Here is a 113343-nt window from a genome sequence, read left to right on the forward strand (position 1 = left end):
CGGTGTGGGCGGCACCCGACGGCGACCGGCTGCTGGTGTGGACGGCGGCGGATGCCTACAAGGTGCGCCGGCTGCGGCGCGATCCGCGGCTGACCTTGGCGGTGTGCGACGCGCGCGGCAACGCGAAGTCCGCGGCGGTCGCCGGCACCGGCGTGATCCTCGACGCCGAGCAGACCGCCCATGCGCGTTCGGTGATCGCCCGGAAGTACGGCCTGCTCGGCCGGCTCACCGTAGGGGCCAGTGTGCTGCGCCGCGGCCGCACCGGGACGGTGGGGCTGGCGTGTTCCCTCGATCCCGACACCGGAACCACCGACACGCAGTGACGGCTCCTGGGTCGGCTCGGGCACGGTGATCCTGCCGGGCGTGACCCTCGGTCTCGGGGTGGTGGTGGGCGCCGATTCTCTCGTCACGCGCGACTGCGCCTCGCCGATCCGCTGTATGCGGGCAGTCCGGCGCGGTTTCGTCGCACGCTGCCGTGACCGGGTTTCGGCAACGACTGGATCCTGCCGTGACATCGGACACAGCGGCGAGATGATCAGGGTGTCGTAGTTTTGCTGTGACACCGATCTTGTTCGACACCGATCGTTCTTCCGTCCGCCCTGCATTCCGACTCGCAGCATCAGATCCGCCAGGAGACCGCATGACCGTGCACGACTTCACCGTTCGTACCGCCGCAGGAGACGCCGTCTCGCTCGGTGAGTACGCCGGTTCGTATCTGCTCATCGTCAATGTCGCCAGCAAGTGCGGTCTGACGCCGCAGTACGAAGGCCTCGAAGCGCTGCACCGCGCGACCGCCGGCAAGGGACTGCAGATCATCGGGTTCCCCTGCAACCAGTTCGGGGAGCAGGAACCGGGCACCGACGCGGAGATCCAGGAATTCTGCAGTCTGACCTACGACGTGACGTTCCCGGTCTACGGCAAGGTCGAGGTCAACGGCGACGACGCGGACCCGCTGTACCGGTACCTGCGCAGCGCCGCACCCGGCGACTTCGGGCCCGATCACGGTTTCCTGTTCGAGCACGTCCGCACGACCCGACCCGAGGCCATCGGCACCGACGAGGTCAAGTGGAACTTCACCAAATTCCTCGTCGACCCCGCCGGTGCGGTCGTCACCCGGTTCGAACCGACCGTCGCCCCCGAGGCCATCGGCGCCCAGCTCGCCGAGCTGCTCTAGCTGTACCCGCCCCAGCGGTCCGGCACCGCCCCGGCGGGGCTCCGTACGCCCCGCCGGGTACCCGTGGTCAGCGCGCCGCGCTGACCGACGACATGTGGAAATCCGGGATCCGCATCGGCGGCATCGCGGTGCGGGTGAACCAGTCCTTCCATTCGCGAGGCAGCGTGCGCTCGGTGTGTCCGACCTCGGTAGCCCGGCCCAGCAGCGCCACCGGGGACTCGTTGAACCGGAAGTTGTCCACCGCGGCCCGCACCTGCCCGTCCTCGATCAGGTACACCCCGTCGCGGGTCAGTCCGGTCATCAGCAGGCTCGCCGGGTCGACCTCGCGCAGATACCAGAGCGTGGTGAGCAGCAACCCGCGTTCCGTCCCGGCGATCATCTCGTCGAGGGACGCGCCGGTACCGCCGGTGAGCAGCAGGTTGTGACCCGGTGCGGTGGGCTGGGCGGAAAACTCCGCGGCTGCGGCACGCGGATAGGCCAGCGCGTGTACCGTCCCGTCCCGGATCCAGTCGACGCGGCCGGCGGGCAACCCGTTGTCGAACACCGACACCGCATCTGTCGAGGTGGTCGCCGTGACGAACGGCGCGTATTGCAGGCCCGGCGCCGCCGGATCGGAGGTCAAGGTCAGCGGCAGGCCGGTGAGTGTGTCGCCCAGGCGGGTGCCGTGCGGACCCGACCACACCGTGCGACCCTCGTGCGCGCCGAGGCCCTCCATCGACCACATCAGGGAAATCATCAGGTCGGCCACCGCGGAGGGCGGCAACACCGTCTCGTAACGCCCCGCCGGCACCGACACCGACGTCGCGGCCCAGTCCAGTCGTCGGGACAGGTCCTCGAGCAACCGGTCCATCCGAACATCGGTGAAATCGGTGGTCCCCGCCCCGACCCACGCGCTGGCACCGTCGAGTCCGCCACGTTTGCCGGTGATCTCGAGGGACCCGTCGGGTTGCGTCCAGCGCCGCCGCAGCCCCGTCGAGGTCCCCAGCCAGCTGGTGCGCACCCGATGCTCCGCGAACCCGTACAGCGCGTCGGATCCGTCGAAACCGTGTGCCAGAGCACCTATGACGGGATCGAACACGTCGATGCCGGTGCGTCCGGCCGGTGCGTCCCAGTCTGCGGGTGTCCCGCCGCCGGCGACGAGCGGCACGGCGTCTCCGGCCGGTGGGGCGGCGCGGGCCGCGGCGTCGGCGGCCTCGGTCACCGCGGTGACCTCACCGCGGTGCACCAGCGGCGCGGTGACGATGCCGCACCGGGTACCGGATGTCGTGTGCCGCAGCGCGATCACCGTCGCCGTCCGCGCACGCGTCGACCCGTTGGTGGTCATCGAGTTGCCCGCCCACCGCAGCGCTGCTTCCTCGGTGTCGTCGACCAGAACGATCGTCTCGTCGGCCGTGGACGCGGCGAGCGCCACCTCCACGAGATCCGCTGCGGGGATCATCGGCTGCCTTCCTGCACGGTGTTGAGCACGTTGACGCCGCGCACCAGCACCGACGGGCACCCGTGGCTGACCGAGGCGACCTGGCCCGGTTGCGCCTTCCCGCAGTTCATGGCGCCGCCGAGTCGCCAGGTGGACGGCCCGCCGACCGCCTCGAGAGCACCCCAGAACTCGGTGGTGGTCGCCTGATACGCCACGTCGCGGACCTGCCCGACGAGCCGGCCCCCGCGAATCCGGTGGAACTGCTGACCGGTGAACTGGAAGTTGTAGCGCTGCATGTCGATCGACCAGCTCCGGTCCCCGACGACGTACAGGCCGTCCTCGACACCGGCGATCAGGTCGGCGGTGCTGCGATCGACGACGGGGTCCGGTTGCAGCGAGACGTTCGCCATCCGCTGGATCGGCACATGGTGGGCGGAGTCGGCGTAGGCGCAGCCGTTCGATCGCGCCGCCCCGAGTTTCGGCGCGAACGCCCGGTCGAGCTGATAGCCGACGAGCACCCCGTCGCGCACCAGATCCCACGACTGGGCGGCGACCCCGTCGTCGTCGAACCCGGTGGTGGCGAGGCCGTGCGCGGTGGTGCGGTCGGCGGTCACATGCATCGCGTCGCTGCCGTACCGCAACGTGCCCAGCCGGTCCGGGGTCGCGAACGACGTGCCGGCGTACGCGGCCTCGTAGCCGATCGCCCGGTCGTACTCGGTGGCGTGCCCGACCGATTCGTGGATGGTCAGCCACAGGTTGGTGGGGTCGATCACCAGGTCCGTCGGACCGGCCGTCACCGACGGTGCCTGCGCTTTCTCGGCCAGCAGGCCGGGGAGCCGGTCCAGTTCGTCCGTCCAGTCCCAGTGGGTGTCGGAACTCAGGTACTCCCAGCCGCGCCCGACCGGCGGCGCCAGGGTGCGCATCGACTCGAAGGTGCCCGCCCGGCGGTCCACGGTGACGGCCTCGAGTTGGGGGTGCACCCGCACCCGCTGCTGGGTGATCGACGATCCGGCCAGATCGGCGTAGAACGTCTGCTCCTTGACCTCCTCCACGCCGGCGGTGACGTGGTCGACGCCGGCCGCGTCGAGGAGGCGGCGGGAGAAATCGCCGAGCAGCGCCACCTTGTCGGTCGTGGGCACGGCGAACGGGTCGATCTCGTACGAGGAGGTCCACACCGCGTCCCGGTACACCGGCTCGTCCGCCCATTGCACCGGGTCCCGGTTCAGCGGCCGCACCGCCCGGGCGACCGCCACCGCCCGCGCCGCCGCGTCCGCCGCCCCCGCCGGTCCCGGCACCGGGTGCGACGCGAACCCCCAGGTGCCGTCGAGGAGGACCCGCACCGCGAGCCCGCAGTCGGTGCCGTCCACCGCGGCCTGCACCGCTCCGTCGCGCAGCGTCAGCGAGTGGGTGCGTACCCGCTGCACCCGCACGTCGGCATGCGTGGCCCCGGCGGCGCGAGCCACCGACAGTGCCGCATCGGCGGCGGCCCGCAGCGGCAGGGCCAGAAAATCGTCGTCCACACCGGTCACCGGCCTACCGTAGCGACTGTCTCACCCGAACTGCTGGAAGCCGAGCCGCACCGCCATCGCGACGACCACGACCAGCAGCACCACCCGCACGAACCCGGCACCGCGCTGCAACGCCATCCGGGAGCCGAGCATCGACCCGGCGACGTTGCACACCGCCATGGTCAGCCCGAGGGTCCACCACACGTGCCCGCCGATCGCGAAGACCGCCAGTGCGCCCACGTTCGAACCGAGGTTGATCACCTTCGCCATCGCGGCGGACTTGACGAACTCGCTGCCGAGCATCGCCGCGAAGATGAGGATCAGGAAGGTGCCGGTGCCCGGGCCGAGGATGCCGTCGTAGAACCCGATCACCGCGGCCGCGCCGACGATCACCGTCACGATGCGTGTCGCGCTCGGGCGGTGCTGCTCCGTTCCGGAGCCGAGCTTGGGTCGGGCCGCGACGAACACCGCCACCCCGACGAGCACCACGATCACGATGGGGATGAACACCTCGCGGTCGATCAGCGACACCGCGGCCGCGCCCGCCCCGGCGAAGACCGCCGCGACCAGCGCGGCCGGCGCCAGCACCGACCACCGCAACGGAATCCGGCGCGCGAAGGTCCACACCGCCGCGCCGGTCCCGAAGATCGCGGTGAGCTTGTTGGTGCCCAGCGCCGCCTGCGGCGCCAACTGAGGCGCGACCAGCAGCAACGCCGGCAACAAGATCAGCCCGCCGCCGCCGACCACCGCATCGACCCATCCGGCGGCCGTCGCCGCGGCCAGCAGCACGGCCCAGTCGCCCACATCCATGCGCGCCATTCGATCATGGGGCGAGCACACCGACCGGATCGCCTCCGCGTCTGTGCGCCGCGCCGGGAGCAAACTCGGCTTCTCGTACGTTGAACAAACGAGTCCCTCACCCGAGAGACGTTCGCGCCGGACCCGGCGTACGGAAGGACCCCGCGTGTACCTGTTGCTGTTCGTCGTCTACGTCGCCGCGGAGATCGCTGTGCTGGCCTGGCTCGGCTCCACCGTCGGCGCCCTCGCCACCGTGCTGATCTTCCTGGCTGTCAACGTCGCCGGGTATCTGGTGCTCGGCGCCCAGGGCCGCCGCGCGCTGCGCGGCCTCGGCCGGCTCCGCAGTGGCCCCCTCCCGCCCACCGGCTCACCCGACAAGATGCTCACCGACGGTGCGCTCATCGGCGCCGGAGCCGGCCTCGTGCTGCTTCCCGGCTTGATCACCACCGTCCTGGGCATCGTGCTGCTGCTGCCGAGCCGCGCACTGCTCCGCCCGGTGGTGCGCGCCGTGGCCGCCCGCACCGCCCGCACCCACGCCGCCACCTGGCGCGGACAACGCCTGGTGGTGGTCGACGGTCAGGTCGTCGAGAACACCGTCGTCGGGGCGGCGCCCCATCTGCCCGGTGGCCCCGGCCGCGGCCCCGTCGGCACGACCCGGCCGGACGTGGTGGACGGCGAAATCCTCGAAGGGGAGATCGTCGAGACCCCGCGGCAGCCCCGCCGCCCGTGACGGGGCAGACTGGGCAGTTGTGAGTCCAGCACCGCACACCCAGCTCTTCGTCGGCGGCCGCATCTACAGTGCGAGCGCACCCGACGCCACCGCGATGGCCGTCACGGACGGAACGATCGTGTGGGTCGGGCAGGACCGCACCGGACGCGTCCTGCACCCCGACGCCGAGATCGTCGACCTCGACGGCGCGTTCGTCGCACCGGGATTCGTCGACACCCACGTGCATGTCACCGCCCACGGGCTCGCCCTGACCGGACTGGACCTCACCGGCGCCGCGAACCGCGACGACGTGCTCCGCCGGGTAGGGGAGTACGCCGCCGGCCGCGACGACGCCGTGATCTGGGGGCACGGCTGGGACGAAACCCGCTGGCCCGATCCCACCCCGCCCACCACCGACGAACTCGACGCCGCCGCACCCGGCCGCCTGGTGTACCTGGGACGGATCGACGCACATTCGGCGGCGGCCTCCACGGCGCTGCGCGTGGCCGCCGGCGCGCTCGACATGCTCGGCGGCTACCACCCGCAGCGCCCGGTCACCGCCGCAGCCCACCACGCGGTGCGCGCCGCGGCCCGCACCGGGCTCACCGCAGCGCAACGGGCCGAGGCCCGCCACGCCGCGCTCGACGACTTCGCCGCGCACGGCATCGTCGCCGTCCACGAATGCGGCGGCCCCGACATCTCCGGCCGCGACGATTTCACCGAACTGCTCGCCACCGACCACCCCGTGGAGGTGCGCGGCTACTGGGGACAGGCGGTCCGCACCGCCGACGACGCCACCGCCCTGCTCGCCGCGACCGGTGCGCACGCACTCGGCGGTGACCTGTTCGTGGACGGCGCGTTCGGATCGCACACCGCGTGGCTCGCCGCACCGTACGCAGACCGGCCGGACTGCCACGGCACCGCGTACCTGAGCACCGAGGAACTCGCCGACCACGTGCGGGCCTGCACCACCGCCGGCATCCAGGCCGGATTCCACGTCATCGGGGACGCCGCCGTCGCCGCCACCGTGGCGGCATTCGACGCGGTCGCCGCAGAACTGGGCGGACCGGCGGTCGGTGCACGCGGCCACCGCCTCGAGCATGTCGAGTCCATCACCGGCCCACAAGCCGAACAGCTCGCCCGGTACGGCGTGATCGCCAGCATGCAACCGATGTTCGACGCATTGTGGGGCGGACCCGACGCGATGTACGCCCAGCGCCTGGGCACGGCGCGCGCCGCGACCCTCAACGCGTTCGCCGGTATCGCCTCGACCGGGATGTCCCTCGCGTTCGGTTCCGACGCGCCGGTGACTCCGCCCCGGCCCTGGCAGATGCTGCGCGCCGCAGTGCATCACCGCACCCCCGGAAGCGGCATCTCACCGCGAGCCGCATTCGCCGCCTCGACCCGCGGTGCGTGGCGCGCCGGTGGCGTGCGCGACGGGATGGCCGGAACTCTCGATCCGGGTGCCCCGGCGTCGTACGCGCTGTGGGAGGCGGGGGACCTGGTGATACGCGCCCCCAAGGACAGCGTGCAGCGCTGGTCGACCGACCCGCGCTCGCGGGTCGCGCCGCTGCCCGACCTCGCCGACGGCACCGACGATCCGGTACTGGTGCGCAGCGTGCACCGGGGCCACGTCGTGTACGCACGGTGACCGCACCGGCCGGCCCGACACGGAGGCGGACCGCCACCGTGGTGGGCCTGCGGATGGCCGCGGCGCTGCTCGCCGGAGTGCTGCTGTTCGCAAGCTTCCCGCCGCGACCGCTGTGGTTCCTCGCACCGGTCGGCATCGCCCTGCTCACCGCGGTACTCACGGTGCAACCGATGCGGCGACGCGCCGGTTTCGGATACGGCTACCTCGCCGGACTCGGGTTCCTGGTACCGCTGCTGCCCTGGGTAGGGGTCTATGTGGGGCCGCTGCCGTGGCTGGCGCTCGCCGCCGCGGAGGCGGTGTTCGTCGGCCTGTTCGGGGCACTGGCGGTGCATCTGCGCACCCTGCCCGCTGCGCCGTTGTGGATCGCGGCAGCGTGGAGCGCCACCGAATTCGCGCGCGCGTCGGTACCGTTCGGCGGATTCCCGTGGGGGCGGCTCGCGTTCGGGCAGCCCGACGGGGTGCTCGTGTCCCTCGCCGCGCTCGGCGGCGCCCCGCTCGTGTCGTTTGCCGTGGCGCTGACCGGCACCGGTCTCGCCGCGTTGGTCTCGGTCGTCGTGCGCAGCAACGGTGCCCGCCTCGACCGGCGGGGCGCCGTGCGGGCCGCGGCGTGGGCAGCGCTCGCGCCACTGGCCGCGCTGGCGGTATGGCCGCTGCTGCGCGCCGCCCCCGCCGACTCGCCGGTGGTGACGGTCGCGGCGATCCAGGGCAGCGTGCCGCGACTGGGCCTCGACTTCAATGCACAACGCAAAGCGGTGCTCGACAATCACGTGGCGCGGACCCTGGAACTGGCCGCGGACGTGCGCGCCGGCGCGGTGCCGCAACCCGATGTGGTGATCTGGCCGGAGAACGCATCCGACATCGACCCGCTGCGCAACGCCGACGCCGCCCGCGACATCACGGCCGCGGCGGCAGCGGTACAGGCGCCGATCCTGGTCGGCGCGGTGCTCCGCAACGACGACGGCACCACCAGCAACTCGGTGATCGTGTGGGACCCGGAAGCCGGACCCGGAGAGCAGCACGACAAACGGATCATCCAGCCGTTCGGGGAGTATCTGCCCTACCGCTCGTTCTTCCGTCTGTTCTCCGAGTACGCCGACCGGGCGGGCAATTTCGTACCCGGCGACGGGGACGGGGCGGTCACCGCGGACGGCATCACCATCGGGGTCGCGACCTGCTACGAAGTCGCCTTCGACCGGGCGTTCTCCGATTCGGTGGACGCGGGTGCGCAACTGCTCGCGGTGCCCACCAACAACGCGACCTTCGGCGACACCGAGATGACGTATCAGCAGCTGGCGATGTCACGGGTGCGGGCGGTCGAACACGGCCGCACCGTTGTGGTCGCCGCCACCAGCGGGGTCAGCGCCATCGTCGATCCGGACGGGTCGGTGCAGCAACGCACCCCGCTGTTCGAGCCCGCAGCCCTGGTGGCGCAGGTGCCGTTGCGGGCAGACGTTACGCTGGCAAGTCGGCTCGGACCGATCCCGGAGCTCGTGCTCTGTGTCGGTGCCGTGGTCGCCGCCGGTCTCGCCCTCGTGCGTAGCCGACGTCAGAACGCCGGTCCGGGAGCAGACCCCGCGCCCGGCACCGCAGGAGCACCGGCCCCCGGCCGGTTCGACAGGGAGGACCTTTGATGGCATCGGCGACGCCGGCCGGGAACGACAGCGCACCCAGCGCCCGCACCCTGGTGATCATTCCGACGTACAACGAGCGCGACAACATCGGTCGGATCGTCGAGCGGCTGCACGCCGCCCTGCCCGGCACCGACGTGCTGATCGTCGACGACGGCAGCCCCGACGGCACCGGTGCGATCGCCGACGGCCTCGCCGCCGCGGACGACCGCATCCACGTGATGCACCGCACCGAGAAGAACGGGCTCGGCGCCGCCTACATCGCCGGGTTCCGGTGGGGACTGGACCGCGACTACACCGTGCTGGTGGAGATGGACGCCGACGGCAGCCACGCCCCCGAACAGCTGCATCTGCTGCTCGAGCGCGTCGACGCGGGCGCCGATCTGGTGCTCGGCTCCCGGTACGTGCCGGGTGGCACCGTGGTGAACTGGCCGTGGCACCGCGAGGTGCTCTCGCGCGGCGGCAACATCTATTCGCGTCTCGCGCTCGGGGTGAACGTCAGCGACATCACCGGGGGATACCGCGCCTACCGGCGCGAGGTGCTCGAAACCCTCGATCTCGACGCGATCGCCTCCCACGGCTACTGCTTCCAGGTGGATCTGGCGTGGCGGACGCTGCAGGCGGGGTTCACCGTCGCCGAGGTGCCGATCACGTTCACCGAACGGGAGATCGGGGAGTCGAAGATGAGCGGGAACATCGTGCAGGAGGCATTGCTGCGGGTGACGCTGTGGGGGCTGCGCAGCCGCTACGAGCGGGTGCGGGCGCTGCTGCAGCGCAACTGACCGCCCGCCCAGCCGCGCACGTCAGGACCGGCCTCGCCGGGCACGGTGCGCGTCGAACGTGTCGCCGGCGCCGACGGACGCACACAGGCGGCGGATCGCGCTGCAGTCCTGTACCACCGGTTGGTGCGCGGTCGCCGCGGCGGTGTCCGCGATCAGTTCCCGGCCGCCGGGGACCTGTTCGTGCGCGACGATCGCCGCCCAGGTGGTCATGTCGCCGCCGGTGAAGGCATCGACCCCGGCGGCGAGCGCGTCGAACAACAACTCACGGTCTGCGGCGTCCAGTTCGGTGAACACCGTGGTGAACAATTCCCCGGTGAGGGTGGCGTGGCACAGTTCGTCGCGCCGGTGGACCGCGACGGTGGCCCGGTTGACCGGTTGCACGGTCTCGTCGCCGGTGAACAGCGCGAGATACGCGCTGATCGACGTCTCGGCGACCGTGGTGAACGCCAGTTGCACCAGCGCCGCGTGCCGCGGATCGACGGCGCGCTGCAACTCCGCGCGGTGTGCGCGCAGGGTGCGGCACGCGGGGAGCACCGCGTCGGGCAATGCCCAGCCACGCCCGCGGCGGGTGAGCGCATTGGCGTTCTGGTGCATGAGGGTGTGGTACTGCTCGTCGACCATCGCCTGCATCACCCCGACGACCACGGTGTCCGGCGGAGCGAGACCGAACACGTCGGAGGTGATCAGCCCGAAACCGGGATTGACCACGTACTGCTCGATGTCGATGACGTTCTTGTTGTAGGCGATCCACCCCCACGCCCGCAGCCGCGCGCGGGCGGGCTCGTCGAGTGCGAGGTACCGGGGATGGGTGTGGAACGGCAGCAGGGTGTCGGGGAAATCGTCGCGCGCGGGTTCGAACAGCGCATCCAGGTCGGGTTCGGATTTCTTCACCGCGGCGCGCCGCGGCCACGACCGGGTCAGGCCGCGAATCACCGCGGCGGCGACCGGGTCGCCGGTGTCGTTGCCGGGAAGCTCCGGGGGCCGCAGCCGGGCCCGCAGCTTCGCTGCCTCGCGATCGGTCACGGCGACACCCCGTTTCGCACGGCGTCCGGTTCGTGCAGGTCCGACGGGAGCAGGCCGAACAGTTCTCCGCACAGTGCCCGGTACTGCTCGCGGTCGTCGCCGAGGGCGCGGTAGCCGCGTGCGGTCAGCGCCGCGAACCGGTCGGGGTCCTCGGCCGCGTCGAGGTCGTCCAGGGCGGCGCGCAGGGCGCGGCGGGCGTCCGCGGCGTACGGATTGGCCACCTGGATCTCGTGATACACCGCCGGTGTGCCGGACGCGATCCGGGCGAGCAGTGCCCGCAGCAGCACGTGCGGCGGGGGAGCGGCGGTCGCGGTCGTCGGTGGTCCCAGCCGGTCGAGGGCGCCGCCGAAGGCGAGAACCACCGCGTGGGTCAGCGCCTGAGTGGTCGCCGTCGCGCGGTCGTGCTCGGCGGCGCCGACCTCCACGACCCGCGCACCCCAGCGGTCGACCGCGTCGACGAACACCCCGACTGCGGGACCGTCCCGGTGCCGCACCGCGAGCACGGGGCGCCCGGCCCAGCCGAGCGCCGGAGCGAACATCGGATTGATACCGAGCGCCTCCCGGTCCGGGAGGCAGGTCGCAAGCGCCGCAGCGAACGGGGTTTTCACCGACAACGTCTCCACCAGCAGCGCCTCGGGGTGCAGCAACCCGGCCAGGGCGGGCAGCGCGGCCACGGCGACGGCGTCGGGGACGGCGAGGATCACCGTCGGCGCCGCGCGCACCGCCGCCGCGACGTCCGGGGTGGGCGCGGCGATGTCACCGGGCAGCACCGCGGCGCCGGCTGTGCTGGTCGTCGGGGCCGGAGCGCCGGGGTCGATCGCCAGCACGCGGTGGCCGTCGCCGGACAGGGCCGCGGTGAGCATCGCGCCGACCGCACCGCAGCCCCCCGCCACGACGACGCGGCCTGGTCCGCCGGCGGTCACGGCGCGGTGCCGTCGGGTCGGGCGCGGAGTGCGGCGTTGCCGTCGGCGGGATCGGCGTCGGTCTCGGCCAGGCAGCGCCGCATCACCAGCGATTTGACGAGCGTTTCCTCGAGTTCGTCGTCCGGGTCCGACAGCGCGACGATCGCGCCGCCGATACCGAAGGTGACCTGATGGTCGGTGGCGACCATCGTGCGGATCACGATCGACAGGTCGGCGGTGCCGGTGGGGGACAGGTAGCCGATCGCCCCGGAATACACCCCGCGCGGACCGTCCTCGAATTTGTCGATGATCTCCATGGTGCGCAGTTTCGGTGCGCCGGTCATGGACCCGCCGGGGAATGCGGCGCGCACACAGTCCACGGCGGTGACGTCGGGGCGCAGGGTCCCGCGCACGGTGGAGACGAGTTGGTGTACGGCGGAATAGGTTTCGATGTCGAAGAGTTTCGGCACATGCACCGAACCCGGTCGGCACACGCGGGAGAGGTCGTTGCGCACCAGGTCGACGATCATCAGGTTCTCGGAGCGGTCCTTTTCGCTGACGAGCAGGCCGTCGCGCAGTGCGGCGTCCTCGGCGGCGGTGCGGCCCCGGGGCCGGGTGCCCTTGATCGGTTTCGACTCCACGGTGCCGTCCGCGCCGATCCGCAGGAACCGTTCCGGGGAGGCGCTGAGCACCGCCACCTCCGGGAAGTGCAGCAGCGCACTGTACGGGGTGGGGCTGATCTCCCGCAGTGTGCGGTAGGTGCGCAGCGGGTCGATGGTCCGGTCGACGGTCGCGGTGTTGGTCAGGCACACCTCGTACGTCTCGCCGCTGCGGATCTCGCTCTGGCACTGCTCGATCATCTCCAGGTAGTGCGCCGGTGTGTGCCGCAACCGGATCTGCAGATCGTCTTCGTCACGCAGCAACGGCACCGCCGTCGGGGCGAGAACATCGGTGTCGGCGAGCGCGGCGAGCGCCGCGGCGGTGGCGTCGAACCATGCGACGGACGCGGGATCGTCGGGTTCGTCCGACAACGCCAGGAGATAACAGCGGCCCGCCTCGTGGTCGAGGACGACCGCACGGTCCGCGAACACCATCGAGGCGTCCGCGATCGGGGAGGTGTGCACCAGTTGCCCGCCGGCGTCGGCCTTGAGTTCGTAACCGAGATAGCCGACGTATCCGAGTGCGAACGCGAACGGCAGATCGTCGCGGGGGGTGATGCGCCGTTCGGCGAGCCGCGCATCGAGGTGGTCGAAGAAGGTGCGGTGGTACTCGGCGACGGGCGCACCCGCACGGTATTCGCGCACCAGGGTTTCGGCGACGCTGTAGGTGACGAACTCGGCGCGGGGGCCGGACCCGTCGCCCATCACCGTGAACCGGGAACCGGGTTCGGTGGTCACGGAGCCGTCGAGCCAGAAGCTGTGCGGGTCGTCGGCGAAGAGTGTTTCGTAGACGGCGTGCGGCGCCGGGTGGAAGTCGAGGACCCGGGTGTCGAGCACATAGCGGGGTGGGGCCGGTTCCGGTGACCGAGGGGCGCTGACGGTGATCGGTGTCCGGGCCGGGGTGGCGGCCCGGAAGTTGCCGAGCAGTTCGGTGCCGTAGCAGGTGCAGATCGATTCGGGATGGAATTGCACTCCCCACAGCGGTCGGTTCCGGTGCTCGACCGCCATCAGCAGCCCGTCGTCGGTGTAGGCGGTGGCGACGAGCTGGTCGGGGACGTGCTCGGCGATCAGCGAGTGGTAGCGGACCGCGTCGAACGGGGACGGGATCCCGGCGAACAGACCGGTGCCGTCGTGCACGATCCGGCTGATCCGGCCGTGTACCGGCTCGGGGGCGGGCACCACCGCACTGCCGAACAGCTGGCACAACCCCTGGTGGCCGAGGCACACGCCCAGGACCGGCAGCCCGGAGTCGGCGAGGATGCGGTCGCTGATCCCGAAGTCGCGGGGCCGGTCGGGGCGTCCCGGGCCGGGGGAGACGACGATGTTGTCGAACCGGTGCAGCCCCAGTTCGTCCCACACGGTGTCGTTGGTGACCACGACCGGGGGAACTCCGTTGACGCGGGAGAGCAGGCTGTAGAGGTTGTAGGTGAACGAGTCGTAGTTGTCGACCAGCAGGGTTCGGGTCGGTGGCGGCGCAGACATGGCGGCCTCAGATCTGGGGGTCCCCGGAGCGCGCCGGGCGCGGACCGGTGTCGGCGCCCGCGGCGGCGACGATGTCGTCTTCGAGCCGGCAGGCTTCTCCGATGAGCAGGGTGTAGAGCGCTTCGACGAAGTCGCCGGACAGTCCGTTACGGTGCGCGTAGTCCTGGGCTCGGCGATGCACAGCCTGCATCCGGCCGGGTTGGAGCACCGCGATGTTGTGGCGCCGTTTGATTTCCGCGACGCGGGCGCAGAGCGCCAGCCGGTCGCGGACGTCGTCGAGCAGTGCGCGGTCGACTCGGTCGAGTTCGGTGCGCAGAGCGTCGAGTTCGGTTTCCGGTGTCGGTGCGGTCGTCGTATCCGCCGCGGTATGCCTGTCGTTCACGTGCGCTCACCCCTGTACAGCCCCCGGGGGTGGGGGTCGGATCGTGAAGTGTTCGACGGTGCCCGACTCGTCGGTTGGTATTCGCTCATGATTGCACGCAGCCGAACGGGGTGCCGACAATTGATGGATTTGTGCCACTCCGGCAATGCAATTGCGTCCGGGACGGAAAAGCGTGCCGGCCGATACCGCAGACAAAAGGCGAATGCCGTTGCGGGAACAATTCCCGCAACGGCATTCGGAGGTGGTGCTGGCCGGGCCTGTCAGGCGCCGCGGCGCTTCGCCTTGATCAGATCGAGGCGTTCCTGCAGCAGGACCTCGAGTTCTTCGACGGAGCGGCGTTCGAGCAGCATGTCCCAGTGCGTGCGCGGCGGCTTGACCTTCTTCGGCTCGGGTGCCGCGCCCTCGACGAGGGTGCCTTCCAGCCCGTTCTTGCACATCCAGGTGCCGGGGATCTCGGCTTCGTCGGCGAACGGAACATCGAACTCTTCGCCGTTGTCGCAGCGATAGCGCGCGATCCGCCGCGGCGCCAGATCGTGGTCACGGTCGGTTTCGTAGCTCACCGCGCCGAGCCGGCTGCCTCGCAGTACACGATCTGCCATGGTGGTGTCCTCTCTTGTGTGCTCCACCCGCTGGTGGGTCCGCCTTGCAGGCGGGCGCCCACGCGGGATCAACGTTCACCTCATGTCAACGTCGACGGGGCCGATTCCGTTCCCGCGGCCCGCCTCGAGGCCGGATACACCACATTACCGGCCGCCTCCACAGCGTCGGTAAAGTGTCCGGACATGACCGACCGCACCCGTCCGCCGGGCAGCTGCCTGTGGTGCGGACGCCCGGTCCCGGAGATCGGGACGGGCCGGCGCCGCCGGTACTGCCGGCAGTCGTGCCGGCAACGCGCGTACGAGCAGCGCCACACCACCCGCGAGGCGGGATTGCCCGAGGACGCGGTGGTACTCACCGCCGCCGAGGTGGAATCGCTGGCGGACCGCGCCTATCTGGTGCGCTGCGCCGCCGAAGATGTGGCCACCGCGGTCGCCGAGGGCGCCGACGCGGCGGAACTGGGCCGGTTGTGTACCGACCTGGTGTCCCTCGCCCGGGACGCCGAGCGGATCCGCTGACCGGACCCGCCCGGCCGGGCGTCAGGCGAAGAACCCGCCGATCGTGAACACCACCTGGCAGAAGGCACCGTTGGTGTAGTTGATCGAACCGAAGAGGCTGGCCAGCACCGGGCCGGTGCCGGTGTTGACCGTCTTCGACAGTTGCGGCACCCCGCCGGCCTTGTCGTCGAGGGTCTCGATGCCGCCGCGGAAGGTCTCCATGTTGAGCCAGACGAATTTGAGGTCGGCGGCCGCAGGGGTGACGGGGATGGTCGGTGCCACGAAGATCTTGAGCTGCCCGATCTGTACGTCCGGGTTCACGTTGGGGCCCGGTTGCACCCAGCCGGTGGTCATGGCGTACGGCACGAGGCCGCCGCCGCAGCCGGGTCCGAGAGTGGGGGCGGGCTGCATGAACGGCTGCGGAGTGTTGCGCGGCGGCGGCGCGAACAGCGCCGACCCCGTTCCGGCGCCCAGCATGTCGTCCACGGCGCGGAGGGCGTCCGGGTCGGGTGCGGCAGCGGCCCGCAGCTGGTCGAGGGGCAGGCCCGGCGGAGCGGGCTCGGCGGCGGCCTGCGCGGGCAGGGCGACGGCCAGTGCGGTGGCGAACAGGGCGCCGAGAATACGGACGGTCCGGCGACGCGGCATCTGAATGCTCCTTCGGGTCGGCTGCGAGAAGTCGTGCGGGAAGGCGGCGAGCAGCGTGATCCACGGGCGACGACGCCCTGGGCACACGGTGAGGCGGGTGCGTGACGCGGACGTGCGCGGCAGCGGGAACTCCTGACGCGTACGGGGGTACCAAAATCCGAGGATAAGGATTCACCCCGCCGCACCGGGGGATTTCGCCGATATCTCCGAGCATTCGGGACATTTACCCCACGCCGAACGTCAGGTACGCCGCCGGCGCGATTCGGGAGAATTCCGGTAATTGTTTCGACAGGGCCTCGGAAATATTCGGTAAAGAATTCCCGGGCACATCCAAGATCGAATTTCGATATCTGGTGTATTTCCGGATACCTCTCGCCGAATGCGGGCGATCCGAAGTCATTCTGGTCTAACTTGGGGGAGTGCTTCCGGTCATGCCGGGAGCACGACACGGGGCCCGGTCTCGGCGAGAGAGGTTCGACGAGCATCGGCCCCGACGCGATGTCGGGGGCGCGCCGTTTACGCCAACATCGCTCTCGGAGGGGACATGTCGTTGCGACAGCGTCGTCTGCAGCTACCACCCGATGCTTTTCCGCTTTCGTCCGCACAACGTTCGATCTGGTTTGCGCAGCAACTCGCACCCGAGGTGCCGATCTGCATCGCCCAGTACGTCGATCTGCCCGGCGAACTCGACATCGACCGGGTACGGCAGGCCGGGTACGTCGGGGGCGGCGAGTTCCAGTCCGCCTACCTCCGGGTCGTGGAGGTCGACGGCGAGCCGTACCAGTACGTCGACCCGGCCTTGGCGGCGAAACCGATCGAAGTGGTCGATTTCCGCGCCGACCCGGACCCGCTCGACGCGGCGCACCGGTGGATGACGGCGGATTACTCCCGTCCGGTCGACCTCGCGCACGAACCGCTGATGAACATGACACTGCTGCGGGTCGGCGATGCCCGCTATCTCTGGTACGGCCGGATCCATCACGTCGCACTCGACGGCTACGCCGCGATGACCATGGTCAACCGCATCGCCGCGCTGTACACCGCGGCCGTCGAGGGACGCGATCCCGATCCGTCGCGCGCCGCCGACCTGCGCACCCTCTACGACTGGGACCGCGACTACCGGGCTTCCTCCCGGTACGCCTCCGACCGGGACTACTGGATGGAGCGCGTCGCCGGCCTCGAGGACGGCTCGTCGCTGGCCACCCGCACCGGCCCGCTCGCTCCGGTCTCGTTGTTGTCGAGCATCCCGTTGCCCGACGACCTGGTGACTGCCCTGACCGCCGTCGACGAGGACGCCGGATCGTCGTCCACCGCCGCGGTGGTCGCCGCGTTCGGGTGCTACCTGGCGCGGATGACCGGCACCGACGATGTGGTGGTGAACCTGCCGGTCTCCGCCCGCACCACCGCCTCGGCCCGCCGCTCGGGCGGCATGCTCGTCAACACCGCACCACTGCACCTGCACATCGACCCGGACGACACCCGCACCGCCCTGGTGCGGCGCGTGCAGCTGGAACTGACCGGGGCGCTGCGCCACCAGCGGTGCAGCATCGAGGACATCCGCCGGGAATCCGGCACCACCGCCCCGCACGCCTACGCCGGTCCCACCATCAACGTGATGCTCTTCCGGCAGGAGATCGTGCTCGGCGACCTGCGCGGCGAATTCCACATCATGACGTCCGGACCGATCGAGGACCTGCTCGTCAATATCTACCAAAGTGGCACTCCGGCTACCACTTTCATCGATTTTCGGGGTAACCCGCACCGGTACGACGACCAGGAGTTACGTGCGCACCATCGCCGGTTCGTGGGACTGCTCACCGCGTTCCTGCAGGCCGACGGCGACGCTCCCGTCGCCGGGATCGATCCGGAGACGGCCGCGATCGGTGTCCAGCGTGCGCGCGCCGCCGAGGCCGCCACCTATTGGCAGGGCGTCCTCGCCGACGCTCCCGACCACCTCGCCTTGCCGCGGCCGGCCGCGAGCCCGGACTCCGCAGCCGCCGATACGGGGGTGGCCGAGTTCGACACCGATCTGCCCGTCGCCCCCGGCACCGCACAGATGCTCCGCGACCACGCCGCCGACCCGGAGTCCGTGCTGGTGGCCGCGACGTCGGTGGTCACCTCGGTACTGACCGGCAGCCGGGACACCCTCGTGGGCGCCCCGTCCGGCACCGCCGTGTTGCCCTTGCGCAGCGACGTCGACCCCGCCGTGCCGTTCGAGCAGTACCTGAACCGGATGCGCGGGCTCGCCCGCGACGCCACCACCCACGCCGACGTCGACCCCGCGGTGCTCACCGGCGCGTCCGTCCCCGTGGCCGTGGGCCTCACCGACTCGTCTGCAACACTCCCGCAGCCCGACAGCACCGCGCTGACGTTGCGCCTCGCCGCCGGCGGCGACGGGGTGCACGTCCACGTCCGGTACCGGCCCGAGGCAGTGGACGAGGACATCGCCCGAGGGTTCGTCACCCGCCTGGCCCGCGTCCTCGATACCGCCGCCACCGCCCCCGCGACCCCGCTCGGCGCTCTTCCCGTCGTCAGCGGCGGCGAACTCGACGGTTTCCTGCCCGCACGTGGCCGGCCGGCGACCTCCCCGCAGACGCTGCCCGAGATCCTGACCGGCGTCGCGGCGATCGTGCCCGACTCGGTCGCCCTGACCTGCGGAGACGACGCACTGACCTACCGGGAACTCGACGAGTGGTCCAACCGGGTCGCGAGAATGCTCGTCGCGGCCGGCGCCGGCGCCGAACGATACGTCGCGCTGGGAATCGGCCGATCCCTCGAATCCGTCGCCGCGATCTGGGCGGTCGCGAAGTCCGGTGCCGCGTTCGTACCGATCGACCCTGCCTACCCCCGCGACCGGATCGAGTACATGCTCGGCGATTCCGGCTCCGTCCTCGGACTGACGACACGGGCGCACCGCGACGCGCTGCCCGACGACGTGGACTGGCTCGTCCTCGACGACCCGGCGGTGCGCACCCGCATCGCGGGCACCGACGCGACCGCACTGACCGACATCGACCGCCGGGCGCCTCTGCGCACCGGCCATCCCGCCTACCTGATCTACACCTCCGGCTCCACCGGCCGCCCCAAAGGAGTCGTGGTCCCGCACCACGGCCTGGCAAATCTGTCGGTGACACTGCACTCGCGGCTCGCCCCCGAGCCCACGGCCCGCGTCTCGCACTTCTCGTCACCGAGCTTCGACGCCTCGATCTTCGAATACATGACCGCGTTCGCCATCGGCGCGACCCTGGTGGTGATCCCCGCCCACGTGTACGGCGGCGACGAACTGGCCCGGTTGCTGCGCGACGAGCGGATCACCCATGCCTTCTCCACGCCGGCCGCACTCGCCTCCGTCGACCCGGCCGGGATCGGCTGCCAGGCGATCACCGTCGCGGGCGAGGCCTGCCCTCCGGAACTGGCGGCCCGGTGGGCTCCCGGACGGCGCATGTTCAACGCCTACGGCCCCACCGAAACCACCATCGTCGTCAACATCACCGACCCGCTCGTCCCCGGCGAACCGATCACCATCGGCACGCCCGTGTGCGGCGTCGACGAGGTGATCCTCGACGCGCGGCTACGCCCGGTCCCCACCGGGGTGACCGGCGAACTCTACGTCGGCGGACCCGGCGTGACCCGCGGCTACCACCGCAACCCGGGACTGACCGCAACCCGGTTCGTCGCCGACCCGCACGGACCCGCAGGCAGTCGCATGTACCGCACCGGCGACGTGGTGCGATGGCGGCCCACCCCCGACGGCGCCCCCACCGCCGAATACCTGGGGCGCTCCGATTTCCAGGTCAAGATCCGCGGGTTCCGCATCGAACTCGGCGAAATCGACACCGCCCTCACCGACCATCCCGACATCGCGTTCGCCGCCACCCTCGGCCGCACCGGTCCGTCCGGCGATACCGTCCTGGTGTCCTACGCGCTGCCCGAACCCGGCCGCACCGTGGACCACGACACGCTCCTCGAGCACCTGGCGCGCCGCCTGCCCGCCCACATGGTGCCGGCCGCGCTCGTCGAACTCGACGAGATCCCACTCACCGCGGTCGGCAAACTCGACCGCCGCGCCCTGCCGGAACCGGTGTTCGGGACCGCCGGCCCGGCCGGCACGGCACCGGCGACGGCCACCGAGGAGACCATCACGCAGGTGTTCGCCGACCAACTCGGCGTATCCGGCATCGGCGTCCACGACAGCTTCTTCGACCTCGGCGGCAACTCGCTGATCGCCACCCGGGTGATCTCACGGCTCAACGACGCACTCGGCGCCGACCTGGGAGTGCGGACACTGTTCGAGGCGCCCACCGCGCACACCCTGGCCGCACAGATCGGCGAGGCCCCCACCGACCGCATCCCGCTGATCGCCGGGCCGCGCCCGGACCGGGTCCCGGTCTCGGCCGCGCAGCAGCGGCTGTGGTTCGTCAACCAACTCGACCCCGGCTCCGCGGCCTACAACATCCCGGTGGCATTGCACCTGGCAGGCCCGCTCGACACCGCGGCGCTCACCGCCGCCGTCACCGACCTGCTCGACCGGCACGAAACGCTGCGCACGGTCTTTCCCGCCACCCCGGACGGGCCGATCCAGCGGGTCGTGCCCACCGGCGACCTCGGGCCGGACCTGACCGCCGTCCCGATCGACGCCGCCGACCTCGACGCCGCCGTCGCCGAATTCACCACCGCCGGTTTCGATGTCACCACCGACCTGCCGGTGCGGGTCCGCCTGTTCACCACCGCCGACGACGAGCACGTACTGGCGGTGGTCGTGCACCACATCGCCGCGGACGGCGCGTCGATGGCGCCGCTGGCCCGTGATCTGGTCTCCGCCTACGCCGCCCGCATCCACGGCGCCGCACCGGCGTGGACACCGCTGCCCGTCCAGTACGCCGACTACACCCTGTGGTTCGACCGGCTGCTCGGCGACCCCGCCGATCCGCAGTCACGGGCCGCGACGCAACTCGACTACTGGCGCGACCGGCTCGCCGGTGCCCCGGACCTGACGGCCCTGCCCACCGACCGGCCCCGCCCACCGCGGCAATCCTTCCGCGGCGACACCGTCCGCTTCGACCTCGACCCGCAGCTGTACCGCGCGGTCGACACGCTGGCCCGCACCGCCGGAGCGACCCCGTTCATGGTCGTGCACGCCGCCCTCGCGGTGCTGGTGGCGCGCCTCTCGGGCAGCGACGACATCACCATCGGCACCCCGGTCTCCGGTCGCGGGGACCCCGCGCTCGACGACCTGGTGGGCATGTTCGTCAACACCGTCGCCCTGCGCAGCACCATCCGCGGCGATCGCGCATTCGGCGACCTGCTCACCGCCGTCCGCGACGACGACCTCGACGCGTTCGCGCACGCCGACCTGCCGTTCGACCGGCTCGCCGACACCCTCGCCGGCGCCCGCTCGGAGGCGTACTCACCTCTGGTGCAGGTGATGCTGGCCTTCCAGAACAACGAGACCGCGCACCTCGCGTTGCAGGACCTGACCATCGACATCGCCGAAATCGACACGGCCACCACAAAATACGATCTGCATCTGCTCCTGAGCGATGTTCCCGGCGACGACGGCACTCCCGTCACCCTCGCCGGAGCCCTGTCGTACGCGACCGATCTGTTCGACCATGACACCGCCGTCGCCTTCGGCGACAGCTTCGTGCGGTTGCTCGCCGCGCTCGTCGCCGCACCTGCCACCCCCGTCGGCGACGTCGATCTGCTCACCCCCGCCGAGCGCACTCGCATCCTGCACGACTGGAACGCCACCACCGCGCCGCGCAGCGACGCGACACTCGGCGACCTGTTCGCCGCACAGGCCGCCGCGACCCCGCACGCCCCGGCCGTCACGGCGGACGGCCACACCCTCGACTACGCCGACTTCGACGCGGCCGCCAACCGCCTCGCCCATGTGCTCCTCGACGCCGGCGCCGGACCCGAACAGGTGGTCGCGCTCGCCGTACCCCGCTCGCTGGACCTGCTCGTCGGCATGTACGCCATCGTCAAGACCGGTGCCGCCTACCTGCCGCTCGACCCCGAGCACCCGCCCGAGCGGCTGCGCTACGTCCTCGACACCGCGCACCCGGTGACGGTACTGACCCGCGAACGCGACCGCCTCACCCTGCCGCCCGGCACCCCCGTCCTGGACTTGGACACCCTCGACACCACGAGCGCACCCGCGACCGCACCCACGGTCGAGCACCGGCCCGGCCCGACCGGCGACACCCTCGCCTACGTGCTGTTCACCTCCGGTTCGACCGGCCGGCCCAAAGGTGTCGCGGTCGCGCACGACGCCATCGTCAACCGGCTGCGCTGGATGCAGCACACGTACCCGTTGACCGCCGCCGACACCGTCGTCCAGAAAACCCCCGCCACGTTCGACGTGTCGGTGTGGGAGTTCTTCTGGCCGCTGCAGGTCGGGGCGCATCTCGTCCTCGCCGAACCCGGCGGCCACCGCGACCCCGCCTACCTGCTGCAACTGATCGACGAACAACAGGTCACCGTCGCGCATTTCGTCCCGTCGATGCTCGAAGTGTTCGTCGACGCCGTCACCGCCGGACGCGGCCGGTCGCTGCGGCTGCTGTTCGCCTCCGGGGAAGCGCTGCCCGCGTCCACCGCCGCTGCGACCCGCGCGGCGCTGCCCGGCGCCGCGCTGCACAACCTGTACGGGCCGACCGAAGCCGCCGTGGACGTCACCGCGTGGCCCACCGGCCCCGCCGACACCGGTGCGGTACCCATCGGCACCCCGGTGTGGAACACCCGCACCTACGTGCTCGACGCGCGCCTGCATCCCGTCCCCCCGGGAGCGGCCGGGGAACTGTATCTCGCCGGCATCCAGCTCGCCCGCGGTTACCTCGACCGTCCCGCACCCACCGCGGAACGGTTCGTCCCCGACCCGTACGGACCCGCCGGCAGCCGCATGTACCGCACCGGCGACCTCGCCACCTGGCGCCGCGACGGTGCCCTGATGTACCTGGGCCGCACCGACTTCCAGGTCAAGGTACGCGGCCTGCGCATCGAACTCGGCGAAGTCGAACAGGTGCTGCGCAGCCACCCCGATGTCGCGCAGGCCGTCGTGGTCGTCTACCGGCGCGAGGACGACCAACTCGCCGGATATGTCGTGCCGCGACCCGACCGCGCCGTCGACACCGCGGCCCTGACCGCGTTCGCCGCCGCCCGCCTGCCGGGCTACATGGTGCCCGCCGCGCTGACGGTGCTCGACCGGCTCCCCGTCGGCCCCAACGGCAAACTCGACCGCCGCGCGCTGCCCGAACCGGCACGCACCGGAGCCACCGCCCTGTACCGGCCGCCGCGCACCCCGCACGAAGAACTCGTCGCCGCGGCGTTCGCGGACCTGCTCGGCAGCCCGACCGTCGGCGCGGACGACAACTTCCTCGACCTGGGCGGCACCTCGCTGCTCGCGATGCGCCTGGCCGCCCGGCTCGCCGCGACCCTCGATACCGACGTCGGGATCCGGGACCTGTTCGACCATCCCACCGTCGCCGACCTCGCCGCGCACCTGAGCGCCCCCGACCGCGCCGCCGCCACCCGGCCCGCGCCGGTCGCCGGCCCCCGGCCCGACCCGATCCCGCTGTCCCCGGCGCAGCAGCGCATCTGGTTCATCAACCAGTTCGACACCAGCTCACCGGCCTACAACATCGCTGTCGCCCTCCGGTTGTCCGGGGACCTCGACCTCACCGCGCTGCGGCACGCCGTGAGTGACGTCGTCGCCCGGCACGAATCCCTGCGCACCCGTTACCCGTTCACCGACGCCGGTCCCGTGCAGGTGGTGGTGCCCGCCGCCGCGGCCCCACCCGAATTCGCGGTGGTGCCCCTCGACGGCACCCCCGACGCCGCGGACCCCGACGCGCAGATCGCCCGCATCGTGGGCGCCGGATTCGACGTGGCCACCGAAATCCCCACCCGCATCCGGGTACTGGCCGTCTCCGGAACCGAACACATCCTGGTGCTGGTCGTGCACCACGTCACCGCCGACGGGTTCTCGATGGGCCCCCTGGCCCGCGACATCATGACCGCGTACACCGCCCGCCGCGCCGGGCAGCCACCGCAGTGGGCCCCGCTGCCCGTGCACTACGCCGACTACACCCTGTGGCAGCACCGCATCCTCGGCGACGAGAACGACCCCACCTCGGTCGCCGCCCGGCAACTCCAGTTCTGGCGCACCACCCTCGACGACACCCCGGAACTGCTCGAACTGCCCCTGGACCGGCCACGCCCCGTGCAGCAGAGCCTGCGCGGCGCCCAGGTGCCGTTCACCGTCGACGCGGCCACCCACCGGCAGCTGGTGGCGGTGGCCCGCCGCCACGACGCCTCGGTGTTCATGGTCGTGCACGCCGCGCTCACGGTGCTGCTCGCGCGGCTCGCCGCCACCACCGACGTCGTCGTCGGCACCCCCGTCGCCGGACGTGGCCACCGCAACCTCGACGACCTCGTCGGGATGTTCGTCAACACCGTCGTGCTGCGCAGCCACGTCGACGAAACCGACACGTTCGCCGACCTGCTCGGCCATCTCCGGGACGCCGACCTCGCCGCCTTCGGGCACGCGGACGTCCCGTTCGAGCGCCTCGTCGAAGTCCTCGACCCGCCCCGGTCCACGGCGTATTCACCGCTGTTCCAGGTGCTGCTCGAGTTCCAGGACACCGAGCGGCCCGACGTCCGGTTGCCGGGGCTGACCGCCTCGGTGCTGGACCTGCAACCGGGACTGTCGCACTTCGACCTGCAGTTGTCGATCGCCGAAACCGCCGACGAGAACGGACCCGCCGGGATCCGCGCCGCGTTCACCTACGCCACCGACCTGTTCGACGAGACCACCGTGGCGTCGTTCGCCGACCGGTTCGTGCGGATCGTCGAGACCATCGGCACCACTCCCACCGTGCCGGTCGGCGACATCGACATCGTCACCGGACGTGAACTCGCCGCGCTGGCCCCCGCCCGCGGCCTGCCGCCGGTCTCCCCCCAGTCGTGGCCGGAACTGCTGTCGTCGATCGCGGCCATCGTGCCGGACGCGGTCGCCCTGTCGTTCCGGGGCCGCGAGGTGACCTACGGCGAACTCGACGAGTGGTCCACGCGCGTCGCGCGGCTGCTCATCGACTCCGGCATCGGACCGGAATCGGTGGTGGCCCTCGGGTTGTCGCGTTCGGTCGAGTCGGCGGCCGTGGTGTGGGCGGTGACCAAGACCGGTGCGGCGTTCGTCCCCGTCGACCCCGCGTACCCACCCGACCGCATCGCCTACATGCTCGCGGACTGTTCCGCTGCCATCGGCATCACCACCACCGACCATGCCGCCGCGCTGCCCGACACGGTGCCGTGGCTGATCCTCGACGATCCGGGCGTGCGCCGCCGCATCGAGGAGACCTCCGATGCGCCCGTGACCGACCTCGACCGCACCGCGCCGCTGCATCTCGACCACCCGGCCTATCTGATCTACACCTCCGGATCGACCGGCCGGCCCAAGGGCGTGGTGGTCACCCACAGGGGCATGGCCAACCTGCACGCCGAGGTGCGCAGCCACTTCACGCTCACCCACACCGCCCGTGTCTCGCACCTGGCGTCCCCGAGCTTCGACGCCTCGATCTTCGAGTTCACCAAGGCGTTCTGCGCCGGCGCCACCTTGGTGATCGTGCCGCCGGACGTGTACGGCGGCGACGAACTGGCCCGGTTGCTGCGCGAGGAACGGGTCACCCACGCCTTCGTCACACCCACCGCCCTCGCCTCGCTCGACCCGGCGGGCCTGGACACCTTGCAGGTGCTCGTCGTCGCGGGGGAGGCGTGCCCCCCGGACCTCGTGACCCGGTGGGCGCCGGGCCGGCAGATGTTCAACGGGTACGGTCCGTCCGAAGCGACCATCGAAACCAGCGTCAGCGCGCCCCTGCAACCCGGGTACACCGTCACCGTCGGCGGCCCCGCCATCGGCTTCCACCAGGTGGTGCTCGACGACCGGCTGCGGCCCGTCCCGACCGGGGTGGCCGGCGAACTGTACATCGCGGGTGCCGGTGTGGCGCGCGGCTACCATCACCGCCCCGACCTGACCGCCGCCCGGTTCGTCGCCGACCCGTACGGCGCGCCGGGGGAGCGGATGTACCGCACCGGCGACATCGTGCGGTGGCGCTCCGACGGCACCGTCGAATATCTCGGCCGCTCCGACTTCCAGGTCAAGGTGCGCGGGTTCCGCATCGAACTCGGCGAGATCGACGCGGCACTGACCGCCCACCCCGAGGTGGTGTTCGCCCACACCCTCGGGCACACCGCACCGAGCGGCGACACCGTACTGGTGTCCTATGTGCTGCCCGAACCGGCCGCCGACCCGGACCCGCACACCCTGCGCACCCATCTCGCCGCGTCCCTCCCGGCGCACATGGTGCCCGCCACCGTCGTGGTGCTCGACGAGATTCCGCTGACCCCGGTCGGGAAGCTCGATCGGCGCGCCCTGCCCGTCCCCGACCTCGCCGCCACCGGCGGCGACTACCGGGCGCCCACCTCCGACGTCGAACGGGTCCTCGCCGGGATCGTCGCCGAGGTCCTCGGCCACCCGCGCGTCTCCGTCGACGACAACTTCTTCGATCTCGGCGGCAACTCGTTGATCGCGACGCGTGTCGTGGCCCGCATCAACACCGCGCTCGGTACCGACGCCGGGGTGCGCGCGCTGTTCGAGGCACCCACGGTGCGGGCGCTGGCGGTGCGTGTCCTCGACGACCACGGGGGCCACGGGCGGGTGCCGCTCACCGCCGGGCCGCGTCCGGAGCGCCTTCCGCTGTCCCCGGCGCAGCAACGGATGTGGTTCGTCAACCAGTTCGACACCGACTCCGCCGCGTACAACATTCCGCTCGCGATCCGGTTGACCGGCCGCCTGGATCTGCCCGCCCTGATCGCCGCCGTGGGCGACGTCCTGGACCGGCACGAGATCCTGCGCACCTGGTATCCGGAAGACGAGCACGGCCCCCATCAGGTGGTTACCGACACCGGCCGGGTTCTCGCCGACCCCACCCCGGTGCCGATCACCGCCGCCGATCTGCCCGGCGCGCTGCTCGAGTTCGTCTCCGCCGGCTTCGATGTCGCCTCGGCCGTGCCGGTGCGGGTGCGACTGCTGCGCGTGCTCCCCGACGAGCCGGACACCGATTCCGGCACCGAACACCCCGGCACCGACCACTCCGACGTGCACGTCCTCGCCGTGGTGGTGCACCACATCGCCGCGGACGGGGCATCGATGGCGCCGCTGGCCCGTGACCTGATGGGGGCCTACCTGGACCGGACCCGCGGCTCCGCGCCGTCCGCCGCGCCGCTGACCGTGCAATACGCCGACTATGCGCTCTGGCAGCAGGCACTGCTCGGCGACCCCACCGACCCCGAGTCCCTGGCCACCACCCAACTCCGCTACTGGCGCGAGACCCTCGCCGACCTCCCCGAACTGCTGCCCCTGCCCACCGACCGGCCCCGACCGGCGCACCGCACCTTCCACGGCGACATCGTGCGGTTCACCCTCGACGCGGACCTGCACCGCCGGATCTCCGCGCTCGCCGCCGCCCACAGCGCCACCGTGTTCATGACCGTGCACGCCGCGCTCGCAGTGCTGCTGGCCCGGTTGTCGGGCACCGACGACATCGCCGTCGGCACCCCCGTCGCCGGCCGCGGACACCGCGCCCTCGACGACCTCGTCGGCATGTTCGTCGACACCGTGGTGCTGCGCACCCCCGTCTCCGGGGGACTGTCGTTCTCCGACCACCTCGACCGCACCCGGGAAATCGACCTGTCCGCGTTCGGGCACACCGAACTGCCCTTCGAAAAACTCGTCGACGCGCTCGCCCCCACCCGAGCCACCGGCCATTCCCCCCTGTTCCAGGTGGTCCTCGAATTCCAGAACAACGAGCGCGCCCACCTCGACCTGCCCGAACTGACCGTCGACGCACTCGACACCGACCTGCCCGTCGCGAAATTCGACCTGCAACTGTCCCTGCAGGAAGAGCCGGACGCGTCGGGAATGTCCGGCGGATTCACCTACGCCACCGACCTGTTCGACGCCGACACCGTCGCCGACTTCGCGGACCGGTTCGTGCGGCTGCTCGACGCGGTCACCACCGACCCGCAACGACCCGTCGGCGACGTGGACCTGCTCGCCCCCGGCGAACATCCCCGCCGCGCCGACGCACTACGCGTCCCCGGCACCGACACCCTGCTCGACCTGTTCCGCCGCGGCGCCGACCGCGATCCCGACGCCGTCGCCGTCACCGCCGCGGACGGCGACCTCACCTACCGGGACCTCGACGCGCGGGTGCACCGGCTGGCGCGGCTGCTGCTCGGCCACGGCGCCGGGCCGGGCACCCTCGTCGCCGTCGCGCTGCCCCGCACCTCCGACCTCGTCGTCGCGCTCCTCGCGGTGCTGGAGACCGGGGCCGGCTACCTGCCCGTCGACGTCAGCTTCCCGGCCGAGCGGCTTGCCCACATCTACCGCGACGCGCAACCGGTGTGCACCGTCACCACGGACGATCACGCCGGGTCGCTGCCGGACACGCCCGCACCGGCGATCCACCTCGACAGCCCGGAGGTGCACGCGGAACTCGCCGCGCTGCCCGGTACCGCCCTGACCGACGCCGACCGGCACGGCCCGCTGCATCCCGAATTGACCGCGTACGTCATCTACACCTCCGGCTCGACCGGCCGGCCCAAAGGCGTTGTCGTGCCGCACCGCACCGTCGTCACGCTGCTCGACGACACGCGGGAGATGTTCGGATTCGATCACCGCGACGTGTGGACGATGTTCCACTCCTACGCCTTCGACTTCTCGGTCTGGGAACTGTGGGGCGCCCTGGCCCACGGCGGCCGGCTCGTCGTGGTCGACTACCACACCGCCCGCGCCCCCCAGGACTTCCTGGAATTGCTGCGCCGCGAGCAGGTCACCGTCCTCAACCAGACCCCCACGGCGTTCTATCAGCTCATCGAAGCCGACCGCGCCGCCGGCGGTGCGCCCCTGCCACTGCGCCGGGTGATCTTCGGTGGTGAGGCCCTCGACCTGGCGCAACTCGAACGGTGGTACCGCCGGTACGGCGACACCGCCCCGACGCTGGTGAACATGTACGGCATCACCGAAACCACCGTGCACGTCACCGCCCTGGCTCTGGACCGGCACCGCGCCGCCACCGCCACCGCCAGCCTCATCGGTGATCCGCTGCCCGCACTGCGGTTGCATCTGCTCGACGCCCGGCTGCACCCGGTGGCGCCCGGCGTGGCGGGAGAACTGTACGTGTCGGGGGAGCAGTTGAGCCACGGCTACCTCGGGCGTCCCGACCTGACAGCGTCCCGGTTCGTCGCCGACCCGTACGGTCCGCCCGGGGCGCGGCTGTACCGCACCGGCGACCGCGCCCGCCGTACCCGCGACGGTGACCTCGAGTACTTGGGGCGCAGCGACTTCCAGGTGCAACTGCGCGGGTTCCGCATCGAACTCGGCGAAATCGAAACGGTGCTGCTGCGCTGCCCCGGCGTCGCCCGCGCCATCGCGGTCGTGCACACCGACGACCGGTCCGGCACCGACCGGATCGTCGGCTACGTCGTCCCCGAAACAGGCACCGACCTCGACGTAACCGCCACCCTCGACCGCGCCGCGGCGGATCTGGCCGCCTACATGCTGCCCGCCACCCTCGTCGTCCTCGACTCGCTGCCGGTCACCGCCACCGGAAAACTCGACCGGCGGGCGCTGCCCGCGCCCGACTTCGCGGACCGCACCAGTTCCGGCCGCGCACCCACCGACGGCGTCGAACGGACCCTCGTCGATCTGTTCGCGCAGGTCCTCGGACTCGACACCGTCGGGGTGGACGATTCGTTCTTCGCCCTCGGCGGCGACTCGATCATGTCCATCCAACTGGTCTCCCGCGCCAAAGCTCTCGGCCTCGACCTCACGCCGCGCGCCGTGTTCGAGCACAAGAGCCCCGCCGGTCTCGCCGCGGTCGCCGGCACCACCGACGCCCCCGCGGTGCTCCCCGAACTGCCCGGCGGGGGAGTCGGCGCGCTGCCGCTACCCCCGATCGTGCACTGGATGCTCGACCGCGGCGGCCACTTCGACCGGTACTCCCAGGCGGTGCTGTTGCGCCTGCCCACCGGACTCGACGACGCCACCCTCACCGCGGTCGTCGACGCCGTGCTCGACCGGCACGACATGCTGCGGGCCCGCCTGGTCCCCGACCCGGCCTCACCCGCCGGATACGGCCTGCACGTCGACCCCCCCGGCACCGTCACCGCCGGCACCGTCGTCCACCGGGTCCCGGTGACCAGCGCCGCCGACACCGACGACTTCTTCGCCCTCGCCGCCACCGAACTCGACGCCGCCGCCGACCGTCTCGACCCGACCGCCGGGCACGTGCTGCAGATCGTGTGGTTCGACGCCACCAGCGGCGCCGGACGGGTGCTCATCGTCGTCCACCACCTCGCCGTCGACGGCGTGTCGTGGCGCATCCTCGTACCCGACCTCGCCGCCGCCTGGGGTGTCGCCGCCCACGACGACCCCGCCGGGCCGCTGCTGCCACCCCCGGCCGGGACTTCGGTGCGGCGCTGGGCGCACGCCCTCGTCGACGCCGCCCACGATCCGTCGCGCCGCGCCGAAGCCGACTACTGGCGCGACATGCTCACCGGCGACGACCCGCCGCTCGGCCACCGGCCGTTCGACCCGGCCCGCGACACCAACGACACCGTCACCAGCGTCGTCGCGGATCTGCCCACCGCCGTCACCGACGCGATGCTCACCACCGTGCCCGCCGCCTTTCACGGCAGCGTCGACCACGGTCTGCTCACCGCCGTCGCCCTCGCCGTGACCGGATGGCGACGCGAGCGCGGTGAGGACACCACCAGCGTGCTGCTCAACCTGGAAGGGCACGGCCGCGATACCGCCGCCGCCCCGGGCGCCGACCTGTCGGGCACCGTCGGCTGGTTCACCACCATCCACCCGCTGCGTCTGGACCTGTCCGGCATCGACCTCGACGACGCGCTGGCCGCCGGTCCCGCCGCCGGCCGCGCCGTCAAAACCGTCAAGGAAAACCTCGCGGCCGTCCCCGACCACGGCATCGGCTACGGGCTGCTGCGCTACCTCGACGCCGACACCGGCCACCAGCTCGCCGCCCACCCTGCACCCCAGATCAGCTTCAACTACCTCGGACGTCCCACCGCCGGCACCGGCGGCGGCACCGACATCCCGTGGCTGCCCGTCGCCGGGTTCCCGCACGGCGGCACCCAGGACCCCGACATGCCGGCCGCCGCCGTCGTCGACATCAACGCCGTCACCGTCGACACCCCCGACGGACCGGTCCTGCGCGCGCACTGGTCCGCCCCCGCCGGTCTGCTCGACACCGCCGACCTCACCGAACTGAGCGACCGGTTCACCGCCGCGGCCACCGCGCTGACCCGGCACACCCGCAACCCGGACACCGGGGGACTGACCCCGTCCGACCTGCCGCTGGTGCGGCTGCCGCAGGACACCATCGAAGACCTCGAACAGCGCTACGGGCCTCTCGACACGGTGTGGCCCACCGCGCCGCTGCACACCGGGCTGCTGTTCCACGCGTTGCTCGCCGGGGACGACCCCGACGCCTACATCGTGCAACTCGTCCTCGACCTGCGCGGCCCCCTCGACCCCGCCCGGTGGCGGCGCGCCCTCGAGATGCTGCTCGACCGGCACCCCAACCTGCGGGCCGCGTTCACCACCGGCCCCGACGGCCACCTGCAGGTCGTCCCCACCCACGTCGATGTCCCGTTCACGGTCGTCGACACCACCGACGACCCCGATCCCGACGCCGCCGCGACGGAACTGCTCGACACCGACCGGCACACCCGCTTCGACACCACGCACCCGCCGCTGCTGCGCGCCACCGTCATCCGCACCCACCCCGACCGGCACCTGGTCGCCCTGACCAACCATCACCTGCTGCTCGACGGCTGGTCCACCCCCGTCCTGATCCGCGAACTGCTGGTGCTCTACGCCACCGACGGCGACCCCGCAGTCCTGGACCGTCCGCACAGCTACGGCACGTACCTGCAGTGGCTTGCCGACCGTGACCCGGCCGCATCGATCGACGCCTACCGACATGCCCTCGACGGTCTCGACGAACCGACCCTGCTCGCCCCGCAGCACCGGTCCGCGCACGGCGCCGGCATCTCCGAAGACCTCGACATCGACCTCGACCCGACGCTGTCCGCGCGCCTCGACGAGATCGCCGTGGCACGCGGCGTCACCGTCAACACTCTCGTCCAGACCGCGTGGGGGCTCGTCCTCGGAGCGCTCACCGGCCGCACCGACGTGGTGTTCGGCGCCACCGTCTCCGGTCGTCCACCGCAGGTCGCCGGCATCGAATCGATGGTGGGCCTGTTCATCAACACCGTGCCGGTCCGGGTCGCGGTCCGCCCCGGCGACACCGTCGGCGGACTCGTCGACCGGGTCCGGTCGGAACAGACCGCGCTGCTCGACCACCACCACATCGACCTGAGCACCCTCGACCGGCACGTCGGTGCCGCCGCCCGCTTCGACACCCTCACCGTCTTCGAGTCGTATCCGGTCGAACGCGCCGGCCTCGACCGCGACACCGACATCGGCGGCATCCGGGTGGCCGACATCACCGGCCGCGACGCCGCGCACTACCCGCTCAGCGTCGTGGTGCACACCGACGACGCGGTACACCTGCGGATGAAGTACCTCCCGGAGGTGTTCGACCGCACCGAGGTCACCACCATCGCCGACCGCATCGCCCGCACCCTCGACGCGCTCGCCGGCGACCCGACCGCACCCGCCGCCGGCATCGACGTACTCACCACCACCGAACGGCGCACCCTCACCCCGATCCACGGACCGGTCGGCGGTAGCGTCGCCACCCTGCCCGACCTGCTCACCGCCACCGCCGCCGCGCATCCCGACACCGTCGCGGTGCTCGACCTCACCCCCGGCGGCACCGACCGCACCGTCACCTACCGCGACCTCGACGAGCGCTCCACCCGGCTGGCCCGGGTCCTGCTCGACGAGGGCATCGGGCCGGAAACCTTCGTCGCGCTCGGCATCGCCCGCTCCGTCGAATCCCTCGTCGCACTGTGGGCGATCACCAAGACCGGTGCGGCGTTCGTCCCGGCCGATCCCCGCTACCCGGCCGAGCGGATCGCGTTCATGCTCGACGACTGCGGTGCCACCGTGGGCCTGACCACCATCGCACACGTCGCCGACCTGCCCGGCACGGTCCGCTGGCTCGTCCTCGACGACCCGGCCCTGACCGGGCCGCTCGCCGCCACCGATCCGGCACCGATCACCGACCGGGACCGCATCGTGCCGCTGCGCCTCGACCACGCCGCCTACGTGATCTACACCTCCGGTTCGACCGGCCGCCCCAAAGGGGTGCTCACCACCCACCGCAGTCTCGACAACTTCGCGCGCGAGCAGCAGGACCGGTTCCGCGCCGGACCCGGCGCCCGCGTCCTGCACTTCTCGTCCCCGAGTTTCGACGCGTCGATCTTCGAATACCTGCTCGCGTTCGGGTCCGGTGCCACCCTCGTCGTGATTCCTCCGCACGTGTACGGCGGCGCCGAACTCGGTCGCCTGCTGCGCGAGACCGGCGTGACCCACGGGTTCCTCACCCCGGCCGCGCTCGCGTCCCTCGACCCGGCCGACCTGACCGCGTTCGTCGACCTCGCCGTCGGCGGCGAAGCGTGGCCCCCCGAACTGCGCGACACCTGGGCGCCGCACCGCCGCCTCGTCAACGGGTACGGCCCCACCGAGACAACGGTCATGGCCGCGATCAGCGACCCGCTCGGTCCCCACGACCCACTCACCCTCGGCGGTCCGCTGCGCGGAGTGCACGCCGTGGTGCTCGATCCCGCGCTGCGCCCGGTCCCGCACGGCGTCGCGGGGGAGTTGTACCTGGCCGGATTCGGGCTCGCCCGCGGCTACCATGCCCGGCCGGCGCTGACCGCCTCCCGGTTCGTCGCCGACCCGTACGGCACGCCGGGGGAGCGCATGTACCGCACCGGAGACATTGTGCGGTGGACCGGCGATCCGGACGACGGTCCCGGTCTCGAATACCTCGGCCGCGCCGACTTCCAGGTCAAGATCCGCGGGTTCCGCGTCGAACTCGGCGAGATCGACGCCGCCCTGACCGCCCATCCTGCGGTGTCGTTCGCGGTGACCGTCGCACACACCGCACCGAGCGGCGACACCGTGCTCGTCGGGCACGTCCACCCCGCAGCCGGCAGCACCATCGACCCCGACGACATCAAAGACCATCTGGCACAGCTCCTTCCGGAGCACATGGTGCCGACCGCCGTCACCGTCCTCGACACGATCCCACTCACCCCGGTCGGCAAACTCGACCGCCGTGCCCTGCCCGTCCCGGACCTGACCGCCACCGGCGCCTACGAGCCACCCGACGGCGACCTGGAAACCGCCGTCGCCGACGAGCTCGCCGACGTTCTCGGACTCGAGCGCATCTCCGTGACCGACAACTTCTTCGACATCGGTGGCAACTCCCTGATCGCGACCCGCGCCGTGGCCCGCCTCGGCGACCGGCTCGGCCGCGACATCGCCGTCCGCACCCTGTTCGAAGCCCCCTCCGTGCGGATGCTCGCCACCCGACTCGATACCGACACCGCCCCCGGCCGCGACACCGCCGGCCCGGCTCCGCGGCCCCGCCCCGACCACATCCCGCTGTCCCCGGCGCAGCAACGCCTCTGGTTCCTCAACCAGTTCGACCCCGGCAGCGCCTCCTACAACATCCCCCTCGCCATCCGGCTCAGCGGCCACCTGTCCCCGGCCGCGCTCGGGGCAGCGCTGCACGACGTCATCGCACGGCACGAGAGCCTGCGCACCGTCTACCCGGCCTCCGCCGCCGGGCCGCGGCAACGCATCCTCGACGCCGACGACGTCCCGCTGACCGTCGACGTGGTGCCGGCCGACGCCGACGGCGTGTACAGCGCCGTCGCCGACTTCCTCGCCACCGGATTCGACGTCACCGTCGACATCCCGTTCCGGGCCCGGGTGTTCGCCCTCGACCGCGACGAGCACCTCGCCGTGCTCGTGGTGCACCACATCGCCGCCGACGGTGCTTCCACCGTCCCGCTCGCCCGCGACCTGCTCGGCGCCTACCAGGCCCGCAGCCGCAACGAAGCCCCCACCTGGACACCGCTGCCCGTCCAATACCCCGACTACACGCTGTGGCAACTCGACCGGCTCGGCGACCCCACCGACCCGCAGTCCCTCGCCGCCGCGCAGGCCGAGTACTGGCGCACCACCCTCGACGGCCTGCCCGACGTGCTGACCCTGCCTACCGACCGGCCGCGGCCGGCCCAGCAGTCGTTCCGCGGCGACATCGTGCGGTTCCCGATCGATCCCGCGCTGCACAGCCGGCTCACCCGGCTGGCCTCCGCGCACGGCACCACCTTGTTCATGACCGTGCACACCGCTCTCGCCGTGCTGCTGGCCCGCCTGTCCGGCAGCGACGACATCGCCATCGGGTCCCCGATCGCCGGGCGCGGGCACCGCGCACTCGACGACCTGATCGGCATGTTCGTCAACACCGTCGTGCTGCGCACCCGGATCCCCGGCGCCGCACCGTTCACCACCCTGCTCGACAGCGTCACCCACGACGACCTCGACGCGTTCGCCCACACCGACCTGCCGTTCGAACGGGTCGTCGAGGCGGTCGAACCGGCCCGCTCGACCGCGCATTCCCCGCTCTTCCAGGTTTCGCTCGAATTCCACAACACCGAACGGCCCGCGCTCGAACTGCCGCACCTGACCGTCGAGGGAGTCCAGCTCGACCCGCAGTCGTGCAACTTCGACCTCGAACTGCTCCTCGGCGAATCCGCCGACCCGGCCGGCGGCATGGACGCCGCGTTCGTCTACGCCACCGACCTGTTCGATCAGGACACCGTCGCCCGATTCGCGGACCGCTTCGTCCGGCTCCTCGACGCCGTCACCACCGATCCCGGCGTCCCCGTCGGCGATCTGGACCTGCTCACCGACTCCGAACGGGCGGCGCTGGTGCCCGCCACCGGTCCGGCGGGCGAACCGACACGGTTGTGGCCGGACCTGCTCGACGACGCCGTCGCGGCGAACCCCACCGGGACCGCGCTCGTCGACGGCGACACCGTGTTGAGCTACCGGGATGTCGAGGCGCGCTCCGCTGCGCTGGCCCGGTTGCTGCTCGACCGGGGAGCTGCCCCGGACACGGTGGTCGCGCTCGCGTTGCCGCGTTCGGCAGAGGAGATCACCGCGGTGTGGGCCACCACCCGCACCGGCGCCGCGTTCGTCCCGGTCGACCCGACGTACCCGGCGGACCGCATCGCCTACATGCTCGACGACAGCGCCGCGACACTCGGTGTCACCGTCGCCGCCCACCTCGAACACCTGCCCCGCACGGTGCAGTGGCTCGTCCTCGACGACGACGAGATCCGCGACGACCTGGCACACCGCAGTACCGGCCCGGTCACCGACGCGGACCGCGCCGCACCGCTGCGCCCCGACCATCCCGCTTACCTCATCTACACCTCCGGGTCGACGGGCCGGCCCAAGGGAGTGACCGTCACCCACCGCGGTCTCGGCAACCTCGCCGCGGACGAACGGCACCATTTGCGGGTCGCGCAGGACAGCCGCGTCTCGCACCTGGCCTCACCGAGCTTCGACGCGTCGATCTTCGAACAGATGATGGCGCTGTGCGCGGGCGCCACCCTGGTGCTCGTGCCCTCCGAGGTGTACGGCGGGGAAGACCTCGCCGCTGTGCTGCGGCACCACCGCGTCTCGCACGCGTTCGTCACGCCCACCACGCTGGCGTCGCTCGACCCCACCCAGGTCCCGGACCTGCAGGTGCTGCTCGTCGCGGGGGAGGCGTGCCCACCGGAACTGGTGACGCACTGGGCCGACGGGCATCGCATGATCGACGCGTACGGCCCCACCGAGGCGACGATCATGACCTCGCTCGGGGAGCCGCTGAATGCCGGCGACCACGTCACCATCGGCCGTCCCACCCGCGGCGCCACCGCCGCCGTCCTCGACGCCCGGCTCGGGCCCGTGCCGGTGGGGGTGGCCGGGGAACTCTACGTCGCCGGCGCAGGACTGGCCCGCGGCTACCACCACCGGCCCGGCCTGACCGCCACCCGGTTCGTCGCCGATCCGTACAGCGACCGTCCCGGCGCCCGCATGTACCGCACCGGCGACGTCGTGCGCTGGACCGGCGACCACCGGCTCGATTACGTGGGCCGTTCCGACTTCCAGATCAAGGTGCGCGGGTTCCGCATCGAACCGGGGGAGATCGACACCGTCCTGACCGCCCACGACGACCTCGACTTCGCCCACACCCTCGGCTACACCGCACCGTCCGGCGAAACCGTGCTGGTCAGCTACGTGCGGGCCACCACCGTCCCCGCACCCGACCCGTCCGCGCTCCGGGACTTCGCCGCCGCCCGCCTCCCGGCGCACATGGTGCCCACCGCCGTGGTCGCGCTCGACGAGATCCCCCTCACGCCCGCCGGCAAACTCGATCGGGGTGCGCTCCCGGTCCCCGAGTTCGCCGGCATCTCCGGGGCACACCGCGCCCCGGCCGACGAACTGGAACGCACCGTCGCGGACGTCTTCGCCGACCACCTCGGGCTCGACACGGTGTCGGTCGACGACAGCTTCTTCGCCCTCGGCGGCAGTTCACTGCTCGCGACCCGGCTGGTACCGGACCTGTCCCGCCGCCTGGACCGGCGGATCCCGCTACAGGTGCTGTTCGCCCATCCCACCGTCGCCGACCTCGCCGCCCATCTGCGCGCACCGGGGGAGCAGGACACCATCGACGACGCGCTGCGGATCCTGGTCCCGCTCCGCACCGGCACCGGACCGGCGCTGTTCTGCGTCCACCCGGCCGCAGGCCTGGCCTGGGCGTACACCGGGCTGACCGAACGGCTCGGCGGGCGCGGCGTCTACGGCCTGCAACTACCGGCGCTGAGCACGGGAGAGATCGTCGAATCGATCCCGGCGCTGGCCCGCCGCTACGCCGACGAGATCCGCCGCGCGCAGCCGGACGGTCCCTACCACCTGCTGGGCTGGTCCCTCGGCGGGGTCGTCGCACACGCCGTCGCCGTCGAACTGCAACGCGGTGGAGCCCCCGTCGACACCCTCGCGCTGATCGACAGCCATCTCGGTGTTCCCGGCGGTTCGGCGCCGGTCGAGGTCAAGGACATGCTCCGCGATCTCGGGGTCGCCACCAACGGCGGGCCGGACCCCAGCTACGACGATGCACTGGACCTGCTCGAGGACACGCTCGGCGGTCCCACCGGACTGACACCGCGCCATCTCGAACGGTTGCACCTCGGGTCGGCCGCGGCCACCCGCGCGGTGCGGCGTCATTCGCCGGACACCTTCCTCGGCGACGCGCTGTTCTTCACCGCCCTGCGGTCGTCGACCTCGGTGCCGGCGGTCACCGCGTGGCACGACCTCGTCGACGGGATGCTGCACCAGTACCGTCTCGACGTCGAACACCACGAGATGGTGGCGGCGCCGGCGGTGGACACCATCGCCGCGGTGCTCCGCGCCCGGCTCGAGGAGAGCGATTCGCACCTGCGGCGAGGGCGGCGGTACCCGCCCATCGGTACCGGATCGCGGCGGTGAACCGCGCCCGGCACGTCGGGCCGGTTCGCCGTCAGGTCTGCGCGGTCGGTGCCGTCGGCGCTCCCGTCAGCGCGGTCGGCGCCCACGACGGCCACGCCACCTCGCCGACCGGGTCGCCGTCGACGAAACGCGCGGCGATGCGGGTGACGTCCGCGGCGGTGTTGTCGTAGACGGTCGAGTGGTCGGCCCGGTCGATCGCGTCCGCCACCAGTGGCCACACCCGCTCGAAACGGGAGCGGATCTTCTCTTCGGGGACCCGATGGCCCCCTTCGACGACGCGCTCGGCGACACGCGCGACGGACAGTTCGACAGGCACCAGCACCACGTGCAGCACCACCACATAGCCGGCCCGGTGCGCCCGGTCGATCAGGTCGAGTTTGGACGGGTGCGAGAACACCGTCTCGGCGATGAACGATTCACCCTGGTCGATGAGGGCGTCGCGGATGGTCGCGGCGATCTGCGCGGCCTCATAGGAGTGTTCCTCCGGGCTGTCGGGCCACCGCTGCTTGGCGATCACATCAGCATTGACGAACACGCTGCCGGGCAGCAGGGGAGCGAGACGCTGCTCGACGAACGTCGATTTTCCGGATCCGTTGGGTCCGACGACGAGATCGAGTCGCCTCACAGAACGATCTGGGTGCCGTCAGGCAGATGCTTGACGACGCGGCCCTGCTCGTCGAGCACCACCGAGGCGAGGCCCCGGGCGGCACGGTCGGTGACGTGATGGCCGGTGGCGAGGGATTCCTCGAGTGCTGCGGCGATCTCGGCGTTGAACACGACGCCTTCTTCGTCGGAGAGTTCGCGCAGCGGCAGGCGTCCGGCGAGCGCGGCCTCGACGCGGCGCCGCGCGACCTGCCGCTGGTTGGACACCTCGCGGCCCACTCGCGCCCAGTGTTCGAGTTGCTGGCGGGCCGAGCGGTTCTCCCGTTCGCCTTCGGACGCGGCGGCGTCGACGAGCTCCGACGAGAACCTGGTCACCTTGTCGACGACGTTCGTCATGACGTACTCCTTCGCGCGACGGTCACACCGTTCCCTCCAGTGTAGCAATCTGCTACAGCAATGGCGCGGGATCGTCGGAGGCGGCTCTGAAGAGCGCGGCGAGCGCGTCCAGGATGCGCTCGCGCCCGAACTCCCACGCCGCGTCGGGACTGTACGAGGTGTTCAGCGCCTCGCCGGCCGCAGCGCCGACCCGCCGGGCGAGGGGGAAGTCGTCGCCGACATAGGACGCCAGTCGCTCACTCCACGCGGACCACACCTCCCCCATGTTCGCGGCGTGGGGGTCCGGCCGGCGGGCGCGCGCCGCGCTGCGGGTAAAGTCCGAGACGAACGTCAGCGCCGCGTCGCGCTCGAGGTCGCTCGCGCCGGTGTGGTCGAACGCGTGCAGATCGTGATCGTACTTCGCAATCGTCCCCGGCCCCAACGACATTCGCTGGTCCGCGATATCGAGGAGCCAGTCGTGTTCGCCGTAGAGGGCCAGGTCGGCGTCGGTGACCTGACGCACCCGCGTCCGCCAGTCCTCGGTGGGATACGGCGCGCGCGGTTGCCTGCCGTGCACGCAGTCGGCCATGAGGACCAGCAGGTCGTCGCGGGAGCCGACGTGCGTGTACAGCGCCATACCGGAGATGCCGAGTTCGGCGGCGAGGCGACGCACGGTGAGGTGCTCGAGTCCTTCGGTGTCGGCCAGAACGATCGCGGCGTCGACGGCCTGCGAGGTGGTCACCTTCGCCCGGGGTCCCCGCGCGCCGCCTCGAGGGGCGGCGGGGTGGTCCCGCCACAGCAGATCGAGCAGTTCGCGCGCCATTGCAAATCTCTCCTCCGCGGGTCGGATACGAGCTACTCTATACACTGCACAAGGTTTTGGGGCTCCCTCGCACCCGAACACACCCTCGTCTCCGTCACCTGGAGGTACCCGTGAAGATCACCGACACCGCCCTGTCCCTGAACGTGGCCGACCCCGCGGCCTCCGCGGAATTCGCCACCACCCATTTCGGCTTCACCGAAGCGATGTCCGCCGACGGTTTCGTGTCCCTGACCCACCCCGACGCCGGCTTCAACGTCGTATTCCTGCGCACCGGACTCGGCACCTTCAAGCCCGCCTCGATCGCCGGTCCGGCCGGCCAGGGCATGCTGATCGCCTTCGTCGTCGATGCTCTCGACGACGAATACGCCCGCATCGCCGCCGCCGGCGCGACAGTGGTCACCGCACCGGAGACCGAGCCGTGGGGGGAGCGGTTCTGCCAGTTCGCCGACCCCAACGGTCTCGTATGGCAACTCGTGCAGTGGGTCTGAGCGGGGCCTTCCACCTTCCGGTCGGCCGCCCGGTGACCCACAAGATCTACCGGGATGCCGCGCACCACTCCCGACTCGTGCTGCCGTTCACGGCACGCACGGCAGGGGAGTAGGAGCGGGGAGGAACCGCTGCGGCCGGGTGCTGCGAGGAAGACCCCTCGAAGCACCCGGCCGCATCCCCCCGACGGGTCAACCCACGATCAGCGATTCAACGGGCTGTAGAAGACCAATCCGTTGCCTTTGTTGTCGTACACCACTGCACGCCGCTCGTGCGCGTCGTCGTACGGACCTTGCACGATGCCGCCGCCGGCTTCTTCGGTGGCTTTCGCAGCGGCATCCACATCGTCGGTCTTGATGCCCACGACGACCTGTCCGTGGATCGGATGATCGACCGATGTCGCGAGTGCGACCGTGACCGCGCCACCGTCGAGCGCGGCAAAATGCGTGCCGTCCCGGAACTTGAGTCTCATTCCCAGGCCCTCGCTGTAGAACTTGATCGACTCGTCGAGGTTGTCGGTCGACAGGACGATCATCTTCACTTCGTGGCTCACGGCTTCTCCTCGGGTGAAAGTTGCCCAACCTTACGGCCGTCGACCTCGGCCCGACGAGGGCCGATTGTCACTCCTCGCACCGATAACTTCCCCATTCCACAGCTCGTCACGTGACGTGTGGGCGCGAGTGGCGACGGACCCTGGCACCTGACCGAAGATCGTCCTGGTGCATTTTCCGGAGCGGGCGCCGGAGTCGATGAATACGGCAAGCCGGAGGGTGGACATCAAAACGTCACTGTGACGTTTTGATGTCCGTGGGCAGGGTGGGAGCGGGGAGGGTCGCCGGGGCTCGAGTGCCGGTGTATTCGAATCGGACAGCCGAGGCGGGAGCCGGAGATCGGATCGCCGGCCACCAGGCGTCGAGGACGATTCGGCCCGACGATCGGCGCCGGTGGGCGGAAGACCGGAAGCGACCAGCGCGCGCGCCGAGGCGCGATGCGAAAAGCTGCGACGACGTCGCATCAGCTGCGTAGCGATACGCAACGTCTCCGGCGGACTCAGGGATTACACACTGCCGTTTCCGCAGGTCACCGTTTCGCCGATAATCTACATTATGTCAAGTAACGCGGATCAGGCCCGCCCCCGGAGGGAGTGGAACGCCCGCCGAGCAACCCATGCCGTTTCCGGCACACCCGACTCCGGCGCGTCACGTGATGCGCCGACGAGTGGCGCGGTTAACCCTTCGGCCCGCTCGGCACATGAATCCCGAGACGCTCGAGCGGCCGGCCCGTGGATCTCGCGGGATTCGTGGACCATCGGCATCGGCGGTCGATATCCCGGATGACGCTGCGCACGCGAACGCCGCGTGCGAGAACACTGCGATCTCCGCACAAGCCCTTCCGGCACCAACCGTGGAGACGGCGGACGACCGCAGCGCGCCGACCCCGCGCGCCTCGGCCGCACCATGTGGGCCCGCGAACGTACCCCGTCCCCCGGGGTCGGGAAACCGAGGATGCGCCTCATCTGCCCTATCCAATTTTGATGGATAATCACCGTTATCCATGAATACTACTGCTGCACAACAGTTTCGGTGTTCGGAATGTGCGACCCGCAATCCCGCGATCCTGACGGCACCGCCTGCACCGGACACGCGACCGTCGACCTCGGCACCTCCTCCTCGGTGGATCCGGTCGACGCTCCCCGGCCGGCCAGGGCACGATCGGCACGCTGCACTCCCCTGACCCGGCCGGCACAGCGCCCTGTCCCCCATCCTCCGAGCAGCATCCGATGAGTTTGCCCGCCGCGCCCGGTCTACCTCTGCGTATCCATCCGAGACGACACGGGAGAACAGTGTGTCCCAGCTTTTGCGCGTACAGAACTTCACCGTTTCGAGCGACGGAATCGCCGCAGGAGAAGATCAGACCCTCGAGAACCCCTTCGGTCTCGACCACAGCGAAATGTTCGAGTGGGCCGGGGCCACCGCGAGCTGGCCCAACCGCGCCGATCCCGGCGGCACCCGCGGCATCGACGACTACTTCACCCGCGACTTCTCCCACAACATCGGTGCGGAGATCATGGGCCGCAACAAATTCGCTCCCAAGCTCGGACAGTGGCCCGACCCCGAATGGCGGGGCTGGTGGGGCGACGAACCACCGTTCCACACCCCGGTGTTCGTCCTGACGCACCACACCCGCCCCTCCCTCGCACTTTCCGACACCACCTTCCACTTCGTCGGGGGCGAACCATCCGACGTCCTCGCCCGAGCGCGCGAGGCCGCGGGCGGCAAGGATGTCCGACTCGGCGGCGGGGTCACCACGATCCGGCAATTCCTCGACGCCGACCTGGTCGACACCCTGCACATCGCAGTGGCGCCGCTCGAATTCGGGTCCGGCCTGCACCTCTGGGAGTCACCGGACGAATTGCACGGCAGATTCCATCACGACGTCGTTCCCAGCCCGAGCGGCGTCACCCATCACCTGTTCTGGCGTAAGTAACCCGGCACAATCGCATCCCCTGCTCACCCGGACGCCGACGCGGGTGAGCCGTTGCCGTGTCTGCCGAGCGCTGCCGTCCCACCTCGGATGTGGGTACTGTGCACCCAGATCGACGCGTGCAATCCCGATCGTCGGAAGGCTCACGATGTCTGCTGCCGTGTGGTTGACCCCCGGCGAGTTGGCTGCTCGGTCGGGTGTGGCGGTCTCGGCGCTGCACTACTACGAGTCGCGGGGGCTCATCGACAGTCGCCGGACGACCGGAAATCAGCGCCGGTACCGGCGCGACACCCTGCGGCGGGTGGCGTTCATCCGGATCGCGCAGGGCGTCGGGGTGTCGCTCGACGACATCAAAGCCGCCTTGGATTCGTTGCCGGACAGCCGGGTGCCGACCGCCGAGGATTGGGCACGGATGTCCGCGTTGTGGCACGACGAGTTGACCCGCCGTATCGACGCGTTGACCGAACTCCGGGACGATTTCGCAGGGTGTATCGGGTGTGGATGCCTGAGCCTGAAGATCTGTCCGCTGGCCAACCCGGGCGATGTGCTTGCCAAGGAAGGTCCGGGCCCGCGACGGTTGCCCGTCCGCGGCGACTGACACATCGCCCGCACGTCGGAGACGGAACGACCGGGACCCCTGCCTCGCGTCGGTGTCGGCGAACCGCACACTCCGGCCTCACGCCGTGTCGGTGCAGCACCCGTCGGTCTCCTCCCCCTAGGTTCGACGCATGGGGAGTCGAGACAGGAGTCGAACACACGAAACAAGATCGACGGTGCCGAGGTGGTGGCCCGTTGCGGCGGTGATTCTTGCCGGCGCCGCGTTTCTCGCCCACGACCGGCTGCTGGGGTTCACCGACTACTACGGCTTGTTCGGCAACGGCGTCGACGCGCTGGTGTACCGGCACGGCGGCCTGACCGCGCGCAGCCCCGAACCGCTGTACTCCTTCTTCTTGTTCGACTCGTTGCCGTTCACGTACCCGCCGTTTGCTGCGCTGATGTTCGTGCCGCTGTCGCTGCTCTCCGTGGCGGGCACCACCATCGCGGTGAACCTGGTCAATCTGGTGCTGTTGTACCTGGTGGTCCGGCTGAGCTGGCGCGCTCTCGGTTACGAGGATTCGGTGCGGATGCGGGTCGTGAGCGTGGGAGCGGCGGTGGCGCTCACCTGGATCGAGCCGGTGCGGATGACCCTGTGGCTAGGTCAGATCAACCTGGTGTTGCTCGTCTTGGTGCTCTGGGATCTGTCCCGCCCGGAGCAGAGCCGCCTGCGTGGGATCGGCGTCGGCCTGGCCGCAGGCCTGAAACTGACGCCGGCGTTCTTCATCGCCTATCTCGTGGTGGTGCGACAGTGGCGTGCCGCCATGGTCGCGACCGTGACCTTTGCCGTGACGATCGTGGCGGGTTTCGTGGTGATCTTCACCGACGCGTGGCAATTCTGGACTTCGGCGATCATCCGCTCCGACCGCATCGGGCTGATTTCCTCACCGGCGAACCAATCGGTGCGGGGCATCCTCGCGCGGGCGCTCCACACGCAGGAACCTCCGATGTGGCTGTGGTTGATGTGCGCCGCCGTAGTGGCCGGCGTCGGGCTGTGGGCCGCGCAGCTCGCCCACCGGCACGGCCGCCATCTCCTGAGCCTGACGGTGTGTGGGTTGACCGCGCCGATGGTCTCACCGTTCTCGTGGGGTCATCACTGGGTGTGGGTGGTGCCGCTGCTGGTGGTGTGCCTGGACCAGGCGGTGCGGTGGGGCCGATGGTGGGGTTATCTGCTTCCCGTTGCTGCGGCGGTGCCGTTGTCCGCGTGGTACCGCTCCTACCCGGACGGTGTCGTCGCGATCGGCGTCTTCATGACCCCCGGTGAGCCACTGGTGCGCACCCTTCTCCAATCCGCGTACCCCATCGTGTTCGCGGTGCTGATCGTCGTCGTCCTGATCACCTACGGTCGCGCGCCGACACGCGCTGCCGTGCCCGAAGAAGAACAGGTGCCGACCGCAGATCGGAGCCCGACGATGGTGATGGCACCGGTGGTCATCACCTCACCCGTCGTCGAAGAAGGAAAGACCGCGTCCGGGAGTTTCGGTGAGGGAAGCAAGGATTCACCCGCTCCGAGAGTGTGAGGCACTCGTATTCGCTTCGATCACGCCCTAGCGGAGCCGACACGCTGAGCGCAGTTCACCGTGCGGACGGAGGTGCGCGGCTAGCATTGCCGAACGACGCGGTATCGGGCGGTCCGACACAAGGGATGCAGCGATGATTCGTAATGCTCTGGCACGAACCGTTCTCGTCCTTGCGACCGTGTCTGCGACCGGTCTCGCGGCGCCGGCACTCGTCGACGCGACGCCCGCTGAACCCGTTCCGGCAGTGGCAATTGCCCGGGGGATCGGTTATTCCGTTCAGGTCGACGGGCTGTCGATCACCTACACGGCCACCGATGTGCCGCGTGTGCCGCTCGTCGGGTCGCTCACGTTGCCGGGCTCGTGCACCACCGCGGTGGTCGACGCGGTTCGGGCCGCGCCGGTCGTCGGACCGGTACTGCTCGATTACCTCGTCGGTAACCCCGACATCGATGTTCTCGCCTTGCTCCGGGAACTCGGCGATGCCGACGCGATCACCGCGATACAGCCCCTGCAAGGCGCCAACCGCGACAACGTGGTGTCCGGAACGTTCCAGGACATCCCGCGAGGTGTTTATGCGGTCGTCAGCATCTGCAACCTGAACTCCGACCTGCTCGGCGCGGCCGGCGCGCTGGTCCTCGGCCCGGCATGGAACTCGGGCTCCAGCGATGGGGGCGGATCGTCGATCGGTTCCAGCACCGGATCCTGAGGGGTGGGCTCATCGCCCGGTCCGTCACCTCACTCCCTCCTGTCACACTGGAATCGCACATGCGTACGACAGGGTGACCGAAGGAGGACGTGGGAATGACGAGCCGGGACGATCCTGGTCTGCTCGAGTGGGTCTCGTCGTATCTGGAAACGCTGCAGACCGCGAAGCGGTCTCCGCACACCCTGAAGGCGTACCGCCTGGACCTGCATGCGGTGTGCACACACCTCGGTGAGCTGCGGGAACGGCCGCCCGCGGACCTGACAGTCGGCGACATCTCGATCCGCGCGATGCGCTCGGCGTTCGCATCGTTCGCCGCCGAGCGGCAGCCGGCCTCGGTGCGGCGCGCGTGGTCGGTGTGGAACAACTTCTGCAATTTCCTGGTCTCCGAGGGGGTGTCGGAGGGCAACCCGATGGCCTCGATCACCCAGCCGAAGAAACCTCAGCACACACCGAAGTCCTTCTCCCCCAGTGCGATTCACCAACTCGTCGAGACCGTCACCGTCGAGGCGCAGCGCCCGGCGGAATCGTCGCGGGAGTGGCCGCAACGCGACCTCGCGCTGATCGCGACGTTGCTGCTCACCGGCATCCGCTCGGACGAGTTGATCCGCCTCGACATGGGCAGCATTCTCGGCGGAGCGGGTACGCCGGTGCTGCGGGTGCTGGGTAAGGGCGCGATCGAACGGGAGATTCCGCTCGAGGACAGCTGGACGGCCATCGTCTCGAGTTATCTCGAGGAACGGTACGCGCGGTTCCCGGCGCCGCGACGGCAGGTGCGCGGCGAGCGCGACGATCCGGCCGTGTGGGAGCGCTACCCGGGAACCGATCCGTTGTTCGTGGGCAGCGACGGACAGCGCATCACCCGCGGCACCCTGCAGTACCGGGTGCGTCGTCTCTACCGGCGCGCCGGCATCGAGTCCGAACGTAAACGCGGAGCGCTCGCGCACGCGCTGCGGCACACGTTCGCGACGAGCCTGGCCGACAGCGGGGCCACCATGGTCGAGTTGCAGCAGTTGCTCGGACATCGGTCCTTGCAGACCGTGCAGATCTACACGTCGGCGACCGGCGACGCGGTGCGGCACGCCGCGCAGCACAACCCGGTGTACGGACTGCTCGGCGACTCGGCACCCGGCCCGCACTGACCGCCCGGCGCACCTGCATCCGGCGCGATCCCCCTGTGCTGCGGCGTGTCAACTGCGAGACTGGATGCAGTCCCACCCGCGTCGGCGGGCTGCCGTGGGGGTACCCAGGGGTGGTCGTGCCGACAACAGTGAAGGAGCATGCATGAGTGTCCAGTCGGGTGAGTCTCGTCATCGTGTCGTCGTCATCGGGTCCGGGTTCGGTGGATTGTTCGGTACCCAAGCCCTGAAGAATGCTGACGTCGACGTCACGTTGATCGGGCGTACCACCCATCATCTGTTCCAGCCGCTGCTCTATCAGGTGGCCACGGGCATTCTGTCGGTGGGCGACATCGCACCGGCGACGCGGATGATCCTGCGCAAGCAGAAGAACGCGCGGGTTCTGCTCGGTGACGTCGAAACGATCGACCTCGAGAACAAGACGGTGACCTCGCAACTCCTCGAGCGGCGCACCGTCACCCCGTTCGACAGCCTCATCGTGGCGGCAGGTGCCGGCCAGTCGTACTTCGGTAACGATCATTTCGCCGAGTTCGCGCCCGGGATGAAGACGATCGACGATGCGCTGGAATTGCGGGGCCGCATTCTCGGCGCATTCGAGCAGGCCGAACTGTCCGACGACCCCGACGAGCGGGCACGGCTGCTCACGTTCGTGGTGGTGGGTGCGGGACCGACCGGAGTCGAACTCGCCGGGCAGATCGCAGAACTGTCGCGGCGCACGCTCCGGGAGGCCTTTCGCCACATCGACTCCACGGAAGCGCGGGTCGTCCTGCTCGACGGGGCACCGGACGTCCTTCCGGTCTATGGTGGCAAACTCAGCCGCAAGACCCGCCAGACTCTCGAGGGCCTGGGCGTGCAGATCCAGCTCAACGCGATGGTGACCGGCGTGGATGCCGACGGGTTGACCGTCAAGGAGAAGGACGGCACCGAACGGCGCATCGAGTCGCAGTGCAAGGTGTGGTCGGCAGGTGTCGCGGCCAGTCCACTGGGCAAGCAACTCGCCGAGCAGTCCGGAGCGGGCATCGATCGGGCGGGCCGGGTGGAGGTGCTGCCGGATCTCTCGTTGCCGCGATACCCGAACGTGTTCGTCATCGGCGACATGATGTCGCTCGACAAGCTGCCCGGTCTCGCTCAGGTCGCGATGCAGGGCGGCAAGTATGCGGCGAAACAGATCACCGCCTCGGTCGAGGAGGGACAGGATCCCGCGCAGCGTGCGCCCTTCCGGTACTTCGACAAGGGCAGCATGGCGACGATCTCACGGTTCAGCGCGGTCGCGAAGGTCGGCAAACTCGAGATCACCGGGTTCCTCGGATGGATTGCGTGGCTGTTCGTGCACCTGCTGTACCTGGTGGGATTCTCGTCGAAGGTGTCGACCTTGCTGTCGTGGGCACAGGCGTTCTTCTCGACCGGGCGCAACCAGATGGCGGCAACCGAGCAGCAGGTGTTCGGGCGGCTCGCGATCCAGCGGTTGCGGACCGAGGAGGACGCGGCCGAGGCACGCGAGGCTGTCGCGCGACGCGAAGCGGGATAACCCTCCGGGCGTGACACGCGTCGTTGCTTACGGGGTGACGAGTCCGCTCCGGTAGGCGATGACCACCAGTTGTGCGCGGTCACGGGCGCCGAGTTTCGCCATGGCATGGCTGACGTGGGTGCGGGCGGTGGCCGGGCTGAGAAACAGGGCGGCACCGATCTCCTGGTTGCTCATGCCCTCCCCGACCAGCGCGAGAACCTCGCGCTCGCGTTCGGTGAGGACGGAGAGCCGATCTTCCCCGGCCCTGTCCGCCGCCTGCCGGGTGGCGAAGCGGCCGATGAGGCGGCGGGTGATGCGCGGCGCCAGCAGTGCATCACCCGCCGCGATCACGCGGATGGCATGCAGGAGTTCGGCCGGACCGGCGTCCTTGAGCAGGAAACCGCTGGCACCGGCCTGTAAACCCTCGAACACGTAGGCGTCGGTGTCGTAGGTCGTCAGGATGAGGATGCGTACATTTCCCAGCCCGGCAGTGGTGATCTCCCGGGTGGCTTCGATGCCGTCCAGGTTCGGCATGCGGATGTCCATGAGGACGACGTCCGGCCGCAACGCGTAGGCCTTCGCTACCGCGTCCGTGCCGGTGGTAGCTTCCCCGACCACCGTGATGTCGTCCTCGGTGTCGAGGAGGAGCCGGAACCCGGACCGCACCAAGTGCTCGTCGTCGGCGAGCAGCACCTTGATTGTGCCGCCGGGCGTCTCTTCCTCTCCGGTCATGTGGCCGCCGTTTCGGTCGACGTCAGCGGAAGCCACGCGGTGACGGCGAAACCGCCGTCCGGCCGGGGACCCGCGTCGAGGTGCCCTCCCAGAAGGCGGCAGCGTTCCCGCATCCCGGCGAGGCCGTACCCGCGTCTGCTCTCCTGCTGCTCCGGACGGTCACTCCCCCGGTTCGGCGCCGACAACGGCGAGACCGCGGGTGTCGCCGAGAGTGCTCGGCCTTCGTCGACGACGCGCACTTCCACGGCGTCTGCGCCGTAGGTGACGGTGATCGTCACGCGGGTCGCTCCGACATGACGGATCACGTTCGTGATCGATTCCTGCACGATCCGGTACACGGCGGTGCCGACCGCAGCGGGTACCGGCTGTTGAGGCGGCGGCGCATCCACGGTCAGATCGAGGCCCGCGTCGCGCGCCAGGTCGGCAAGGTCCTGGATCTGCGCCGGGCCCGGGTTCGGGGCCCGCCCGTCGGTGTCTCCCCCGACGCCGGCAGTTCTGTCGTCTCCGACGTTGTCGTCCCGGAGTACGTCGAGGATTGCGCGCATCTCCGCCAGTGCCCGCGCGCTGGTCTGCTCGATGACCTCGAGGGTTTCGCGGGCGCGCTCGGGTCGTTTGTCGAATACATGTGCGGTGACACCGGATTGGACGTTGATGACGGCGATGGCGTGCGCCACGGTGTCGTGTACCTCGCGTGCGATCCGGAGCCGTTCCGCGTCGACCCGGGCACGGGCTTCCTCGTCACGGGTGCGTTCGGCCACCGCGGCGCGTTCGAGTGCCTGCGCCGCGATCTGATTCCTCGCCCGCACGCTCTCACCGAGAGCCGCGCTCATGACCGACGCGCCGATGCGGAAGTAGACCCAGCCGATGGCGGCGGGTGGCTCGATGTCCGACGCGGCGATGAGCCATGCCGCGGACAGGACCACGATGCCCACGGCGGCCAGCCGGAGCGTGCGGTGCCCGTCGCCGTGCGCGGTGAGCGTGTAGAGGGCGACGAACAGGGCGAGCCACCCGGGCCCGTCCGGGAAGTCGAGGCCGTAATACACGACGCTGGTAAGCGCGGTGACGGCAAACACGGCGACCGGTCGGTCGCGGCGTACGACGAGGGCCGCGCCGGGGACGATCAACAGGAGGTAGCCGAGGTTCCCGAGGTCGGACAGGGGACGCAGCACGACTTCGGGCTGCCCGCTGTTGCGCACCACAGTGCCCTGAACCTGCATGACGGTGACGAACAGCGCCAACAACAGGTCCTGAACACGGGCAGGCAGGCGGAACGACGCAGCGCGATCCTGCATGCAGTGATCATAGGTTTCCCGCGCCCGCAGCACCCGAGGTCTGCGGCTCGATCACCTACGTCCGCGGTTGCGGATCGATGCGCGCGGCGTACACCCGATGCCGTAGTCGCCGACGCCCGTCGGCCGATGACCTGCCGTCCCCGTGGCACGACGATCGAAGGTGCCCCATCTCGACGGATACCCGTCCGACCGAAAGGATCGTCATGTCTGTATTCGAGGTTTCTGTTGCCCCGCTTCCGGATCCCGCCTCCATCGTTGCCGCCGGTTACGAACTCGGTGTCGGCCGGGCGGTACCCACGACTGCGGCCGTGCTCGCGCTGATCGGCGTGGTCGCCGGCGCAGTGGCCCTGAGGCGTTCCCGCCGCTCCGGCACGCACCTCGCCCTGCCGTGGATCGTCGTCGCGTTGGCGACGGGAGCGATCGGTGTGATTGTCGGTGGGATGCACGGCGCGAATGCCGCCGGTGGTCCCAATACCGGCAACGGGGTCGTCGGCGCATTGTTCGCCGTGGTGCTGGGAGTGATCGCCGTCGTGCTGTGCGGTCTGAGTCTGGCCCGCTACCGCCGCACCGAGCGTGCCGCCCCGGTGCTGTCCGGCTCGTGACCTCGCTTCACGCCGACCTGAGCGCTCTCGAAGGACCCGCCCGCGAATTCTCACGACGTGGTGAGATCGCGGCGGCGGAACAGCATCACACCACCCGCGCAGAGAGCCAGGGCAATCAACGAGAGCGCGACCAGCGGACCGGCCGTGACCGACGCAGCCGGGACCGCCGGCACATGCGTGAACGGCGACACGTCCCGGACGGCGTCGGGCACCCCGAGGAGCGGACCGAACAATCCGACGACGAGGCAGAGGGCGAGCAGTGCCCAGGACAGCCCGGCCGACCAGGCGGGCAGTCCCCCGATGAACAGCACCACCGCGGCGCCGACCACCAGGACCGCGGGTACGAAGACCAGTGCCGCCCCGGTCAGCGCCGCGACCTGTCCGGGCACATCCCCGACGATCACGCCGTGGGCCAGACCCATCGCCGCTCCGGTGAGTGCTTGCAGCGTCGCGATTCCTGCGGCGACGAGACCCACGTGTGCGAGCATCCACCGGGGCCGGGAGAGCGCGGTGGCGAGGACCGGTTCGAGCCGGCCGGCCGTTTCCTCGCTGCGCATCCGCAGCAGCGCCTGGACGGCGTAGCCCGCGACCGCGATTGCCATCAGCGCGAAGATCGCCGCGAAGTAGGCGTCGATCAGATCGGTGACACCGCCGCCCAGGTCGGTGAGCACATCACCACCCTGCTCGCCGTCGCCGAGGAAGTCGTCGATCTGATCGGCGATCGCGCCGTACACCAGCGACAGGACGACGATCCCGAAGGCCCACCAGAACCAGATCGTGCGCTGCATCCGCCACGCCGATCCGAGCGCTGTGGGTAGTGCCCGTGACGCGCGGGGCGGTCCGGGCCGGGTCGGTACCAGCCCGGACCCGAGGTCGCGGCGTCCGGTGAGCGCGACGGCGACGACACAGAGCACCAGCGAGAACACCATCGGCAGCGCCAACACCCACCAGTCGTCGGTGTCGTACGGCCGCATCTGCTCGGCCCAGCCGATCGGCGACAACCACGTGGGCCATCCGCTTTCCACGCGGGTGCCGTCACCGGTAACCGTTCCGGTCATGTCGCCCACCGCGCGCAGCAGGAACGCCACACCCAGGGCGGCACCGGCCAGCCCGTTGGCGGTGCGGGCGCTGTCGGTGACCTGCGCGGTGACTGCGGCGACCGCGGCGAAGGCGATACCGGCGGCCGCGACGCTCGCGCCGAGCGCTGCCGACCCGCCCGCCGGTAGGCCCTGCAGTGTCAGCACGGCCGCACTGAGAACACCGAGCGTGAGGTTGGCGCCCACGGCGACGAGCAGGGCGGCGGCGAGCAGCGCCCGGCGTCCGACGACCGCTGCTCCGATGAGCTCGGCCGCGCCGGTCTCCTCGTTCTGACGGGTGTGCCGCACCACCAGCAGCGTGGTCATCAGCGCGGCGGCCAGCGCCAGCGGCATGACGGTCTGGCTGGCGACTACAGCGCCCGTGCTGTAGCCGGACACCAGTCCGTTGGTGGCGAGCGCGACCGGGGACGCCGCGGACGCGGCTGCGAAACCCCGCAATTCGGCGACGGTGGGATACAGCCCCGCCACGCTGGCTGCGGAGAACGCGAGGATCGCGGTGAGGGCGAGCAGCCACACCGGCAACCGGATGCGGTCGCGGCGCAACGCGAGTCGGACGAGCCGCCCGGTACCGGCGAATCGTTCGGCCCCGGTCGTGGACGTCGGGGCCGCGGCGGCTGCCGTCGTCATCGCGGAGACGTTCCTGGTTCGGCTCGCCGGTGCCGCTCGCTCTCGCGGACCCGTTCGTCGCCGTAGTGCCGCAGGAACAGTTCCTCGAGAGTGGGTGGAGTGGACGTCAGCGAGGTGATCCCGAAGGTCAGCAGGTGGCGCAGCACCGCGTCGAGTGCGGTGGTGTCGACCTCGCAGCGGGTGTGCACACCGTCGATGCGGACATCGTGTACTCCGTCCAGTTCGGTCAGCCCGGTGACGGGACGGCCGGTTTCGGCGGTGATCGACGTGCGGGTGAGGTGCCGTAACTGGGTGAGAGTGCCGGTCTCGACGGTGCGGCCCTCCCGGATGATGCTGACCCGATCGCAGACCGCTTCGACCTCTGCGAGCAGGTGGCTCGACAGCAGCACCGTCTTCCCGGCCGCGGACATCTCACCGAGGCAGTCCTGGAACACCGATTCCATCAGTGGGTCCAGTCCGGAGGTGGGTTCGTCGAGGATGTAGAACTCGACGTCCGACGCGAACGCGGCGACGAGCGCGACTTTCTGCCGGTTGCCTTTGGAGTAGGTGCGGGCTTTCTTCGTCGGGTCGAGTTCGAAGCGGTCGAGAAGGTCCGCGCGGCGGGCCTCGTCCAGTCCGCCGCGCAACCCGGCGAGTAGATCGATCGCCTCGCCGCCGGTGAGGGTGGGCCACAGGTTCACATCGCCGGGCACATAGGCGAGGCGCCGGTGCAACGACACCGAGTCACGCCACGGATCGCCGCCGAGCAACCGGACCTGTCCCGAATCGGCGCGCAACAGCCCGAGCAGCACGCGGATGGCCGTTGACTTACCGGAGCCGTTGGGGCCGAGAAATCCGTGGATTTCGCCCGCTTCGACGGTCAGGTCGAGGCCGTCGAGGGCCCGCGTCGGACCGAACGTCTTGACCAAGTGCTCGACCGCGACCACCGTCATGGGGGCATGGTACGCCCGACCTCCGGGGGTCTGCCCGAGAAGAACAATCGGGACCGCGTGCAGATCCCTGAGCCGACCTGGCAGGTCAGTGGTGCGCCGAGTTCGAAAAGGGCCTGATCTCAACGGTATTGCGAAACCGAGGGGTCGGCGCGCCCGCAGGAGAGGACACAGCACGGTTTCGGAAGTGCGTCGGGTCGGTCTCGACTTCCGGACGTGTTAACGGAGGTCGGCGTCCCTGCGACATCTCCAACGTCGGGCAGTTTCCCCGCGGTCACACCGTCGTCGACGGCTACTGCGATGGCGGAGCCGGTCCCGTCTCCCTTCCAGCAGAACGCAGTTCCCGGAACGACGACCAAGATCGGACCGGTGACCGGGCCGAATACGTCGTCGACGCAGTACGGTGTCGGCGGTACGGACCTGGGCATTGCCCGCAGCCTTCCCAACGGCAGCCAGGCCGTCGTCCTGGGTGACACCTTCGACCAGGCCGGCGTCGGTGGCCCCGGGTGGCGGTCTCCGGTGATGCTCTTCACGAACGAGAAGTCCCCGGCGGACTACGCCGATGGACTGACGTTCCATGGGGCCGTCGGCGGCTCGTACGCCCGCCAGTTGTGGCCGTACAACCACGACAGGGCCCCGTGGACCAATGGCGGGTTCGCCACGGTCCTGCCCTCGGACCTCCTCGTCGTCGGCTCCCGCATCTACCTGTTCGTGACGATCTGCCGGTCCCTCTCCGAGGTCCTCTGGACGGAGATCCAGTATTCCGACGACAACGGCCAGACCTGGCATCACGCGGGCCCCGCCGGACAACGCGACTGGCATCACGAGGGCGCTTTCCAGATGGGCATCACCTGGGAGATGGGGACCGACGGCTGGGTCTACATCATGGGCAACAAGTGGCTGGTGGACGGCGGATCGAACGTTCATCTGTACCGCTGCCGGCCCAACGAGGTGGCGGACCGCTCGAAGTGGTCCGGCTGGGGATGGAACGGGACGGACTGGGGATGGAACCGGGCGTGCTCGGACATCTTCCCGGCGGGGACCAAGGTCCGGGAGATGAATCTCCGCCTGGTCCAAGGCCAGTGGCTGCTCACCTACACCCAGACCGCACCGGACATCCGCGTCAACGTGAAGGGCCTTCGCAACGGGCCCACGTCCCATATCGGGGAGGCTCCGACCACGACCGTGGTCCGTCACGTGGACCACGACCAGGAGCCCCAGGACCGGAACAACACTCTCGCCCAGTGCTACGGCGGGTACGTCCTCACCGGTTCCACGCTCGACGAGCTCTATGTTCTGGTCTCCCAGTGGGATACCCGCGACAACTGGCCGTACCAGGTCAATCTCTACCGGCACACGGTCCACGCCGATATCCCGCGCCCCGCACCGGTACCGACGCTGGATCAGGTCGTGGACGAGAACTACCTGCTGTCGCGGGCCGTCCTGGCCAAGGTGGGCGGGAACGTTGCGGACCTCCCCACCACTCCGGCGGTGGAGACACTCGACGCGGCGAGACAGACCAACACGGCGTTGCGGCGTGTCGCCGGCGTCGTGGGCGCCGGCACGGCAGGAATCTGACCTGACCCCCATCTCCCGCCGCGGGAACGCCATGAACCGTGGTCATCTCCGCGGCCGGCGGCGGGAGGTGGGGTCTCCCTTGTGCTGAGGGGTGAGTCGTTCCGATGGAAGCATCACGCCTGGACCGCTACAGCAGTCGGTGTGTCGGAGTTCGGCGAACGGTGCTCAGCCCGAGGCCGCGAGACCGATTGCCACGCTGGGCAGGACGAGCCACCAGGACCCGGCGGTTGTGGGCTGCTCCTGCCCCGCCGTTTCGTCTCCGGGGATGTTCCGCGCCCGTCTCCCGTCGCGTGGTGTCAGCGGATTCCGTTCGGTGCGCCGGACGACGGGAACGGGGTTGTCGCGATCCACGCGGACTCCTTCGGTGACGTCGAAACCGGACCCGGCTTCTGCGGCGAGTGGGATGTTCTCGAAATGCCAGGAAGCGATCAACCGGCGGAAGGAGCTGCGATGGAACACGATCGGTTCCACCTCTGCGTCGGTAAGCATTTCGTTGATGCGCAGCACGACGATGTCGTGATCACCGGCCGGAATCTCCTGTTCGACGGTCACGTCCATGCGCACGCTCGTGCCTGCCACGAACAGGGCACCGCCATCACGGATCTCGGTCTCGATTCCGGCGAACCGGTCACCGTTCTTCGCGGCGAGCACCTTCGCCGCACCGTCGTGCTCCTCACTCAGCACGCTGATACCCAGGTGCGGCAGAGCCGACAGTCGCGGCCACGTACCCGAGGTACGTTGCACGCAGAACGCAACGAGCGGAGGGTCGAGCGACACCGGCACGAACGTGCTCGCAGCCATCCCCACCCGCTCGCCGTGCACCTCGGCGCAGATCGCGACCACCCCGGAAGGGATGTGCGCGAAGGCGTGCCGCAGGGCGGTGCTGTCGAACGTGCTCATGACGCCCCGGTTCGGATGGCCACGGGCAGGGCCGGCGCCCAACGCTCCGCGTGCCGGCCGTCGGTGATGTAGCCGGCGTCGACAAGGTACCGGCCCGGCGACGGGGTCCCGGCGTCGCGAGTGCGGGAGTACGGCTCGGGGTTACCCGTGACGACGGCGATCGTCATACGGCCACCTTTCGGATCTGCGTTGTCGGCTCCCGCGGTCGGCACGGGCACCCGCCATCCTTCCCTCCCCCGAACCGCGCGGAAACCCTTTCGCTCTGCTCGAGCAAAAGAGGGGCGCATGCCCGGCGGAGTGGCCTCGTCGCCGATCGGAAACCTCGGGCGGATTCGGGCTCTCGGCGCCCACCGACGATCGGCGTGACGTCCGGCCGCTGCAGATCCGCCGCCCCACCGGTGCCCGAACCACCGTGCATGGTCCCGCCGGCCGTCTCTGTCCGCGAATGCTGTTGGGGGCACTCCGATCCGGCTATCTTCGACACTATTGCTTCCGGCACCTAGTGGTGACCGAAGTGTCGAAGGGACGGCAGCACATGAGGGTTCTGGTTCTCGGGGGTACGACATTCATCGGCCGGCGCATCGTGGAAAGACTCCACGAGCGCGGCGATCGGGTGCTGGTTGTCCACCGCGGACACCACGAGCCGTCCCCCTGGGTGGCGGTCGATCACCTACGGGTCGATCGGCTCGCACTGGGCGATCACGCCGACGATGTTCGCCGGTTCGATCCGGACGCCGTAGTCGACACCTATGCGCTGACCGCCGACCACGTCGATGCCGTCCTGCCGGCGATACCGGAGGTGCCGACGGTCGTGCTGTCCAGCGTGGACGTGTACCAGGCGTTCACGGGTCTCACCTCGGGGCGTTGCGAATCCGCGGTGCCTCTGACCGAGGACTCCGAAGTGCGCCGGGAGCGCTATCCCTACCGCGGGGCCCGGAGGCCGGGGATCCCGGACGCCTACGACAAGCTCGATGTCGAGGAGCGGTGGCTCCCGCGAGGCGCCGTGGTGTTGCGTCTTCCCATGGTCTACGGACCGCACGATCCGCAGCGCCGGGAGGACCCGGTGCTGCGCCGGATCCGCGCCGGACGGCAGCACATCCCGGTCGGTGCCGGAAATCTGCTGTGGACCCGCGTCCATGTCGATGATGTCGCCACCGGCGTACTGGCCGCTCTGGACACGCGGGCCGCCGACGGCATGGCGGTGAATCTGGGCGAGCCTGCCACGGTGCCGGTGATCGCATGGGTGGAACAGATCATCGCGGCAGCCGGCTCCGCGCTGGAGCCGGTACGGGTACCGGAGTCGGTACTGCCCGGCGAACTGGCGCTGATGGGAGGACCGGCGCAGCATGTGCTCGTCTCCGTCAGCCGGGCGGAGAACCTTCTCGGCTGGTCTCCCGGCGACCCGCAGCAACGGGAGGCCGAATCGGTGCGGTGGCACCTCGACAATCCACCGGCGAGCACGTGGTCCGCCGAGGACTCACGGGTGGACGAGGATGCGCTCGGCTCCGTCTGACCCGACGACGGCACTCACGACGGCCGCAGGTGCTCGATCGTGAAGCCGTGCTGCTCGACGAGCCGTCGCGCGACCAAGGAACGATGACAGGCTTCGGGATCACCTTCGACGCAGAACAATGCGGCTGGTCCCGTGCTCGGCAGCACCGACACGACCGCCTCGAGATCGGCCGGATCGAGGATCTCGGCGGTGTAGCGGCTGACGTACCCGGTGGCGAGTTCGCGGCGCGTGCGTTTGCCGACACCCTGGCGGGCGTCCTCGGCGTACTGAAGCTCGCGCAACTCGGTGGTCGGTGCCAGTTCGAGGTGATGGCGGTATGCGATCCCGCTCGCGGCGAGTGAGGTCTGTAGTCGCTGCGAGTTCGCCCAGGCGTAGTCGGGCCCGCGAACCCCTCGACGCTGACGCACGTCGAGCAGCATCCTCACCTCTGCTCGACGCAGTCGTTCCAGGAACGTCGTCACGTCGAAGCCGTAGACGCCGATCGTCCACAGATCGGGCACCGGCACTCACCCCTCTCGGTTGCTGCCCGCGCCGCCGTGCCCGGCGCGGGCAGCGGAACGGCGTCACGTCAGGCGACAGCGGTACCTTCGAGCTCGATCATCTGGCCGGGTATCGCCAGTCGCACCACGCCGAGCATCGTGGTGGTCGGTGCTGCCCGAGCGGCCGCAAGCCGTGAGGCGAGCGCGCCGTAGTGCTGGAAAAGCAGGTCGACGTCGGTGGTGTACACGTTCAGCCGGACGAGGTCGGCGAGCGACATGCCCGCTTCGGCAAGCACACCCTCGAGATTGTTCAGACTCAACGCGACCTGTGCCGCCATGTCTCCCTCGTACTGAGGAGCGCCGTCGGCATTCATTGCCGTCTGTCCGGAGCAGTACAGCGTCCTGGTGTGCCCGCTGACCACCTCACCCTGCTTGAACCCCATCTCCACCGACCACGTCACCGGGTTGAGGACCGTTCGTTCGATCGTCACTTCGACTCCATTCGGATCCTGCGGGGCGCGTCCCCCGATTCCGCGACACCGCCGATGCGGCGTCGCGTCATGGAGCCTTCCGCTGAATCACGACACCTTGTGTCAGGTATTCGGTAACGTCCCGATGCGTGCGGGCCGACCGAGTGGTGTCTCTGGTGCTGTTGCTGCGTCAGCGCGGCCGGCTGACGGCGGACGTCCTCGCCGAGGAACTCGAGGTTTCGGTCCGTACGGTCCTGCGCGACATCGAGGCGCTCTCCACGGCGGGTGTCCCCGTGTACTCCGAACGGGGCCGGCACGGCGGGTTCTCGTTGCTCCCCGGGTTCAGGACCCAGCTGACCGGGCTGAACCACGACGAAGCTCTGTCTCTGCTCGCTGCCGGTTCCGGTCCGGGCGGGCAGATTTTCGGACTCGGCACGGCTCGTGCGTCGGCGGTGCGGAAAATCGTCGATGCACTCCCCGAAAGCCACCGGATCGCCGCGAGCAATGCCGCCCGACGATTGCTCGTCGACCCCGAGACCGACCTGCTCTCCCGCCGCACGGCCCGCGACGAGGTTGCGGGCCCGATCCTGGTCGCGGTCCGGAATGCGGTCCTCGGCGGACGGAAGCTGCGCCTTCACTACTCCTCCGCGGGCCGGGCACCGCAGTGGCGCACGGTGGACCCGATCGGTCTGGTCACGGTGCGGGACAAGGCCTACCTGCTGGCCACCGAGTTCGGCTCCGACAGGACGCTGCGGATATCGCGGATCCTCGCCGCGCACGAGATGGCCGAAGCGGCGGAGCGTCCGGATCGGGTCGACCTGGCACGCATCTGGGCGCAACGCTGCGCCCGGTTCCTGTCCGAGGACCACATCGCCGTCGATGTGCGAGTCGACCCGGTGCGACGAGACGACCTGCTGGACATGGCGGAAGCCGTCCGCACCGAGGAACCCGACGCCGACGGCCGGTTGCGCCTGGACGTCACGTTTCAAGATCTCCGGCACGCGGAGTGGGCGCTGTGGCAACTCGGCACCCAGGCCGAGGCGCTCGCACCGCCGGAGCTCCGCGCCTCCCTGCGCAGCCGGGCGCAGACGGTCGCGGATCGTTACCGAGAGCCCGTGTGACTCGATCCCGGTGTCGCGTGGGGTCGGCGGCGGTCAGCCGCCGAGATGCGCGGCGTCGGTGATGTTCGCGAGTCGCACCTGACCCTGGGCGACGAGGCGATCCTGCTCGTCGGTGATGATCACCTTCCACAGTTGCTGGGTGCGACCACGATGCACGGGCGTGCCGACCGCGGTGAGAACACCCTCGCGGGTGGCACGGAGGAAGTCGGTGTTGTTGTTGACTCCGACGACGGTGCCGCGGTCGGCGAACCACGCGGAGCCACCCACGCTCGCGAGTGTCTCGATCACCGCGCAGTACACGCCACCGTGCACGATTCCGAACGGCTGGTGCTGGTTCGGGGTCACCGTCCAGCGCGCCCCCACCCGGTCGGGGCCGATCTCGAGGAATTCGAGGCCGAGGGCGGTGCCGAACCCGTTGGCGTTGAGCGCTGTGGCGGCGGCCGGGTCGTGCAGCGAGGTGGGATCGAGCCGGGGCTGATCGGTCATGCGGTCTCTCCGTTGCGTGCGGGGCCGCGTCCGGTGGATCCGGGCGCCGGTGGCCACCGAACGATGGTAGGGCATCGCGGTTTTCGGTCACGTCGCGTGTTTCGGTTGCGCGGCGCGTTCGCCGTACCCATCCCTGGACCGGGGCCACGGGATACGCACGACGGCGGGCCCCACGAGTGCTCGTGGGACCCGCCGTCGGTATGGACCCGGGAATCACTGCAGCCCTCAGGACTCCGGCGCGGTCCGTTGTTGCGCGAACATCCCCACTATAGGGAAGGCTGCCCTTATTTCACAAGACCTCGAACCGGAAACCCTGCTGCGACGAACGCGTCGAGGAGAATCTGCCCCCGGCGCGCGGCGACCCGCCGGGATCCGCCGCCGAGAATCGGCAGTTGCGCCGTACCGGTCACCACGGACCGGCCCACCATGGCCCAGAATCGCGGACCGTCGAGGGGCGCGGACCGGCAGACGGCGCCGTGCACCGCCGTCAGGGCAGTGACGGCGCGATGCGCCGTCCACACGGCCATCGCCTCCTCGCACGGCAGCACCACCACGTCGCCGGAGTCGGCGGCAGGATCGTCCGGCAGAACCCGCAGCGTGTCGTCGGCGACACCCGCCCAGTCGATGCAGCCGTCGCTGTCCTGATGCAGCCAGAGATTGTCCAGTCCCGGATCCCACACGCGGCCGTCCAAGACATACGGGGCGAGCACGCGTCCGGTTACCGCATGGATGAGCGCGGCGGCGACCTGTTCCGCGGCGATGCGGGGATCCTCGACGTCTTCGCGCGCCCGGGCGTAGAGCAACTCGATGCGGTGCGTGCGCTCCATTCCCCCGAGGTACCACCAGCGTCGCCGCGGTTCCTCGTCCACGCACGCGACCGCGTACACGCGCGGCGCTCCCGCGGTGAGTGATTCCAGTCGCCGGCGCGTGTCGTCGAACGCGCGGACGGGGGTGGGAGCGGCCGCGGGTGACGGCAGCAGCAGAGTCGTCATCCGACCTCCTGATCGACGGGTCCCGTTAATTAGGTAAGCCTAACCATTGCAGTCCGGGCGGGCGCGCGCAACCCTCCCGTTCCCGTTCCCCCGGGCACCCCCTCCCGCCGCCACATAGGATTCCGTAACCTAACTCCTAGATCCGCAGTCCCACTCGCGATCCCTCCCGAGGAGCACCCCGCGCACGTGACCACCACCCCCCACCGCGACGCCGCCCCACCGGCGTCCACCCCGATCACCCCGCCCACCACGGGGCGTCGCGTCGCCGCCGAACTCCTCGACCTCGCACTCGTCGCCCTCCCCCTCGCCATCGGCGCCCTGGTGGTCGACACCCTCGGCGACGCACACGGCGGCGGGCAGGCCGACCGCATCGTGTTCGGCACCGCAGCCGTCCTCATCGCCGCAGCGGTGCTGTGGTGGAATCGCGGACTCCGCGAAGGCCGCACCGGACAGAGCCTCGGCAAACAGTGGCTGGGCCTGGTCACCCGCGACACCGTCACCAGCGCACCGGTCGGCGCCCGGGCCGCACTCCTGCGGCGCGGCACCGACACCGTCACCGTCAAGGCCGCCGTCCACGACGGCTTCACGCCCCGACCGGCCGACACCAGCCTCCCCGCGATGCGCCGCCGCCGACTCCTCGGCCTCGCCGTCCTGGCAGTTCTCCTCGTGCTCGTCCTGCTCGCCAGCATCGCCGTCGGTGCCCGGCCCATGTCCTTCGCCGAGGTCTACCACGCGCTGGCCGTCAACGACGGCGCCGAAACCGACCTGATCGTGCACTCGCTCCGCATCCCCCGCACCCTGCTCGCCCTGATCGTCGGCATCGCGCTCGGCGTCGCCGGAGCGCTCATCCAAGGGCACACCCGCAACCCCCTCGCCGACGCCGGCCTGCTCGGCATCAACGCCGGTGCCGCGTTCATGGTGGTGCTCGCGATCTACCTGTTCGGCGTCACCACCCCCGCCCAATACCTGTGGTTCGCGTTCGCCGGCGCCATGCTCTCGAGCATCGTCGTGTTCGGCTTCGCCTCCGTCGGCAACGGCCGCTCGAGCCCACTGAGCCTGGCCCTGGCCGGCGCGGCCGTCGCCTTCTTCCTGCAGGCGATGATCCAGACCCTCGTCCTGCTCGACCAGACCAGCCTCGACGGCTACCGATTCTGGGTGGTCGGCTCCGTCGCCGGCCGCGGCATGGACGTGCTCTGGCAGGTCCTCCCGTTCCTCGTCGCCGGACTCGTCGTCGCCATCGCGGGCACACCGTCGCTCAACGTGCTCAGCCTCGGTGACGACGTCGCCCGCTCCCTCGGCACCAACGTCGTGCTCACCCGCGTGGTCGGCATCGCCGCCATCACCGTCCTGACCGGCGCAGCCACCGCAGCCTGCGGACCGATCGCCTTCGTCGGCCTGATCGTCCCGCACATCGCCCGCGCGATCACCGGGCCCGACTACCGATGGCTGCTGCCCTACGCCGGGCTGCTCGGAGGCGTCCTGCTCGTACTCGCCGACGTGATCGGCCGCATCGTGGTGCGCCCCGGCGAACTGCAGGTCGGGATCGTGCTCGCACTCATCGGCGCCCCGTTCTTCATCGCCCTGGTGCGACGCCGGAAGCTGGTGGCACTGTGACCACCACCCCCGGCACCGAGACCCCCACTCCCCTCACGGCCCCCGTCGACGGCGCGCGGCGCCGCTCGCCGATCCAGATCTCCACCGCCGTGCCCGGCCGGCACGCGTTCCGCATCGGACCGTTCTCGGTGGTCTGGCGCGGCCGCATGGTGCTGGTGTGCGCTCTGATCGCTGTCGCCACCTTCCTGCTCACCTGTGTGTCGCTCGGACGTGGCGACTACCCGATGTCGGTTCCCCAGGTCATCGAGGTGCTCTTCGGCGGCGGCTCCCGCCTCGAGCGATTCGTCGTCTTCGACCTGCGACTGCCCCGGGCGGTCGGCGCGATCGTCGTCGGCGCCGCCCTCGCCGTGGCCGGCGCGATCACGCAGTCGCTGTCCCGCAACGCCCTCGCCAGCCCCGACATCCTCGGCATCACCGCCGGTGCGAGCGCCGCCGCGGTCGCCCTGATCGTCCTCACCGGCGGCGGATCCGTCGTCGGCATCCTCGCCACCCTCGGGTTGCCGCTGGCGGCCCTCGCCGGTGCCCTGCTCACCGCCGCGGTCATCTACCTGCTCGCCTGGCGCAACGGCGTCGAAGGGTTCCGGCTCGTCCTCATCGGCATCGGCATCAACGCGATGCTGCTCGCCCTCACCAACTGGATGCTGGTCTCCGCCGACATCAACGACGTCTCCCGCGCCCAGGTCTGGCTCACCGGATCACTCAACGGCGTCTCCTGGAACCAGGTGGCCCCGGCCGCCCTGGTTCTGCTCGTCCTCGGCGCGTGGGCCACCGTCTCGTCGTTCACCGTCGGCGCGCTGCGCCTCGGCGACGACACGGCGCGCTCCCTCGGGGTGCCGCTGCAAACGCAGCAGGCCCTGCTGCTGATCACCGCCTGCACCCTCGCCGCGGTCGCCACCGCCGCGGCCGGACCCGTCGGGTTCGTCGCGCTCGCCGCCCCCCAGATCGCAGTCCGTCTGGTCAAGTCCGCGGGGCCGCCGATCATCGCGTCCGCACTGACCGGGGCGCTGCTCGTCGTCGGCGCCGACCTCATCGCCCGTACGATCCTGCCCGTGCCACTGCCCGTCGGTCTCGTCACCTCCGCGCTCGGCGGCCCGTTCCTGCTGTACTTGCTCGTGCGCTCCAACCGGAAGGTCTCCGCGTGACCGACACCCACACCCCCGCCGCCTCGGACACCGAACACCCCGAGGCTGCCCCGGCGACCCGTCTGGTCGCCGAACACATCGGGCTCGGCTACGGGGATCGGCTGATCATCGACGACCTCGACCTGGAGATCCCCACCGGCGTCATCACCACCATCATCGGACCCAACGGCTGCGGCAAATCGACCCTGCTGCGGTCGCTGAGCCGACTGCTCAAACCCCGCACCGGGCAGATCCTGCTCGACGGCCGCAACATCACCACGATGCGCACCCGCGACGTCGCCCGCGTCCTCGGGATGCTGCCGCAAGCGCCCCTCGCCCCCGAAGGACTGACCGTCGCCGACCTCGTCGCCCGCGGCCGGCACCCTCACCAGTCGTGGCTGCGCCAATGGTCGTCCGACGACGAGGGCGAAGTCGCCGCCGCGCTCGACCGCACCGGCATCGCCGACCTCGCGGACCGGCCGGTCGACGAATTGTCCGGCGGCCAGCGCCAACGCGCCTGGATCTCCATGGCACTCGCGCAAGGCACCGACATCCTGCTGCTCGACGAACCCACCACCTACCTCGACCTCGCGCACTCGGTGGAAGTGCTCGACCTCGTCGACCGGTTGCACAGCGAACTCGGCCGCACCGTCGTGATGGTCCTGCACGACCTCAACCTCGCCGTCCGCTACAGCGACCACCTCGTGGTGATGAAGGACGGCCGCATCGTGCGCTCCGGTCCGCCCTCGGAGGTGATCTCCGCCGAACTGCTCGCCGAGGTGTTCGATCTCGACGCGTCGGTGATCGAGGATCCGGTGTCCGGCCGGCCGCTGATCATCCCGATCGGCACCCGGCACGTCTACGGCGCAGTCGGGGGTCCCGTGGCCCCGGCGCACACGCCCGGAATTGCCGAAACTCCCTGATCACGACCCCGCCAAGGCTACGACCCGGGGTAGTACGCACAAACGTCGGAGAAATCCGTAGAATCGGACCATGGCAGCACTAGGCGAACTCGAGCGAGCAGTGATGGACCACCTGTGGTCCTCCACCGAACCCCAGACGGTCCGGCAGGTCCACGAAGCCCTGTCCACCCGCCGCAACCTGGCGTACACCACCGTCATGACGGTGCTGCAACGGCTCGCGAAGAAAAACCTGGTGGTCCAGCAGCGCGACGACCGCGCCCACCGCTACATGCCCGTCCACGGCCGCGACGAACTCGTCGCCAACCTCATGGTGGACGCCCTCGATCAAGCCGACGAAACCGCCGGCCGCGCGGCCGCCCTCGTCCACTTCGTCGGCCGCGTCGGCGCCGACGAAGCCGAAGCACTGCGCGCCGCACTCGCCGAACTCGAAGCCCAGCAGTCGGGCACCACCGCCACGCTGGGCGAACACGGCTCCGGGCGCGCGAGCTGACACACTCGATGCCATGAACGCCCCCACAGCGCTGTTCTTCGGGATACTCGCGCTGCTTCTCGCGGGTCCGGTGCCCGGGCTCCTCGCCCGTGCCACCTGGCCGCACCGCAACCCGCGTGCGGCGCTCGTGCTCTGGCAGGCGATCGCGCTGGCCGCGGTCCTGTCCGCGTTCAGCAGCGGGCTCGCCATCGCCAGCCGGCTCCTCGTCCCCGGGGCCGACGGCCGGCCCACCACCGAGCCGCTCCGCGAAATCGAAGCGCTCGGTCTGCCGCTCTGGCTCACCTACATCGTGGTGCTCGCCCTGACCCTGCTCATCGGAGCGCGCCTGATCTACTCCATGCTGCGCGTCGCGGTCCGTACCCGCCGTCGCCGGTCCCGGCACCGGATGCTCGTCGACCTTCTCGACAATCGCGACACCCGCGAGGTCGTCCGCCGCCACCCGCACGTCCGGATTCTCGACTCCGCCGATCCCATCGCATACTGCCTACCCGGCCTGCGCCACCGCGTGGTGCTCAGCGCCGGCACGCTCGACAACCTCAGCGACGCCGAACTCCGCGCGATCCTCTGCCACGAGCATTCGCATCTGCGGGCCCGTCACGACCTCGTCCTCGAGGCGTTCACCGCCGTGTACGAAGCGTTCCCCCGCTGGGTGCGGTCCCGTTCCGCCCTCGGCTCGGTGCAGACGCTCGTGGAGATGCTCGCCGACGACTCCGCGGTCCGCGTGACCGGGCCGACCCCCCTCGCCCGGGCGCTGGTCGCGTGCGCCGGCACCTCCACCCCGAAGGGCGCCCTGGCCGCCGGGGGACCGAGCACCGTGCTCCGGGTGCGGCGACTCGCCGATCCCGGACCCGACCTGCATATCTCCGCCGGCGCCTACATCGCCGCCGCCGCGATCCTCGTGGTGCCCACCGTCGCCGTCGCCGTACCGTGGCTCACCGAGCTGAGCCGCCTGCTCGCGCACTGACCCCGCGCCGATTTCGATCCCACCCCGTTTCGGGGGAAGCTGTACCCATGACCGTCGAACACACCGCGACACCCCAAGCCCAGATCGGCGTGACCGGCCTGGCCGTCATGGGGTCGAACATCGCCCGTAACTTCGCCCGCCACGGATACACCGTCGCCCTGCACAACCGCAGCATCGGCAAGACCGACGCGCTGCTCGCCGAGCACGGCTCCGACGGCACGTTCGTGCGCACCGAAACCATCGAAGAATTCGTCGCCGCACTCGAGAAACCCCGCCGCGTCCTCATCATGGTCAAGGCCGGCGACGCCACCGACGCGGTGATCGAGGAACTGGCCGGGGCGATGGAACCGGGCGACATCATCATCGACGGCGGTAACGCCCTCTACACCGACACCATCCGCCGCGAAGCAGCGCTGCGCGAGCGTGGCCTGCACTTCATCGGCGCCGGTATCTCCGGCGGCGAGGAAGGCGCACTCAACGGCCCCTCGATCATGCCCGGCGGGCCCGCCGAGTCCTACAGCGCCGTCGGCCCGCTCCTCGAGACCGTCGCCGCCCACGTCGACGGCATCCCGTGCTGCACCCACATCGGCCCCGACGGCGCCGGCCACTTCGTGAAGATGGTGCACAACGGCATCGAATACGCCGACATGCAGCTCATCGGCGAGGCCTACCAGCTGTTGCGCGACGCGCTCGGCCACGACGCCGCAGCGATCGCCGACGTGTTCTCCGAGTGGAACACCGGCACCCTCGAGTCGTACCTCATCGAGATCACCGCGGAGGTGCTCCGCCAGACCGACGCCGCGACCGGCAAGCCCCTCGTCGACGTGATCGTCGACGCCGCCGAACAGAAGGGCACCGGCCGCTGGACCGTCAAATCCGCCCTCGACCTCGGTGTGCCCGTCACCGGCATCGCCGAAGCGGTCTTCGCGCGCGCCCTGTCCGGCTCCCGCGACCAGCGCGCCGCCGCCCGCGGACTCACCGGCGGCACGCTCGGCGCCGCCCCCACCGACGCCGCCCAGTTCACCGAGGACATCCGCGCCGCCCTGTACGCGTCGAAGATCGTCGCCTACGCCCAGGGATTCGACCAGATCGCGGCGGGCAGCGCCGAGTACGGCTGGAACGTCGACCGCGCCGCCCTCGCCACCATCTGGCGCGGCGGCTGCATCATCCGCGCCCAGTTCCTCAACCGCATCAAAGAGGCGTACGACGCGGACCCCGACCTGCCCAGCCTGATCCTCGCCCCGTACTTCCGTGACGCCATCGAAGCGGGCATCGACAGCTGGCGCCGGGTGGTGGTCACCGCCACCACGCTGGGCATCCCGATTCCCGCGTTCGCGTCGTCGCTGTCGTACTACGACGGGCTGCGCGCCGAACGGCTCCCCGCCGCCCTGACCCAGGGTCAGCGCGACTACTTCGGAGCGCACACCTACGAGCGGATCGACAAGCCGGGCAAGTTCCATACCCTGTGGAGCGGCGACCACAGCGAAGTCAGCGCCTGACCTCGCCGTGAACGGCCTCGCGGCAGCATCCGTGGCGTGCGCACTCGCCGCCGCGGTGCTGACCGCGATCGCCGGGGTCGCGCAGCAACGATCCGCCGCCGCCGTCCCCGAAACCGGCAACCTGGTCAGCTCGCTGCTGCGCAACCCTCGCTGGTGGGCCGGCGCGGTCGGCGACACCGCCGGCTACGGATTCCAGATCGCGGCGCTCGCCCTCGGCTCGGTGCTCGTCGTGCAGCCGCTGATGGTGAGCTCGCTGCTGTTCGCGCTGCCCCTCGCCGCCTATTTCGGCGGCTACCGCCTCACCCGCAGCACCTGGCTGCTCGCCGCAGCGCTCTGCGCGGCGCTGGCGATCTTCCTGATCGTCGGCAACCCCGCCGCCGGGACCACCGACGCGGCCGCCACCCGCTGGGCGCTGCCCCTCGGCGCAGTCCTCGCCGTCACGGCGGCCGCCGCGGCGCTCGGCGCCGCCCCGGCCCAGACCACGCGACTGACCCCCGGCGTCCGCGCGACCCTGCTCGGTACCGCCGGCGGTCTGCTGTACGGGGTCGTGGCCGCCCTCACCAAACACGTCACCGACCTGTTCGAGGACGGGCCTGTCGCGGTACTGACCTCCTGGCAGGTCTGGATGCTCGTCGTCGCCGGTGTCGGCGGCTACTACCTGCAACAACGAGCATTTCAGGTGGGGCCGCTGTCCGCGTCTCTCCCCGCCCTCACCGTCGGCGAACCGCTCGGTGCGATGTTCCTCGGTGTCGTCGTGCTCGGTGAACACCTGCAGGTCGGCGGCGCCGGCGTGGTCCTCGTCGCCGCGGCGGTGCTCGTCATGTTCGTCACCACCATCGCGCTGTCCCGGGCGGAGGCTCCCACCCCCGAGGTCGCTACGCCCGCGACAACACCGCCACCAGAAAATCCGAATCCTCGGTGAAGGGACGCAGATCCCACGTCGACAGCCGCAGGTCGACCGTCAGTCCGGCCCGTTCCGCATCGGCGAAGAATTCCGCGAACTCGTAGTCCCGACCGGCACCGAATCCCACCACGACACGCCCGCGGTCGGCGAGGTGCCGGACGAATCCCGCCAGGACCGCATCCCGCGTCTGCGGCGCCACGAACGTCATCACGTTGCCCGCACAGACGATCACGTCGAACGCGCCCGTCACCCCCCGCGCCGGCAGATCCAGTTCCGCGAGATCCCCGACCAGCCAGCGCGGACCGGGATGGTCCTCCTCCGCCGCGGCGATGAGCACCGGATCGACGTCCACGCCGACGACCTGGTGTCCGGCGCGATGCAGATATCCGCCCAGCCGGCCCGGCCCGCAGCCCGCGTCGAGTACCCGCGCCCCGCGCTCGACCATGGCGTCGACCAGCCTGGCCTCACCGACGGTGTCCTGGCCCTGTGCCGCCAACTCCCGGAACCGCTCCACGTACCAGGTCGAATGCGACGGATCTGCCGCCGTGATCTCCTCCCACCGGCTCGGGATACGTCCGCCAGGGGTTCCTGCAGTCATGGTCGATACTCCTTCGTCCGAGGGCGCGAGCACGGATCCGTTCCGCGGTCCCGACCACACCGTAGGCCGACGGCCGGCGAACCGTCGCACCCACCGCCGACCGGGTGCGCTTCGGCGCCGCGGCGACAACACCGCATCCCTCTCAGTAGAATGAGGACTTTCACACGACGTCCGGGCGGCCGCTTCCTCTCCCCGTCCCGGACCAGACGAAAGGAACCCGGTGCCCGCGGCACCCTCTTCCCGCAGGTCAGTACCCGAAGCCACTGCGGAGCCCGACTCCGCCGGTCCGGAGGGCTCCCCTACCGAGCCGGGTGACCACCCCGGCGACACTCAGCACCCACGGGAGCGGATGTGACTTCCGTGATCCTGTCCGTCCTCAGCCTGGTCGGCTTCGTTGCCTTGACCGCCGGAACCGCGCTCTTCGTCGCGGCCGAATTCTCCCTCACCGCCCTCGAACGCAGCACCGTCGACGCCGAAGCCCGAGACGGCGACCTGCGCGCCCGGCAGGTGCAGCACGCACACCGCACCCTGTCGTTCCAGCTCTCCGGAGCACAGCTCGGCATCACCATCACCACCCTGATCACCGGCTACCTCGCCGAACCCGTCCTCGCCCGCTTCCTCGACCCGCTGCTCACCGCGGTCGGGCTGAGCGAGTCCGCGTCCGGCACCGTGTCGCTGATCGTCGCGCTGATCCTGGCCACCTCGTTCTCGATGATCTTCGGCGAACTCGTCCCCAAGAACCTCGCCATCGCGCGGCCCCTGGCCACCGCCAGGGCCACCGCAGGCCTGCAAGCCGGGTTCTCCCTCGTGTTCAAGTGGGCCATCAACGGGCTCAACGGCAGCGCCAACTACATCGTCCGGCGCCTGGGCATCGAACCCGCCGACGAACTGCGCTCGGCGCGGTCGCCGCAGGAACTGGGCTCGTTGGTCCGCGCGTCCGCCGTCAGCGGCGTCCTGGACGAGAGCACCGCCCAACTCGTCGACCGGTCCCTGCAGTTCGGTGAGCGCACCGCCGCCGATCTGATGACTCCGCGCGTGACCATCGAGTCGCTGGACCGCAACGACACCGTCCTCGACCTGATCGACCGCTCCGACCGCACCGGCTACTCCCGGTTCCCGGTGGTCGACGGCGACCTCGACGACACCCTCGGTGTCGTCCACGTCAAACACGCGTTCACCGTCCCGGCCGCCGCACGGGCCACCACGCCGGTCCACACCCTGGCCCGCCGGGTTCCGAACGTGCCCTCCAGTCTCGACGGGGACGCCGTGATGGAACGGGTCCGCGCCGACGGCATGCAGGTCGCGCTGGTCGTCGACGAATACGGCGGCACCGCCGGCCTGGTCACCATGGAGGATCTCATCGAAGAAATCGTCGGCGATGTCCGCGACGAGCACGACGAACCGGAACTCGACGCGCACCCGCAGGGCATCGGCTGGTCGTGCGCGGGTCTGCTCCGCACCGACGAACTCGCCCAGCTGACCGGCTACCAGGCCCCCGAGGGAGACTACGAAACTCTGGCGGGCCTGTTCCTCACCGAACTGGGCCGCATCCCGGACGTCGGGGACGAGATCGTCCTGCCGGCCCGCCCCGGGGAGGAACACCGGCCCTGGTACGCGCAGATCCTCGAGATGGACGGTCACCGGATCGACCGGGTTCTCCTCGTCCCCGGCGAACCGGACGACGACCCCGAATCCGATGTTCCCGAGTCCGGTGGCCCTGAATCCGGGCACCTCGGTGACACGGGATCCTCGGAGACAACGGATTCCTCGGAGACCCCGGACGGTGACGCCCGATGAACGACTGGATCGCCGTCGCCCTCACCGTCGTACTGCTCGCCGGCAACGCGTTCTTCGTCGGCGCGGAGTTCTCACTCATCAGCGCCCGGCGGGACCGCCTCGAAGCGCTCGTCGCCCAGGGCCGGAAACGCGCGCAGACCGTCGTCGACGCGGGCGAGCACCTCTCCCTGATGCTCGCCGGGTCCCAACTCGGCATCACCATCTGCTCGATCCTGCTCGGCCGGGTCGGCGAACCCGCGCTCGCGCACCTGATCGAACGGCCCCTGCACCTCGTCGGGATCTCCGAGGCGTGGCTGCATCCCATCGCCTTCACCCTGGCCCTGAGCCTGGTGGTCGTGCTGCACATTCTGCTCGGCGAGATGGTCCCCAAGAACATCGCCATTGCCGGCCCGGAACGCACCGCGATGCTGCTCGTCCCCGCCCATCTGATGTTCATGCGACCGGCCCGGTTGCTCATCGCGTTCTACAACGTGTGCGCCAACGGGGTGCTGCGGCTGATGCGTGTCGAACCCAAGGACGAACTCGAGGTCACCGTCACCGCCCTCGAACTGTCGGAGATGATCGGTGAGTCCCGTTCCGAGGGTCTGCTCGACGAGGAACAGCATCGCCGCCTCACCCGGGCGCTGAGCACCAGCAACCGCACCGTCGCCGACGTCATGATCCCGCTCGCGGCCGTGCGGACCGTGCCTGTCACGGCGACCGGCACCACCACGCTCGGCGCGATCGAGCAGGCGGTCATCGCGACCGGGTTCTCCCGCTACCCCGCCCAGGCACCGACCGGCACGATCAACGGTTACGTGCACATCAAGGATGTCCTCGACCTCGTCGGAGATCCGAACGCCGGTCCCGACGCCGTCATCGCCGCCGACACCATCCGGCCGCTGCCGTCGATCCGCCCGAGTGTCGCGCTGGACGAGGCGCTGTCGGTGCTGCGCCGCACCAGTTCGCATCTCGGCGGGGTCGTCGATGCCGCCGGCACCGTGATCGGCATCGTGGCGCTCGAAGATCTCGTCGAGGAGTTCGTCGGTACCGTCCGCGACGCCACCCACCGCGTCGCAGAACCCCCGGAGCGCCGCGCCCCATGACCGATCCCACCCCCGGTGCCGCCCCGACCGTGCTCGCGGAGGCGGACTGGACCGGTCGCCGCGACCGTCACCACGCCGCGGTGGACGCCCTGCTGGCCGACCATCTGCGGCGGCGCGCGGCCGACGAGACGCACCCGGTGCACGACTTCCTGTTCACCTACTACAACTACCGGCCCGGCAAGTTGCGGTTCTGGCATCCCGGTTACGGGACGATCCTGCTCGGTGCCGCGACCCGCGACTACCGGGATCATCCCGGCTACGAGCGGCTCGAGGTGGACGGCGTGCCCGCGGTCCGGGTGAGCGAGGCGGTCCTTGCGCACCGCTCCGGCACGGTGGACTTCGTCGCCGGTCTGCTCGCGGCCACCGCGTCCCGTCCGGCCCAGCTGGGGTGCTTCGGTCTGCACGAATGGGCGATGGTGTACCGCACCGGAACCGAGGACGTCCGGCACTCGTCGGTGCCGCTGCGCCTCGGCCACCAGGGCACGGACGACGTGGTGAAATCAATGCAGCTTCGATGCACCCATTACGACGCGTTCCGTTTCTTCACCCCGGAGGCCGCGTCGCGCAACGCCTCGGCACTCACCCAGGACAGCCGGACGGACCGGGAACAACCCGGGTGCCTGCACGCGGGGATGGACCTCTACAAGTGGTGCTTCAAGCTCTCCCCGCTGGTCGACTCCGATCTGGTGCTCGACTGTTTCCGGCTGGCGTCGGCGGCTCGCGAATTGGACATGCGGGCCAGCCCGTATGATCTGAGCGGCTACGGCTACTCGCCCGTCGCCATCGAGACTGCCGCCGGACGCGCACAGTACGTCCGCGAGCAGTCGGCGCTCACCACTCGCGCCGCGGCCCTCCGTGAGGAACTGCTCAATCGCTGCTCCGCCCTGCGCGCGTGTCGACCCGACACCCCTACTGCTACCGGCGGGTAACATAACTGGAGTTTTTCGTGCAAGCACCCGTGGCGCTGCCCCGGGCGCACCGCAACCGGAAAGAGTGAGGCTAATGACAGAACGCGTGCAAATCGGTGGACTCCACATCGCAAAGGTGCTCTACGACTTCGTCAACGACGAAGCGATCCCCGGCACGGGGGTAGACGCAGCCGCGTTCTGGGACGGTGCAGACAAGATCATCCACGAGCTGGCCCCCAAAAACCGAGAGCTGCTCGCCAAGCGCGACGATCTGCAGAGCCGCATCGACACCTGGCACCGCGACCGCGCCGGGCAGCCCCACGACCCCGTCGCGTACAAGGCGTTCCTCGAGGAGATCGGGTACCTCGTCCCCGCCCCCGAGCCCTTCGAGATCACCACGGCGAATATCGACAGCGAGATCGCGACCACGGCCGGACCGCAGCTCGTCGTCCCCGTCCTCAACGCCCGCTTCGCGCTCAACGCGTCCAACGCCCGTTGGGGTTCGCTGTACGACGCGCTGTACGGCACCGACGCCATCCCCGAGGACGACGGCGCCGAGAAGGGCACCGGATACAACAAGGTGCGCGGCGACAAGGTGATCGCCTGGGCCCGCGACTTCCTCGACAAGGCCGTCCCGCTCGCTGAGGGATCTCACGTCGACTCCACCAACTACGCCATCGACGGCACCGAACTCCGGGTCACCCTGGCGGACGGCACCGTCACCGGTCTGGCCCAGCCCGAGAAGCTCGTCGGCTACCTCGGCGACAAGGCCGCCCCCACCTCCGTGCTGCTGCGCAACAACGGCCTGCACATCGAGATCCAGATCGACGCCGAATCCCCCATCGGCAGCACCGACGCCGCCGGCGTCAAGGACGTCGTCCTCGAATCCGCGGTCACCACGATCATGGACTTCGAAGACTCCGTCGCCGCCGTGGACGCCGAGGACAAGGTCATCGGCTACCGCAACTGGCTCGGCCTCAACCGCGGCGACCTGTCCGAATCGTTCTCCAAGGGCGGCAAAACCCTTACCCGCACCCTGGCACCGAACCGCGTCTACACCGCGCTCGACGGCAGCGACCTCGAACTGCACGGACGTTCGCTGCTGTTCGTCCGCAACGTCGGTCACCTCATGACCAACCCCGCGATCCTCGACCGCGACGGCAACGAGGTGCCCGAAGGCATCCTCGACGCTCTCGTCACCAGCCTGTGCGCCAGCCACGGCCTCTACGGCGACGACGAGCACGGGCCGCTGCTCAACAGCCGCACCGGCTCGATCTACATCGTCAAGCCCAAGCAGCACGGCCCCGAAGAATCCGCGTTCACGACCGAACTGTTCGGCCGCGTCGAGGAGATCCTCGGCCTGCCCGCCAACACGCTCAAGGTCGGCATCATGGACGAGGAACGCCGCACCACGGTCAACCTCGCCGCCTGCATCGAAGCCGCATCCGAGCGCGTCGCCTTCATCAACACCGGCTTCCTCGACCGCACCGGGGACGAGATCCACACCTCCATGGAGGCGGGCCCGGTCGTGCGCAAGGCCGCGATGAAGCAGCAGAAGTGGATCGCCGCCTACGAGGACTGGAACGTCGACACCGGTCTCGCCGCCGGCCTGCAGGGCAAGGCACAGATCGGCAAGGGCATGTGGGCCATGACCGACCTCATGCACGACATGCTCGTGCAGAAGATCGGCCAGCCCAAGGCCGGCGCCAACACCGCCTGGGTGCCGTCCCCCACCGGGGCGACGCTGCACGCCACCCACTACCACGAGGTCGACGTCTTCGCGGTGCAGGACGAGCTCAAGGGCAAGACCCGGGCCACGCTCGACGACATCCTCACCATCCCGCTCGCCGAGAACCCGAACTGGTCGGACGCCGAGAAGCGTGAGGAACTCGACAACAACTGCCAGTCGATCCTCGGCTACGTGGTGCGGTGGATCGACCACGGTGTCGGGTGCTCCAAGGTCCCCGACATCCACGACGTGGCACTGATGGAAGACCGCGCCACCCTGCGCATCTCCAGCCAGCTGCTCGCCAACTGGATCCGCCACGGTGTCGTCACCGAAGCCGACGTCATCGAATCCCTCGAACGCATGGCACCCGTCGTCGACCGTCAGAACGAAGGTGACGCCACCTACCGGCCGATGGGCCCGGACTTCGCCGGCAACATCGCGTTCCAGGCAGCCAAGGAACTCATCCTCGAAGGCACCACGCAGCCCAGCGGCTACACCGAGCCGATCCTGCACCGCCGCCGCCGGGAGTACAAGGCCACGTTCGCCTGACAGAACGCCGGCACCGGCACACCCGCCTCGCGCAGCAGGGCCCCGATCCGAGAAGGACCGGGGCCCTGCCCTGTAATACCCGTCCGCACTACGGGCTGCACCGCGTACAGCGCCTTCGGCGGCATCACTAGACTGCTGTAGCCGGTCGGATTCGACCGGATTCACGACGAAACGAGGCGAACCCACACGTGAGCGGGAGACATCGCGGCGACGGTGCGCGAGGCATCAGCACAAGCGTGATCGTGGTGGTCGTGGCACTCCTCCTGCTCGTGGTCGCCGTCTTCGGCTGGTTCCAGCTACGCGAACGAATCGACAGGCAGGGCGCGGACGCCGCCGCAACATGTGTCGAAGGCGACGCCGTACTCCGGATCGCCGCCGACCCCCTGATCGCTCCGACACTGACCACGCTCGCCGACCGGTGGAGCACAGACGTCGCTCCCGTCATCCGCGACCACTGCGTCACCGCGCAGGTGTTCGCCGCCGAATCGGCTCCCGTCGCAGCGAGCCTCGGCTCGGACACGCCGTGGAACACCGCCCTCGGGCCCGAGCCCGCCCTGTGGGTGCCCCTCGATTCCCGCGCCGCCGAACGCGCCACCACCGCCGTCGACGGGCAAGCCCGCTCCCTCGCCACCTCCCCGGTCGTGCTCGCCGTTCCCGACGATCTCGGCCGCGCGCTGACCAGCTCAGCGGTCGGATGGGACGATCTCCCGAAGCTCCAGCGCGACCCGGCTGCGATGCGCGCCGTGGGCCTCGACGCGTGGGGACAGCTCGCACTCGCCCTGCCCACCGGCGAACGCACCGACGCCACCGCGCTCGCCCTCGAGGGAGTCGCCGCGGCGGTCACCGGCGCCGGCACCGGCCCGCTCACCGTCGAACAGGCCGAGTCCCCGGCCGCTGTCACCGCCGTCACCGAACTGGCGCTCGGCGCCAATGCACTCGGGCCGACCGCCGGACCGACGACGACCGACGCACTCGCGGCGCTCGGCGCCCGGGCCGACGTCTCGGCCCCGGTCCACGCGGTGCCGGTCGTCGAGCAGCAGTTGTACACCTCGCTCGACGGTGACGCGGTACGCGGCCTGTCGGGGTACCTGCCCGTCGGTGCCACGCCGGTGGCGGATTTCCCGGCTGCCGTTGTGGACGCCCCGTGGGTCGACGAGACCCTCTCGCGCGCCGCGGCAGAGTTCGTCGATTACGTGCGCAAGCCCGAGCAGACACAACTCTTGGTCGAGAACGGTTTCCGGGTCGGCGACGAAGTGCCCGCGCCCATCGACACCATCCGCCTTCCCCGCGTGGACTCGACGCTCGTTCCCGCCCCCCGTGTCGTCACCGAGGCACTGCTCCGCACCCGTATCGAGCCGGTGGCGCCCGGCAAGGTCACCTTCGTCGTCGACACGTCGCAGTCGATGTCGACCGTGGACGGCGACGGCACTCGCCTCGCGCACATCGGCGACGCCCTCGATCTCCTCGTCCGCCGCTCCCCCGACACGTCCGTGATCGGCATGTACGTGTTCTCCGACGCCGCACCCGGATACCGGATCGCGGTGGAACGGGACGGCCTGACCGCGGCGAAGAGAACGGCGCTCGGCAGCGCACTGGACGGCGTCACCCTCACCGAGGACGAACCCGTGAGTGCCGCGCTGTCCGCCGCGTACCGCGACGCAGTGGACAAGTACGACCCCACCCGCCCGAACGTCGTGCTCGCGGTGATCGACAGCAGCGACGCCGACGTGGCCGGTCTCCTCACCACGGTCGACGAGCTTGCCTCGCCCGACAAACCCGTCCGTGTGAATCTCGTCGTCCTGGGCGAGTCCGCCGACGACCTCTCCGCGTTGCGAGCGGTCGCCGACCGCACCGGCGGAACGCTCGAGACCGTCCCCTCCACCGAGGGCGCCGCCCTCGCCGACATCATCCGGAAGCTGGCGTCCTGACCGTGCTCAGATTGCTTGTCATGGCGAGCTTCTTCGCCCTCATCACGTATTGGTTGCATCGCCGCCTCGTACGCGCGCCCGGTGTGACCGGTCGCGCCGCCCTCGGCGCCGACCTCGCGCTTGTAGTGCTCGCGGTCTTCGCCATCGCCGCCGGTTCGGTGGGTACCACGCTCGACCCGTCGTGGGCACGACCCATCGGGTTCCTCGGGTGGACCTGGCTCGCCGTCGTGCTGTACCTCGGGCTCGGGGTCCTGCTCATCGGCCTCTTCGCCCTCGGGGCACGGCTCGTCCGGCGCATCCGCGACCGCTCGAAGCCCCGCACCGACGAGCCTGCCGACCCGTCCCGGCGCCGAGCCATCCGCATCGCCACCGCGACACTCGTCGTCGCATCGGTCGGTGCCGTCACCTACGGCGTCGTCGAGGCCGCGCGTCCACGCGTGGTCGACGTCCGCGTACCCCTGCGCCGGCTCCCCGCCGGATTCGAGGGGACCCGCGTCGCGCTCGTGACCGACCTGCACGTCGGACCCGCTCGCGGTGCCGACTTCGTGCGCCGCGTCGTCGACCTGGTGAACGCGCAACAACCCGACCTGGTGGTCCTCGGCGGCGACCTGGTCGACGGCACCGTGGCCCTCGCCGGAGAGGACCTCGAGCCGCTTCGCGACCTGCGTGCACCTCTCGGCGTCTTCGGTGTCAGTGGCAATCACGAGTACTACGCCGACGACGGCATTTCGTGGCTCGACCACTGGGAAACCCTCGGCGTACAGACACTGCGGAACGAGCACGTTGTTCTCACGCGGGGCGGCGACACGATCGCGCTCGCCGGAGTTCACGACTACACGGCGCCGGAACCCCACACCGCCGACATGTCGGCCGCGCTCGACGGCATCGATCCCGGCACGGTCGTGGTGCTCGCCGCGCACCAGCCCAAGCATGTCCTCGAAGCGCGTGAGCGCGGCGTGGACCTGCAACTGTCGGGGCACACGCACGGCGGACAGATGTGGCCGCTCCGTCCGCTGGTCTCGCTCGCCAATCCCACGGTGACCGGGCTCGACCGGTTCGGCGATACCTTGATCTACACGACGCAGGGCACCGGCGCCTGGGGCCCGCCCGTTCGGGTCGGCGCTCCCCCCGAGATCACGATCCTCGAACTCACCGCCGGCGCCTCCTGAAATCAGCCCTCGGGTATGGGCTGAGGTGGGATCGTCGTTCAGGTGAGGAATGTTCTGGTTTTCTACGATTTCCGTACAGTCCAGAATATTGATCGGAGACCTACTGCCGGGGGCCGACGGGAAAACCCGTCGGCCCCCGGACAGATCAGTTGCTGTACGCCTCCAGCGGCGGGCACGAGCACACCAGATTCCGGTCACCGTGCGCACCGTCGATACGACGGACCGCCGGCCACACCTTTGCGCGGGCCTTCCCCATCGGGAACACCGCGGTCCGGCGCGAGTACGGGTGGTCCCACTCTCCCACCAGGCATTCAGCGGTGTGCGGAGCGCCGCGCAGCGGGTTGTCGTCGGCGGGCCACTCCCCTGCCCCGACCCGGTCGATCTCGTGGCGAATCGAGATCATCGCGTCGATGAACGCATCGAGTTCGGCGATGTCCTCGCTTTCGGTGGGCTCGACCATCAACGTGCCTGGCACCGGGAAGCTCATCGTCGGCGCATGGAACCCGTAGTCGGCCAGTCGCTTCGCCACATCGTCGACCGTCACGCCGGTGGCCTTGGTGATGCCGCGCAGGTCGAGGATGCACTCGTGGGCCACCATGCCGTTCTCGCCGGTGTACAGCACCGGGAAGTACTCGTCGAGACGACGGGCGATGTAGTTCGCCGAGGCGATCGCGGTGAGCGACGCCTTCCGCAGGCCGTCCGCCCCCATCAGCTTGATGTACGTCCAGGTGATCGGCAGGATCGACGCCGAGCCGAAGGGCGCCGCCGACACCGGTCCGCCACCGCCGAGGCCCGGTTCGGCCGGGTGTCCGGGGAGGTAGTGCGCCAGGTGGGCGCGCACTCCGATGGGTCCGACACCCGGCCCACCGCCGCCGTGCGGGATGCAGAACGTCTTGTGCAGATTGAGATGACTGACGTCGCCACCGAACTTGCCCGGCCGCGCGAGCCCGACCAGCGCGTTGAGGTTCGCGCCGTCGATGTACACCTGCCCACCGGCGTCGTGCACTGCCCCGCAGATCTCGGCGATGTCCTCCTCGTACACGCCGTGCGTCGACGGGTACGTGATCATGATCGCCGCGAGACGCTCCGCATGGTCGGCGATCTTGGCACGCAGGTCGTCGAGGTCGACGTCGCCGTTCGGCCGGCACGCCACGACCTCCACGCGCATCCCGGCCATCACTGCCGATGCGGCATTGGTGCCGTGGGCACTGGACGGGATCAAGCACGTGTCGCGCCGGTCGTCGCCCCGGTCGAGGTGGTACCGGCGAATCGCGAGTAGCCCTGCGTATTCGCCCTGGCTGCCCGCATTCGGCTGCAGACTGACCGCGTCGTACCCGGTCACCGCCGCCAGCCATCCCTCGAGGTCCGCGATGAGACTCCGGATGCCGGCGGTCTGCTCGGCCGGTGCGAACGGGTGCAAGCCCGCGAACTCGGGCCAGGTGATCGCTTCCATCTCGGCAGCGGCGTTGAGCTTCATCGTGCACGAGCCGAGCGGAATCATCGTGCGGTCGAGCGCGAGATCCTTGTCGGACAGACGCCGCAGGTACCGCATCATCGCGGTCTCGGTGCGGTAGCGCGTGAACGCCTCGTGCTGCAGGAAGGCGCTCGTCCGCGCCGGCGCGGCGAGCGACGCGCCCCCACCCGATCCCGAGTGCCCTTCGGCGACACCGAACGCCTCCAGCACCGCGGTGATGTGCGCCGGCGTCGTGGCTTCGTCGCAGGACACCGAAACATGATCGGCGTCCACGCGGTAGAGATTGATACCTGCCGCTGCTGCGGCACCGATCACCTCGTCGGCCCGGCCCGGGACCCGGGCCAGCACGGTGTCGAAGAAGGACTCGTGCACGACCTCCACGCCACCCTCACGCAGCGCCGACGCGAGGTGATCCGCGTGCCCGGCGACACGGCGCGCGATCGCCGTCAGTCCCTCGGCACCGTGGTACGACGCGTACATCGCGGCCAGCACGGCCAGCAGCACCTGCGCGGTGCAGATGTTGCTCGTCGCCTTTTCACGCCGGATGTGCTGCTCGCGGGTCTGCAATGCGAGGCGGTAGGCGGGGTCGCCGTCGGCGTCGACCGACAGGCCGACGAGCCGCCCCGGCAGTGTGCGTGTATCGGACGCTTTCACCGCGAGGTAGCCCGCGTGCGGACCACCGAATCCCATCGGGACACCGAAACGCTGTGTCGTGCCGAAGCACGCGTCGGCGCCCTGTTCTCCGGGAGGGGTGATCAAGGTCAGTGCCAGCAGGTCGGCGCCCACCGCGACGAGCGCGCCGCGTGCGTGGGCGGCGTCGATGATCGGGGTGACGTCGTACACCCGTCCCGACGCTCCGGGTACCTGCAGGATGATCCCGAAGAAGTCGCCCTCGGGAAGGCCGTCGTCGACGAGGTTCGCCGTGACGATTTCGATGCCGAGGGGTTCTGCGCGGGTCGCGAGGACGGCGGCGGTCTGCGGGAACAGATCGGTGTCGACCGCGATCCGGTTGCTCTTCGACTTGCGGTTCGCGCGGCGTAGCAGTGTCATGGCCTCGGCTGCTGCGGTGGCCTCGTCGAGCATCGACGAGTTCGCGACCTCCATGCCGGTCAGGTCCGCGACCATGGTCTGGAAGTTCAGCAGGGCTTCGAGGCGGCCCTGGCTGATTTCGGGCTGGTACGGCGTGTACGCGGTGTACCAGGCGGGGTTCTCGATGATGTTGCGGAGCAGTACCGGCGGCGTGAGCGTGTCGTAGTAACCCTGCCCGATCATCGAGGTCACGACGGTGTTCTTCCGGGCGAGAGCAGTCAGCTCGGCGAGAACCTCGTGTTCGGACTTCGGGGCGTCGAGGACGTCGAGCCCGTCGGAGACGGCACCGTCGCGCTCGTCGAGAATGGTCGCCGGAACGGCCCGCGCGGCGAGTGCGTCGAGCGAGTCGACGCCGATCACCTCGAGGATGCGGCGCAGGCCCGCGGTGTCGGGACCGATGTGACGGTCGGCGAAGTTCGAGGTGACATCTTCTGACATCGCAGCTCCCAGGCTGATCGGAGAGGTCCACCACCGGGCGTGGGCGCACGGGGCGTTTCCTCCCCCTCTGTCGTGAGCTCGCGGTGCGAGCGCCTGAGAGATTCGGCCCGTGGAGGGCGTTTCCCCGTGGGCGGGTGGGTGCTCCCACCGCTTTCCAGAGACGTCGTAGCTCGCACGGTCCTGTATGCCTGAGAGATTGACGGGGAGGTGCTGCTCCTTCGGCGCCCGGATCAGGTCCGGAACTCTCCCGCACGACGGCGACGCGAGCCCAAGTCTAGAACACGACGGTCTTCCGTCGACGACCCCGCACCACCCTCGCGGGTGATCTTCGTCTAGCCGATTCGGCGGTTGATGCGACTGCGGCGCCGGGACGCCAATTCGTCTTCCGGCCGCTCTTCGACGTCGCCTCCGTCGGCACGCTCGGCGGGGAAGTCGGCGATGCTTCCGGTCAGTTCGCGCATTGCGCCGCTGACCGCGATTCCGAACACGCCCTGCCCGCCTTGGAGAAGATCGACGACCTCCTCGGGCGACGTGCATTCGTACACGGTGGTGCCGTCGGAGAACAGCGTGATCCTGGCGAGGTCACGGACCCCACGGCTGCGCAGGTGATCGACGGCGACGCGGATGTTCTGGAGCGAGACACCGGTGTCGAGGAGTCGCTTGACGATCTTGAGAACCAGGATGTCCTTGAACGAGTAGAGCCGCTGGCTTCCCGATCCTGCCGCGCCCCGGATCGACGGGACCACGAGGTTGGTGCGGGCCCAGTAATCGAGTTGGCGGTAGCTGATTCCCGCGATCTGGCACGCGATGGGCACCCGGTAGCCGACGAGTTCGTCGGGCACCGAATCGTCGGGGAACAGCCCGGGCTGGATCTCGTCGTCGTGCGGTGTGGGTGACGAACTCGCGCGGTCGCCGGCGTCAACGGTGGAATGCTGTCCCTGCGGCCGATCTCGCACTGTGTGACTTCCTCTCGCGCGCCCTGTTGTACCTCGCAACGACCGACCGGCGGATCCCCCACCACATCCAATCGTCGAGCGCTCTCAGGCTCACCAAGTAACCCATATTCGGATTTACCCAGCGTACGCTCCGGCGTGGGGCGCGGGGCAGCAACACGCCCACCGGAAAGGCAACGTTCGACACTACTCGCGTCGGACTGTGCTGCTGCTCGAAGCTGCAACGCGTCCGTCGCCGGTCGACGAACGACCGCTCAGCCGTCCGTCGCCTTGAAGTCGTCCGGAGAGATGTTGTCGAGGAATTCCTTGAACTTCTCGACCTCGTCTTCACGCTCGTCCGGCATGACCAGTCCTGCTTCGGTGAGCACAGCTTCGTCGACGAAGACCGGCGCACCGATGCGCAAGGCTACAGCGACGGCATCGGACGGACGGCACGACACGCGCATGTCGCCGTCGAAAACAAGATCGGCAAAGAAAGTGCCTTCCTGGAGGTCGACGATGCGGACTTCCAGGAGTGCGTGACCGAATGCGTCCAGGAGATTCTTGATCAGGTCGTGCGTGAGGGGGCGGGCGGGTTCCACACCTTGCTGCTCGAGCGCGATCGCGGTCGCTTCGTTCTGGCCGATCCAGATGGGCAGGTACCGCTCCCCGTCGACCTCGCGGAGCAGTAGGACAGGCTGGTTCTGGGGTTGTTCTACTCGGATCCCCACCACTCGCATCTCGCTCATCGCGGCGCCTCCGTCCCGCTGCTCGTCAGTGGCGTACCACCCGAATCGATATTGCCTGAATTCTAGTGCGCTCCCGAACATCCGTCAGGTGCCGGCCGGCGCAGCCCGGGGCGATCAGCGGTCGAGAGCGCCCTGGACGGCAGCCTTCACCAGGCAGGTGTGGAGCGTCAACGACAGTGCGGCGAGTTCGCGCACCATCTCTTCCGCTCTCTGCCGGGCCCCGGCATCGCGCCCCTTCGCGACAGGACCTGCGATCTGGGCGACGAGTCCGGCCTCGCGGTCGGCGGCGAGCTTGAATGCGCGCAGATGCCGTACCTCGAGGCCGAACTCGGCCATTGCCTTCGCGGTGCGCGCGAGCAGCACCGCGTCGTCGTCGAAAAATCCGGCGGGTCCCGGCGTGACCAGGCCCGCCCCCACCAGTTCGGTCAGGAAAGCGACATCCACACCGGCCCGCTCGCACAGGTCGTCGCGGCTGACGCGGATCTCCCGGTCGGTGCGCAGATCCTCCGGCGAGACCTCACCGCGGGCAACTGCCAGCGGCCGCGGCCGCTTGGGCCGGGTCTCGACCGATCCCACCGTCGCAGCACCACGGTCGATCGCCTCGAGCTGTTCCTTGATCACCTTCAACGGAAGGTACTGATCCCGTTGTGCGGTGAGCACATAGCGCAGCCGTTCGCAGTCCGCGATGGAGAACCGGCGATAGCCCGACGGAGTGCGCTCCGGGCTGATCAGCCCCTCGGCCTCGAGAAATCTGATCTTCGAGATCGTGACATCCGGGAACTCGGGCCGCAATCGATCGAGCACGGACCCGATCGACATGCCGGCCGGCGCCGACTGGTGGGCTGCGGTCATCAGCTACTCGCGCCCTGCGAACCGCGAGGACCGGTCAGGAACACCAACCGGAACTTGCCGATCTGAACCTCGTCGCCGTTGGCGAGTACCGCGGAGTCGACCGGTTCCCGGTTGACGTAGGTGCCGTTGAGGCTTCCGACGTCGACCACCTGGAAGTCGCCCTCGTCCTGACGGAACTCGGCGTGCCGGCGGCTGACGGTCACATCGTCGAGGAAGATGTCGCTGTCGGGATGCCGTCCCGCCGACGTCGTCGGCTGGTCCAGCAGAAAGCGCGAACCCGCATTGGGTCCACGCTTGACGACGAGCAGCGCTGATCCGGCAGGGAGCCCTTCGACACCTGAGACGGGCGCGTCGGTCGTAGCCGTTCCGGCCCCGGCGCTTTCCACTTCGTTCAGGAAGTCGGCGCGAAACACCGAAGTCGTCTCCGCAGGAGTCTCCTCGTAGCCCGCGTTGCCGTTCTCGCTCACCGTTTCTCCTTATCCGTTCGATCGCCCGGGAACTCCCGGGCGATCGTTGAGTCGTTCGCCCCGATCAAATCGACACGGCACACGCCATATCTGACCGTACCCTGTGCGGGGGCACTGGTGCAGGTAGTCGCGGCCACGTTACATGCCGGGTCCGTCAGCTTTCCGTGATGCCGCGGTAGCCGTCCGCATCCATCGTTTTTCCGAGGGCGCCGTCGAGGTCACCTTCGGTGTCCACCTCCACCTCGACCAGCCATCCGGCTCCGTAGGGAGCGCTGTTGACCAGTTCCGGGTTGGTCTCCAGGTCGGTGTTGACCGTGGTGACCTTCGCGCTGAAGGGCGCGTACACATCCGAGACGCTCTTGGTCGATTCGACCTCACCGAAGGAGTCGCCTCCGGTCACGTCGGCACCCGGCTCGGGCAACTGCACGAAGACGACGTCGCCGAGTTGAGACTGTGCGTAGTCCGTGATCCCGATCCGCGCGGTTGTCGCTCCGGTCCTCTGCACCCATTCGTGCTCCGCCGTGTAGCGCAACTCGCCGGGGGTTTCGAACTCACTCAAGGTAGATCCTTTCGGGGGCGACGTTCCGGGCGAACGTCGGATTCACTATCCGGGCTGAGAGTATTGGCGCGGCTTGATCTCCCGCAAGGCGGGCACGTCGACCTGCGGAAACTGTTCCACGGTGAGGCTGCCGCCCGCTCGGGCCACGGCGTCGACGACACCTCCCGGGATGTTCAGTGCTGCCGCGAGGGTCGGTCCGTCACCGATGGCGGTGACCGTATAGGGCGCACGGAGAGGCGTGTCGTCGACCGTGATCGCGCCCGGCGAGCCCGTCACCCACGAATCCACCCCGATCCGTACGGTCTCGCCGCCCGCACCGGCGATCTGCATCGTGTCGGCACCCGCCGCGCGCAGTTCCTGGATCATGTCGAGCACGACCTCGGCACCGACGCCACCTCGCGGATCGTTCACCGTGAGAACGACTCCCGGGCCGGACGCCGGAGCAGTGCCGAGCTGGATCGACAGGTCGTCGAGCCGCTCGCGTGCCTCGGCAAGAGCGGCGTCCGAGCCGTCCCGCTCGAGACTCGAGAGTGTGCGCTCGAGTGCCGTGATCTCCTGCCGCAGCGCGGCCTCTCTGCGGTTGAGGTTGTCGAGCAGGACCAGAAGATCCGCCGGGCGCGCCGAATCGAGGGTGTCGCCCGTACCGGTGTTCCTCACCTGTGTGGCAATCGCCGTGCCGAGCAGGAAGACGAGGAGTGCGGCGAGTACTGCGAAGACCGGCGCGGTCCGCTTGGGCCCCGGCTTCGCCGCCGCCGAGTCCCGGCCATCCGAGTCCCGAGCCGGTTCGACGGCGTCCGGTTGGGGGCCGTCCCGTTCGGGACCGCCGCGTGGTTCGTGTTCGCCGCCGCGTGTGTCGTCGGACATGGGTCACGCACCGAACAATCTGCGGCGCAGCGCCGAGGCGTTGCCGAAGATCCGGATACCCAGAACCACGATGACCGCGGTGGAGAGCTGCGTGCCGACGCCGAGCTGATCGCCGAGCCACACGATGAGTGCGGCGACGAGGACGTTGAACACGAACGACACCACGAACACCTTCGCGTCGAAGATGTCATCGAGGTACGCGCGGAGACCGCCGAACACCGTGTCGAGGGCGGCAACCACCGCGATGGGCAGGTACGGCTGCACGATGTCGGGAACCTGGGGGCTGAACACGATGCCGGCTGCGATCCCGATCGCGAGCGCCAGCGCCGCATACAGCGCCTGAGGATGATTGACCCGATTCACCGATTCCCCACTTCCCCTGCTGATCCGATTTTTCGCGCCGGCGCGGCCGGGAGTTCGAGTTCGTCCTCGTCGGCAAGGGTGAAACCTACCCCGTAGAGTTGCGCGATCCCCGCAATCCTCAGGTAGGCATCGCTCACGACGAACGAGGTCTGCAGCCGGCCCGGAGACCCCACCGCCGAGACTTCGTACGGAGAGAAGACCGGCTGGTTGTCCACGAGCATCGCTCCCCCGGCCTGACGGACGGTCACGCCCGGACCCACACGAACCCCGCCGACCGACACGGCCTCGGCACCCGCGGCCCACAGTGCGTTGACCACTGCCTGCAGATCCCGGTCGAAGACCGCGGCGGTCGGGCGGCCTTCTGTCTGCTGGGACGAGTCGGACAGGTTCGGGCGGGCCGCGGGATCGGTGAGGGTGACCGTCAGTCCCGGACCCCGGACCGGCAGCGCCGCGGCCGCATCCTCGGCCGCGCGCAGTTGGTCGAGCACGGTGCCGCCTTCGGTGTCGTCGGCGAAGAGAGCATCGCGGCGGTCCTGGATCGTCCGGGTCAGTTCGTCGCGACGCGCGACGAGCGCGGCGTTCCTCTCGTCGCTCGCGCGCAGAGACGCAAGGATCTCGGCGCGCGCCTGGTCGGTCCCCGCTTCTCCCGCGTTGTTCTGGGCGTACGCGGTTCCCAGTACGAGGCCGGCGAGCACGACTCCCACGACGAGCCATACCCGGGCGGTGGCGGGCGAGGTCGGTCGTCGTCCGGCGCGCCGGTCGGCGGCAGCCGCGGCGTAACCGGGGTCGAGATGGTCCTCGAGGAGAGATTTGAGAAGCGACGGCACCGGGTTGCGGCGCACGCGTTCCCACTTGCGGCTCATCCGGGCCGGCCCGTCACCGGGACCGTCCGCGCGATGGTGACGGCCTGAGCGAGATACAGGACTGCGGTCCACACATAGAGCACGGTGCCCCAGATCAGCGCGGCCCAGCCGAGCGGGCCCGTGATCGGTTCCGATGCGGGTACCGCCACCGTTGCGAGTAGGAGCGGTAACGCGAACATCAGCAGGAAGGTGGCGCCTTTACCGAGGTAGAGCACTTCCGGCGGAGGCAGTCCCCTGCGTCGGTAGACGGCGAGGGTGGGCGCGAGGACGACTTCACGCCCGATGAGGATGGCGGCGATCCACCACGGCATGATGTCGCGGGCGACGAGTGCGACGAGCGTGGTCACGACGTAGAGGCGATCGACCATCGGATCCAGGAACGCGCCGAGGCGTGAGGTCTGGTCGAGCAACCGGGCGAGCTTGCCGTCCGCCCAGTCGGTCAGGCTGCTGACGATGAGCAGGATCAGCGCCCAGGCGTCGGCGTGGACGACGAGCACCAGATACAGGAACAGCGGGACCCCGAGCAGCCGGAGAAAGCTGAGGGCGTTGGGAACGGTGAGGATGCGGTCGGCGCTGCCCGTACCGGCGCCCGTGGTCGCATCGGTCATCGTCGCGTCATCCCTTGTTCTTCGCAGTTTTCTCGGCTTCACCGTCGGTCTCTCACAGCCTTCCACATTCGTCCCGGGTCTCCGTCCGGGGCGTCAGCGCCAGGCGAAGACTGGCTGCTCGAGTCCTTCGATGCGGGTGTGCCGGCCGTGCAGTGCCACTTCCCGGAACTGGTACACCACCGCTGCCGTGGGGGCGTGGATGAGATGTCCGCGGAAGGGCCATTGGATGACGGGCTTGTCGGACTCGGGGATCGCGACGAAGCGCGGCTCGACGTCGAGTTCGGATGTGGTGACCGCGTAGAGGATGTCCACCTCGTCCGGGCTCGGGACGAGGTCGGCCATGGCGGCGCCTGACCAGACCACGAACGGCGACATGACATATCCCGATCGGGTGACGTAGTCGTCGAGGCGGCCGAGGATCGCGTCGGGCTCGAGGGCGAGGCCGAGTTCTTCGTGCAGTTCGCGAAGCGCGGCGTCCTCGGGGGTCTCGCCGTCGTCGAGACGCCCGCCCGGGAGGGCGAACTGACCCGGGTGCGCGCGGAGTCGTGCGGGTCGTTTGGTCAGCGGCATCACGGGCTCCCCGGTGCGGTCGTCGAGGACGGCGACGACCACCGCGGCATGGCGCCTGCCCTCGAGCGGCAACCGGCGTGACTCGAACGCGGCGAGTGCCGCGGTGAGATGGTCGCGGTCGAGGGGGTGTGGGGCGCTCATGCGACGACAGTAGTTGGTGGGTCGAACCAGCCGCGGCACAGCGTGTCGGGGCAAGGCGGGGTGTCCAGTAGCTCGCGATTCGGTAAATTCATCGTTTCCGTAGAGTCCGGATTTTGTCCAGGATCGACGGGTCGTTTCGCCCACACCGAGATCCGCTGCACGCCATAGTGTGTCGAAACAGAAAGGATCCGGATGACGGACACAGCCGCACCCGCAGGTCTCGACCTCGACAAGCTCGCCGCCCACCTGACCACCGTGGGATTCGGGCAGTTCGACGGTCCCCTCTCCGCCCGGCTCATCAGCGGTGGACGGTCCAATCTCACCTACGAGCTGACGGACGGATCCCACCGTCTCGTCCTACGCCGCCCCCCGCTCGGACATGTGCTCGCGACAGCGCACGACATGGCGCGCGAACACCGCGTCCTGACCGCCCTCGCGGGGACGGCAGTGCCTGTCCCCCGGACGCACCACCTGTGCGAGGACCCCGACGTGATCGGCGCGCCCTTCTATCTGATGGACCTCGTGGAGGGAACGCCCTACCGCACCGTCGAACAGCTGCTCCCCCTCGGACCCGAACGGGCACGGTCGATCTCGGAACGCATGATCGACACCCTCGCAGCCCTGCACACGGTCGACCCGGGCGCGGTCGGACTGGGAGATTTCGGCCGGCCGGAAGGATTCCTCGGCCGGCAGGTGCGACGCTGGACCACCCAGCTCGAGAACTCCCACAGCCGGGACCTGCCCGAAGCCGACGAACTGCATCGGCTGCTCGTCGCACGACTCCCCCGCGACGGTGCCGCAGGCATCGTGCACGGGGATTTCCGGCTCGACAATCTCCTCGTCGACGACCACGACGAGGTCGCCGCGGTCCTCGACTGGGAGATGGCAACGCTCGGCGGCCCACTGACCGACGTGGCGCTGCTACTCGTCTACCAGCGTCTCGCGCGGCTCGACGCCGGGTTCCCCGTCTCCACGGTCTCGCAGGCGCCGGGCTTCCTGAGCGACGATGAGCTGCTCGCCCGCTACGACGCGGCCGGCGGACGCGACGTGTCCGACATGGCATTCCACCTGGCGTTGGCGTACTACAAACTCGCGGTGATCCTCGAGGGGATCTACTTCCGCTACCGGCAGGGCAAGACGGTCGGTGAAGGCTTCGACAAGATCGGCGACGGAGTCACACCACTCCTTCGCGAGGGGATCGCCGTGCTCCGCTGAACGGACACAATTGCCCCCCGGCGCCGGCCACACGACGAGCGTTCGACCTGCCGCGGAACGCTGCTGCCCCCGCGAAGTCGGCGGTACGCTGCCCGCATGTCGCACCCGATCATGTTCGACGAGAACGATCCGCTGCTCGCGCGGGTGCGCGAGCTGGCATTGGCGTTTCCCGGCGCCGGGGAGAAGATCTCACATGGCCGTCCGTTCTTCCACACGAAGACGGCGTTCGCGGTGTACGGCGGAACCGTGAAAGAGACCGGACGAAGCTACCCGCGCTCGCTCATCCTCAAGCCGGACGCCTCCGAACGGGAAGCGCTGCTTCAGGACGCGCGCACCTACCACCCCGCCTACATGGGTCCGTCGGGTTGGATCGGGTTCGACCTCGAGAGCGCCACCGTGGACTGGGGCGAGGTTGCCGAGCTGCTGGATATGTCCTTCCGCGTCACCGCCCCCGCGCGCCTGGTCCACGAGCTCGACGCCCGTCCGAAGTAGCCGGTCTCCTACGCGGAGGCTCCGGAGATGTTGACCATCCAGTTGACGCCGAATCGATCGGTGCACATCCCGAAGGAATCTCCCCACGGCGCCCGCTCGAGCGGCACGTCGATTCGGCCGCCTTCGATCAAACCGTCCCAGTAGCCGCGGAGTTCGGCCTCGTCGTCGCCGCTGAGCGAGACCGAGTGGTTCGTCCCCGGGATGTACTCCATCGCCGCCGGGGTATCGGAACCCATGAGCACGAAGCCTTCGGCGGTGGTGAGCATCGAGTGCATGACCTTGTCTTTTTCGGCAGGGTCCTCGCTCGCCTGCATCTCTCCGAACGTGGAGATCGTCAGTTCACCTCCGAACACGTCTCGGTAGAACTCCATCGCGTGACGCGCGGTGTCGCGGAAGCCGAGATACGGATTCAGTGTGGTGGGCACGGTCACCAACTCCTTCTGTGTCGGGAAATGCTCGGTCGCGGTGTGGCAGTGCCACGCCGTGACAGACCCGCGGCGTGGCACTTTCTCATCGTGACCGTCTTCCCACACTCACGACACCGCAATCGTCTTTCCGGCGTAGTCCGGCCGCTCGACGGCGTCGGCGAGGACCTCACCGACCGCACCGCGGGCCACGTGCCAACCGGCGACCTCCCCCGTGTCGGACGTCGTCGCCGTACCGGATTCCTCGTCCGTGAGATTGACCGGTTGCACGAGTGTCCAGAGGACGTCACTGCCCCGCACGAGAGCGTCCTGCTTCTCGGTGTCCGCGATCTGCGGACCGAGCAGCGCCCGGAACATCAGCGCATATCGCCGGGGCAGCTTCCCGCGGGTGTCCCCCACGCCGTACGAGGTCTGCACGACGAGGCGCCGAACGTCGTGGCGTCCCATCGCGGCCACGATGTTGCGCGTGCCGCGTGAGCGCACATCGAGAGCCGTCCCTGCCGGTCCGCGCATCCGCACACGGACGGGGTTTTCACTGATCCCGAGTGTGACCACCACCGCGTCCTGACCGCGCACCGCGACATCGACGTCCTCCGGGCGGGTGGCGTCCCCGGTGACGACCGTCGATCGACCGGCGAGATCTCCCAGTGCCGCGTCGTTCCGGACGAACACGGTCACGTCGTGACCGCGGCGGAGCAGCGCAGTCACCGCCGCCTTCCCGGAACCTCCTGTTGCACCGACCACCAGTACTTTCATGTTGTCCTCCTCGTTCGCGTCCATAGTTCTGTGTTCAAAATCCAGGCTATGGAGCCGATTCAGGACACTCCATGCCCCGGAGCCCGGGTTTCATGCCCGTTCGTCCGGTGCGACTGGACGAACGGGTCGCAAGGGCGGGATTGTGGCCCTATGACGAACGCGACCGGTGCCGCCACATATCCGTGGACGCCGGTGGATCCCCTCGGCGAAGCACTGCACCTGCTGCGGATGCGCGGGGGGTTCTACTGCCGCTCCGAGCTGAGTGCGCCGTGGGGTCTGGAGATGCCGGCGTTCGCCGACAGTTCGAGCTTCCATCTGGTCGTCTCGGGCGAAGCATGGCTCGATGTCCCCGGCTCACCGTCGGCGCGCATGCTTCCCGGCGAATTCGCGGTGGTGCCCCACGGGACGGGCCACCTGATCCGCAGCGAGCCGGACGCGCGCCGCACCGGTCGCGTCGACACGCTGCCACAGCAGATGATCGGCGATCACTATTCGGTTCTGCGGCACGGTGGGGGCGGTGACCCCACCGTGCTCGTATGCGGCATCGTCGAATTCGACCATCCGACCGCTCGGAGACTGGTGTCCTTACTGCCACCGGTCCTGCGGATCGACTCGGCGCGGGGAACCGCGTCGCAGATACTTGCGCTGATGGCGGACGAAGCGCGCCGGGTGCGGCCCGGTGGCGAGGCAGTGCTGACCCGGTTCGCCGACATCCTCGTAATCCTCGCGATCCGGAGCTGGGTCGAATCCGACCCCGCAGCACGGGACGGGTGGGTCGGGGCGCTGCAGGACCCGCAGGTGGGCCGCGCGCTCGCAGCGGTACACCACAGTCCGGAGGGACCGTGGAGTGTCGCCGGGCTGGCTCGCGAGGCATCGATGTCACGATCTGCGTTCGCAGCGCGGTTCACCGAACTCGTCGGGGAACCGCCCATGCGGTACGTCGCCCGGTGGCGGATGGAAACAGCGGCCGTGGCGTTGCACAGGGGCGCGACGGTGTCCGAACTCGCCGCGCGATCGGGATACGAATCCGAGGCTGCATTCGCGCGTGCGTTCAAGCGGGCGACGGGGACAACCCCGGGAGCGGTACGGCGGCGCGGGACTCCGTCAGCGTGAAGCCCCTCCGGTTCGAGGGAAGGGCAAGGCCGTTGTCGACGGTGTCGTCACCGAGCGCCTCTGACATGGCGATCCAGGAAAGCGATCTGATCGGTCACGATCTGCTCGAAGTGCGGGTCCAGATAGGGTTCGAAGTGCGTGCAGTCATAGGACCGCACTTCACCCCGCGGGATGCGCCCCGCGATCTTCCGAGCCTTCGCATACGGGGTGACGTCGTCCTTCGTGGCGAGCTGAACCAGCGTCGGAGCAGTGATGTCGGCTGCCTTCCTCCCCGGTGAGTAGAACGGGACTCGGAGCGCGATACGAGCGGCCACATCATTCTCGGCCAGTAGTTTCTCGAACTGGTCACCGGCCATTCGCTCGACCAGGGCGTAGGCACCGGGGGAGGTCATCATCGCGAGGTCGCCGGGTATGCCGATGGACTTGACCCGATGGGGCGGGCGGCCCAGCCACGCCCCTACCTGATCGCGCACGGCCGCCACGACAAGGCGGGCGAGGAGTGTGGGGGCTTGCGCGAACGCCGAGGCTGGGCCGGTCACGTGGGGCACCTGCACGATCGCGGCAGCAAGCGCGTGATCCTGGGCGGCCAGGTCCAAGACGTGTCCACCGCCGAATGAGGATCCCCACCCGACGATGCGCGTCGTGTCGACGTTGGGCAGACTGCGGGCGTAGGCGATGGCGGCACGCCAGTCGGCGTGCTGCCGACCGATGTCGAGGATGCGGCGGGGTTGTCCTCCGCTGGCCCCCCAGTGGCGATAGTCGAACACCAGCGCGGCGTATCCGGCTTGGGCGAACCGTGCAGCGTAGGCGTCCAGTCGCAGTTCGCGGAACGCGGCGAAGCCGTGCGCCAGCACGACGACGGGCGGATTCTCGACGCCATCGGGCCGATACAGCCATGCGGCGCAGGGGGTCCCCTCGGGCAGGAATGTCACGTCGTGTCGGACGTAGCTGTATGGGTGAGTCACGGTGTTCCCCCGGCGAGTATCTTGAATGACATTCAACACAAAGTAGCAGCGCCGTGAACGGCATCAAGGAATGGCACCTGGACCGCCCGAGGGGAACCACGCCATGGCACGCAACAAGCGCCCGCAACCCGCCGACGAGAAGCGCGCAGAAATCGTGGCGGCCGCCCGGCGGCTGTTCGTCGAGGATGGCTACGACGCCACGTCGATGAGCCGACTCGCCAAGGAAGCCGAGGTGGCCCCGAACACTATCTACTGGTACTTCGGAAACAAGGACGACGTCTTGATCGCAGTTCTCACAGCGGTCATGGCCGACGTGTGGCCGCGCTACCAGGACGTCGCCGCCGAACCCATTGCCGCCCGGTTGCTTTGGGTGGTCGGACAACTCACGGACATGAGTCACCTGGTGACGACGGTGCACGCCCGCGTCGAGCACTCTCCGGCCGTCGCCGAATGGCATCAGAATTTCCATGCGATCACCGGAAGTCTGTTCCGCTACGAGCTCGAGAAGGCCGGAGTCGCCGCCCCCACCGTGGACGCCGAAGTGATGATCGGAATTTTCACCATCGAAGGACTCCTCGCGCACCATCAGAACGAATCTCAGCAACGCACCATCTGCGATGCTCTGGCTTCGCGCTGGACACTGACGTAGTTGCGCCGGAAATGGGCTCTCGGAGCTCCACGAGACCCGTTCGAGGACTATGCGCCACTCGGCAGCGATCCGCGCTGAATCAGGGCTCGAACGCAGTAGAGGCGGTCTCGGATTTCTCCGAAACCGCCTCTGACATGCTGTTCCTCGGTCGGGCTGACAGGATTTGAACCTGCGACCACTTGACCCCCAGTCAAGTGCGCTACCAAGCTGCGCCACAGCCCGTCCCGCGCTCTCTCGAACGCTCGTTGAGATTACAACAGGGACGGCGGGAAACGCTAATCGCCTGGTCAGGGCACTGTGACCGTCACGGGGTCATGGGCGCGGACCGCTCACTTGCGACGGTCACGCTTCTCCCGGACGCGAACCGAGACACGAACCGGGCTGCCGTCGAAGTTGAACTCCTCACGCAGCTTCCGTTCGATGAACCGGCGGTAACCGGCCTCGAGGAATCCGGTGGTGAACAACACGAAGGTCGGCGGGCGCGTCGCGGCCTGCGTCGCGAACATCACACGCGGCAACCGGCCACCGCGCATCGGCGGAGGCGTCGCGGCCACGATCTCCTTGAGCCAATTGTTGAGACGTCCGGTGGAGATGCGCTTGTCCCACGACTCGAGCGCCGTCTCCATGGCCGGGACGAGACGCTGCACCGAGCGGCCCGTCTTGGCGGAGATGTTGACGCGCGCTGCCCACGGCACCCGCGACAGGTCGCGTTCGATCTCGCGGCCGAGTTCGTAGCGACGGTCCTCGTCGACGAGATCCCATTTGTTGAACGCGATCACGAGCGCCCGGCCCGATTCCACGACCATCGTGATGACACGCTGATCCTGCTCGGTGATGGGCTGGGACGCGTCGATCAGCAGGACCGCGACCTCCGCGGCCTCGATCGCCGCGCGCGTCCGCAGCGATGCGTAGAACTCGGCGCCCGACGCATGCGTGACACGCTTGCGCAGGCCCGCCGTGTCCACGAACCGCCACGGCTTGCCCCCGAGCTCGACGAGCGAGTCGACGGGGTCGACGGTGGTGCCCGCTACGTCGTGCACCACCGAACGCTCGTCGCCGGCGAGCTTGTTGAGCAGGCTCGACTTGCCGACGTTCGGCTTACCGACCAGTGCGACGCGACGAGGTCCTCCCCCGCCGGTGCCTTCGCGCGGCGTCGCGGGCAGTTTCTCGAGCAGGTCGTCGAGCAGGTCGCCCGTGCCGCGTCCGTGGGTGGCGGACACCGAATAGGGCTGACCGAGGCCGAGCGACCACAGGGCGGCGGCTTCGGCTTCGACGCGGTCGTCGTCGACCTTGTTCGCGACGAGCAGCACCGGGGTCTTCGAGCGCCGCAGCACCTTCGCGACAGCCTCGTCGACGTTGGTCGCACCGACCGTCGCGTCGACGACGACGAGAATCGCGTCGGCGGTACGCATGGCGACCTCGGCCTGCTGCGCCACGGACTGCATCATGCCCTTGGCGTCGGGCTCCCAGCCGCCGGTGTCCTGCACCATGAATCGGCGCCCCGCCCACGTCGCCTCGTACGAGACGCGGTCGCGGGTGACTCCGGGCACATCCTCGACGACCGCCTCGCGGCGACCGATGATGCGGTTGACCAGAGTCGATTTGCCGACGTTGGGCCGGCCGACGACCGCGACGGTCGGAACCGGCACGAACTCTTCGAAGGCGTCACCGTCGGTGAGGTCGATATCCCAGTCGGTTTCTTCCGACCATGTGCCGTCTCCGGCGAATTCTGTGGTGACGTCGTCGCTCACAGCGTCGCTCCCGTCTGCTCGGTGACCACTGCGACCAGCGCGGCAACCACCTCGTCGATGTTCATATCGCTGGTGTCCACGACGACCGCGTCGTCCGCCGCGCGCAGCGGTGAGACCGCGCGGGTGGAGTCGAGGTGGTCGCGGCGTTGTACCGCCGCGAGCACAGCCTCGTAGTCGTCGCCGCGTCCCTGGGCGATGTTCTGGTTGTTGCGCCGGTGGGCGCGGGCCTCCGGAGAGGCGGTGAGATAGATCTTCACGTCCGAGTCGGGGAACACGACGGTGCCGATGTCACGTCCCTCGACGACGACACGTCCCGCGGCGCGTCCGAGTCGCCGCTGTGCCTCGACGAGGAGCGTGCGCACCTCGGGCACTGCGGAGACTGCGGACACCGCAGCGGTGACCTCCCCGCTGCGGATGACCTCGCGGACGTCCTCACCGTCGAGGCGGATGTCCTCGACTGCCGGATCGGTGCCGATGGACCAGGGCAGACCTGCGGTGACCGCCGCGATGGCGGCCGGGTCCGTCAGATCGGTGCCGCGACGCAGCGCGTGCAGGGTCGCGATCCGGTACATGGCCCCGGTGTCGAGGTATGCCGCCTTCAGGTGCTTCGCCAGGCGCTTGGACACGGTGGATTTTCCGGTCCCGGACGGGCCGTCCATCGCAACGATCAGCGGGCCCTCCCCGGCGAGCGGGGCGGAGCCGGTCACAGGCCGACCGCCTCGTACAGTCCGCCGACTTCCTTGCGTCCGAGCACACGGAGAGTGCCGGGCCGCTGATCACCGAGCGCGACGGCACCGATGTTGGTGCGCACCAGGCGGATCACCGGGTGACCCACCGCGTCGAGCAGGCGGCGGACGATGTGCTTGCGGCCCTCGTGCAATTCGAGACGCACGCGGGACTGGCCGTTGAAGACTTCGAGCAGTGCGAACTGGTCCACCGAGGCGGGGCCGTCGTCCAGCTCGATGCCTTCCTTGAGCTTCTTGCCGACGCCGCGCGGCAACTCGCCCTTGACGGTCGCCAGGTACGTCTTGGTGACCTCGAACGACGGGTGCATGAGCCGGTGAGCGAGCTCACCGTCGTTGGTGAGCAGCAGCAGACCTTCGGTGTCCGCGTCGAGCCGGCCCACGTGGAAGAGCCGCTGACCGGCAGCGATGCGTTCGGAGACGATATCGCCGACGCACGGGCGGCCGAGATCGTCGGACATCGTGGACTGCCATCCGCGCGGCTTGTTGAGCACGAGATGCACGAGGTCCTTCTTCACGACCACGCGCGTTCCGTCCACACGGATGACCGTGTTCTCCGGGTCGACGCGAAGGCCCTGTTCGACCACGATCTTGCCGTCGACCTCGACGCGACCGGCATCGATGAGTTCTTCGGCGGCCCGGCGTGAGGCGACACCGGCCTGGGCGAGCACCTTCTGCAGGCGCACGCCCTCACCTGCGGGAAGCTGGGTGGGACCGGCATCGCTGTGCTGGTGTCGCGCGGGCTTCGCATTGCTGATCGTCGGGTTGGGCACGGGCCGCTTGGCCGCCGGTTTCGGCGCGGCCGGGCGGCCGCGCTTGTTCAGCGTGGCGCCCTTGCGGTGCGGCTTCTTCCCGGCGTCCGGCGTCGAGGTTTCTGCCCGTCGATCCGGGCGAGCGTCGGTGCGGCGATCGGGACGAGAGTCCGTACGTCCCTCAGCCCGGCGATCGGGACGAGAGTCCGTACGACGATCGGGACGGGCGTCGTTCCGGTATTCGGGACGGCCTTCGGTACGACGATCGGTACGGTGATCCGAACGACCCTCGGTGCGGCGGTCGGGACGGCCTTCCGTACGACGATCCGTCCGGAAATCCGAACGACCCTCCGTACGACGATCGGTACGGTGGTCCGAACGACCCTCCGTACGTCGATCGGGACGGTGGTCCGAACGACCTTCGGTACGACGATCAGGACGGCCCTCGGTACGACGATCGGTACGGAAATCCGAACGACCCTCGGTGCGGCGATCAGGACGACCCTCGGTACGACGATCGGTACGGAAATCCGAACGACCCTCGGTACGGCGATCAGGACGACCCTCCGTACGACGATCGGTACGGAAATCCGAACGACCTTCGGTACGGCGGTCGGGGCGGGAGTCGGTGCGACGATCGGGACGAGCGTCCGTCCGATTGTCGGAGCGCTGAGCGCGAGGATTCTGAGCCTTCGCGGCGCGGGGGTTACTACGATTGCGGTCCGGTGTGCCATCACGGCGAGCGGGTGTATTCACTTGATTCCTGTCAATTCTCTGGATCGAACTCCGCGGGCGAGAGTGTCTCGGGACGCGCGTTCTTTCCCATTCTCTCAAATCGTGGGTCCGACTCGAGACTCTCAGAGATGTCATCGATCACATCGACGTCCGGAAGCAGGGGTCCGACGGGCGGGAGATCCTGCAACGACGCCAGCCCGAGCCGTTCCAGGAACAGATCCGTCGTGACGTAGAGCGTGCCGCCGGTCTCGCGGTCCGTCCCCGCCTCGGCGATGAGATCCCGGGCGAGCAGGGTGCGCATCACGCCGTCGACATTGACGCCGCGCACCGCACTGACCCGGCTACGTGTCACCGGCTGCCGGTATGCGACGACGGCCAGCGTTTCCAGGGCCGCGCGGGTGAGCTTCGTGCGTGCGCCACCTTGCAGCAGTTTCTCGACGTACGGTGCGAAGTCGCGGCGTGTGTAGAAGCGCCAGCCGTCCCCCGCGATCCGCAGGTCGATGCCGGAGCCGCGCGCGGTGAGACTGTGCGCGAGGCCGCGCAGTGCGGTCTCCGCACGTTCGGTGGTGATTCCGATGGCGGCGGCGAGTTGTTCGGTGGGTGCCGGGGTGTCGACCACGAGCAGCAACGCTTCGAGCGCGGCAACGAGTTCGTCGTCGGCCATCTCGAGCAGTTCCGCGTCCCAGGCCCGCTCGTCGGCGGTACCGGCGGCATCCGCGACGTGGTCCTGGCTCATCCGTAGTCCTCCTCGAAGTCGATGGCGGCGTCGTCGTTCTCCCCGGTCCACGCCACCTGCAACGGTCCCAACGGGTCGGGTTGCTCGAACGTGACGGCACGTTCCCGGTAGAGCTCGAGCAGCGCAAGGAACCGGGCGACGATCTGGAGTCCGTGCTCGCACTCGGAAATCAGTTCGTCGAACCCTACCCAGACCCCGGCGCCGCGTTGTTCCAGGACCGCGAGAATCAGAGCCGCTTGCTCGGGTACCGACACGGTCGGCACGTGCAGGTGGTCGAGACCGACCGTGGGAACCGGCTTGGGCCGGAACGCGGCAGCCGCGATCTCCGCGAAGCGCTGGGCGTCGACGCCGAGAACGACGTCGGGCACCAGGTTCTCGAAGCATTCTTCGAGGGAGACCGCGCGCGGGTAGCGGCGCAGGGCGGCACTTTCGAGAGCGGCGAACTGCTCGGCGACGAGTTTGTAGGCCCGGTACTGAAGGAGCCGCGCGAACAGCAAGTCGCGGGCTTCGAGGAGGGCGAGGTCTTCGGGATCGTCGACGTCGCCGGACGGAAGCAGCCGCGCCGCTTTGAGATCGAGCAGGGTCGCCGCGACGACGAGAAACTCCGTGGTCTGATCGAGACCCATTTCGGATCCGAGCCGGCGGGTGTAGGAGATGAATTCGTCGGTGACCTCATGGAGCGCTACTTCGGTTACGTCGAGGCGGCGTTGGGAGATCAGGCTGAGCAGCAGATCGAAGGGGCCTTCGAAGTTGCGGAGGCTGAGGTGGAAACCGGCGGGCCTGTCCGGCTCCGCGGCGACCGGCGCCGAGGTCTCCGCGATCGCTGGTGAATTCGTGGTGTCCGGGGCAGCCGGGATTTCCGGGGCGCCCGGCGTGAGATTCCGGTCGACGGTCTCCGGAAGAGTGGCTTTCGGAGGAGCCGTGTCCGGGGTGGCGGTGTACACGGATCAGCGGCCGGTCCGGTGGATCACTTCTCGCGCCAGGCCCCGATAGGCCTCCGCGCCGGCGGAGGTTGGAGCCCACCGCGTGATCGGTTCGCCCGCGACGCTGGTCTCGGGGAATTTCACGGTGCGGTTGATGACGGCGTCGTAGACCAGATCCCCGAACACCTCGACGACGCGCGACATCACTTCGCGGCCGTGCAGGGTGCGCGAGTCGTACATGGTCACGAGAATCCCCGCCACCGTCAGTTTCGGGTTGAGCCGGTCCCGGACCTTGGCGACCGTGTCGTTGAGCAGCGCGAGCCCGCGGAGACTGAAGAATTCGCATTCCATCGGGATGAGCACCGAGTCGGCGCAGGCCAGCGCGTTGACGGTGAGAAGCCCGAGCGAGGGCTGGCAATCGACGAGTATGTAGTCGTAGCGGTCGAGCAGAGGGTAGAGAGCGCGTCCGAGTGCCTGTTCGCGTCCGACTTCGGAGACGAGTTGGATCTCGGCGGCCGACAGGTCGATGTTGCTGGGCAGAAGATCGAGGTCCTCGACACGTGTGTGAACGAGGACGTCGTCGGCGGTGACCCGCGGGTCGACGAGAACGTTGTGCACCGTCATGTCGAGGTCGTGGTGGGCGACACCGAGACCGGCCGACAGCGCACCTTGGGGGTCGAGATCGACGAGGAGCACGCGGCGACCGCACTCGGCGAGTGATGCGCCGAGGTTGATGGTGGAGGTGGTTTTGCCGACCCCACCCTTCTGGTTGCACATCGCGATGATCTTCGCGGGACCGTGGGACGAGAGCGGGGCAGGTTCGGGTATCGACCGGCGCGGCCGTCCCGTAGGTCCGAGTTCGACATCGGCGACCGGCGGTGCGGACTCCGCGTCCCGCGATCCGGTGGCCGCGAGCGCCCATGCGGGTGTCCGGGTCTGTGTGGTTTCCGTGGCGGGTGGCTGAGGTGTGCCCACGTTCGGTACTCCCCCTGTCTGGCGACCCGGTCTCTGTCTCACCGGAGTCTGTCTGTCACCGGAGCCATGGTCCGGCGGCCGTTCCGTTACAGGAACGCTACCGCCTCGTGCCCCCGATTACCGCACGGACACGCGCCGCCACGCGGTGTAACTCATCTCGCGCGCGGATGCGCGCCGGCCCACACCTCGCGCAGCGCACCCACCGTGACCAGCGTGTATATCTGCGTGGTCGTCACAGAAGCATGCCCCAGTAACTCCTGCACCACCCGTACGTCGGCGCCGCCGTCGAGGAGATGCGTCGCGAAGGAGTGGCGGAGGGTGTGAGGGGAGACATTCGAGTCGAGTCCGGCGCGTTCCGCGGCGGCTCGCAGCACCGTCCAGGCGCTCTGCCGGGAGAGCCGGCCGCCGCGCGCGTTGAGGAACAGCGCGGGCGTGTGTCCGCCGGCGAGGGCGGGTCTGCCCCGTACGAGATAGGCGTCGAGCGCGGCGAGTGCGGGTCGCCCGACGGGAACGAGGCGCTGTTTTCCTCCCTTGCCTCGCAGCAGCACGGCACGCGACTCGGTGTCGATGTCGTCGATGTCGAGCCCTACGGCTTCGGAGATCCGCGCTCCGGTGGAGTACAGCACTTCGAGCAGCGCACGGTCGCGCAGGCCGCGCGCGCCGTCCGCTTCCCCTCCGACGGCGTCGAGGAGCGCGGTGACCTGGTCGACGGTGAGCGACTTGGGCAGTCGCCTGCCCTGACTCGGTGGGGTGACGGACCGCGCGACGTCCACCGGGGTGTGGCCTTCCGCGGCGGCGAACCGGTGGAGGCCGCGAACCGCGATCAGTGCGCGGGCTACCGAACCGGCAGCGAGCGCAGGACGGCCGGCTTCGGGGTCGCCGCGGCGGAGCGCGACCCCGAAATCGGCGATGTGCTGTTCCTCGACATCGGCGAGCTCACCGACCCCGCGCTCCGCGAGGTAGTCGAGGTATCGGGTCAGGTCCCGCCGGTAGGCCGTGATCGTGTTGCGGGCAGCACCGCGTTCGACGGTGAGGTGATCGAGATAGGCGTCGAGGTGTCGTGCGAGCACGCCCTCTAGGTTCTCACTGTTCGGCGCGAGTGCGGGCGAACGCGGTCGGCCGGTCCGGCCATGCCGCATCCGGGGCGCGGAGGAACGCTCCCCCGGTGGTGCGAGCGGCGGCGAACGCCAGGATGCCCGAGACCGCCGTGGCATTGACGATCTCTCCGCGCAACGCCATCGCGACGGCCTCGTCGAGAGGGACGAATTCCACCTCGAGGTCCGCCTCTTCGTGGACAGGATCGGGGCGGTCGACCGAGCTGAGACCGCGTGCGGCGAAGATCCGGACCGCCTCGTCGGTGAATCCGGGCGACAGCGCGATGTCGACGAGGACCTCCCATTCGGCGGCGGCAAGTCCGGTCTCTTCGGCGAGTTCGCGGCGTGCCGTGTCGAGGGGGCCCTCACCGGGGGCGTCGAGCAGGCCGGCGGGTAGCTCCCACAGCCGCCGGCCGAGCGGATGGCGGTATTGATGGACGAGCACAACCCGGTCGTGGGCGTCGACGGCCACCACGGCCACGGCGCCGTGGTGCTCGACGACTTCCCGTTCGGCGGTCTGCCCACCGGGCATGACCACCTCGTCGACGCGCAGCGACACGATGGCGCCGGTGTAGATCCGTCTGCTGGACCGGGTGCTGAATTCGTGTCGCTGCGCCATCGATCTACTCGGCGTCGCCGGAGCCGGACGCGGACGTGACCGGCTCGGCGGCGGCCGGGTCACCGCCGTGGACGTCGACGGGCAGCCGTTCGGCGGCCTTGTACTGCAGTGCCGCGGCGATCAGCCCGGCGAAGAGCGGGTGCGGGCGGGTCGGGCGGCTCTTCAGTTCGGGATGCGCCTGGGTCGCCACGAAGTAGGGGTGGGTGCTCGCGGGGTACTCGACGAACTCCACCAGGCGGCCGTCGGGCGAGGTGCCCGAGAACACCAGTCCCGACTTCGCGATCTCGTCGCGGTAGGCGTTGTTGACCTCGAACCGGTGACGGTGCCGTTCGGAGACGTGCTCGGAGCCGTACGCCTTGGCGACGACCGAGCCCTTCTTCAGCGTGGCCGGGTAGGCGCCGAGCCGCATCGTGCCACCGAGATCGGCTTCGCCGGCGACGGCCTGTTCCTGGTCGGCCATCGTCGAGATCACCGGTGCTGTGGTGTCGGGATCGAACTCGGTGGAGGAGGCATCGGTGATTCCCACGGACCGGGCGGCTTCGATGACGACGCCCTGCAGGCCGAGGCACAGGCCGAGCAGCGGGATCTTGCGGATACGGGCGAAGCGGATCGCGCCGAGCTTGCCTTCGATGCCGCGGATACCGAATCCGCCGGGGATCAGCACGGCGTCGACGTCACCGAGGTGCTTTTCGGCGCCGGCTTCGGTTTCGCATTCGTCGGAGGCGACCCAGCGGATCTTCACCTTGGCGCGGTGCGCGAATCCACCGGCGCGCAGCGCTTCGGTCACCGACAGGTAGGCGTCGGGCAGGTCGATGTACTTGCCGACCAGTGCGACCTCGACGGTCTCGCGAGGGTTGTGCACCCGCTCGAGCAGGTCACCCCACACCGTCCAGTCGACGTCGCGGAACGGCAGGCCGAGCTGACGCACGACGTAGGCGTCGAGGCCCTCGCTGTGGAGCACCTTCGGGATGTCGTAGATGCTCGGGGCGTCGGGGCACGAGATGCACCCGGCGAGGTCGACGTCGCACATCAAGGAGATCTTGGCCTTGAGCGTGGCCGGCACGTCGCGGTCGCACCGCAGGACGAGAGCGTCGGGCTGGATGCCGATGTTGCGCAACGCCGCGACCGAGTGCTGGGTCGGCTTGGTCTTCAGTTCGCCGGACGGGCCGAGGTACGGCACCAGCGACACGTGGAGGAAGAAGCAGTTGTCGCGGCCGACCTCGTGACGGACCTGGCGTGCGGCCTCGAGGAACGGCTGGGATTCGATGTCACCGACCGTGCCACCGATTTCGGTGATCACGACGTCGGGGATCTGGCCCTCGTTGTCGGGTGCGGCCATCGCGAGGATGCGCCGTTTGATCTCGTCGGTGATGTGCGGGATCACCTGCACGGTGTCGCCGAGATACTCTCCGCGGCGTTCCTTCGCGATGACCGTCGAATACACCTGGCCGGTGGTGACATTCGCATCGGCGCTGAGATCGCGATCGAGAAAACGTTCGTAGTGGCCGACGTCGAGGTCGGTCTCGGCGCCGTCCTCGGTGACGAAGACCTCACCGTGCTGGAACGGATTCATGGTGCCGGGATCGACGTTGAGGTACGGGTCCAGTTTCTGCATCGTGACCCGCATCCCGCGGGCGGTGAGCAGCGCTCCGAGGCTCGACGCGGTGAGACCTTTGCCGAGCGAGGACGCGACGCCCCCGCTGACGAAGATGTGCTTGGTAGCGGTACGCGAATGGCGTGACTGTGGCAAAAGAGCTCCCGTGACGTCAGGTGCAGGGCTTTTGGACTGATGTGATGCAGCTGGGGCCTGCCGACCCACGGAACTTCACGGTAACACCTTCTGCGTCCGGGGCGTACTCGACTCGCCTGTATCGCCCTCCGGTGCTGTGGACGTCACATTTCCCGGGCGGTTGGAGCACGCGCACCGGGGCGGACGGGTGCGCTCAGCGCGCCGCGGAACCGACGGTGACGCCGCTCGCTCCGGGACCGGTGCCGTAGCGTCCGGCGCCTCCGTCGAGCTGTTCCCGGACCGCGAGAATTGTGGTGATCCGGCCGGCTTCCCGATCGAGATTGTCGACGGTGGACAGCCCTGAGGACAGTGCCGCGTCGGCACGCACCACGGCGACGGGGCCGTTTCCGGCTGCAGCGCCCGGCCGACCGGCGAGGACGGCGCCGGCTCCGCGCGCGTCGACAGCGGCGGCGAAGCGGGCCACGAGCGCCCCGCGGTTTCCGCCGGCGGTATCGCTCCCGGTAGGGGGTTCTCCGGTGACGACGAGCGCCGTCTGCGCCGGTTCGGCCTCTCCGTCGTCGTAGCCGATGAAGCCGCCGCTGCGCAGAGTGGTCAGGGCCAGTGCGCGTTCCTCCGGTGTGCCGCGAGCCTCACCGGTGGCCGGGTCGACCAGCAGCACTGCGCCGAGAAGGTCCCCGGCGAGGCTGCCCGGATCGATGGCGCCGGTCTGCAGCTCCACCCCGGCGGGGATGACGTTGGTGACGGTGGTGCGAAGTTGGTCGGCTCCGGACGCGCCGACGAAGGACTCGGTGAGCGCGAGCCGGCCGGTGACCCTGCCTCCGGCGTCCCCCACCGTGCGTACGAGTGCGTCGACGTCGGCGGGATCGGCGTCCGGGGTGGTGACGACGAGGACGGTGCGGTCGGTGAGGACATCGCGCACCACGCGCGGCGCGACGGTGGCGTCGAATCCGTCGGCGGCGACGAGTTGTCCGTCGAGCCGGGCGGCACGGTCCTCGGCCTCCTGCAGTTCGCGCCGCATCTCGGACTTGTCGTCGCGCAGGCCGGAGACCACGCTGCCCGACAGCAGTCCCGATCCGAGCACGATGCCGAGCGCCAGGGCCAGGAACACGGCCACCAGCGAGACGGCGTGGTGACGCAGCGAGATCACGCGCGCAGGCCCCGGACCCAGTCGACGGCGCTGTCCCACCATTCCTGGGCCAGGGCGACGACATCGCCCCCGAGATTGGAGACGACCAGGGCCGCGATGATCGCGATCAGCGCCGCGAAGATCAACAAGGCGATGATGCCGCCGGAGACGCGGCTGCGGTACAGGGTGGCGACAGCTTTGGCGTCGACGAGTTTCGGTCCGACCTTGAGGCGCGTCATGACCGCCGACGGGTTGGTGTCGCGACGCCCCTGGTCGAAGAACTCGTCGAGCGAGACGGTGCTGCCCACGGTGACCACGAGCGCGGCGCCGTGATGGTCGACGAGCAGCAGCGCGAGGTCGGTGGGCGTTCCGGCCGCCGGGAAGGTCATCGCGCCGATACCGAGGTCCTGAATGCGTTCGAGTCCGGGAGCATGGCCGTCCGGGTCGGCGGGCAGCACGACTTCGGCACCGGATTTGAGGGTCGCCGTGCCGATCCCGTCCGGATCACCGACGATCAGATCAGGCCGGTATCCGGCTTTGGTGAGCGCGTCCGCACCCGGTCCGACGCCGACGAGAATCGGCGAATATTCCTTGATGAAGGGCTTGAGGTCCTTGAGGTCCTGGACGTGGCCGGGCCCATCGGACACCACCACGACGTGCCGGTCGCGCAGGTCGAGGTCGATCTCCGGGATGCCGACGCCGTCGATGAGCAGCGGGCTTTCTGACCTGATGAACTCGATGGTGTTGCCGGAAAACGCTTCGAGATGGTCGACGAGACCCGTCTTGGCTTCGATCATCCGATCGGAGATCTCGGCCTCGGTCTGTTCGTCGCCCTGCACCAGCAGTCGCTCGCCGGCGTATACGCCACCCTCGTAGAGCCGGACTTTGGCGCCGTCCTTGATCTTCTTGAATGTCTCGGCGCCGGTGTTGTCGACGAGGAGGATGCCGTTGGCGACGATCACCTCGGGCCCCAGATTCGGGTACCGGCCCGAAATCGAGGCCGATGCATTGACTACGGCCGACACGCCTGCTTCGACGAGAGCGTCGGCGGTGACACGATCGAGGTCGAGCGCGTCGAGGACCACCACGTCGCCGGGACCGACCCGACGCAACAGCTTCGCGGAGTTCGTATCGACCCTCGCGATACCGCTGACTCCGGGCAACGTTTCGTTGGTACGTGACAGCAGCGCCGGCATCTTCATGGCAAAGATGATGCTCCGGAGTTCCGGTCAGTTATCGGAGGCGCGCCGAGACGACGCCGCGACGCCGCATCGACGGCCCGATCACTGTGCCCGCTCGGCGTGCGCGACGGCGAGCAACTCCTCGGCGTGGGCGCGACCGGTCTCGGTGTCGTCGAGTCCCGCGAGCATCCGGGCGAGTTCGGCGACACGTTCGGCGTCCGACAACATCCGCACGCCGCTGCTCACCACCCCGGCGCGATCGTCCACCTTGTCCACCACCAGGTGCGTGTCGGCGAACGCGGCGACCTGCGGGAGGTGTGTGACGACGATGACCTGATGGGTCCGGGACAACCGAGCCAGCCGACGGCCGATCTCGACAGCGGCGCGGCCTCCGACGCCGGCGTCGACCTCGTCGAAGACCATGGTCGCGCCACGCTCGGATCCGGCGAGGACCACCTCGAGCGCGAGCATCACCCGCGAGAGCTCGCCGCCGGACGCGCTGCGCGCCAGGGGAAGAGCCGGAGCGCCGCCGTGCGCGGCAAGCCGGAACTCCACCTCGTCGACGCCGGACTCACCGGCGTGCAGGACGCGATCGCCGATCGGCAGCGGCGCGGAATCTGCCGCCGCGGCCTGCTGTTCGCGGATCTGTACCTCGAGCACCGCGCGGCCCATCGCCAGTCCGGCGAGTTCTTTGCTCACCGCTTTCGCCAGCTTCCCCGCCACCTTCTGGCGTGCCGCCGACAGTGCCGTCGCGGCCTCCGCGGTGGCGGCGGCTTCGGCGTCGACCTCGGCGGCGAGTTTGTCGAGGGCCTCGGCGGACACATCGAGACCCGAGAGTCGTTCTCGTGCGCTGCGCGCCCACTCGAGTACTCCGTCGACGTCCGCCGCGTATTTCCGGGTGAGGGTTTTCAGTTCGGCCTGCCGGGTGAGCAGGGTCTCGAGCGCACCCGGGTCGGAGGGAAGATCCCCCAGGTAGCCCGACAGATCGCCGGCCACGTCGGTGACCACCGCGATGGCGTCGTCCAAGCGCGGCCCGAGGTCGCGAAGGGCCGGGTCGTCGCTGCCGTCGACGCGCGAGCGTGCCTCACCCAGCAAGTCGAGTGCGGAGCGGGCTTCGTCACCGTCGGCGGCGTCCTGTCCGGCGAGCACCGCGTGCGCGCCCATCGCTGCCTCGCGGAGGGAATCGAGATCGGACAGACGACGGACGTCGTCGACGAGCCGGGCGTCCTCCCCCGGCTCCGGATCGACGCGCTCGATCTCGTCGAGTCCGTACTGGAGACGGTCGGCTTCCTGCGCCAGCTCCCGCGACCGCTCGGTACGTTCGTGCAATTCGGCGCGGGCGTCGAGCCACCGACGTCGGTGCGTGCGATACCGGTCGAGCAGCGGAGCGATCGCCTTTCCGCCGAACCGATCCAGCGCGGAACGCTGTTCGCCCGGGCGGAGCAGGCGCAATTGGTCGTTCTGCCCGTGCACGGTGAGCAGCGGGTCGGTGAATTCGGAGAGCACACCCACCGGGACGCTGCGTCCCCCGAGGTGGGCGCGGGACCGGCCGTCGCTGCCCACGCTGCGGACGGCGATGATGCTGCCGTCCTCGTCGCGTTGCGCGCCGGCGGCCTCGAGAAGCCGGGCGACTTCTTTTTCGACATGACTGGCACCGTCGTCGACGCTGAAGCGTCCCTCGACCACGGCACGGTTCGCGCCGACGCGGACCCGTGTCGCGTCCGCCCGAACCCCGGACAGCAGGTGCAGGCTCGTGACCACCATGGTCTTACCGGCACCCGTCTCGCCGGTCAGCACGGTGAGACCACCGTGGAACCGGGCGCTCGCCTCGGAGATGACGCCCAGGTTGTCGATCCTGATCTCAGCGAGCATCTCAGAGCTTCCTTCCCCGCCAGCCCTTCACCGGAAGTTCGAACTTTCGCACCATCCGGTCTGCGAACGGTGCCGAATCCAGCCGTACCCAGCGCACCGGGTGCCGGCCGCGCACCACGTCGAGGCGTCCGCCCGCGGGCAGTTCGAGCGTGCGCCGGCCGTCGCAGAACACCACCCCGTCGTGACCACCCGCGAGGGTTTCGACGGCGATGATCGATTCGGGGCTCGTCACCAGCGGGCGCGCGAACAGCGCGTGTGCGTTGCTCGGGATCACCAGCAGTGCCTCGAGTTCCGGCCACACCACAGGACCGCCCGCGGAGAACGCGTAGGCGGTCGAACCCGTGGGGGTTGCGATGAGGACCCCGTCGCAACCGAACGACGAGACCGGCCTGCCGTCGACCTCGAGCACGACTTCGAGCACCCCGAGCCGGGATTTGTTCTCGAGGCTCGCCTCGTTCAGCGCCCAGCCGCGGTCGACAATCCTGTCGTCGACGCGGATGGTCACATCCAGAGTCATTCGTTCTTCGATGCGGTATTCGCGGTGGGCGACCTGATGCAACGCGTCTTCGAGGTGTTCGGCTTCCGCCTCGGCAAGGAACCCGATTCGTCCGAGGTTGATGCCCAGCACAGGGACCGACGCATACTGTGCGAGTTCGGCAGCGCGGAGGAAACTTCCGTCCCCGCCCAGCACGATGACCATCTCGCAGCCTGCGGCGGCGTCGGGACCGGGTTCGACGATGCGAATGAAACTGCCCGGGATCGCGAGAACTCCCAGCCCGTTGCTACCTGCCTCGTCCTCGAGTACCCGTAGACCGATGCCCGCCTCGCCCAGAACCTTGGCGACCCGCAGGGCAGTGGTGGCGATCTCGTCGCGACCCGCATGCGAGACGAGCAAGATCTCGCGTTCGGTGCCTCCGGGACCCGTCGGCGCCGGGGTGCCCGGGTTCGGCTGCGCCGGCCCTCTTGTCCCCGGGTTCGGCTGCGCCGGCCCTGTTGTCACTGTGGTCCTTCCTGTACCGCGCGGTGGACGAGATCGATCACGTTCGGGTCCAGGTCCTCGGCGCCCGGCTCTCCGGCCCGCAGCCAGAGGAAGTACTCCACGTTTCCCGACGGACCCGGTAGCGGGCTCGCGACCACTCCCCGGGTGCGGAGCCCCGCTCGCTGGGCCTCGCGTGCCACTTCGAGCACCGCTTCGGCCCGGAGTTCGGGGTCTCGCACGACGCCGCCGCTGCCGACCCGGTCCTTGCCGACTTCGAACTGGGGTTTCACCATCGGAAGCAGGTCGGCGCCGGGAGCCGCGCAACGCACGAACGCGGGCAACACCAGCTTCAGAGAGATGAACGACAGATCCGCCACCACCAATTCGACCGGTCCTCCGATGAGATCCGCGTCGATGGTACGCACATTTGTTCGATCGATGACGTGGACACGCGGGTCGGATTGCAGTCTCCAGACGAGTTGCCCGTACCCCACGTCCACGGCGACCACCTCCGACGCGCCTTCGTGCAGAAGGACATCGGTGAATCCCCCCGTCGACGCACCTGCGTCCAGGCATCGCTTCCCGGAAATCTCCAGGCCCTGCGGGGTGAAGGCTTCGAGTGCTCCGAGGAGTTTGTGCGCGCCACGTGAGGCCCAGGACACCTCGTCCGCGACCTCCGTGACGAGCAGCGGGGTGTTCGGCTCGACTGCGGTGGCGGCTTTGGTCGCCACCGTGCCTGCGATCAACACCCGGCCCGCGGCGATCAGCTCGCTCGCGTGCTCCCGCGAACGCGCCAATCCGCGTCGTACCAGTTCTGCGTCGACCCGTGCTCGGCGCGCCACGTCAGATCTTGTCCACGGTCGCCAGCGCCTGCACGAGAACGTCGTGGGCCTGGTCGAGCAGCTGGGCCTGGCGGGAGATCCCCTGGGCCGTGTCGGAGGTGTCCGCGCTGTCGCGCGCGCGCATCAGCAGCGCATCGACCTCCGCGTGGATACGGTCGGGATCGATCGCGACTCGTGGGCCGGGAACGTGTTCGCCGGGGCGTGGAATAGACGTGCTCATCACCGACCACGCTAGTGCATCCACGCCACGACCGGCACACGGCACGACCCGATTCAGGAAGCGATGCCCCACTCCGCGAGCACAGTGCGCGCGTGCTCGTCGACCGGCCGGAGCCGGCCGAAACCGGGGTTCGACCAGGCAACATCGAGCAGTCCGCGCAAGACCTCCATCGCGTCGCCGACCACCCCGGTGGACTCGAGATGCAGATCGCCGTCCTCGAGCCGTACCGACCAGCCCTCGGCGGGCATCACCCGGACCTGCGACGCCGGAGCGTCGAGGCACCCGAGCGAGGCACCGACGTACGTGGGGCGTTGCTCCACGGGAGCGCGCAACAGGTCGTCGACCGTGCTGACGCCGGTCAGGACCAGGAGGGAGTCCGCGCCGACTGCGTTGGCACCCTCGATGTCGGTGTCGAGCCGATCACCGATGACCAACGGCCGTTGTGCGGCACCACGCCGGATCGCATCCTCGAGCAGAGGAGCCGCCGGCTTGCCTGCCACGACGGGCTCGGCGCCGGTGGCGTGACGTACCGCTGCGACCATCGACCCGTTTCCGAGCACCAGTCCCCGTTCGGTGGGCAGCGTCGAGTCGATGTTGGTCGCAACCCACCAGGCGCCGGCACGAATGGCGAGTGTCGCCTCGGCGAGCATCGGCCACCCCGTCTCGGGTGAATGTCCCTGGACCACGGCAACGGGATCTGCGTCGGCGGTCCGCACCGGGTTCAATCCCACCCGGGCGACCTCCTCTGCCAGAGCGTCGGTACCGACCACCAGAACAGGTGATCCCGACGGCACCTGTTCCGCAAGCAGACGGGCGGCGGACTGCGAACTCGTCACCACCGACGCGTCGTCCGCCGGGAACCCCAGGTCGCGGAGATGGCGGGCGACTTCGCTCGGGCGACGGCTCGCGTTGTTCGTGACATAGAACAGCCTGTCGCCTGCGGTCAACGCCTCGCGGGCACCGGGAACGGCATCCGCGCCTCGATAGACCGTGCCGTCGAGGTCGAGCAGGAGGACATCGTAGAGCGAACGCAGAGAGTCACCGGTGTACTCGGCCGCCGCGTCGCCGAAGGCGCCGCTCGACGAGGTCACAAGTCTCCTCCGGTGAGCTCCTCCACCCGATCCTCGGCGTCGGTGACGCCTTCGATGTCGGCTTCCGCGGAGTGCAGGAACCACTGCACGCCTTCTTCCGCGCGTCCCGCTGCGACGAGTGCGTCGGCGTATGCGTAGAAGAGCCGTGCCGCGGGCGTACCGGTGCGGGTCGGGTCGAGATCGGAGGTCTGCAGTGTCACCACGGCCTGGTCGTACTGGCCGAGATCCATGCGGGCACCCGCGACGACGATCCGCAGTTCGCTGGCTTCGTCGCCGGTGAGGGCACGTGCTTCTTCGCTTCGCCCGAGTTCGATGGCCTTCTCCGGCCGTCCGAGGCCACGTTCGCAATCGGCCATGACAGCGAGAAGTGCTGTTCCACCGGACATCCGGCGTGCTGCACGGAGCTCGGAGAGCGCCTCGGCCCATTCGCCTGCGTGATACGCGGTGATACCGGCGGCTTCACGGACGACTGCGATCCGGCCGGCACGCTGACGTGCGGCACGGGCATGCGCCAGTGCGAGACGCGGGTCGTCGTCGATGAGCTTCCCCGCCATGACCAGGTGACGTGCGACGGCGTTGGCGTTCAGCTTGTCGAGACTGAGGAGGTCGCGCCGGATCGCCGGGTCCAGTTCCGAGGCTTCGACGTTCTCGGGCAGGTCCGGCTCGTCGGGGCGGGCATCGCGCCGGGGAGCAGAACCGTCACGTCCCCCTGCCGGGCCGAATCCGCCTTCGCCGCCACGACGACGAGGGGCTTCGCCACCGCGGCGATCACCGCCGTAGCTACGGGCTCCGCGATCGTCGCTTCCACGGCGGTCGTCGGTGCCACGGCGATCGCCGCCGTAGCTGCGGGCTCCGCCGCGTGCGTCGTCGCGGCTGCGGTCACCGGTCGGGCGATTCGGACGCTCGCTGCGACCGGCGTCTCCGCGGGACCGATCCGACGCAGGTCGGTTCCGATCACCGAACTGCCGTCCGCGGTCGTCACCCCTGCTCTGCCGAGGATCGCTGTCGCGATTCGGTCGCGAGTCGCCACTACGGGCGGGCCGGGAGTCGTCACGTCGGCGGTCGCCGGACGGCTGGTCGCGCTGCGGCCGGTAGCCGCGGTCGGACCTGTCGTCGCTGCGGGGCGGACGCGCATCGCCTTCACGGCGAGGCCGGGAGTCGTTGTTGCGGTCGGGTCGTGCATCGCCTTCTCGGCGGGGGCGCGCATCCTCGCTTCGGCCGCGCTGTGCGCGATCCGGGTAGGAGCGTTCACCGCTCCGCTGTGGCCGGCGGTCGTCTCCGCGCCCGGCGGAGGAATCGTCACGCCTGTCGCCGCTCTGCCTGCGGTCGTCGTTGCCGCGATTGGTCTGCGAGCCTTCTTTGCCTTCGCCCCGGCCCGACCAGGGAGTAGATCCTCCACTCCGGAAGGATCGACGCTCACCGTTGTTGTCGGACACAGAAAAAATCCTTTCATAAAAGCACGATAAAAACACGAAAGGGGACCCAATTATTGGGTCCCCTTTCGGTAACGGGTGTTCGGCGGTGTCCTACTCTCCCACACCCTGTCGAGTGCAGTACCATCGGCGCAATGGGGCTTAGCTTCC

The 113343-nt window shown here is 69.6% G+C and carries 88 protein-coding genes, 1 tRNA gene, 3 pseudogenes and 1 riboswitch (1 of these 93 cut by a window edge); of the genes and pseudogenes, 36 read left to right on the forward strand and 56 right to left on the reverse strand.

Going from position 1 to position 113343, the window contains the following annotated elements; genetic code table 11:
* Both HF877_RS16570 and HF877_RS16575 read left to right on the forward strand, forming a co-directional pair.
* A protein-coding gene (locus HF877_RS16570; RefSeq protein ID WP_169622291.1) for a PPOX class F420-dependent oxidoreductase crosses the window boundary here: on the forward strand, positions 1 to 323 show its 3' portion. 103 nt of this gene lie to the left of the window's left edge; 323 of the gene's 426 nt are visible here — the last part of the coding sequence; the start codon falls outside the window, past its left edge; the stop codon is at positions 321 to 323.
* Positions 324 to 640: 317 nt separating this feature from the next.
* Positions 641 to 1174 (forward strand): glutathione peroxidase, encoded by a 534-nt coding sequence (locus HF877_RS16575; protein ID WP_169622292.1) that lies wholly within the window; start codon positions 641 to 643, stop codon positions 1172 to 1174.
* Between the two features lie 67 nt (positions 1175 to 1241).
* Here the strand turns inward: HF877_RS16575 and HF877_RS16580 are convergent, their stop codons facing one another.
* The 3 genes from HF877_RS16580 to HF877_RS16590 are packed head-to-tail and all read right to left on the reverse strand — an operon-like array spanning position 1242 to position 4909.
* The gene (locus HF877_RS16580; RefSeq protein WP_169622293.1) at positions 1242 to 2612 is read right to left on the reverse strand and encodes a metallopeptidase TldD-related protein; all 1371 of its coding nucleotides are present in this window, start codon (positions 2610 to 2612) and stop codon (positions 1242 to 1244) included.
* The gene (locus tag HF877_RS16585; RefSeq protein ID WP_169622294.1) at positions 2609 to 4120 is read right to left on the reverse strand and encodes a TldD/PmbA family protein; all 1512 of its coding nucleotides are present in this window, start codon (positions 4118 to 4120) and stop codon (positions 2609 to 2611) included. Before HF877_RS16585 ends, HF877_RS16580 begins: the two co-directional genes overlap by 4 nt.
* Positions 4121 to 4141: 21 nt before the next feature.
* Entirely contained in the window at positions 4142 to 4909 is a 768-nt protein-coding gene (locus tag HF877_RS16590; RefSeq protein ID WP_169622378.1) for a TSUP family transporter, read from the reverse strand.
* Between the two features lie 154 nt (positions 4910 to 5063).
* Between HF877_RS16590 and HF877_RS16595 the strand changes: the two genes are divergently transcribed.
* Genes HF877_RS16595 through HF877_RS16610 form a run of 4 tightly spaced genes read left to right on the forward strand, consistent with a single transcriptional unit; the run spans position 5064 to position 9667 of the window.
* Entirely contained in the window at positions 5064 to 5627 is a 564-nt protein-coding gene (locus tag HF877_RS16595; RefSeq protein ID WP_169622295.1) for an FxsA family protein, read from the forward strand.
* 19 nt (positions 5628 to 5646) lie between these two features.
* Positions 5647 to 7257: an amidohydrolase family protein gene (locus tag HF877_RS16600; RefSeq protein WP_346765202.1), complete on the forward strand. Its 1611-nt coding sequence runs from the start codon at positions 5647 to 5649 to the stop codon at positions 7255 to 7257.
* A 53-nt stretch (positions 7258 to 7310) separates the two neighbouring features.
* A complete protein-coding gene (gene lnt / locus HF877_RS16605) occupies positions 7311 to 8888 on the forward strand; it encodes an apolipoprotein N-acyltransferase (RefSeq protein ID WP_169622380.1) in 1578 nt (525 codons plus the stop codon).
* Positions 8888 to 9667 carry a polyprenol monophosphomannose synthase gene (locus HF877_RS16610; protein ID WP_169622296.1) on the forward strand — a complete coding sequence of 260 codons (780 nt, stop codon included), beginning with the start codon at positions 8888 to 8890 and terminating at the stop codon, positions 9665 to 9667. The genes lnt and HF877_RS16610 overlap by 1 nt, the downstream gene beginning before the upstream one ends.
* 21 nt (positions 9668 to 9688) lie before the next feature.
* Here the strand turns inward: HF877_RS16610 and HF877_RS16615 are convergent, their stop codons facing one another.
* From HF877_RS16615 to HF877_RS16635, 5 genes are all read right to left on the reverse strand, one after another.
* Positions 9689 to 10690, reverse strand: a complete 1002-nt coding sequence (locus HF877_RS16615; protein WP_169622297.1) for a diiron oxygenase — start codon at positions 10688 to 10690, stop codon at positions 9689 to 9691.
* On the reverse strand, positions 10687 to 11613 hold the full coding sequence (locus HF877_RS16620) for a prephenate dehydrogenase dimerization domain-containing protein (RefSeq protein WP_346765203.1): 927 nt from the start codon (positions 11611 to 11613) through the stop codon (positions 10687 to 10689). The genes HF877_RS16615 and HF877_RS16620 overlap by 4 nt, the downstream gene beginning before the upstream one ends.
* Positions 11610 to 13733: an aminodeoxychorismate synthase component I gene (gene pabB, locus HF877_RS16625; protein WP_169622298.1), complete on the reverse strand. Its 2124-nt coding sequence runs from the start codon at positions 13731 to 13733 to the stop codon at positions 11610 to 11612. Before pabB ends, HF877_RS16620 begins: the two co-directional genes overlap by 4 nt.
* Positions 13734 to 13740: 7 nt before the next feature.
* Entirely contained in the window at positions 13741 to 14115 is a 375-nt protein-coding gene (locus HF877_RS16630) for a chorismate mutase family protein (RefSeq protein ID WP_169622299.1), read from the reverse strand.
* A 260-nt stretch (positions 14116 to 14375) separates the two neighbouring features.
* Positions 14376 to 14714: an RNA polymerase-binding protein RbpA gene (locus HF877_RS16635; RefSeq protein ID WP_169622300.1), complete on the reverse strand. Its 339-nt coding sequence runs from the start codon at positions 14712 to 14714 to the stop codon at positions 14376 to 14378.
* A gap of 183 nt (positions 14715 to 14897) precedes the next feature.
* Here HF877_RS16635 and HF877_RS16640 point away from each other — a divergent pair, with 183 nt between their 5' ends.
* On the forward strand, positions 14898 to 15230 hold the full coding sequence (locus HF877_RS16640) for a hypothetical protein (protein WP_169622301.1): 333 nt from the start codon (positions 14898 to 14900) through the stop codon (positions 15228 to 15230).
* Between the two features lie 21 nt (positions 15231 to 15251).
* On the opposite strand, the gene HF877_RS16645 is transcribed toward HF877_RS16640, so the two are convergent.
* The gene (locus tag HF877_RS16645; RefSeq protein ID WP_169622302.1) at positions 15252 to 15854 is read right to left on the reverse strand and encodes a hypothetical protein; all 603 of its coding nucleotides are present in this window, start codon (positions 15852 to 15854) and stop codon (positions 15252 to 15254) included.
* A 544-nt stretch (positions 15855 to 16398) separates the two neighbouring features.
* Between HF877_RS16645 and HF877_RS16650 the strand changes: the two genes are divergently transcribed.
* A complete protein-coding gene (locus HF877_RS16650; RefSeq protein WP_169622303.1) occupies positions 16399 to 38457 on the forward strand; it encodes a non-ribosomal peptide synthase/polyketide synthase in 22059 nt (7352 codons plus the stop codon).
* Positions 38458 to 38488: 31 nt separating this feature from the next.
* Here the strand turns inward: HF877_RS16650 and HF877_RS16655 are convergent, their stop codons facing one another.
* From HF877_RS16655 to HF877_RS16665, 3 genes are read right to left on the reverse strand one after another with little or no spacing between them, the layout of a single operon-like run.
* Entirely contained in the window at positions 38489 to 39082 is a 594-nt protein-coding gene (locus HF877_RS16655; RefSeq protein ID WP_169622304.1) for a zeta toxin family protein, read from the reverse strand.
* Positions 39079 to 39456 carry a hypothetical protein gene (locus HF877_RS16660; protein ID WP_169622305.1) on the reverse strand — a complete coding sequence of 126 codons (378 nt, stop codon included), beginning with the start codon at positions 39454 to 39456 and terminating at the stop codon, positions 39079 to 39081. Before HF877_RS16660 ends, HF877_RS16655 begins: the two co-directional genes overlap by 4 nt.
* 52 nt (positions 39457 to 39508) lie before the next feature.
* On the reverse strand, positions 39509 to 40258 hold the full coding sequence (locus tag HF877_RS16665) for a TetR/AcrR family transcriptional regulator C-terminal domain-containing protein (RefSeq protein ID WP_169622306.1): 750 nt from the start codon (positions 40256 to 40258) through the stop codon (positions 39509 to 39511).
* A gap of 110 nt (positions 40259 to 40368) precedes the next feature.
* On the opposite strand from HF877_RS16665, the gene HF877_RS16670 reads away from it, so the two are divergent.
* Complete coding sequence (locus HF877_RS16670) at positions 40369 to 40746, forward strand: VOC family protein (protein WP_169622307.1); 378 nt, start codon at positions 40369 to 40371, stop codon at positions 40744 to 40746.
* A 200-nt stretch (positions 40747 to 40946) separates the two neighbouring features.
* Here the strand turns inward: HF877_RS16670 and HF877_RS16675 are convergent, their stop codons facing one another.
* The gene (locus HF877_RS16675) at positions 40947 to 41279 is read right to left on the reverse strand and encodes a VOC family protein (protein ID WP_169622382.1); all 333 of its coding nucleotides are present in this window, start codon (positions 41277 to 41279) and stop codon (positions 40947 to 40949) included.
* Between the two features lie 1310 nt (positions 41280 to 42589).
* Here HF877_RS16675 and HF877_RS16680 point away from each other — a divergent pair.
* The 6 genes from HF877_RS16680 (at position 42590) to HF877_RS16705 (ending at position 48712) form a co-directional block, all read left to right on the forward strand.
* The gene (locus HF877_RS16680; protein WP_169622308.1) at positions 42590 to 43231 is read left to right on the forward strand and encodes a dihydrofolate reductase family protein; all 642 of its coding nucleotides are present in this window, start codon (positions 42590 to 42592) and stop codon (positions 43229 to 43231) included.
* A gap of 145 nt (positions 43232 to 43376) precedes the next feature.
* Positions 43377 to 43826: a redox-sensitive transcriptional activator SoxR gene (soxR, locus tag HF877_RS16685; RefSeq protein ID WP_169622309.1), complete on the forward strand. Its 450-nt coding sequence runs from the start codon at positions 43377 to 43379 to the stop codon at positions 43824 to 43826.
* A 175-nt stretch (positions 43827 to 44001) separates the two neighbouring features.
* The gene (locus tag HF877_RS16690) at positions 44002 to 45342 is read left to right on the forward strand and encodes a glycosyltransferase 87 family protein (RefSeq protein WP_346765204.1); all 1341 of its coding nucleotides are present in this window, start codon (positions 44002 to 44004) and stop codon (positions 45340 to 45342) included.
* Positions 45343 to 45475: 133 nt separating this feature from the next.
* Positions 45476 to 46048, forward strand: coding sequence for a hypothetical protein (locus tag HF877_RS16695; protein ID WP_169622311.1), 573 nt, complete (start codon positions 45476 to 45478; stop codon positions 46046 to 46048).
* 95 nt (positions 46049 to 46143) lie between these two features.
* Positions 46144 to 47187, forward strand: a complete 1044-nt coding sequence (locus HF877_RS16700) for a tyrosine-type recombinase/integrase (RefSeq protein ID WP_169622312.1) — start codon at positions 46144 to 46146, stop codon at positions 47185 to 47187.
* A 142-nt stretch (positions 47188 to 47329) separates the two neighbouring features.
* A complete protein-coding gene (locus HF877_RS16705; RefSeq protein WP_169622313.1) occupies positions 47330 to 48712 on the forward strand; it encodes an NAD(P)/FAD-dependent oxidoreductase in 1383 nt (460 codons plus the stop codon).
* A 27-nt stretch (positions 48713 to 48739) separates the two neighbouring features.
* On the opposite strand, the gene HF877_RS16710 is transcribed toward HF877_RS16705, so the two are convergent.
* Both HF877_RS16710 and HF877_RS16715 read right to left on the reverse strand, forming a co-directional pair.
* Positions 48740 to 49423, reverse strand: coding sequence for a response regulator transcription factor (locus HF877_RS16710; protein WP_169622314.1), 684 nt, complete (start codon positions 49421 to 49423; stop codon positions 48740 to 48742).
* Positions 49420 to 50715 (reverse strand): sensor histidine kinase, encoded by a 1296-nt coding sequence (locus HF877_RS16715; RefSeq protein WP_169622315.1) that lies wholly within the window; start codon positions 50713 to 50715, stop codon positions 49420 to 49422. Before HF877_RS16715 ends, HF877_RS16710 begins: the two co-directional genes overlap by 4 nt.
* A 203-nt stretch (positions 50716 to 50918) precedes the next feature.
* Between HF877_RS16715 and HF877_RS16720 the strand changes: the two genes are divergently transcribed.
* Positions 50919 to 51317 carry a DUF6223 family protein gene (locus HF877_RS16720; RefSeq protein WP_169622316.1) on the forward strand — a complete coding sequence of 133 codons (399 nt, stop codon included), beginning with the start codon at positions 50919 to 50921 and terminating at the stop codon, positions 51315 to 51317.
* 50 nt (positions 51318 to 51367) lie between these two features.
* Here the strand turns inward: HF877_RS16720 and HF877_RS16725 are convergent, their stop codons facing one another.
* Positions 51368 to 53041 carry an anibiotic ABC transporter gene (locus tag HF877_RS16725; protein ID WP_169622317.1) on the reverse strand — a complete coding sequence of 558 codons (1674 nt, stop codon included), beginning with the start codon at positions 53039 to 53041 and terminating at the stop codon, positions 51368 to 51370.
* Positions 53038 to 53973, reverse strand: coding sequence for an ABC transporter ATP-binding protein (locus HF877_RS16730; RefSeq protein WP_169622318.1), 936 nt, complete (start codon positions 53971 to 53973; stop codon positions 53038 to 53040). Before HF877_RS16730 ends, HF877_RS16725 begins: the two co-directional genes overlap by 4 nt.
* A 366-nt stretch (positions 53974 to 54339) precedes the next feature.
* On the opposite strand from HF877_RS16730, the gene HF877_RS16735 reads away from it, so the two are divergent.
* Entirely contained in the window at positions 54340 to 55548 is a 1209-nt protein-coding gene (locus HF877_RS16735) for a DUF4185 domain-containing protein (protein WP_169622319.1), read from the forward strand.
* Between the two features lie 423 nt (positions 55549 to 55971).
* On the opposite strand, the pseudogene HF877_RS16740 reads toward HF877_RS16735, so the two are convergent.
* Positions 55972 to 56448, reverse strand: a pseudogene (locus tag HF877_RS16740) (flavin reductase family protein); the annotation flags it as partial.
* Entirely contained in the window at positions 56445 to 56666 is a 222-nt protein-coding gene (locus HF877_RS16745) for a hypothetical protein (RefSeq protein WP_169622320.1), read from the reverse strand. The gene HF877_RS16745 and the pseudogene HF877_RS16740, both read right to left, overlap by 4 nt.
* Positions 56667 to 56983: 317 nt before the next feature.
* On the opposite strand from HF877_RS16745, the gene HF877_RS16750 reads away from it, so the two are divergent.
* Entirely contained in the window at positions 56984 to 57961 is a 978-nt protein-coding gene (locus HF877_RS16750) for an NAD-dependent epimerase/dehydratase family protein (protein ID WP_169622321.1), read from the forward strand.
* Between the two features lie 14 nt (positions 57962 to 57975).
* On the opposite strand, the gene HF877_RS16755 is transcribed toward HF877_RS16750, so the two are convergent.
* Both HF877_RS16755 and HF877_RS16760 read right to left on the reverse strand, forming a co-directional pair.
* The gene (locus HF877_RS16755; RefSeq protein WP_169622322.1) at positions 57976 to 58461 is read right to left on the reverse strand and encodes a DUF488 domain-containing protein; all 486 of its coding nucleotides are present in this window, start codon (positions 58459 to 58461) and stop codon (positions 57976 to 57978) included.
* 68 nt (positions 58462 to 58529) lie between these two features.
* Positions 58530 to 58925 (reverse strand): RidA family protein, encoded by a 396-nt coding sequence (locus HF877_RS16760; RefSeq protein WP_169622383.1) that lies wholly within the window; start codon positions 58923 to 58925, stop codon positions 58530 to 58532.
* 134 nt (positions 58926 to 59059) lie between these two features.
* Here HF877_RS16760 and HF877_RS16765 point away from each other — a divergent pair, with 134 nt between their 5' ends.
* Positions 59060 to 60031 (forward strand): WYL domain-containing protein, encoded by a 972-nt coding sequence (locus HF877_RS16765; RefSeq protein WP_169622323.1) that lies wholly within the window; start codon positions 59060 to 59062, stop codon positions 60029 to 60031.
* 33 nt (positions 60032 to 60064) lie between these two features.
* On the opposite strand, the gene HF877_RS16770 is transcribed toward HF877_RS16765, so the two are convergent.
* Complete coding sequence (locus HF877_RS16770) at positions 60065 to 60517, reverse strand: PaaI family thioesterase (RefSeq protein WP_169622324.1); 453 nt, start codon at positions 60515 to 60517, stop codon at positions 60065 to 60067.
* 284 nt (positions 60518 to 60801) lie between these two features.
* The gene (locus tag HF877_RS16775; RefSeq protein ID WP_169622325.1) at positions 60802 to 61509 is read right to left on the reverse strand and encodes a hypothetical protein; all 708 of its coding nucleotides are present in this window, start codon (positions 61507 to 61509) and stop codon (positions 60802 to 60804) included.
* A gap of 234 nt (positions 61510 to 61743) precedes the next feature.
* Here HF877_RS16775 and HF877_RS16780 point away from each other — a divergent pair, with 234 nt between their 5' ends.
* The 7 genes from HF877_RS16780 (at position 61744) to HF877_RS16810 (ending at position 69042) form a co-directional block, all read left to right on the forward strand.
* A complete protein-coding gene (locus HF877_RS16780; protein ID WP_346765213.1) occupies positions 61744 to 63123 on the forward strand; it encodes an iron chelate uptake ABC transporter family permease subunit in 1380 nt (459 codons plus the stop codon).
* A 146-nt stretch (positions 63124 to 63269) separates the two neighbouring features.
* Positions 63270 to 64265 (forward strand): iron chelate uptake ABC transporter family permease subunit, encoded by a 996-nt coding sequence (locus tag HF877_RS16785; RefSeq protein ID WP_206037251.1) that lies wholly within the window; start codon positions 63270 to 63272, stop codon positions 64263 to 64265.
* Positions 64262 to 65167 (forward strand): ABC transporter ATP-binding protein, encoded by a 906-nt coding sequence (locus HF877_RS16790; RefSeq protein WP_169622328.1) that lies wholly within the window; start codon positions 64262 to 64264, stop codon positions 65165 to 65167. The genes HF877_RS16785 and HF877_RS16790 overlap by 4 nt, the downstream gene beginning before the upstream one ends.
* Positions 65168 to 65237: 70 nt before the next feature.
* Positions 65238 to 65657, forward strand: a complete 420-nt coding sequence (locus tag HF877_RS16795; RefSeq protein WP_169622329.1) for a BlaI/MecI/CopY family transcriptional regulator — start codon at positions 65238 to 65240, stop codon at positions 65655 to 65657.
* Between the two features lie 13 nt (positions 65658 to 65670).
* Positions 65671 to 66621 (forward strand): M56 family metallopeptidase, encoded by a 951-nt coding sequence (locus HF877_RS16800; protein ID WP_169622330.1) that lies wholly within the window; start codon positions 65671 to 65673, stop codon positions 66619 to 66621.
* A gap of 47 nt (positions 66622 to 66668) precedes the next feature.
* Positions 66669 to 68120, forward strand: a complete 1452-nt coding sequence (gene gndA / locus HF877_RS16805) for an NADP-dependent phosphogluconate dehydrogenase (RefSeq protein WP_169622331.1) — start codon at positions 66669 to 66671, stop codon at positions 68118 to 68120.
* A 7-nt stretch (positions 68121 to 68127) separates the two neighbouring features.
* Entirely contained in the window at positions 68128 to 69042 is a 915-nt protein-coding gene (locus HF877_RS16810; RefSeq protein WP_169622332.1) for a DMT family transporter, read from the forward strand.
* On the opposite strand, the gene HF877_RS16815 is transcribed toward HF877_RS16810, so the two are convergent.
* The gene (locus HF877_RS16815) at positions 68996 to 69622 is read right to left on the reverse strand and encodes a class I SAM-dependent methyltransferase (RefSeq protein WP_169622333.1); all 627 of its coding nucleotides are present in this window, start codon (positions 69620 to 69622) and stop codon (positions 68996 to 68998) included. The genes HF877_RS16810 and HF877_RS16815 overlap by 47 nt on opposite strands.
* A gap of 351 nt (positions 69623 to 69973) precedes the next feature.
* Between HF877_RS16815 and HF877_RS16820 the strand changes: the two genes are divergently transcribed.
* The 6 genes from HF877_RS16820 to HF877_RS16845 all read left to right on the forward strand — a co-directional run bounded on the left by HF877_RS16820 (position 69974) and on the right by HF877_RS16845 (position 78787).
* Entirely contained in the window at positions 69974 to 71419 is a 1446-nt protein-coding gene (locus tag HF877_RS16820; protein ID WP_169622334.1) for a hemolysin family protein, read from the forward strand.
* Positions 71416 to 72504 (forward strand): hemolysin family protein, encoded by a 1089-nt coding sequence (locus HF877_RS16825; RefSeq protein ID WP_169622335.1) that lies wholly within the window; start codon positions 71416 to 71418, stop codon positions 72502 to 72504. Before HF877_RS16820 ends, HF877_RS16825 begins: the two co-directional genes overlap by 4 nt.
* Complete coding sequence (locus HF877_RS16830) at positions 72501 to 73433, forward strand: 3-methyladenine DNA glycosylase (RefSeq protein WP_169622336.1); 933 nt, start codon at positions 72501 to 72503, stop codon at positions 73431 to 73433. Before HF877_RS16825 ends, HF877_RS16830 begins: the two co-directional genes overlap by 4 nt.
* A gap of 73 nt (positions 73434 to 73506) precedes the next feature.
* Complete coding sequence (locus HF877_RS16835; protein ID WP_169622337.1) at positions 73507 to 75690, forward strand: malate synthase G; 2184 nt, start codon at positions 73507 to 73509, stop codon at positions 75688 to 75690.
* Positions 75691 to 75878: 188 nt separating this feature from the next.
* A complete protein-coding gene (locus HF877_RS16840) occupies positions 75879 to 77618 on the forward strand; it encodes a substrate-binding domain-containing protein (RefSeq protein WP_346765206.1) in 1740 nt (579 codons plus the stop codon).
* A gap of 2 nt (positions 77619 to 77620) precedes the next feature.
* Positions 77621 to 78787 carry a metallophosphoesterase gene (locus HF877_RS16845; RefSeq protein ID WP_169622338.1) on the forward strand — a complete coding sequence of 389 codons (1167 nt, stop codon included), beginning with the start codon at positions 77621 to 77623 and terminating at the stop codon, positions 78785 to 78787.
* A 145-nt stretch (positions 78788 to 78932) separates the two neighbouring features.
* On the opposite strand, the gene gcvP is transcribed toward HF877_RS16845, so the two are convergent.
* The 11 genes from gcvP to HF877_RS16900 form a co-directional block, all read right to left on the reverse strand.
* Positions 78933 to 81788 (reverse strand): aminomethyl-transferring glycine dehydrogenase, encoded by a 2856-nt coding sequence (gene gcvP / locus HF877_RS16850; RefSeq protein WP_169622339.1) that lies wholly within the window; start codon positions 81786 to 81788, stop codon positions 78933 to 78935.
* Positions 81789 to 81953: 165 nt separating this feature from the next.
* Positions 81954 to 82048, reverse strand: a riboswitch (glycine riboswitch).
* Between the two features lie 72 nt (positions 82049 to 82120).
* A complete protein-coding gene (locus tag HF877_RS16855; RefSeq protein ID WP_296549291.1) occupies positions 82121 to 82660 on the reverse strand; it encodes a MerR family transcriptional regulator in 540 nt (179 codons plus the stop codon).
* Between the two features lie 335 nt (positions 82661 to 82995).
* Positions 82996 to 83469 carry a bifunctional nuclease family protein gene (locus HF877_RS16860; RefSeq protein ID WP_072698776.1) on the reverse strand — a complete coding sequence of 158 codons (474 nt, stop codon included), beginning with the start codon at positions 83467 to 83469 and terminating at the stop codon, positions 82996 to 82998.
* A 114-nt stretch (positions 83470 to 83583) separates the two neighbouring features.
* A complete protein-coding gene (locus HF877_RS16865) occupies positions 83584 to 84321 on the reverse strand; it encodes a MerR family transcriptional regulator (RefSeq protein ID WP_072698120.1) in 738 nt (245 codons plus the stop codon).
* The gene (gene garA, locus HF877_RS16870) at positions 84321 to 84788 is read right to left on the reverse strand and encodes a glycogen accumulation regulator GarA (RefSeq protein ID WP_169622341.1); all 468 of its coding nucleotides are present in this window, start codon (positions 84786 to 84788) and stop codon (positions 84321 to 84323) included. Before garA ends, HF877_RS16865 begins: the two co-directional genes overlap by 1 nt.
* A 154-nt stretch (positions 84789 to 84942) precedes the next feature.
* The gene (gcvH, locus tag HF877_RS16875; protein ID WP_072698118.1) at positions 84943 to 85347 is read right to left on the reverse strand and encodes a glycine cleavage system protein GcvH; all 405 of its coding nucleotides are present in this window, start codon (positions 85345 to 85347) and stop codon (positions 84943 to 84945) included.
* Positions 85348 to 85392: 45 nt separating this feature from the next.
* Positions 85393 to 86211 carry a DUF881 domain-containing protein gene (locus HF877_RS16880; RefSeq protein ID WP_169622342.1) on the reverse strand — a complete coding sequence of 273 codons (819 nt, stop codon included), beginning with the start codon at positions 86209 to 86211 and terminating at the stop codon, positions 85393 to 85395.
* 3 nt (positions 86212 to 86214) lie between these two features.
* On the reverse strand, positions 86215 to 86574 hold the full coding sequence (locus tag HF877_RS16885) for a small basic family protein (RefSeq protein ID WP_169622343.1): 360 nt from the start codon (positions 86572 to 86574) through the stop codon (positions 86215 to 86217).
* Positions 86571 to 87437, reverse strand: coding sequence for a DUF881 domain-containing protein (locus HF877_RS16890; RefSeq protein WP_169622344.1), 867 nt, complete (start codon positions 87435 to 87437; stop codon positions 86571 to 86573). Before HF877_RS16890 ends, HF877_RS16885 begins: the two co-directional genes overlap by 4 nt.
* A complete protein-coding gene (locus HF877_RS16895; protein ID WP_169622345.1) occupies positions 87434 to 88045 on the reverse strand; it encodes a CDP-alcohol phosphatidyltransferase family protein in 612 nt (203 codons plus the stop codon). Before HF877_RS16895 ends, HF877_RS16890 begins: the two co-directional genes overlap by 4 nt.
* Positions 88046 to 88138: 93 nt before the next feature.
* On the reverse strand, positions 88139 to 88756 hold the full coding sequence (locus HF877_RS16900) for a CoA pyrophosphatase (RefSeq protein ID WP_169622346.1): 618 nt from the start codon (positions 88754 to 88756) through the stop codon (positions 88139 to 88141).
* Between the two features lie 192 nt (positions 88757 to 88948).
* Here HF877_RS16900 and HF877_RS16905 point away from each other — a divergent pair, with 192 nt between their 5' ends.
* Together HF877_RS16905 and HF877_RS16910 are read left to right on the forward strand one after the other, a co-directional pair.
* Positions 88949 to 89971 (forward strand): phosphotransferase family protein, encoded by a 1023-nt coding sequence (locus HF877_RS16905; protein ID WP_169622347.1) that lies wholly within the window; start codon positions 88949 to 88951, stop codon positions 89969 to 89971.
* A gap of 96 nt (positions 89972 to 90067) precedes the next feature.
* Positions 90068 to 90463, forward strand: a complete 396-nt coding sequence (locus HF877_RS16910; RefSeq protein ID WP_169622348.1) for an MmcQ/YjbR family DNA-binding protein — start codon at positions 90068 to 90070, stop codon at positions 90461 to 90463.
* A gap of 8 nt (positions 90464 to 90471) precedes the next feature.
* Here HF877_RS16910 and HF877_RS16915 read toward each other — a convergent pair whose 3' ends face one another.
* Complete coding sequence (locus HF877_RS16915; protein ID WP_169622349.1) at positions 90472 to 90888, reverse strand: VOC family protein; 417 nt, start codon at positions 90886 to 90888, stop codon at positions 90472 to 90474.
* A 108-nt stretch (positions 90889 to 90996) separates the two neighbouring features.
* Entirely contained in the window at positions 90997 to 91644 is a 648-nt protein-coding gene (locus HF877_RS16920; RefSeq protein WP_169622350.1) for an NAD(P)H-binding protein, read from the reverse strand.
* 150 nt (positions 91645 to 91794) lie between these two features.
* Here HF877_RS16920 and HF877_RS16925 point away from each other — a divergent pair, with 150 nt between their 5' ends.
* Positions 91795 to 92757, forward strand: a complete 963-nt coding sequence (locus tag HF877_RS16925) for an AraC family transcriptional regulator (protein ID WP_169622351.1) — start codon at positions 91795 to 91797, stop codon at positions 92755 to 92757.
* Between the two features lie 47 nt (positions 92758 to 92804).
* Here the strand turns inward: HF877_RS16925 and HF877_RS16930 are convergent, their stop codons facing one another.
* Positions 92805 to 93722: an alpha/beta hydrolase gene (locus tag HF877_RS16930; RefSeq protein WP_169622352.1), complete on the reverse strand. Its 918-nt coding sequence runs from the start codon at positions 93720 to 93722 to the stop codon at positions 92805 to 92807.
* Positions 93723 to 93825: 103 nt separating this feature from the next.
* Here HF877_RS16930 and HF877_RS16935 point away from each other — a divergent pair, with 103 nt between their 5' ends.
* A complete protein-coding gene (locus tag HF877_RS16935; RefSeq protein WP_169622353.1) occupies positions 93826 to 94371 on the forward strand; it encodes a TetR family transcriptional regulator in 546 nt (181 codons plus the stop codon).
* 148 nt (positions 94372 to 94519) lie between these two features.
* On the opposite strand, the gene HF877_RS16940 is transcribed toward HF877_RS16935, so the two are convergent.
* From HF877_RS16940 to HF877_RS21175, 18 genes and pseudogenes are all read right to left on the reverse strand, one after another.
* Positions 94520 to 94593, reverse strand: a tRNA-Pro gene (locus HF877_RS16940).
* 107 nt (positions 94594 to 94700) lie between these two features.
* Complete coding sequence (gene der, locus HF877_RS16945; protein WP_169622354.1) at positions 94701 to 96122, reverse strand: ribosome biogenesis GTPase Der; 1422 nt, start codon at positions 96120 to 96122, stop codon at positions 94701 to 94703.
* Complete coding sequence (gene cmk, locus HF877_RS16950) at positions 96119 to 96781, reverse strand: (d)CMP kinase (RefSeq protein ID WP_169622385.1); 663 nt, start codon at positions 96779 to 96781, stop codon at positions 96119 to 96121. The genes der and cmk overlap by 4 nt, the downstream gene beginning before the upstream one ends.
* A 44-nt stretch (positions 96782 to 96825) precedes the next feature.
* Positions 96826 to 97686: pseudogene (locus HF877_RS16955) on the reverse strand (pseudouridine synthase); the annotation flags it as partial.
* Positions 97687 to 98383: 697 nt separating this feature from the next.
* Entirely contained in the window at positions 98384 to 99016 is a 633-nt protein-coding gene (gene scpB / locus HF877_RS16960; protein WP_240952624.1) for an SMC-Scp complex subunit ScpB, read from the reverse strand.
* A 68-nt stretch (positions 99017 to 99084) separates the two neighbouring features.
* Positions 99085 to 99909 (reverse strand): segregation/condensation protein A, encoded by an 825-nt coding sequence (locus HF877_RS16965; RefSeq protein WP_346765214.1) that lies wholly within the window; start codon positions 99907 to 99909, stop codon positions 99085 to 99087.
* Positions 99910 to 100035: 126 nt separating this feature from the next.
* Positions 100036 to 101028 carry a ParA family protein gene (locus HF877_RS16970; protein ID WP_346765207.1) on the reverse strand — a complete coding sequence of 331 codons (993 nt, stop codon included), beginning with the start codon at positions 101026 to 101028 and terminating at the stop codon, positions 100036 to 100038.
* Positions 101029 to 101138: 110 nt separating this feature from the next.
* Entirely contained in the window at positions 101139 to 102056 is a 918-nt protein-coding gene (xerD, locus tag HF877_RS16975) for a site-specific tyrosine recombinase XerD (protein ID WP_346765208.1), read from the reverse strand.
* Between the two features lie 13 nt (positions 102057 to 102069).
* On the reverse strand, positions 102070 to 102699 hold the full coding sequence (locus tag HF877_RS16980; RefSeq protein ID WP_169622357.1) for an NUDIX hydrolase: 630 nt from the start codon (positions 102697 to 102699) through the stop codon (positions 102070 to 102072).
* 4 nt (positions 102700 to 102703) lie between these two features.
* Positions 102704 to 104449, reverse strand: coding sequence for a CTP synthase (locus HF877_RS16985; protein ID WP_169622358.1), 1746 nt, complete (start codon positions 104447 to 104449; stop codon positions 102704 to 102706).
* A 193-nt stretch (positions 104450 to 104642) separates the two neighbouring features.
* Positions 104643 to 105596 carry a copper transporter gene (locus HF877_RS16990; protein ID WP_169622359.1) on the reverse strand — a complete coding sequence of 318 codons (954 nt, stop codon included), beginning with the start codon at positions 105594 to 105596 and terminating at the stop codon, positions 104643 to 104645.
* Positions 105593 to 106777: a putative cytokinetic ring protein SteA gene (gene steA / locus HF877_RS16995; protein WP_169622360.1), complete on the reverse strand. Its 1185-nt coding sequence runs from the start codon at positions 106775 to 106777 to the stop codon at positions 105593 to 105595. The genes HF877_RS16990 and steA overlap by 4 nt, the downstream gene beginning before the upstream one ends.
* An 81-nt stretch (positions 106778 to 106858) precedes the next feature.
* Positions 106859 to 108628 (reverse strand): DNA repair protein RecN, encoded by a 1770-nt coding sequence (recN, locus tag HF877_RS17000; protein WP_169622361.1) that lies wholly within the window; start codon positions 108626 to 108628, stop codon positions 106859 to 106861.
* A gap of 1 nt (position 108629) precedes the next feature.
* Positions 108630 to 109526, reverse strand: a complete 897-nt coding sequence (locus tag HF877_RS17005) for an NAD kinase (RefSeq protein WP_296550984.1) — start codon at positions 109524 to 109526, stop codon at positions 108630 to 108632.
* A 98-nt stretch (positions 109527 to 109624) separates the two neighbouring features.
* On the reverse strand, positions 109625 to 110449 hold the full coding sequence (locus tag HF877_RS17010) for a TlyA family RNA methyltransferase (protein WP_169622363.1): 825 nt from the start codon (positions 110447 to 110449) through the stop codon (positions 109625 to 109627).
* Position 110450: 1 nt separating this feature from the next.
* The gene (locus HF877_RS17015; protein ID WP_169622364.1) at positions 110451 to 110669 is read right to left on the reverse strand and encodes a hypothetical protein; all 219 of its coding nucleotides are present in this window, start codon (positions 110667 to 110669) and stop codon (positions 110451 to 110453) included.
* 53 nt (positions 110670 to 110722) lie between these two features.
* On the reverse strand, positions 110723 to 111760 hold the full coding sequence (locus HF877_RS17020) for an HAD-IIA family hydrolase (protein ID WP_169622365.1): 1038 nt from the start codon (positions 111758 to 111760) through the stop codon (positions 110723 to 110725).
* Positions 111757 to 112605 (reverse strand): annotated as a pseudogene (locus HF877_RS21175) (hypothetical protein); the annotation flags it as partial. The gene HF877_RS17020 and the pseudogene HF877_RS21175, both read right to left, overlap by 4 nt.
* Between the last annotated feature and the right edge of the window lie 738 nt (positions 112606 to 113343).

The organism is Rhodococcus sp. BL-253-APC-6A1W, assembly GCF_012843405.1.
GTDB lineage: Bacteria > Actinomycetota > Actinomycetes > Mycobacteriales > Mycobacteriaceae > Rhodococcus.

What these genes read in the sequence shown, in the direction of transcription:
- HF877_RS16675 (WP_169622382.1), bottom strand. Translation starts at nt 41,279, where the DNA reads ATGATCGTCCTGTCGACCGACAACCTCGACGAGTCGATCAAGTTCTAC.
- soxR (WP_169622309.1), top strand. Translation starts at nt 43,377, where the DNA reads ATGTCTGCTGCCGTGTGGTTGACCCCCGGCGAGTTGGCTGCTCGGTCG.
- HF877_RS16775 (WP_169622325.1), bottom strand. Translation starts at nt 61,509, where the DNA reads ATGACGACTCTGCTGCTGCCGTCACCCGCGGCCGCTCCCACCCCCGTC.
- HF877_RS16590 (WP_169622378.1), bottom strand. Translation starts at nt 4,909, where the DNA reads ATGGATGTGGGCGACTGGGCCGTGCTGCTGGCCGCGGCGACGGCCGCC.
- HF877_RS16785 (WP_206037251.1), top strand. Translation starts at nt 63,270, where the DNA reads ATGGTGCTGGTGTGCGCTCTGATCGCTGTCGCCACCTTCCTGCTCACC.
- HF877_RS16900 (WP_169622346.1), bottom strand. Translation starts at nt 88,756, where the DNA reads ATGAGCGCCCCACACCCCCTCGACCGCGACCATCTCACCGCGGCACTC.
- HF877_RS16800 (WP_169622330.1), top strand. Translation starts at nt 65,671, where the DNA reads ATGAACGCCCCCACAGCGCTGTTCTTCGGGATACTCGCGCTGCTTCTC.
- HF877_RS16720 (WP_169622316.1), top strand. Translation starts at nt 50,919, where the DNA reads ATGTCTGTATTCGAGGTTTCTGTTGCCCCGCTTCCGGATCCCGCCTCC.
- HF877_RS16935 (WP_169622353.1), top strand. Translation starts at nt 93,826, where the DNA reads ATGGCACGCAACAAGCGCCCGCAACCCGCCGACGAGAAGCGCGCAGAA.
- HF877_RS16860 (WP_072698776.1), bottom strand. Translation starts at nt 83,469, where the DNA reads ATGAGCGAGATGCGAGTGGTGGGGATCCGAGTAGAACAACCCCAGAAC.
- HF877_RS16645 (WP_169622302.1), bottom strand. Translation starts at nt 15,854, where the DNA reads ATGCCGCGTCGCCGGACCGTCCGTATTCTCGGCGCCCTGTTCGCCACC.
- HF877_RS17015 (WP_169622364.1), bottom strand. Translation starts at nt 110,669, where the DNA reads ATGAGCACGTCTATTCCACGCCCCGGCGAACACGTTCCCGGCCCACGA.
- HF877_RS16980 (WP_169622357.1), bottom strand. Translation starts at nt 102,699, where the DNA reads ATGGCGCAGCGACACGAATTCAGCACCCGGTCCAGCAGACGGATCTAC.
- HF877_RS16730 (WP_169622318.1), bottom strand. Translation starts at nt 53,973, where the DNA reads ATGACGGTGGTCGCGGTCGAGCACTTGGTCAAGACGTTCGGTCCGACG.
- HF877_RS16700 (WP_169622312.1), top strand. Translation starts at nt 46,144, where the DNA reads ATGACGAGCCGGGACGATCCTGGTCTGCTCGAGTGGGTCTCGTCGTAT.
- HF877_RS16715 (WP_169622315.1), bottom strand. Translation starts at nt 50,715, where the DNA reads ATGCAGGATCGCGCTGCGTCGTTCCGCCTGCCTGCCCGTGTTCAGGAC.
- HF877_RS16890 (WP_169622344.1), bottom strand. Translation starts at nt 87,437, where the DNA reads ATGAGCCGCAAGTGGGAACGCGTGCGCCGCAACCCGGTGCCGTCGCTT.
- HF877_RS16705 (WP_169622313.1), top strand. Translation starts at nt 47,330, where the DNA reads ATGAGTGTCCAGTCGGGTGAGTCTCGTCATCGTGTCGTCGTCATCGGG.
- HF877_RS16750 (WP_169622321.1), top strand. Translation starts at nt 56,984, where the DNA reads ATGAGGGTTCTGGTTCTCGGGGGTACGACATTCATCGGCCGGCGCATC.
- scpB (WP_240952624.1), bottom strand. Translation starts at nt 99,016, where the DNA reads ATGGCCGACGACGAACTCGTTGCCGCGCTCGAAGCGTTGCTGCTCGTG.
- HF877_RS16865 (WP_072698120.1), bottom strand. Translation starts at nt 84,321, where the DNA reads ATGACCGCAGCCCACCAGTCGGCGCCGGCCGGCATGTCGATCGGGTCC.
- HF877_RS16660 (WP_169622305.1), bottom strand. Translation starts at nt 39,456, where the DNA reads ATGACGAACGTCGTCGACAAGGTGACCAGGTTCTCGTCGGAGCTCGTC.
- HF877_RS16825 (WP_169622335.1), top strand. Translation starts at nt 71,416, where the DNA reads ATGAACGACTGGATCGCCGTCGCCCTCACCGTCGTACTGCTCGCCGGC.
- cmk (WP_169622385.1), bottom strand. Translation starts at nt 96,781, where the DNA reads ATGGACGGCCCGTCCGGGACCGGAAAATCCACCGTGTCCAAGCGCCTG.
- HF877_RS16795 (WP_169622329.1), top strand. Translation starts at nt 65,238, where the DNA reads ATGGCAGCACTAGGCGAACTCGAGCGAGCAGTGATGGACCACCTGTGG.
- HF877_RS16725 (WP_169622317.1), bottom strand. Translation starts at nt 53,041, where the DNA reads ATGACGACGGCAGCCGCCGCGGCCCCGACGTCCACGACCGGGGCCGAA.
- steA (WP_169622360.1), bottom strand. Translation starts at nt 106,777, where the DNA reads ATGAAGATGCCGGCGCTGCTGTCACGTACCAACGAAACGTTGCCCGGA.
- gcvP (WP_169622339.1), bottom strand. Translation starts at nt 81,788, where the DNA reads ATGTCAGAAGATGTCACCTCGAACTTCGCCGACCGTCACATCGGTCCC.
- HF877_RS16895 (WP_169622345.1), bottom strand. Translation starts at nt 88,045, where the DNA reads ATGACCGATGCGACCACGGGCGCCGGTACGGGCAGCGCCGACCGCATC.
- recN (WP_169622361.1), bottom strand. Translation starts at nt 108,628, where the DNA reads ATGCTCGCTGAGATCAGGATCGACAACCTGGGCGTCATCTCCGAGGCG.
- HF877_RS16835 (WP_169622337.1), top strand. Translation starts at nt 73,507, where the DNA reads ATGACAGAACGCGTGCAAATCGGTGGACTCCACATCGCAAAGGTGCTC.
- HF877_RS16925 (WP_169622351.1), top strand. Translation starts at nt 91,795, where the DNA reads ATGACGAACGCGACCGGTGCCGCCACATATCCGTGGACGCCGGTGGAT.
- HF877_RS16640 (WP_169622301.1), top strand. Translation starts at nt 14,898, where the DNA reads ATGACCGACCGCACCCGTCCGCCGGGCAGCTGCCTGTGGTGCGGACGC.
- HF877_RS16635 (WP_169622300.1), bottom strand. Translation starts at nt 14,714, where the DNA reads ATGGCAGATCGTGTACTGCGAGGCAGCCGGCTCGGCGCGGTGAGCTAC.
- HF877_RS16910 (WP_169622348.1), top strand. Translation starts at nt 90,068, where the DNA reads ATGTCGCACCCGATCATGTTCGACGAGAACGATCCGCTGCTCGCGCGG.
- HF877_RS16610 (WP_169622296.1), top strand. Translation starts at nt 8,888, where the DNA reads ATGGCATCGGCGACGCCGGCCGGGAACGACAGCGCACCCAGCGCCCGC.
- HF877_RS16770 (WP_169622324.1), bottom strand. Translation starts at nt 60,517, where the DNA reads ATGACCGATCAGCCCCGGCTCGATCCCACCTCGCTGCACGACCCGGCC.
- pabB (WP_169622298.1), bottom strand. Translation starts at nt 13,733, where the DNA reads ATGTCTGCGCCGCCACCGACCCGAACCCTGCTGGTCGACAACTACGAC.
- HF877_RS16880 (WP_169622342.1), bottom strand. Translation starts at nt 86,211, where the DNA reads ATGTCCGACGACACACGCGGCGGCGAACACGAACCACGCGGCGGTCCC.
- HF877_RS16830 (WP_169622336.1), top strand. Translation starts at nt 72,501, where the DNA reads ATGACCGATCCCACCCCCGGTGCCGCCCCGACCGTGCTCGCGGAGGCG.
- HF877_RS16920 (WP_169622350.1), bottom strand. Translation starts at nt 91,644, where the DNA reads ATGAAAGTACTGGTGGTCGGTGCAACAGGAGGTTCCGGGAAGGCGGCG.
- HF877_RS16580 (WP_169622293.1), bottom strand. Translation starts at nt 2,612, where the DNA reads ATGATCCCCGCAGCGGATCTCGTGGAGGTGGCGCTCGCCGCGTCCACG.
- lnt (WP_169622380.1), top strand. Translation starts at nt 7,311, where the DNA reads ATGGCCGCGGCGCTGCTCGCCGGAGTGCTGCTGTTCGCAAGCTTCCCG.
- gndA (WP_169622331.1), top strand. Translation starts at nt 66,669, where the DNA reads ATGACCGTCGAACACACCGCGACACCCCAAGCCCAGATCGGCGTGACC.
- HF877_RS16905 (WP_169622347.1), top strand. Translation starts at nt 88,949, where the DNA reads ATGACGGACACAGCCGCACCCGCAGGTCTCGACCTCGACAAGCTCGCC.
- HF877_RS16575 (WP_169622292.1), top strand. Translation starts at nt 641, where the DNA reads ATGACCGTGCACGACTTCACCGTTCGTACCGCCGCAGGAGACGCCGTC.
- HF877_RS16650 (WP_169622303.1), top strand. Translation starts at nt 16,399, where the DNA reads ATGTCGTTGCGACAGCGTCGTCTGCAGCTACCACCCGATGCTTTTCCG.
- HF877_RS16710 (WP_169622314.1), bottom strand. Translation starts at nt 49,423, where the DNA reads ATGACCGGAGAGGAAGAGACGCCCGGCGGCACAATCAAGGTGCTGCTC.
- HF877_RS16815 (WP_169622333.1), bottom strand. Translation starts at nt 69,622, where the DNA reads ATGACTGCAGGAACCCCTGGCGGACGTATCCCGAGCCGGTGGGAGGAG.
- HF877_RS16695 (WP_169622311.1), top strand. Translation starts at nt 45,476, where the DNA reads ATGATTCGTAATGCTCTGGCACGAACCGTTCTCGTCCTTGCGACCGTG.
- HF877_RS16665 (WP_169622306.1), bottom strand. Translation starts at nt 40,258, where the DNA reads ATGGCGCGCGAACTGCTCGATCTGCTGTGGCGGGACCACCCCGCCGCC.